This is a genomic window from Bariatricus sp. HCP28S3_D3 (genome assembly GCF_052065755.1).
GTDB lineage: Bacteria > Bacillota > Clostridia > Lachnospirales > Lachnospiraceae > Allocoprococcus.
The window spans coordinates 171,279-256,985 of record NZ_JBQHTK010000002.1; the positions used below are offsets into that span (position 1 = coordinate 171,279).

An 85,707-nucleotide genomic window follows, 5' to 3' on the forward strand; every position below is an offset into this window, starting at 1 on the left:
CAAGTGGGTGGAAATGCTGCCACGAGATCACAAGATCAAGCAGGATATGCTGGAATATGTGCGCCAGGTCCTTAATCATGTCGATGAGATCCGGGATGCGCAGAATGCGGTCGTGACCCCGCAAAGTCCTTACATAACTGAGGCAAAGGTTGGAAAGATCTCCATGGACACCGGATGTGTCGCTGTGGAGATCCGGGTGGATGACGCGTATTATTATGAGACATTAAGTGAACTTACCGGAACCGCGATTACCAGTGAGTATGATCTGATCGGAACGATCAAGGAACTGTCGTCACTTCGAAAAGAGTATGAGAGTGTGAAGGATGCCATGGATTCTGTGAAATTAAAAGGCTATGGTGTGGTAAGCCCCGGAAAAGAGGAAATCCATCTGGACGAACCTGTCGTCATCAAGCAGGGAAATAAGTTCGGTGTGAAAATTCATTCCGAGGCGCCGTCCATTCATATGATACGTGCCAATATCGAGACGGAAATTGCGCCGATCGTGGGGAGCGAGCAGCAGGCAGAGGATTTGAAGAACTATATCAAAGCAGCTGCCCAGTCACCGGAGGGAGTCTGGGGAACGAATATTTTCGGCAAATCCATCGAAGAGCTGGTCATGGACGGGATGCACGGAAAGATTGCGATGATCAACGATGAAAGTCAGGTGAAACTTCAGGATACCATGCAGAAAATTGTCAATGACAGCAATGGAGGGCTGGTCTGCATTATCATTTAACAGGAATATGTGGTTGCACAGATGATTTGGGGTATGTTATACTTTTAGATATCAAATATGCCGGTACCGTTTTTTACAGGTATCGGCTTTGACTGTACGTAAGGAGAAGAAAAGAGGAGAGTATAAATGAAAGCAGCAATTGTTTCAGTAGATACATTGATTTACCAGAAATTAAAAGAGGATGATTGTGCGCCGATCGTCAAAAGGATGCTGGGGCAGGTCAGCTTCCGGACGGAACTGATTCAGCCGGTTCCGAATGACAAAGAGGTGATCCGGAAGGTGCTTGCAAGGATCGCTGATGCGGAAATCGCCGATCTGGTATTGACTATCGGAGGAATCGGGTGCAGGGATGAAGACTGGACACCGGAGGCGACGAAGTCGATCCTGGACAAAGAAATACCGGGCATGGCAGAAGCGATGCGGCTGTATATGGAGAGAACGAGAAAGCGCGCCATGCTGACCAGGGGAGTTGCCGGAATCCGGAACCATACGTTGATCGTGAATCTTCCGGGAAGTCCGAAGATCATCAAGGAATGTCTGGAATACATTCTCCCGGAGATCGTTTATGCGACCGAAGTCGTACTGGGAGAACATGACGATATTAAGGAGTAGCAGATGAAAGTAAGGATATATACCGATGGCGCTGCAAGGGGGAATCCGGACGGACCGGGGGGATACGGGACGGTTCTGGAATATGTAGATACCAAAGGGCAGCTCCATGTAAAGGAATTGTCGCAGGGATATGTGAAGACGACCAATAACCGGATGGAGCTGATGGCGGTGATCGCCGGACTGGAGACCCTGAACCGGCCATGTGAGGTCGAATTATATTCGGATTCTCAGTATGTGGTCAACGCATTCAACCAGCACTGGATCGAAGGATGGATCCGCAAAGGATGGAAGCGCGGGAAGAACGAACCGGTCAAGAATGTGGACCTCTGGAAACGCCTTCTGGAGGCGAAAAAGCCGCATCAGGTTCAGTTTATCTGGGTGAAAGGTCATGACGGCCATCCCCAGAATGAGCGGTGTGACCAGCTCGCGACGACAGCGGCCGACGGAAAGGATCTGATCGTTGACGAGGGACTTTAGACTTTACAAGATAGAAAAAATGTGTTAGAGTGTTTGAGGCAAGTAAGACAGACGTTCGCGGCTGCAGGTGCCGAAAGGCCGCAGGTGAGGAAAGTCCGGGCTTCACAGGGCAGGATGCCGGATAACGTCCGGTGGAGGTGACTCCAAGGAAAGTGCAACAGAAATAAACCGCCTGTCATATGACAGGTAAGGGTGGAAAGGCAGTGTAAGAGACTACCGCCCGTCTGGTAACAGAAGGGGCACATGTAAACCCCATCCGAAGCAAGACCGAATCAAAACGATGTGGCGGCCCGTCACGTTTTAGGTAGGTCGCTTGAACCTGCTGGCGACAGCAGGTCTGGATAGATGAACGTCCAACGACATAACCCGGCTTATCGTTTTGCTTGCCTGTTTATACTGAATTTTTATTTATGGTTTGTCATAGTTATGTATAATGTAGCGGAGAGGAAAGGTGGCTATTGTTAGTCACTTTTTTCTTTTATAAAGTAAATATAGGAGTATGATACTGGAGTGGAGTAAAATGTACGATATCGGAATATGTGATGATGGGTTTGAGATTTGTGGTTTTATTCAAAAGGTAATCAAGGAATATGCAGCAACTCATAACAACTTGATGTATGTGAAAACATGGCATACTGGCGAAGAATTAAAAGAATATCTGGGAAGCGGGAATTCTCTGGATTTGTTATCCGATGGATTTTCTGATAAAGTCAATATCAAAGGGACTGATAGAAGAAAGTCTGGAGTTGGCTATACGATTGCTAGGGGAAAAACCAGGGAAATTTAGATTTGAAAGAGGGAAGGAGGTTCAAAAATGAAAATTCCAAAATAAAATTGTGCTGACTACATAATATCCCCAAAACACAATTTTCTTTTCTTCTTTTCTCTCCTGAAAATTCCCCCAAAATATTTGAATAAATCTGTCAATTAAATGAATTCGAAACAAAATTGGGAAAAGAATTAGAATTTGCAGATAGCATTGGATTCCTTCTGGAAAACCCTACTTTTCTGGACCGGTATTCTGGCTATGAGAACTTGAAGATGCTGGCATCTATTCGGAACCTGATTGGAGAAGAAGAAATTCATGCTATACTGCGAAAAGTTGGACTGGATGCAAAGGCGGAAAAGAAGGAATATCGTAAGTATTCCCTTGGGATGAAACCCGACAAAAAAGCTAATTGCAACAAAATAGTATAGGGAGAGGTATCACTCTTTTGAGTAATATCTCTCCCTATTAAAGGTTGTTTATTTTCCTTACGTTATTTTACAGAATTAATGTTTTCTCCTTTTCTGTCTGTCATATTTTTCTTCGCAGTATTTGCACCGGTACACTTCATTTTCCGGATCGGTCAGGACGAAGATATGATCCAGCTCCTGTTCGATGGAAGTGATACAGCGTGGATTCTTGCATTTGATCACATTTTTGATCTCTTTCGGAAGCGTCAGCGCCTTTTTGTCGACGATTTCTTCATTTTCAATGATATTGATCGTAATGTTGTGATCGATGAATCCGAGGATATCCAGGTCGATGATGTCGATCGGACATTCGATTTTGATGATGTCCTTCTTACCCATCTTGTTGCTCTTGGCGTTCTTGATGATAGCTACACAGCAGTCCAGCTTATCCAGCTTCAGATATTTGTAAATATCCATGCTCTTTCCGGCTTCAATGTGATCAAGAACAAAACCTTCCGAAATCTTACCGATATTCAATGTATTCTTTACCATAGTCAGTTACCTCCTAATCCACATGGATATCAAGCAGTGTCAGAATGAGGGCCATTCGGATATAGACACCATACTGTACCTGCTTGAAATAAGCAGCTCTTGGATCCTCATCTACTTCGACAGAGATCTCATTTACCCTTGGAAGCGGATGAAGCACCAGCATATCCGGCGGTGCGAGTTCCATTTTGGCTTTGTCGAGGATATAGAAATCCTTCATACGGACATAATCTTCTTCGTTAAAGAAACGTTCTTTCTGCACACGTGTCATATAGAGAAGATCGAGGTCAGGAAGCGCCTCTTCAAGACGAACTACCTCAGTATATGGAATGTTCTGTTTATCCAGAACGTCATGTCTTACATAATCCGGAAGACGAAGTTCTTCTGGTGAAATCAGTACAAATTCAATATCATCGTAGCGGGCAAGGGCATTGATAAGAGAATGAACGGTACGGCCGAATTTTAAGTCACCACAGAGACCGATTTTCAAGTGGTTCAATCGTCCTTTCAGAGAACGGATCGTAAGCAGGTCGGTTAAAGTCTGGGTCGGATGCTGATGTCCGCCGTCACCTGCGTTGATGACAGGAATGGTAGCATGCTGGCAGGCAACCATCGGAGCCCCCTCCTTCGGATGCCGGATCGCACAAATATCAGCGTAGCAGGAAATCATGCGGATCGTGTCAGAAACACTTTCGCCTTTTGCAGCAGAACTGGATGCTGCTGAAGAAAATCCCATGATGCTGCCCCCAAGATTCAGCATTGCAGCTTCATGGCTGAGGCGGGTACGGGTGCTTGGTTCATAGAATAAAGTAGCAAGCTTTTTGCCGTCGCATGCATGTGCGTATTTCTTTGGATTTGCCTCGATGTCGTTCGCGAGATCCATGAGTTTGTCAAGTTCTTCGACAGAAAAATCTAATGGACTCATTAAATGTCTCATGTAGGAAACCTCCTTTATTTTTGCCAGAATGACGGCAGGTCTTCTGGAATTAATCTTTATTCTTCACTATCATATAATAAAACAGACCACATTTCAATAAGGATTTTATCTTTTGGTTTTCCGGCAGTTCGCTCTGATTTGGATATTCAGCCAAAGGAAGAGGAATAAAGAACTGGATTTTATAAAAAAAATAGTATATAATGTCCACGCAGGCAATGAATGCCGAAAGAACGAGCGAATGATAGAAGAAAGAACGTACAGATAAGGAGAGAATCCATTATGGAAACATTACTGGAGATGAGGCAGAAACTGGATGAGATCGATACCCAGATTACGGAGCTCTACGAGAAACGTATGGAAATATGCGGACAAGTGGCGGATTATAAGATAAAAAATGGAAAAAAGGTGCTGGACCGCACACGCGAGAATGAGAAGCTGGCGTCCGTATCTGCAATGGCGACGAATGATTTTAATAAAAAGGGAATCAGAGAACTGTTTGAGCAGCTGATGTCCATGAGCCGGAAACTCCAGTATCAGAAGTTGTCCCAGGAAGGCGTCCTTGGAAGACTTCCTTTTATTGAACTGGATGAGCTGAATGTGGAAGGGGCCCGTGTGGTGTTTCAGGGCGTTGAGGGCGCCTATAGTCAGGCTGCCATGGAGAAATTCTTCGGATCAGGTCAGAAGAATTTCCATGTGCCGACGTTCCGGGATGCAATGGTAGCGATCGAAGAAGGAACGGCGGATTATGCGGTGCTCCCGATTGAAAATTCGACAGCAGGCGCGGTGGATCAGGTCTATGATCTCCTGGTAGAATTTGAAAATTATATTGTCGGTGAAGTCATCCTTCCGGTCCGCCATCAGCTTGCCGGTCTTCCGGGTGTGAAGATTTCCCAGATCAAGAGAGTATATTCCCATCCGCAGGGACTGATGCAGAGCGCCAGATTCCTGGATAATTACGGGGACTGGGAGCAGATCAGTGTCGCGAATACGGCGGTTGCGGCGAAGAAGGTGCTGGAGGAGAAGAATCCGGAGCAGGCGGCTGTGTGCAGTGAATATGCGGCAAAGCTTTACGGCCTGGAGATCCTGGAGCAGGACATCAATGCAGAATCCGATAATTCGACGAGATTTATTGTCATTACGAACCAGAAGGTATTTTTGAAACATGCCTCAAAAATCAGCATCTGCATGGAAGTTCCGCACGAAAGCGGATCCTTGTATCACCTGCTTTCACATTTTATTTACAACGACTTGAATATGACCAAGATTGAATCACGCCCGATCGAAGGAAGAAGCTTTGAATACCGTTTCTTCGTTGATTTTGAGGGAAATCTTGCGGACGCGGCCGTCAAAAATGCGATCCGCGGTTTGAGAGAAGAGGCGCTGAATCTGAAAATTCTCGGCAATTACTAGATTCAGAACAGACATATGCTTTGACATTTGCAATGGGAAAGGACAAATGAAATGAGAACGAACGAACTGGTATTATATCGCTATATGGAACATGAAGATCTGCTGCGTGATATGACATTTTTGATCGAAAATGCAGATAATGAGTATTATAATAAAGAAGATCTGAAGGGACTTTTATATGAATGCCTGAATGAAATGATCGAACTGGCGAGCTGTTACGGATTTGAAGGAAATCTGTGGCATAATTTTCTCACTTTACTGCTGGCAAACAGTGAGAATGCGTACAGTACTGCATGCGAGATCGTAGGTGAGATCGAAGGAAGTGTCAATGAGGCAGCACTTCATGATTTTGAAATTTTCAAAGAATTGTTTGATTATGACCTTCACCGGATGGAGAAGGAGATTGGGACTACCTGTATTTACATGATCGAGGATTATCATCACACAAACGGGCACGGAAAAGTCTTTAATAAGAGGATCCGCGACCGCATCTGCGATCTTGCAGGGGCACTTGGACAGGCAGGATCCGCGGAAGAATTCAAGCGGATCATCACCGGATTTTACAAAGAATTCGGAGTGGGCAAGCTTGGACTTCATAAGGCGTTCCGCGTGGAGCACGATGAAGACGGTGTGCAGATCGTGCCGATCACTAACATCGCCCATGTTCATCTGGACGATCTGGTGGGATACGACATGGCAAAGCAGAAGCTCATTGACAATACGGAGGCATTTGTAAGCGGAAGACGCGCGAACAACTGTCTGCTGTTCGGAGATGCAGGGACAGGAAAATCCTCTTCGATCAAGGCAATCCTAAACCAGTATTATGACAGGGGACTGAGAATGATTGAGGTTTATAAACATCAGTTCCAGGATCTGAATGATGTGATCGCGCAGATCAAGAACCGCAATTACAAATTTATCATCTATATGGATGATCTCTCTTTCGAAGAATTTGAAATTGAGTATAAATATTTGAAAGCAGTGATCGAGGGCGGACTGGAAAAGAAGCCGGACAATATTCTGATCTATGCGACCTCCAACCGCAGACACCTGATCCGTGAGACTTTCAAGGATAAGGCAGACCGCGATGAAGAACTGCACACCAACGATACGGTGCAGGAAAAACTCTCACTGGTGGCAAGATTTGGTGTTACCATTTATTTTGGAAAGCCGGATAAGAAAGAATTCCAGAAAATTGTCAAAACACTGGCGGAACGAAACGGGCTTACGATGCCGGAAGATCAGCTCCTGCTGGAAGCAAATAAATGGGAACTGAATCACGGTGGCCTGAGCGGAAGAACGGCGCAGCAGTTCATCGATTATCTGCTTGGTAAGAATTAGGAGTACTTGCGCTTTCGGACAGGACTTGTTATACTAATATGATACTGGAATTATAAAAATCGGATCAAGGAGATCATGGTATGAAATGGAATAAATTCAGAATAGAGACAACGACGGAAGCGGAGGATCTTGTCAGCAGTATGCTCATGGATCTGGGAATCCAGGGCATTGAGATCGAAGATAATATTCCGATGAGTCAGAGAGAAAAAGAGCAGATGTTTGTGGATATTCTTCCGGAGACCGGCGTGGATGACGGAGTTGCCTATATCAGCTTCTATCTGGAAGAAGAGGATGACAAGGAAGCGGTACTTGCAAAGGTTCGCGCTGAACTTGAGGATATGCGTGCGTATATCGAGGTGGGAAGCGGATCGATTGAGGAGTCGCAGACGGAAGATGTGGACTGGGTCAATAACTGGAAGAAATATTTTCATCAGTTCTACGTAGATGATATTTTGATCATCCCGTCCTGGGAGAATGTGAAGCCTGAAGATGAGAATAAGATGATTGTACACATCGATCCGGGCACTGCGTTTGGCACCGGTATGCATGAGACCACGCAGCTCTGTATCCGGCAGATCCGCAAGTATACCACGGAGCATACACGGATTCTGGATGTGGGATGCGGCAGCGGTATTCTGGGGATGCTTGCATTGATGTTCGGAGCCGAATATTCCGTCGGAACCGATCTGGATCCGTGTGCCATCGATGCGACCCGTGAGAACATGCAGGTAAATGGGATCACCGAAGATCGCTATGAGGTGATGATCGGTAATATCATTGATGATAAAGCGGTGCAGGATAAAGTGGGTTATGAGAAATATGACATTGTTGCAGCCAATATCCTTGCGGATGTGCTGGTGCCGCTTACGCCGGTTATTGTGAATCAGTTAAAACCGGGCGGAATCTATATCACCAGCGGAATTATTGATGACAAAGAAGAAACGGTAGTGAATGCTGTGAAAGCAGCGGGGCTTGAGGTCCTTGAGGTGAACTATCAGGGAGAATGGGTTTCTGTAACTGCACGTAAGAATTAGATGGGATGAGTGAGTGATGCATCATTTTTTTGTGACACCTTCGCAGGTGGAAGAACCGTATATCTATGTGGAAGGGCAGGATGTCAATCACATGAAGAATGTCCTTCGGATGAAACCGGGCGAACAGGCCGGGATCAGTGATGGGAATAATCTCAAATACGTCTGTGAAGTGGTATCTTACGAGGAAGGAAGGGCTACACTTCGTATCCTGGAAAAAATGGAGGCGGATACAGAGCTTAGCAATGAATTGTATCTGTTTCAGGGACTTCCCAAGGGAGACAAGATGGAGCTGATCGTTCAGAAAGCGGTGGAACTCGGAGCGGTGAAGATCATTCCGGTCGCAACGAAGCGTTCTGTCGTGAAGCTGGATGAGAAGAAAGCTGCAAGAAAAGTGGAACGCTGGAACAGCATTGCCGAGAGCGCCGCAAAGCAGGCCGGTAGAAGCCGGATCCCGGAAGTGGAGATGCCGCTTTCGTACAGCGAGGCTCTTAAGAAGGCCGCAGAGCTGGATGTGGTGCTGATTCCGTATGAGCTTGCCAAAGGGATGGAGGAGACAAAACGGATCATTCGTTCCATCCAAAGAGGGCAGTCTGTTGGAATCTTTATCGGGCCGGAAGGTGGTTTTGAACAGGAGGAAGTGGAAGCAGCCATCCGCAGTGGTGCAAAAGAGATCACCCTTGGAAGGCGGATTCTGAGGACCGAGACAGCGGGACTAGCGATTCTTTCTGTGCTGATGTTTGAATTGGAAGAGCAGCAGTAGGATTTCATTCAGAAGAGACAGATGGCAGGAAAGCAGAACCGGCATAAGATATAGTGAGGAAGAAGTTAGGAGACGATAAAAATGGAAGTTTATCTGGATAATTCAGCTACGACCAGAGCATATGACAGTGTCAGGGATATCGTTGCGAAAACGATGTGTGAGGATTACGGCAATCCATCTTCCATGCATAAAAAAGGCGTGGAGGCGGAAAAATATGTCCGGGGCGCAAGGGAAACGCTGGCAAGGCTGATGAAAGTGCAGGAGAAGGAAATATTCTTTACATCCGGTGGAACAGAAAGTGACAATCTGGCACTGATCGGAGGCGCGCGTGCAAATCATCGCGCCGGAAAGCATCTGATCACGACGGCGATCGAGCATCCTGCTATTTTGAATACGATGAAATATCTGGAAGAAGAGGAAGGGTACCGGGTCACATACCTTCCGGTTGATATGTACGGGCGGGTGCGTTTGGATGCCTTGAAAGAAGCACTCTGTCCGGAGACGATCCTGGTATCAATCATGTATGTAAATAATGAAATCGGATCCGTACAACCGATCGCGGAAGCAGCAGGAATCGTGAAGTCCTATAACCGGAATATTCTGTTTCATGTGGATGCCGTGCAGGGCTTTGGAAAATACAGGATCTATCCGAAGAAAATGGGAATCGACATGTTCTCGGTAAGCGGACATAAGATTCACGGCCCGAAGGGGATCGGATTCCTCTATATCAATGAAAGGGCAAAAGTAAGACCGATCATTTTTGGAGGAGAACAGCAGAAGAATATGCGATCCGGTACGGAAAATGTTCCGGGTATTGCCGGAATCGCGCAGGCAGCAAAAGAGATCTATACGGGACTGGACGAAAAAGTGGCGCATATGAGGTGGCTGAAGCAGAAATTTATAGAAGGTGTCAGCCAGATCGAACATACAAAGGTTCATGGACTTACCGATGAGACGAGCGCACCGCATATCATCAGTGTGGGAATTGCAGGGATCCGGAGTGAGGTTCTGCTGCACACACTGGAGAGCAAAGGAATTTATGTATCATCCGGTTCTGCATGCTCATCGAATCACCCGTCTGTGAGCGGAGTGTTAAGAGGAATCGGTACAGGTAAAGAATATCTTGATTCCACAGTTCGCTTCAGTATGTCAGAATTTACAACGGAAGAAGAGATTGATTATACATTGCAGACATTATACGATTGTGTGCCGATGTTAAGAAAGTACACACGCCATTAGGAGGAAAGTATGAAGTTTCAGACTTATTTGATAAAATATGGAGAGATTGGAATCAAGGGAAAGAACCGGTATATGTTCGAAGACGCGTTGGTGCGTCAGGTAAAATTCGCTTTGAAAGATGTAGAAGGAGACTTCCACGTATACAAGTCACAGGCCCGTGTCTATGTGGACTGTGAAGGATACTATGATTCCGACGAAGTGACGGAAGCACTTCAGAGAGTGTTCGGAATTGTGGGAATCTGTCCGGTAGTCCGGGTATCTGACCGTGGATTTGATGAATTGAAAAAAGATGTGGTTGCATATATGGACGAAATGTATCCGGATAAAAATATCACATTTAAAGTCGAGTCCAGAAGAGCAAAGAAGACTTATCCGAAAAAATCGATGGAGATCAATTGTGACCTTGGAGAAGCGATTCTGGATGCTTTTCCGGAAATTCGCGTGGATGTTCACAAGCCGGACGTTCTTCTCCGAGTAGAAGTCCGCGAGGAAATCTATATTTATTCGGAAATTATTCCGGGACCGGGAGGCATGCCGGTCGGTACGAACGGCAAAGCCATGCTTCTCCTTTCAGGAGGAATTGACAGCCCGGTGGCAGGGTATATGATCTCCAAGAGAGGAGTCGGACTTGAGGCGACTTATTTCCATGCACCGCCGTATACCAGTGAGCGCGCAAAACAGAAGGTGGTCGATCTGGCGAAGCTTGTCTCAAAGTATACAGGACCGATCAAGCTTCATGTCGTGAATTTCACCGATATCCAGCTCTATATTTATGAGAAATGTCCGCATGACGAGCTTACTATTATTATGAGAAGATATATGATGCGGATCGCAGAGCATTTCGCAAAACAGGATGACTGTCTGGGACTGATTACAGGAGAGAGCATCGGACAGGTGGCGAGTCAGACGATGCAGAGCCTTGCGGCTACAAATGATGTCTGCACTCTTCCGGTATATCGTCCGCTGATTGGTTTTGATAAGCAGGAAATCGTGGAAGTGGCAGAGAAGATCAACACCTATGAGACCTCGATCCTTCCGTATGAAGACTGCTGTACCATTTTTGTAGCAAAACATCCGGTAACAAAACCAAATGTGGAAGTGATCAGAAAATCGGAAGAAAAACTGGCGGAAAAGATTGATCAGCTTTTTGACGAAGCAATTCGTTCGGTAGAGACGATTATCGTAAAATAAAGGAAACAAAGCCTAAAAAATAAGATGAAGGCTCCGGGAAACCTTCATCTTATTTTTAACTAAATATTAAACTAAATATGGGTTCAGGATTTCAAGAATGTGATCGACTTCTTCACTGTCAGCGTGAATGTTGAGATCAATGGGTTTTGAAAGATCCAGACTAAAGATACCCATGATAGATTTAGCATCGATAACGTATCTTCCTGATACAAGATCAAAATCATAATCAAACTTTGTGATTTCATTTACGAAAGATTTTACTTTATCAATTGAGTTTAAAGAAATCTGTACTGTTTTCATGTGAAAGTTCCTCCTTGTTTTGAATTTATATAGATATATTATAGTTTGTATAGAGAATTGTCAAGGAATAAAATGCCAAAGAAAACGATATTTTTTTGTAAAATCTTATAGAATTTGAAGGTGGGAAATGTGATGAGAAAAGCAGCGTTACACAATTTGGGGTGTAAAGTAAATGCCTATGAGACGGAAGCAATGCAGGAACTTCTTGAGAAGAACGGATATCAGATTGTCCCGTTCCAGGATGAGGCGGATATTTATATCATTAATACCTGTTCGGTTACGAATATTGCAGACCGGAAATCCAGACAGATGATCCATCGTGCCAGAAAGCAGAATCCGGATGCGGTGATCGTGGCTGCGGGCTGTTATGTGCAGGCAAGGACCGATGCAGGGGAAAAGGATGAGAATATTGATATTGTCATTGGGAATAATAAGAAACAGGAGCTGATTGGGATCCTGGATGCCTATTTTGCACAAAAAGAGAAGCATCAGCAGATTGAAGTAATCGATATCAACCATACTGCAAAGTACGAAGAACTGTCCCTCACAAGGACGGCAGAGCATACAAGAGCCTATCTGAAAGTGCAGGATGGCTGTAATCAGTTTTGTACGTACTGCATTATCCCGTATGCACGGGGAAGAGTAAGGAGCAGAAAAAAGGAAGAGGTTGTGCGGGAGGTAGAGACACTGGCCGCAAACGGATATCGTGAGGTGGTGCTGACCGGAATTCATCTCAGCTCCTATGGTGTGGATCTTAAGGATGAAAATGGGAAGCAGCAGGAAGACCTGCTCTCACTGATTCGGGCGGTCCATGAAGTGGAAGGTATTGTAAGGATCCGGCTCGGATCTCTGGAACCGCGGATCATCACAGAAGAATTTGCGTCTGAACTGTCGAAACTCAAGAAGATCTGCCCGCATTTTCATCTGTCGCTCCAGAGCGGATGCAATGCGACGCTGAAGCGGATGAACCGCCGGTATAGTGCGGAGGAATACTATGAGAAATGCAGGATCCTTCGGAAATATTTTGATAATCCGGCTCTTACTACCGATGTGATTACCGGATTCCCGGGAGAGACAGAAGAAGAATTTGAGGAATCCAGACGTTTTGTGGATAAGGTGGATTTTTATGAAACGCATATATTTAAGTATTCGAAACGCCGTGGGACAAAAGCAGCGGAGATGAAAGGCCAGATTACAGAGCAGGAGAAGGCCGGAAGAAGTGCTATTTTGCAGGAAATGAATGAAAGAAAACAGGCAGAGTATGAAAAGCAGTGGGTTGGTAAGGAAGTAGAAGTCCTTTTTGAAGAGGTGACTGAAAAAGAAGGACGGAAGATGGTGACCGGACATACCAGGGAATATCTCAGGATTTCTGTGCCTTGTACCGAAGACGGAGAGGAAAGCTGGACTAATCAGATAAAGAAAATTAAAATTGTGGATATTTCACAAATTACTCATTGAATTTTATTACAGATTATATTAGAATGGGTATTGAAGTATTGGAGGTCGTAAGATGAAGAATTTATCGAATACACAATTTTTTCAGGTGGAGGCCGGACCACAGATTCAGGCAAAAGATATCCTTGAGATTGTATATAATGCTTTAGTGGAGAAAGGATATAATCCAGTGAATCAGATCGTAGGATACATTATGTCAGGTGATCCTACATACATCACCAGCTACAATGGTGCAAGAAGCCTTGTGATGAAGGTGGAACGGGATGAGATCGTAGAAGAACTGCTGAAGGCATATATTAAGAACGAGTTATAGGATGATTCAGATTATGCGGATTATGGGATTGGATTACGGTACGAAGACTGTGGGAGTGGCGGTAAGTGACCCGCTGGGGATTACAGCCCAGGCCGTAGAGACGATTGTGCGCAAGTCGGAGAACAAGCTCAGACAGACACTGGCAAGAATTGAAGCACTTGCAAAAGAATATGAAGTAGAGAAGTTTGTGCTTGGTCTGCCAAAACATATGAACAATGATATCGGAGAACGGGCAGAGAAAGCGTTGGAATTTGGTGAGATGCTTCGTCGGCGGACCGGCCTTGAGGTCGTGATGTGGGACGAGCGTCTGACCACGGCATCAGCAGAGCGGACGTTAATTGAAACAGGGATAAGAAGAGAGAACCGCAAGCAGTACGTGGATCAGATTGCGGCTGTTTTTATATTGCAGGGATTTTTGGATTCGCTTGCGATGAAGCAGAACCCGGACGAGGGAGACGAATTGTATGAGTAGTGAAAAACTGGTTTTTACTTATGAAGATAGTGGAGAACAGGTAGAATTTTATATTCTTGAGCAGACGAAGCTGAATGGGAATACGTATCTTCTGGTTGCAGATTCTGAGGAGGACGACGCGGAATGTCTCATCCTTAAGGACACCAGTGCGCCTGAAGATGAGGACAGTCTCTACGAGATCACAGAAGATGAAGTGGAACTCGAGGCTGTATTGAAAGTGTTTGAAGAATTACTGGAAGATGTGGATATCGAGATGTAGCAGCACACCGCGCGCCGGGAACCGGGGCGTAGACTCTTTATTTTACGATATGGATGTACGGACGATACATAAAAATATATGGAGGTGTGACGTTGAAACGAACGAACAATTCTAAATTGAAAATCATTCCGCTGGGAGGTCTGGAAAAAATCGGAATGAACATTACTGCCTTTGAATATGAAGACAGTATTATTGTTGTGGATTGCGGTCTTTCATTTCCGGAAGATGATATGCTGGGAATCGACCTGGTAATTCCGGATATTTCTTATCTTAAGAATAATGTTGAAAAATTAAAAGGTTTTGTAATCACCCATGGGCATGAAGACCATATTGGAGCTCTTTCTTATGTGCTTAAGGAGATTAATCTCCCGATTTATACTACGAAGCTGACCATGGGAATCATTGAGAAAAAGCTGGCAGAGCATAATCTGCTTCGCTCCACCAGAAGAAAAGTGGTGCGCCACGGACAGTCTATCAATCTTGGGCAGTTCCGTATTGAATTTATCAAGACAAATCACAGTATTCAGGATGCATCTGCACTTGCCATTTATTCACCGGCAGGTATTGTGGTGCATACGGGAGACTTTAAAGTGGACTACACCCCGGTATTTGGCGACGCGATCGATCTTCAGCGGTTTGCGGAGATCGGAAAGAAGGGAGTACTAGCCCTCATGTCGGACAGTACCAATGCAGAACGACCGGGATTTACCCAGTCTGAACGTACTGTGGGAGCAACATTCGACCGTATTTTTGCGGAGCATACGAACAGCCGTATCATCATTGCGACCTTTGCGTCGAATGTGGATCGTGTTCAGCAGATTATCAATTCTTCCTACAAATTTGGAAGAAAAGTTGTGGTTGAAGGACGCAGCATGGTCAATATCATTTCCGTAGCGTCTGAACTTGGATATCTGAATGTACCGGACAACACGCTGATCGAGGTGGATCAGCTCCGGAATTATCCGCCGGAGAAGACGACGATCATCACAACCGGAAGCCAGGGAGAATCCATGGCGGCACTGTCCAGAATGTCGGCGGATATTCATAAGAAGATTACCATTATGCCGGGCGATACGATCATTTTCAGTTCGAATCCGATCCCGGGAAATGAAAAAGCGGTTTCCCATGTGATCAATGAACTCTCTGCCAAAGGGGCAGACGTTATTTTCCAGGATGCACATGTTTCCGGTCATGCGTGTCAGGAGGAATTGAAGCTGATCTATTCCCTTGTGAAACCGAAATATGCCATTCCGGTGCATGGAGAATACCGGCATTTGAAAGCGAATGCGAATCTTGCAAAATCTCTGGGAATTCCGAAAGAGAATGTATTTATCCTGAAGTCGGGCGATGTGCTTGCTCTGGATGAGAACAGCGCCGAGATCGTAGATAAAGTTCATACAGGAGAGATTCTTGTGGATGGTCTTGGTGTAGGCGATGTCGGTAATATTGTTTTAAGGGATCGTCAGCATCTGGCGGAGGACGGTATTCTGATCGTTGTTCTCACTCTGGAAAAAGGTACCAATCAGCTCCTGGCAGGTCCGGATATCGTTTCCCGCGGCTTTGTCTATGTGCGTGAATCGGAAGGCCTGATGGAAGAGGCGAGATGTGTGCTTACGGATGCGGTGGAGCGGTGCCTGATGAGCCGCCACGCGGACTGGAGCAAGATCAAGCTTGTGATCCGCGATACGATGAATGATTTTATCTGGAAGAGAACGAAGAGAAAACCGATGATCCTACCGATCATTATGGATGTATAGAAGGATTCATGTGCCCCGCAGGTGTTGCGGGGCATCTGTATGAATGCGTATACAGCTGTATGGACAGGATATCGGTGATGTGCAATACAGGAAGTGAGGAACCACATGATAGTTGAAGAACGTCTGGTGACATACTTACATTCTCTGGAACAGGAGAACAGCGAGATTCTGGAAGAGATCGAACAGGAGGCTTTGCGAGATAGTGTGCCGATCATACGCAAGGAGATGCAGAGTTTTCTGAAGGTGCTCCTTGCGATCAAACGTCCCACGAGGATCCTGGAAGTGGGAACAGCGGTCGGCTTCTCGGCGCTGCTGATGAGCGAATATGCTCCTGAAGAATGTACAATTACTACGATAGAAAATTATGAGAAAAGAATTCCCATTGCCCGGGAGAATTTCAAAAGAGCGGGGAAGGAACAGAAGATCACTCTGATCGAGGGAGATGCCATGGAAGTGCTGACAGAGCTGAGTGGGCCATATGATTTTATTTTTATGGATGCCGCGAAGGGGCAGTATATTGCATATCTCCCGGAAGTGCTCCGAATTCTGGAGCCGGATGGCGTTCTGGTTTCAGACAATGTGCTCCAGGACGGGAATATCATTGAGTCCCGTTTCGCGGTGGAAAGACGGGATCGCACGATACACAGCAGAATGCGGGAGTATTTGTATACGCTGAAGCATCACCCGGACCTGGAGACTTCGATCATCCCGCTCGGGGACGGAACGGCAGTCAGCGTGAAAAGAAATAAAGAGAGGTAGAAGCAGATGGCACGACATCCTGAATTATTGATTCCGGCAAGCAGCCTGGAAGTTTTAAAAACAGCAGTTATTTTCGGTGCAGACGCCGTTTATATCGGCGGAGAAGCATTCGGACTTCGTGCAAAAGCGAAGAATTTCTCCATGGATGAAATGAGAGAAGGAATCGCTTTCGCTCATGAACATGGCGTGAAAGTGTATGTAACGGCAAATATTCTGGCTCATAATTATGATCTGGATGGTGTGCGTGCTTATTTTGAGGAGCTTCGGGACATCAGGCCGGATGCACTGATCATTGCCGATCCGGGAGTATTTGAGATTGCAAAAGAGGTATGCCCGGAGATTGAACGCCACATCAGCACGCAGGCAAATAATACGAATTACGGAACCTATCTGTTCTGGCACAAGCAGGGGGCAAGCCGTGTGGTTTCAGCCCGGGAACTGTCGCTTCGGGAGATCAAAGAGATCCGAAGTCATATTCCGGATGATCTTGAGATCGAGACCTTTGTGCACGGAGCGATGTGTATTTCCTATTCCGGAAGATGCCTGCTCAGTAATTATTTTACCGGGCGTGACGCCAACCACGGTGCCTGTACGCACCCGTGCAGATGGAAATATGCGGTCGTGGAGGAGACAAGGCCGGGAGAGTATCTGCCGGTATACGAGAACGAGCGGGGAACTTATATTTTTAATTCTAAGGATCTCTGCATGATCGAGCATATACCGGAACTGATCGATGCGGGAATTGACAGCTTCAAGATCGAGGGACGAATGAAGACGGCTCTCTATGTGGCGACAGTGGCAAGGACTTACCGTAAGGCGATCGATGATTACCAGAAAGATCCGGAGCTTTACCGGAAAAACATGCCCTGGTATCTGGAACAGATCGTGGGATGCACATACAGACAGTTTACGACAGGCTTCTTCTTCGGTAAACCCGGGGATGAATCACAGATTTATGACAGTAACACCTATCTGCGCGATTACACGTATCTTGGAATGGCAGGGGAAGTACGTGACGGCATGGTACGGATCGAACAGAGAAATAAGTTCAGTGTTGGAGAAGAGATTGAAATCATGAAGCCGGATGGAAGGAATCTGGAAGTGACCGTAGAGCGTATTGTAAATGAAGAAGGAGTGGAGCAGGAAAGTGCACCGCATCCGAAACAGGTATTGTATGTCAAGCTGACCGGTGATGCCGAACCATATGATATTTTAAGGCGAAAAGAAATGGAAATGAATGGGGAAGCATAAGAGAAGCTATGTATCAGGAGGACTTCGGTCCTCCTTTTTGTATCTGAATATAATCAGAAATAAGGACGGAGTTTTTCAATTGCGCCCTTCTCAATACGGGAAACGTAAGAACGCGAAATACCGAGCCGTTCAGCAATCTCACGCTGGGTGTATTCTTCATGATTGTATAGACCATATCGCATCTTCAGAACCAGCTGTTCCCGGGAAGTGAGAGCGGATTCCAGTTTACTGTAGAGAAGCTGAATGTCATTTTTTTCCGAAATCCGTGAGCATGCATCTTCTTCTCTGGATTCCAGAATGTCATAGATCCGGATCTCGTTGCCTTCACGATCCGTGCCCACTGGTTCGTAAAGAGAAATTTCACGATTGGTCTTGCGCTTGCTACGAAGCAGCATCAGGATCTCGTTTTGGATACATCTGCAGGCATAAGTGGCCAGCCGTGCGTTTTTTTGAGGATTAAATGTTGATACGGCCTTGATAAGGCCGATCGTCCCAACTGAGATCAAATCCTCCGGATCATCTTCCAGATATTGATATTTTTTCATGACATGCGCAACAAGACGAAGATTCCGTTCAATCAGAATGTGCCGGGCCTTTTGGTCACCTTCTGCATACTTGCGGAGAAAACAGGCCTCTTCTTCGGCTGTGAGAGGTGGGGGAAAGGACTTCAAAAGCAGCACCTCACAGAGTAGTTATTATAGTGTATGCGGGGACAAATCTGAGCGTGCATTTCCGAAAAAAGATTTCCGGCATTGACAAAACGGATGATTTCCGATATGATGGGGATACATTTTCTAAAGGATTTCGGTTTTCTTTTAGCAAATCAAAGTGACGATCCGTCACAACATTTTCAGAAAAGATTTTTGTACTTTTACCGTCAGGTAAAGGAGAATTTTCATGGGATTTTATACAATTTTATCAGCATCGATTCAGGGAATCAAAGTTGAAATGATTCAGGTTGAGGTAGATGTGGGGAATGGTCTTCCGGTATTTCATATGGTGGGTTTCCTGGCTTCTGAGGTGAAAGAGGCGGCAGAACGTGTACGAACGGCTCTGAAAAATACAGGGTTTATGATCCCGGCGAGGAAGGTGGTCGTGAATTTGTCGCCTGCCAATGTAAGAAAAAGAGGAACAGCGTTTGACCTTCCGATTGCGCTTGGCGTACTCATGGCACTTCAGATCCTGCCCGGAAACAGGCTGAAGAATGCACTGGTGGTTGGAGAACTGGGATTGGACGGAAGTGTTCGCAGGACAGAAGGAATTCTCGCAATTGTAGCGGAGGCAAAAGAAAGAGGAATCAGGTTCTGCATTGTACCGGAAGAAAACATGAAAGAGGCGGTATTGATCCAGGGAATTCATATTCTGGGCGTCAAGACACTGGCGGAGGTCTGCGAGTGGGCCAAAGGGCACAACTGTGCAGTCACAGAAGCGGATTTTACGTCTGATTTTGTTCATGAGGTACAAAAAGCGGACATAGATTATAGTGACATTCAGGGACAGGAGATCATGAAAAGGGCGGCGCTTGTGGCTGTAGCTGGAAATCATAATCTGCTTTTTATCGGTCCTCCGGGGGCAGGAAAAACGATGGTTGCCAAACGAATCCCGACGATCCTGCCGGGTATGACCAGAGAGGAAAGTCTGGAAATCACCAGGATTTATAGTATTGCCGGACAGATCGAAGGGGAGAATCCGCTGATTACAAAGCGTCCTTTTCGGGAGGTTCATCATTCGGTGACCCGGGCAGCTCTGATCGGCGGAGGAATGATCCCTTCGCCGGGAGAAGTGACGCTGGCACATGGAGGTGTGCTGTTTTTGGATGAATTGCCGGAGTTTTCACGCACGGCACTGGAAGCACTTCGACAGCCCCTTGAGGAAAAATGCGTCCATATCGCCAGAAATCAAGGGATTTATTCGTTCCCGGCCGATTTTATGTTGGTGGCGGCGATGAATCCGTGTCCCTGCGGATTTTATCCGGATCTGGATAAATGCTCCTGCTCCCTGTCACAGGTGCAGAAATATCTGGGAAAGATCAGCCAGCCGTTTCTGGACAGACTGGATGTCTGTGTGGAAGCGGCGAAGGTGGAGTATGATGTACTTGTGGGAAAACAGGAAGAATGTACTTCGGAAAAAATGAGAAAAAAGGCGGAAGAGGCGAGAAAAATACAGAAAGAGCGGTTTAAGGACTTGCCAATTGCAACAAACTCGCAGATGCGTAAAGAAGAAATAGAACAGTTCTGCCGCCTGGACAGCCGGGGAGAATCCCTGATGCGACAGGCATATGATGCGCTGCATCTGACGGCAAGGAGTTATTACAAAATTCTGAAAGTGGCACGCACGATCGCGGATCTGGAAGGATCGGAAGTGGTTGAAGAAGGACATCTGGGAGAAGCGATCGGGTACAGGATGATGGATAAGAAATATTGGGTTTGTTAGGAGAAGAAAAATGACAGAATTGTGGCAGGAATACTATCTGGCGAATATATCAGAAATTAGGCCTGGGAAAAAGCGGAATTGGGCGGATCGGGGAATATCTGCTGAATTTTTATATAATATAGAAGAAATCAGTGAAAAAGAGCGCATCATGGCCGGAATCACAGAGGAAGAAAAGCGGATCCTTATGGAAAGCAGGAAGAGTAAGAACTGGAAGGAAGAGCTGGAAAAACTGGAAGAAAGAGGAATTCATTTCCTTGCGTGGGACAGTGACAGGTATCCCGGACGGTTGAAGGAGCTTACAGGTATGCCATATGGGCTATACGTAAAAGGAGAGCTCCCGGAGGAGAATCGAACAAGTGTCGCAATCGTAGGTGCCAGAAGATGCAGTGCCTACGGCGAGAAGATGACATTGCAGTATTCGGAAATACTGGCAGAGGCAGGCGCACAGATCATCAGTGGGATGGCACTGGGAATCGACGGGGCAGCACACAGAGGAGCGTTATCTTCCGGCGGTAAGACCTTTGCCGTACTAGGATGCGGAGTGGATTTGTGTTATCCAAGAGAGCACAAAGGACTCTATACAGATTTGTCTGTGAAGGGAGGAATCCTGTCGGAATATCCGCCCGGTACACCGCCTCTTGCCAATCATTTTCCGGCGCGAAACCGTCTCATCAGCGGCCTTGCGGATGTGGTGCTCGTGATGGAGGCAAAAGAAAAAAGCGGATCACTGATTACTGCGGACATGGCATTGGAGCAGGGAAGAGATATTTTTGCACTTCCCGGACCCGCTGACAGTGCTCTCAGCAAAGGCTGTCACCGACTCATAGATCAGGGGGCAGGAATCCTTCTTGACCCGGAAGAACTGTGTGAACAACTTCACATGATTCCGAAAAATAAGAAAAACGGAATGGCTCAAAATAACCATAAAAATAAAATAATGCTTGAAACTGAAGAGGATTTGGTGTATAGTAAGTGCGATTTGTTCCCGAGAAGCAGAGAGGAGATCCGAAGGCTCACCGGACTTGCTCCGGAAGAATTATCAAGGATTCTGCTCTCGCTTGAATTAAAAGGGTACATATCAGAACGGTCGAAAAATTATTATTTCAGACGAATATAGATTGCAGTGACAGGCATGGAGGAGTATTATGGCACGTTATCTCGTAATTGTGGAATCACCTACAAAAGTGAAAACCATTAAGAAGTTCCTTGGCAGCAACTATGTGGTGGTTGCGTCTAACGGGCATGTAAGAGATTTACCGAAGAGTCAGATGGGGATTGACATTGAACATGATTTTGAACCAAAATATATCACCATTCGGGGAAAGGGTGAAATTCTTGCAAATCTTCGAAAGGAAGTAAAGAAAGCGGATAAGATTTATCTTGCAACTGACCCGGACCGGGAAGGAGAGGCGATCTCCTGGCATTTGATGAAAGCATTGAAGCTTGAAGATAAGAAAGTATACCGGATCAGTTTTAATGAGATCACAAAGAGTGCGGTGAAAGCATCTTTGAAAAATGCGCGCGAGATCGACATGGATCTTGTGGATGCACAGCAGGCAAGGCGTGTGCTGGATCGAATCGTGGGATATAAGATCAGTCCGCTTCTCTGGGCAAAGGTGAAACGGGGACTGAGCGCAGGACGTGTACAGTCTGTGGCACTTCGTATCATTGCGGACCGGGAGGAAGAAATCAACTCCTTTATTCCGGAAGAGTACTGGACGCTGGATGCGATCCTGAATGTCAAGGGGGAGAAGAAGCCCCTTACAGCGAAGTTCTATGGGACAAAAGACGAGAAAATGGTGATTCATAACAAGGAAGAACTGAATCAGATTCTAGCAGGATTGGATGGCGTGCGTTATGAAGTGACCGACGTGAAACGGGGCGAGCGAATCAAGAAAGCACCGCTTCCGTTTACCACCAGTACCCTGCAGCAGGAAGCTTCCAAAGCCCTGAATTTTGCAACATCTAAAACCATGCGGATCGCACAGCAGTTATACGAAGGCGTGGATATCAAGGGCAGCGGTACGACCGGCCTTATCACGTATCTGCGTACGGATTCTACCCGTATCTCAGAAGAAGCAGATGCAAGTGTGAAGGCATACATCGGTGAAGTGTACGGAGAACAGTATGTTACACAGGTAGAAGAGACGAAGAAATCAGACGGGAAGAATATTCAGGATGCTCATGAGGCGATTCGTCCTTCTGATGTGACCAGGACCCCTGCATCGGTGAAGGACTCTCTGTCCAGAGATCAGTTCCGACTGTATCAGCTGATCTGGAAGCGGTTTGTTGCCAGCAGAATGCAGCCGGCCAGATATGAGACGACATCGATCCGGATCGGAGCAGGTGACTATCGTTTTGCAGTGTCTGCTTCCAAGGTGGTATTTGAAGGTTTCCGCCTGGTTTATGTGGAAAGCGATGAAGAGAAAGAAGGAAGCAATATCCTTGTAAAAGGACTGGATGAGAATTCGGTTCTTACGCATGAATCGTTTGACTATAAGCAGCATTTCACTCAGCCGCCTGCGCATTTTACAGAAGCGGCTTTGGTTAAGACGCTGGAGGAGTTGGGGATTGGAAGACCAAGTACCTATGCTCCGACAATCTCCACAATCATTTCCAGAAGATATGTTGCGAAGGAGAACCGGAATCTGTACATGACAGAGCTGGGAGAAGTAGTCAATAATATGATGAAAAAATCTTTCAGCAGTATCGTAGATGTGAATTTCACAGCTTATATGGAAGGACTTCTTGATATGATTGCAGAAGGCAAGGTAGAATGGAAGACTGTGATCCGCAATTTCTATCCGGATCTGGAAGAAGCAGTGGAAAAGGCGGAAAAAGAACTGGATACCGTGAAGATCGAGGACGAGGTTACGGATGTTGTGTGTGAAGAATGCGGACGCAACATGGTGATCAAATACGGACCACACGGAAAGTTCCTGGCCTGCCCCGGATTCCCGGAATGTAAAAATACAAAGCCGTATCTTGAGAAAATCGGCGTTGCATGTCCGAAATGCGGCAAAGACATTGTGCTGCGCAAGACTAAGAAAGGCAGAAAATATTACGGATGCGAGGATAATCCGGAATGTGATTTCATGTCATGGCAAAAACCGTCCACGGAAAAATGTCCAAAATGCGGAAGCTATATGGTGGAAAAAGGAAATAAACTGGTGTGCGGTGACGAACATTGCGGTTATGTAAAAAATAAATAGGAAATTCATTGAGTTCTTGCGAATTGTATGATAATATAGTTTTGCACACAAATTTTTCGCTATTTGTGCGAATAATTTCTACAATAGCCGATGGAGAGGAAAAACCAGAGGTGCAATGCTTTTTGGAGGATAAAATGAGCGTACAATTATTGGATAAAACTAGAAAAATAAACAAATTGCTGCACAATAATAATTCCAGCAAAGTTGTGTTTAATGACATTTGTGAGGTGCTGACAGAGATTCTTCTGTCCAACGTGCTTGTGGTAAGTAAAAAAGGAAAAGTGTTGGGAGTCAGTGCTTGTCCGGGCGTTCCGGAGATTAAAGAACTTCTGAAGGGAGAGGTCGGCGGACACATTGACGAGATGCTGAATGAGCGTCTCCTGAATATCCTTTCCACGAAAGAGAATGTCAATCTTCAGACACTAGGTTTTACACCGGAGATTGTGAAAGGGTATCAGGCGATCATTACTCCGATCGATATTGCGGGAGAGAGGCTTGGAAGTCTGTTCATTTACAAGAAAGATGCCTTGTATGAGATTGATGATATTATTCTCAGTGAATACGGTACAACAGTCGTGGGACTTGAGATGCTTCGCTCTGTGAATGAAGAAAGCGCTGAGGAGACCAGAAAGGAACAGATCGTACAATCCGCAATCAGTACTTTATCATTTTCTGAATTGGAAGCAATCATACACATTTTCGAAGAACTTGACGGCATGGAAGGAATTCTGGTTGCAAGCAAGATTGCTGACCGGGTGGGAATTACCCGTTCCGTGATCGTAAATGCACTTCGTAAGTTTGAAAGTGCGGGCGTGATCGAATCCAGATCTTCCGGTATGAAAGGTACTTATATCAAAGTCGTGAACGATTATGTTTTCAAAGAATTGGACAAGATCAAAAGAGAAAAAATGAAATAGAAAACAGAAGAGAAGGGTATCAGGAGTCTGATACCCTTTTTATCTCTCATTAACATAGATCACAATGAAAGGAGAAAGAAAAATGTACGACGGAGACAGAGCGGTCATTTCGATGATCCACAATTATCTCGAAGGCGGAAAGCAGGACGAGACGGTTTACAAATGCACAGTGATCGAGTATCAGAAAGAGATGGAGCAGCTTCATCTGCGGATGAGCACGGGAGAAATAACCGATATTTCTCTGGATGCAGTCTATGAATGCCGGATTCAGACCCTGAAAGGGGAAGCCGTCTGCAAAGGCGTGATCAAAGAGCGGTATGAGAACAGAGCCGGAATGATCTTGATTTTTCAGATTGTCAATGGATTTTATGAAATAAATATAAAGTAATTATAAAATTAAAAAAGGCATGTTGACAAATAGAAGTCGCAGTGCTATTTTATATCTAGACAGTTTTTAGCACTCAAATTTAATGAGTGCTAACAAAAATAGAAATCAAGGAGGAATTACAATGAGATTAGAACCTTTAGGTGACAGAGTTGTATTAAAACAGTTAGTAGCAGAAGAGACGACAAAGTCAGGTATCGTATTACCGGGACAGTCAAAAGAGAAACCGCAGCAGGCAGAAGTAATCGCAGTAGGACCGGGCGGAATGGTGGACGGTAAGGAAGTGACGATGAATGTGGCAGTCGGCGATCAGGTCATCTATTCTAAATATTCCGGAACAGAAGTAGAACTGGACGATGTTGAATATATCATTGTAAAACAGAGTGACATTCTTGCAGTAATCAAATAGTCAGCCGTATATGGCCTTTAGAAAAGAATTATTTTAAAACAGGAGTGATTGAAATGGCAAAAGAAATTAAATTCGGCGCAGAAGCCAGAAAAGCATTGGAAGCAGGTGTGAATCAGCTTGCTGATACAGTAAGAGTAACATTAGGACCAAAAGGAAGAAACGTAGTTCTGGATAAATCCTTCGGAGCACCGCTTATCACAAATGACGGTGTAACGATTGCAAAAGAGATTGAACTGGAAGATGCATTTGAAAACATGGGAGCACAGCTCATCCGTGAAGTTGCTTCCAAGACAAATGATGTTGCCGGAGACGGAACCACAACAGCTACCGTACTTGCCCAGGCTATGGTAAATGAAGGTATGAAGAACCTTGCAGCAGGGGCAAACCCGATTGTTCTTCGTAAAGGTATGAAGAAAGCAACGGACTGCGCTGTTGAAGCAATCCAGAAGATGAGCAGCAAAGTAAACGGAAGAGATCAGATCGCAAGAGTGGCTGCTATTTCAGCCGGTGATGATGAAGTAGGCGAGATGGTAGCAAGCGCTATGGAGAAGGTTTCCAACGACGGCGTTATCACGATTGAAGAATCCAAGACCATGAAGACAGAACTTGACCTGGTAGAAGGTATGCAGTTTGACCGTGGATATATTTCCGCATATATGTGCACCGATATGGAGAAGATGGAAGCAAATCTTGACAATCCATTCATTCTGATCACAGACAAGAAGATTTCCAACATTCAGGAAATCCTTCCGCTTCTGGAGCAGATCGTTCAGTCCGGAGCAAAACTTCTTATTATCGCTGAAGACATTGAAGGTGAAGCACTCACAACACTGATTGTGAACAAACTGCGCGGAACATTCAATGTTGTAGCAGTAAAGGCACCGGGATATGGCGACAGAAGAAAAGCAATGCTGGAAGATATCGCGATCCTGACAGGCGGACAGGTGATCTCAGAAGAACTTGGCCTTGATTTGAAGGAAGTTACCATGGATCAGCTCGGACGTGCTAAATCTGTAAAAGTTCAGAAAGAAAACACGGTAATCGTTGACGGTTTTGGCGATAAAGATGCAATTTCCGGAAGAATTGCACAGATCAAAGCCCAGATCGAAGAGACAACTTCTGACTTTGACAAAGAAAAACTTCAGGAAAGACTTGCAAAACTGGCAGGCGGTGTAGCTGTTATTCGCGTTGGCGCAGCAACCGAGACTGAAATGAAAGAAGCGAAACTCCGTATGGAAGATGCTCTTGCAGCTACCAGAGCAGCAGTAGAAGAAGGTATTATCGCAGGTGGCGGATCTGCATATATCCATGCAGCAAAAGAAGTTGCAAAGATGGCTGAGACATTGACAGGTGATGAGAAGACAGGTGCAGGCGTTGTCCTGAAAGCTCTGGAGGCTCCATTATTCCATATCGCAGCAAATGCAGGTCTGGAAGGTGCTGTTATCATTAACAAAGTCAGAGAAGCAGAACCAGGAAACGGATTCGATGCATACACAGAAGAATATGTTGATATGGTAAAAGCTGGAATTCTTGACCCGGCTAAAGTTACAAGAAGCGCACTTCAGAACGCAACAAGCGTAGCCTCTACATTGCTCACGACAGAATCTGTTGTTGCAAATATTAAAGAAGATGTTCCACCGATGCCGGCAGGAGGCGCAGGCGGAATGGGAATGATGTAATTCCCGTTTTGAATTATTTGTGAATTTTGAAAACTCCTCGTAAAGAGGAGTTTTCTTTTTGTAGGAAAAGTGATACAATGATAGAAATATACAAAAGGAAATTTGGAGGTAAGATATGGGTGATTATTATACCGAACAACTTGTGAAGCGGAACGCCCCCGCAAGCACGATTCTTGCAAAAGCAGCACTGATTTTGCTTACGGTTGCTTCAGTTGGGCTTGTTTTGATCATTCCGGTTGCTATCATTGCACCAATTATTTTGATTTGTCTGGACGTTTTCTTATTCCGCAGTATGGATGTGGAATTTGAATATCTGTTTGTCAACGGCGCTCTTGATATCGACAAGATTATGGCAAAGTCCCGCAGAAAAAAGGTTTTCACGATGGAATTAAATGAGATGGAAGTTCTTGCACAGGCAGGTTCAGCAGAACTTAGACCGTATCAGGGACTTAAGACAGTGGATTTCAGCTCTGGAAACCGGGATGCAAAGCAGTACGAGATGGTGATCGTTCAGAAGGGTGAAAAGAAGAGAGTGGTTTTTGAACCGAATTCAACGATTCTGGAAGGAATGAAGATGCTTGCACCTAGAAAAGTTTTTGTTTAGGGTTGACATAAGTGTAACATGTATTGTATGATAGCAGTTAAATCACAACAAAAGAAGCGAAAGAGAGGAAAAGGATAATGGGAAAGATTATCGGAGAAGGAATTACATTTGATGACGTACTCTTAGTACCTGGGTATTCAGAAGTGATTCCGAATCAGGTCGATTTGTCAACCTATCTGACAAACAAGATTAAGCTGAATATACCAATGATGAGTGCCGGTATGGATACTGTTACGGAACATAGAATGGCGATTGCGATGGCTCGTCAGGGTGGTATTGGTATTATTCATAAGAATATGTCGATTGAACAGCAGGCAGAAGAAGTAGACAAAGTTAAGAGATCTGAATATGGAGTAATCACGGATCCATTTTATCTCTCACCAGAACATACACTTGCGGATGCTAATGATCTGATGGCTAAGTTCCGCATTTCAGGTGTGCCGATCACAGAAGGAAGAAAGCTGGTAGGTATCATTACCAACCGTGATTTGAAGTTTGAAGAGGATTTTTCCAAGAAGATTAAAGAATCCATGACTTCGGAAGGGCTGATCACAGCACCGGAGGGCATTACCCTGGAAGAGGCTAAAAAGATTCTTGCGAAAGCACGCAAGGAGAAGCTTCCGATCGTGGATAAGGATTTCAATCTGAAAGGCCTGATCACGATTAAAGATATTGAGAAGCAGATCAAGTATCCGCTTTCTGCGAAAGATGCCAAAGGACGTCTTCTTTGCGGAGCAGCGATTGGTATTACTGCAAACTGTCTGGAAAGAGCGGAAGCACTCGTGAAGGCACATGTTGATGTTGTCGTGCTAGATTCTGCGCATGGACATTCTGCAAACGTGATCCGGACTGTCAAGATGATCAAAGAGGCATTCCCGGAACTTCAGGTTATTGCGGGAAATGTAGCTACAGGCGAAGCAACAAGAGCTCTGATCGAAGCAGGAGCCGACGCTGTCAAAGTAGGTATCGGTCCTGGATCAATCTGTACTACACGTGTCGTTGCAGGTATCGGTGTACCGCAGATCACAGCGGTTATGGATTGCTATGAAGCTGCAAAAGAATATGGGGTTCCGATCATTGCTGATGGTGGTATCAAGTACTCAGGAGATATGACAAAGGCAATTGCGGCAGGTGCGAATGTATGTATGATGGGAAGTATCTTTGCAGGATGCGATGAAAGCCCGGGAACATTCGAATTATATCAGGGAAGAAAATATAAAGTATACCGCGGCATGGGTTCTATTGCTGCTATGGAAAACGGAAGCAAGGACAGATACTTCCAGACGGATGCTAAAAAGCTGGTTCCGGAGGGAGTAGAAGGACGTGTGGCGTATAAAGGTTCTGTAGAAGACACCGTATTCCAGCTTATGGGCGGTCTGCGTTCCGGTATGGGATACTGTGGTGCTGCGGATATCGAGACACTGAAGACGACCGGAAGATTTGTGAAGATTTCTTCGGCTTCATTAAAGGAAAGTCATCCACATGATATCCATATTACTAAAGAAGCTCCGAACTACAGTGTAGATGAATAAAATGAGATGCCTCGGTGATGCCGGGGCATCTTTTATGTCTGTGCTTCAAAGGCTTAAGAAAAAAATAATGAAATATTCTGCTTTTGTTCGAAGGAAATATGGTAAAGTAAAAGAATGAAGCTATAGAAAAAAGGTAGGGGCAGGAATGTTCGGCAAGAGACGAAAGAGAAGAAGAAAAGAGAAGATATACAGGAACAGAGAAAGAGGATATACAAAGAAGCAGCAGATTCGGCTGCGGCACTATCTGAAGCTGGGCGTAGTTATCCTTGTTTTACTGATTTTGATTCTTTCTGTGATACGAATTGCAGGATGTATCCGCTCCGGGAAGTACTGGGAAAAAGAGGATGCAAAAATCGATGCGACAAAACCGGATATTGATGTGGAACTTTTGACTGTAAATGAATACTCCAGACCGGGGACGGAGACGGGAGAGATCCAGGGAATTGTGATCCACTATACGGCAAATCCCGGTGCAACGGCCATGCAGAACAGAGACTATTTTGAGGGCCTCAAAGATACGCATACCACGAAGGCAAGCAGTCATTTCATCGTTGGATTGGATGGAGAAATCGTGCAGTGTATCCCGACCTGGGAAGTGGCTTATGCCTCGAATTCGCGAAATGCAGATACAGTTTCGATCGAATGCTGCCATTCCGATGAGAGCGGGATGTTCAATGAGAAGACATATCGTTCCATGGTACAGCTCACGGCGTGGCTCTGCGAGAAGTTCGGGTTGGATGAAAATGACGTGATCCGACATTATGATGTGACCGGGAAAAACTGTCCGAAATATTTTGTGGAAAATGAAGATGCATGGGAACAGTTTAAGCTTGATGTGAAGACTGCGCTTGCAACTCCGAAAGAAGAATAATAAGATATTTGGGTTGATAAGAAATAATAAATTCTGTTATACTGAATCCATACATATGTACAGTGGTACAAGACAGGAAATGAGGAATACAATGAAGAATATGAATAAAAAAATGTTGGATTATAATATTGTTTTGATTGGATTTATGGGCGCAGGGAAAAGTACAGTTTCCGCTTACCTGAATAAAGAGTATGGTATGGAAGTGATCGAGATGGATCAGGTGATCGCAGAGCGTGAGAAGATGAGTATATCCGATATTTTTGCCGTACACGGAGAAGAATATTTTCGCAATCTGGAGACGAATCTTCTGATTGAGATGCAGTCTCAGACGAACAAAGTTATTTCCTGTGGCGGCGGTGTTGCCATGAGAGACCGCAACGTGAAAGAGATGAAGAAAAATGGAAGAGTTGTTCTACTTACGGCAGCCCCGGAGACGATTCTGGAGCGCGTGAAAGACAGTGATGACCGTCCCCTTTTGAATGGGCACAAAGATGTAGATTATATCGGCGGCCTGATGGAAGTGCGAAGACCCAAATACGAAGCAGCTTCAGATATCGTTGTAAGCACGGACCAGAAACGTGTTTCAGAGATCTGTGAAGAGATGATGCAGAAATTGAAGGAAATGGATGAGAAAGATGTTTAATATGTTTTACCCGGATGATTATGTGGCATCAACTTATGTGATTGATTTTGACAAGTTATATACAGAGGGTTACCGGGGGCTGATTTTTGATATTGATAACACACTGGTTCCTCACGGCGCACCGGCCGACCAGCGAGCTATCCGACTGTTTGAAACGCTGAGAAGGATTGGATTTGATACTTGTCTGATTTCGAATAATCAAGAGCCGAGAGTGAAGCCTTTTGCGGAGAAAGTGGGAAGTAAATATGTCTATAATGCGCATAAACCTTCTACAAAGAATTACAAGAAAGCAATGGAACTGATGAGCACGGATGAGAAGAATACCATTTTCATCGGAGATCAGTTATTTACAGATGTATGGGGAGCAAAACGCACCGGAATCGAAAGCATACTTGTGAAGCCGATACATCCAAAAGAAGAAATTCAGATTGTTCTGAAACGTTATCTTGAAAAAATTGTTCTATATTTTTATAAAAGAGACAAAAAAAGAAACAGATAATAGAAAACAGCAAAGGAGTCTGCAGGAAGCAGGCTCTTTTGTTTTGCGTGTGTCCAGCGAAGCTGGACCACACTTGCCGGTGCAAGTCCGGTCACGGTAATCGCCAGTGAGCCGTGTAGCTAAACTCGGTGCGTTGTAGTAATACAGGGTGCTAAATGAGGGGCGGATGAAAGGTTCATCCGCCTACTCTACCAGAACTGAAGTTTCACCGGATAAAATACGGCCTTCGTATGTTACAAAAATAATATAGACAATATGTATAATTTTTATAGTATTTTTCTATAATTTATGTTATTGTAAAATAAAAAGGAAAGGTGGTAGGGTTTATGAATTTAAATCAGTTGTATTATTTTGCAACTCTGGCTCAGGTGGAACACTACACAAAGGCAGCTGAGATGCTTTCCATTACGCAGCCGAGTTTAAGCCATGCCATCAGTATGCTGGAACAGGAACTGGGAACCACTCTTTTTGAAAAGCGCGGAAGAAATGTTGCCCTGACAAAGTATGGAAAAGTATTTCGCGAATATGTGCAGGAATCGCTTTCTATTCTGGATTCAGGCGTCAAAAAGATGAAGGCTCTCACAAGTGAAACGAGTGGAATGATTGATTTGGCGTACATTTATACACTTGGAAGTGTTTTTGTACCACAGCTGGTCGGAGGTTTTTTAAATCGGCATGAAGGATGGGATGTGGAGTTCCATTTTCATGCAGGCAGTACGACAGATATTATCAAGGGACTAAAAGAAGAAAAGTATGATCTTGCACTTTGCTCGGGTAAAGAAGATGAACCGGAAGTTGTTTTCATACCTGTAGGTACGGAAAAATTAGTGGTTGTTGTACCCAAAGATCATGAATTGGCCGGCAGAGGAGCGATCACACTGGCAGAGACAGTGAAATATCCGCATATCTGTTTCCCGAAATCCTGTGGACTTCGTCTGATTATTGATGATCTTTTTGAAAAATCGAGTGGAATGCCGGAGATAGCTTACGAAATACTGGAAGACAATTCTATGGCAGGTCTTGTGGCACAGGGATTTGGAATTGCTGTAATGCCGGAAATACCGCTTTTAAAAAGTCTGGCTGTGGATGTATTGGAAATCAAAGAACCTTCTTACGAACGGTTTGTTTATATGGCGATAATGAAGAACAAGTATTTAGCTCCTATTGTAAAGCATTTTGCAGATTATGTGGAGAAATGCTACAAAGAGGAGGTTTCCAAGTGAGTGAGAGTCAGGTTGCCCGAATTGTCATTCTGTGATATATTTGTGTGTGACAGGAGGGAGAAGAATGAAGCCGCTTGAAATCAGAAATATAAGAATCGGAGAAGGAATCCCTAAAATATGTGTGCCGATCGTCGGGAAAACGAAGGAGGAGATACTGGGTGAAGCCGGAAAGCTTTCAGAAGTCCCGGCAGATATCGCGGAGTGGAGAGCAGACTGGTATGAGGACGTATTTGATGTGGAGAAGGTGAAAGAAGTTTTGAAGGAACTTCGTGCAATACTGAACGAAACACCGCTCCTTTTTACAATACGAACAGCAAAAGAAGGAGGAGAGAAGGATATCACACCGGAAATGTATGCGATGCTGAATTCAGAAGCAGCAAAAACGAAAGATGCAGATCTGATCGATGTGGAAGCGTTTCTGGACGCAGATCTGGTTCCGGGCCTGATTGAAGAAATTCACCGGTGTCATGGAAAGGTTATTGCATCCAACCATGATTTCGAAAAGACACCAAAGAAGGATGAGATCGTTCGGAGACTCTGTGCCATGCAGGAAGCGGGAGCAGATATCCTGAAGATCGCTGTTATGCCACAAAGCAGGGGAGATGTTATGACCCTTATGGAAGCAACGGTTGAGATGCACGAAAAGTACGCCGATCGTCCGATCGTTTCGATGTCCATGGGAGGCATAGGTGGTATCAGCCGGATCTGCGGAGAAATGTCCGGTTCAGCTATGACATTCGGTACAGCAGGAAAGGCATCGGCACCCGGGCAGATGAACGCAAGGGATCTGAGTAAAATTCTGAAAGTACTGCATGAAAATATGTAAAAGTTGCAACTGTTCATAAAAATACAAAAGTTTCGGTTGAAAAATACAGAGATTTATTATAGAATTATTAAAGTGAATGATTTAAGATGAAAAAGGAATGCCGTAGAGCATATATTAAGGAGGAAGTATACAATGGCAGTAAAATCAGCTGGTGAATTCAGAAATGGTATGACGCTGGAAATTGAAGGCAATGTATATCAGGTACTTGAGTTCTTACATGTAAAACCAGGAAAAGGTGCAGCTTTCGTTCGTACGAAGCTTAAAAACATCATCAATGGCGGTGTGGTAGAAAGAACATTCCGTCCGACAGAGACATTTGAGGAAGCATTTATCGAGAGAAAGAATATGCAGTATCTCTACAACGACGGAGATTTGTATTATTTTATGGACAACGAGACCTATGATCAGATTGCCATTAACGCAGAAACTGTTGGCGATTCCATGAAGTTTGTGAAAGAGAATGAGAACGTTACGATCAGCTCTTATCAGGGAAGTCCTTTCGCAATTGAGCCGCCGTTTACTGTAGAACTTGAGATTACAGAGACAGAGCCAGGCGTAAAGGGAAATACTGCTACGGGTGCTACGAAACCGGCTACTGTTGAGACTGGTGCACAGGTTATGGTTCCGTTGTTTGTCGATCAGGGTGAAAGAATTAAGATTGATACTCGTACAGGAGAGTATTTATCCAGAGCATAGGTTGAAGGATAGAAAGTACAGATATGAGTGTCTGGCATTTTTCACAAAAATCATAAGAATGTATATGCCGGAATTACGGATAAATCCCGTAGTTCCGGCATTTTTTCTTGTCAAAGCCTTTGGGGCTCATGAAAAATAGTACTTGAAAAAGGAAGAAAGGAAACGTATAATCAACTCACATACCTGTAAATCAGGTATTCTCATTCAGATGATGTTTTCTTTGACGGCTGCGCAGAGTTTCAGATTTTAGGAAAGGAGAACGTATGGAATATACGGATTTTGTAAAAGCAATGCACAGAGAAGTCAGAGGACAGATGGAGCCGGATGTGGCGGTGGAGATTCACACAGCAATTAAGAATAACAGTGCCCTAAGAACCGGGCTTGTGTTTATAAAAAAAGATGTCAACATTGCTCCGACAATCTATCTGGAAGAATTCTATGAACAGTATCTCGAAGGTGCCTCAGTCCAGGAAATGGCACAGACAATTCACTCAATCTATGAAAAGATCAGTTTGAAAAATTCCTATCCATATAACAATATTTTAAAATTTGAGAATATAAAAGACAAAATTGTTTATAAACTGATTCATAAGGAATCCAATCTGGAACTGCTTCGAGAGATTCCTTATGAGGAATATCTGGATCTTGCAGTTGTTTTTTATATTCTTCTGGATCATACCGGATTCGGACCGGCAACGATTCTGATTCGCAGTGAGCATATGCTTCGGTGGAATGTCACGAAGGAAGAAATCAGCCGGCTTGCGAAAGAGAACACGCCGAAACTGCTTCCGATGGATCTTGGTATTCTTGCGGACACCATGTACGTAGTGACGAACCAGACACGCAATCTGGGTGCAGCAGTCATGTTGTATCCGGACACCTGGGAGAAAGTTGCTGCTCTTATCGGAGAAGACTTCTATATCCTTCCCAGCAGTATTCATGAACTGATTGTAGTTCCGGAAAGCCTTGGAATGAATCGGCTTCAGCTTGAGAATATGGTTGAGGAGATCAATCAGACGGAAGTGGAACAAGAAGAGATACTGTCCAATACGGTCTATCGATATATTCGTAAAGAAAAGAGGGTCATTTTCTAACGAAATATAAGATAACTGTGAATCTGGTCAGAATAGATTATGATTTTTCACTTGATTTTTAGAGATAATAGTGCTATATTAATTATTGTCTCTGTAGCTCAGTGGATAGAGCACCGCCCTCCGGAGGCGGGTGCGTCAGTTCGATTCTGATCAGGGACGTATAAGAGAACGGCAGGAGTACATGATTTGTTACATGTATTTCTGCTGTTTTTTGTAATAGTGATGCCGCATTTTTGCATCTGACAAAACTTTCAATTTTTCGCTATTGACGCAGAAAATCTGCCGCGTTATCATGGGGGAGAACAAGGAGGTTTCTGATATGGCGGAAAAAGTGAGGAATCTCTGTCTCTGGTACTGGAAGCATCAGCGGGCGAATGTGATCGTTGGGATATTGCTTCTTGGACTGGCAGGGATGATGACCGTGTTTTTTCTGACGTATGAGGAAGAACCGCAGGTGATTCCGGTTCCCGCGATCGTGAGCGTTCAAGGATGCGAAGAGATGGAGACGAATCCACTTCGTGAGAGCAGGATGGAAGATGTGAATCAGGCGGTGGAAAAGTACTATGCCCGGATTGGAGAAAATGCAGATTATGTCGAGAATTACGAGAACCTTTATCTGTATATGAAAAACGGGCAATATGAAAATACCTATGTGGTATATGCGACCTATGAGATGAAGATCCGAGATATCTATACGCCGGTTCCGGGGCTGGGAACGCTCTATATAGAGAGGGAAGAGGACGGAACAATTAAAATCAGTGCAAGCGTAGATGAAGAGATCCAGAAATACATCGCACATATCACGCAGCATGAAGATGTACGGGGACTATTCAGGCAGATCGAAGAATCTTACGCCCGTGCTGTACATTCGGATGAAATGCTGGCGCAGGCACTGGGGGATTTACAAAGCGTGCTGAAATAAAATATTGCGCACGGGAGAAGATTCCCTTATAATAAAAACTGGTTTTGAAACAGATTTGAAAGACAGAGAGGAAGAAGAGTATGAAGAAAATCCTGGATCTTATAACAGAGGAACTGGAACAGGCGTTTGAGGAGGCCGGATATGAAAAAGAACTGGCGAAAGTGACGCTGTCCAATCGGCCGGATCTTTGCGAATACCAGTGCAACGGGGCGATGGCCGGAGCTAAAAAGTACCACAAAGCACCGATCATGATCGCGGAAGAGGTTGTGGCAAAGATTACAGGTGATGGAAGCATTCGCGAGGCAGAGGCTGTGAAGCCGGGATTTATTAATCTGAAAACGAATCCGGATTATATTGCCGGATATTTGAATGAAATGGCAAAAGATGATAAATTTGGCGTGGAAGAAGAGAAAAATCCGAAGACGATCCTGATCGATTACGGCGGACCGAATGTAGCAAAACCGCTGCATGTAGGACATCTTCGTTCTGCGATCATCGGCGAAAGTATTAAGAGAATTACCCGCTTCATGGGGAATCGTGTGACCGGAGATATTCACCTTGGCGACTGGGGATATCAGATGGGATTGATTATTACAGAGCTTAGAAAGCGTCAGCCAAATCTGCCGTATTTTGACGATGCGTTTACCGGAGAATATCCGGAAGAACCGCCGTTTACGATCGGTGATCTGGAGGAAATCTATCCTGCTGCATCCGCATATGCCAAGGAGCATGAAGACTATCGTGAGGAGGCTCTGGAGGCTACTTTCCAGCTGCAGAACGGGAAAAGAGGATACCGTGCAATCTGGAATCATATTATGAATGTATCTGTAGCAGATCTTAAGAAGAATTATGCGAATCTGAATGTGGAATTTGACCTGTGGAAGGGCGAGGCAGATGCGCAAAAATATATTCCGGATATGGTGCAGCGCCTGAAGGATGAAGGATATGCACATCTGGATGAGGGAGCACTTGTGGTGGACGTAAAGGAAGAAACAGATACGAAGGAGATCCCTCCGTGTATGATTCTGAAATCAGACGGTGCCGCGCTTTATGATACCACAGACCTTGCAACGCTGGTTGAAAGAGAAGAACTTTATCATCCGGATGAAGTGATCTATGTGGTTGACAAGCGTCAGGAACTTCATTTTATCCAGGTATTCCGCTGCGCGAAGAAGACCGGAATCGTGCGCGAGGATACAAAGCTTACGTTCCTTGGCTTCGGAACGATGAACGGAAAAGATGGAAAGCCGTTCAAGACCAGAGAAGGCGGCGTGATGCGTCTGGAACATCTGATCAAAGATATTACGGATAAGATGTATGAGAAGATTACCGACAATCGTACTGTTGCAGAAGAGGAAGCGGAGAAAACAGCGAAGATCGTGGGAATGTCTGCGATTAAATACGGAGATCTTTCCAATCAGGCTGCGAAGGATTATATTTTTGACGTGGATCGTTTCACTTCATTTGAAGGAAATACCGGTCCGTACATTCTCTATACGATCGTCCGGATCAAGTCGATTTTAAATAAATACAAAGAAAATGGAAATACGCTGGATGATACGAGGATTCTTGGCGCCGGAAGTGAGAGTGAGAAGGCTCTGATGCTGGAGGCTGCCAAATTTGGAAGTGTGATGGAAACAGCATATCAGGAGCTTGCGCCGCATAAGATCTGCGCGTATATCTATGATTTGGCAAATGCATTTAATCGTTTCTACCATGAAACAAAAATTCTGGCAGAAGAGGATAAGGCAAAACAGAAGAGTTATATTGGGCTTTTGAAACTGACAAGAGATATTCTGAATACCTGTATCGATCTGCTGGGATTTGAAGCACCGGAGAGGATGTAAAATAGAATAAAACTATTCGTAAGGTGGCTTGAATAAATACGAAAGAAGGAACATAAGGATGATGACAGAGAGATTATATTATGAAGACAGTCATATGGCTGAATTTGATGCGAAGGTCATTTCCTGCGAAAAGTCCGGGGAAAATTATGAGGTGGTTCTTGACAGAACTGCCTTTTTTCCTGAGGGAGGCGGACAGTCTGCCGATACCGGATTTTTGGAAGATATAAGAATCGTAGATGTTCAGGAAAAAAACGGAAGCATTTTTCATAAAGCTGAAGGCTACATTGAGCCGGGCAGTGAAGTAAAGGGAAGGATCGACTGGAAACAGAGGTTCACCAGGATGCAGCAGCATACAGGGGAGCATATTCTGTCCGGTTTGATCCATAAAAGATTTGGATATGATAATGTGGGATTTCACCTCAGTGATGAGATATGTACGCTGGATCTGAATGGCCCAATGACAAAGGAAGAAGTCAGAGAGATTGAAAATGCGGCGAATGAGGCTGTATTTGCCTGCATTCCGGTCGAGGTGTTATACCCGTCAAAAGATGAGCTTGCATCTTTGGAATACCGGAGCAAGATCGAGATCGAGGGTCAGGTCCGTATTGTGCGAATACCGGGGTATGATGTGTGTGCCTGCTGCGCACCGCATGTGGATAATACCGGTGAGATCGGTCTGATCAAACTGATTAGTGTCCAGAACTACAAAGGAGGAGTTCGGCTTACGGTGGTTTGCGGAAGACGTGCACTGGCAGATTATCAGGCGAAAGAAGACAGTGTAAAAGCGATCATGTTTAGCTTGTCCTCCAAGGAGGAATTGATAGCAGATGCAGTTGAGAAGTTGAAAGAAGAGACGAATGCATGGAAGATGAAACTGATAGAAGCCAGACGGGAGATGCTTGCAGGGAAAGTAACCGGCATAGAAGAAGGAAAAGCGTGTGTCTGCCTGTTTGAATCTGGTCTGGAGGGCAGTGAACCGCGTGAACTGATGAATCTGGTTCTGGACCGCAATGTGAAAGTATGCGGAGTATTTGCCGGGACAGATGATGTTGGATACCGCTATGTGATCGGAAGCCGCACGGAGGATGTCCGGCCTCTTGGAAAAGAGCTGAATCAGGCATTTGAAGGAAGAGGCGGAGGAAAACCGGAGATGGTTCAAGGGTCATTAAAAGGGGCTGCATCCGAAATAAAGGAGTACTTTATGAAAGTGCAGTAATGAAATTCTCATGAATTTCCTATTTACTTTTTGAAATAAATGTTGTATAGTGGTGAAATATAAAATGTAACCAGAAAAAGTAACATGATTTCAGAAAGGGCAGGATATATGAGTAGTCAAAAAATGAATATGCAGGATGGTTTGTACAGCCCGGATTTTGAGCATGACAACTGCGGAATTGGAGCAGTTGTGGATATCAAGGGAAGGAAAAGCCATGAGACAGTCGCCAATGCGCTGAAGATAGTTGAAAACCTAGAACATAGAGCTGGCAAGGATGCCGAAGGGAAGACCGGAGACGGAGTTGGAATTCTGTTACAGATTTCACATAAGTTTTTCTCCAAGGTCTGTGAACCCCTCGGCATCTTTTTAGGTTCTGAGAGAGATTATGGTGTAGGTATGTTTTTCTTCCCTCAGGATGAACTGAAGAGAAACCAGGCAAAGAATATTTTTGAAGTCATTGCAAGAAGAGAAGGCCTGAAGTTTCTTGGATGGAGAGAGGTCCCGATTCATCAGGAAATTCTCGGGAAAAAGGCAGTTGAGTGTATGCCGTGCATTATGCAGGGGTTCATTGAGCGCCCGGAGAAGATTGAGAAAGGTCTGGACTTTGACCGCCGTCTGTATGTGGTAAGGCGTGTGTTTGAGCAGAGCAGTGATGATACATATGTGGCATCCCTTTCCAGCAGGACGATCGTCTACAAAGGAATGTTCCTGGTCAAACAGCTGCGGCGATTCTTTGAAGATCTTCAGGATCCGGATTATGAATCTGCGATCGCGGTGGTACATTCCCGTTTCAGTACCAATACGAATCCGAGCTGGGAGCGGGCACATCCGAACCGATTCATAGTGCATAACGGAGAGATCAACACGATACGTGGAAATGCAGATAAGATGCGCGCCAGAGAAGAAAATATGGAATCTGAATACCTCAAAGGAGAGCTCTATAAGGTTCTTCCTGCGATCAATATTGCGGGATCAGATTCTGCCATGTTAGATAACGCTTTGGAGTTCATGGTAATGAGCGGGATGCCTCTCCCGCTTGCGGTTATGATCTCGATTCCGGAGCCATGGGCGAACAACCGAACGATGTCTCAGAAAAAGAAGGATTTTTATCAATATTATGCGACGATGATGGAACCTTGGGACGGACCTGCATCGATCCTTTTCTCCGATGGAGACTGTATGGGTGCGGTTTTGGATAGAAATGGACTTAGACCATCCCGATACTATATCACCGATGATGATACGCTGATCCTTTCTTCTGAAGTTGGCGTGCTGGATATCCCGCCGGAGAAGATCGTAGTCAAGGAGCGAATCCATCCTGGTAAAATGCTACTTGTAGATACGGTTCAGGGTAAAGTGATCGATGACGATGAACTGAAAGAAGGATATGCAGCATCACAGCCTTATGGTGAATGGCTTGACAATAATCTTGTTTGTCTGAAAGATCTGAAGATTCCAAATCTGAAGGTTCCGGAATATACGAAAGAAGAATGCCAGAAGCTTCAGAAAGCATTTGGATATTCTTATGAAGAAGTAAATTCTTCTGTGCTGAATATGGCGAAAAACGGAAGTGAAAGTATCGGTGCAATGGGAATTGATGCACCACTGGCAGTCCTCTCCGAGAAACATCAGTCCTTGTTTGGATATTTTAAACAGATTTTTGCACAGGTAACCAATCCGCCAATTGATGCGATCCGCGAAAAAGTAGTGACATCAACCAGCGTCTATGTCGGCAGGGACGGGAACCTTCTGGAAGAGAAGGAAGAAAACTGTCATGTCCTGAAGATCAATGATCCGATCCTCACAAATACGGATCTTCTGAAAATTAAAAATATGAAAGTGGAAGGCTTTAAAGTGGTGGAAATTTCGACCACGTATTTTAAAAATTCCAGCCTGGAAAAAGCGATTGATTATTTGTTTATCCAGGTGGATCGTGCAATCCGTGACGGCGCGAATATCCTGATCTTAAGTGATCGTGGTGTAGATGAATACCATATTGCTATGCCTTCACTTTTGGCTACTTCCGCAGTGCATCAGCATCTGGTGCGTACTAAGAAGCGTACGAGTGTTGCTGTAATCATGGAAACCGGTGAGCCGAGAGAGGTACATCATTTTGCAACCCTGCTGGGTTATGGAGCCTCTGCAATCAATCCGTATCTTGCCCATGAATCGATCCGCCAGCTGATTGACGAAGGAATGCTTCAGAAAGATTATTATGCTGCGGTAAATGATTATAATGAGGCAGTGATCAGCGGTATTATCAAGATTGCGTCTAAGATGGGAATCTCTACGATCCAGTCTTACCAGGGATCTATGATCTTTGAGGCAATCGGTCTGAAGGCGCAGTTCATTGATAAATATTTTACCGGAACTGTCAGCCGTGTGGGCGGTATCGGAATTGAAGAAATCGCGCAGGATTATATGGCAAGACACTTTGCTGCATTTGATCCATTGGGGCTGGATGTAGATCTGACTTTGAACAGTGTAGGACAGCATAAATCCAAGAGCGGAGGGGAGAAGCATCTGTATAATCCACGCACGATTCATATGCTGCAGCAGTCCACAAAACGTGGAGACTATCAGATGTTCAAGCAGTATACGGAAATGGTAGACGAAGAGTCACGTGGTATCACCTTACGTGGACAGATGGATTTTAATTTCCCAAAGAAAGGAGTTCCGCTGGAAGAAGTAGAAAGTGTGGATGAAATCGTGAAGCGCTTTAAGACCGGTGCGATGTCCTATGGATCCATTTCCAAAGAAGCACATGAGACGCTGGCACTTGCTATGAACGCTCTTCATGGTAAATCAAACAGTGGAGAAGGCGGAGAAGATATCGAACGTCTGGACAGCGATAAATGTTCTGCAATCAAGCAGGTCGCAAGTGGAAGGTTCGGTGTAACTTCCCGTTATCTGGTCAGCGCCAAAGAAATTCAGATCAAGATGGCACAGGGGGCAAAACCTGGAGAAGGCGGACATCTTCCGGGTGGAAAAGTATATCCGTGGATTGCCAAAACCAGGCATTCTACACCGGGAGTGGGACTGATCTCACCGCCGCCGCATCATGATATATATTCCATCGAGGATCTGGCACAGCTTATTTATGACTGTAAAAATGCCAATAAGGATGCGAGAATTTCTGTAAAACTGGTATCCGAAGCAGGGGTAGGTACGGTCGCTGCCGGCGTTGCAAAAGCGGGAGCAGGGCTGATCCTGATTTCCGGATATGACGGAGGAACCGGAGCGGCGCCGAGAAGTTCCATCCATAATGCAGGACTTCCGTGGGAACTGGGACTCGCAGAAACACATCAGACCCTGATCCAGAACGGTCTTCGTGAACGTGTACGGATTGAGACAGACGGAAAATTAATGAGCGGGCGTGATGTGGCGATCGCAGCACTTCTTGGTGCTGAAGAATTCGGATTTGCAACGGCACCGCTGGTAACAATGGGATGCGTTATGATGAGAGTATGTAACCTGGATACCTGTCCGGTCGGCATTGCAACCCAGAATCCGGAGCTGCGGAAACGATTCGCAGGAAAGCCGGAGTATGTGATCAATTTCATGCGTTTCATCGCGGAAGAGCTTCGGGAATACATGGCAAAACTGGGAGTGCGTAAAGTAGATGAACTGGTAGGACGCACCGATCTCCTGAAAGTAAGAGACGTTCCCACTTCTGCGCGTGCGGCTACGCTGGATCTGTCAAGGATCCTTTACAATCCATACGCGAAAGAAAAAAGCGGCATGATCTTCAATCCGAAGAAAAAGTACGACTTTGAACTGGAAAAGACGATGGATATGAAGGTGCTTGTAAAAGAACTTCTGCCGTCTCTGGAAAAGAAGGAAAAGAGAACCCTGGAACTTGAAGTGTCCAATGTAAACCGTACCTTTGGAACCATTTTTGGCTCAGAGATCACCAGACGTTATCCGGAGGGACTCCCGGAAGACAGTTATGTAATCAAGTGTCACGGAGCCGGCGGACAGTCATTTGGCGCATTTATACCGTCAGGGCTGACGCTTCAGTTGACTGGTGACAGTAATGATTATTTCGGAAAAGGGCTGTCCGGAGGTAAACTGATCGTTTATCCACCGAAGGAAGCGAAGTTCAAGGCAAATGAGAATATTATAATAGGTAACGTTGCACTTTATGGTGCCACCAGTGGAAAAGCATTTATAAACGGACTTGCGGGAGAACGTTTCTGCGTAAGAAATTCCGGTGCAACTGCAGTGGTAGAAGGTGTCGGTGATCATGGATGTGAATACATGACCGGCGGACGTGTGGTGATTCTTGGACAGACCGGAAAGAATTTTGCGGCCGGCATGAGCGGTGGTGTGGCATATGTATTGGATGAAAACAGTGACCTTTACACCAAAGTAAATAAAGAGATGGTAAATATTGAGCATATTACCTCGAAAGCAGATGTTTCTGAACTCAAGGAAATGATCGAGGAGCATGTGGCAAATACAAATTCGGAAATGGGAAGAAAGATTCTGGAGCATTTTAAAGAATATCTTCCGAAATTCAAGAAAGTCATTCCACATGATTATGAAAAGATGCTGACTATGATTCTCCAGATGGAAGAAAAAGGATTCAGTAGTGAACAGGCAAAAATTGAAGCATTTTATGCGATTAAAAATGGAAGATAGGGGGCGAAAACAGTGGGAAAAGCAACAGGATTTATGGATTATGAGAGATGCGACCAGAAATGTGAGTCGCCGATGAGCAGAATCAAACATTTTTGTGAGTTCCACACGCCTCTGTCTAAGGAGGAACAGGAAATTCAGGGAGCAAGATGCATGTCATGCGGCGTTCCTTTCTGCCAGTCAGGGCAGATGATTATGGGGATGGCAAGTGGATGTCCGCTTCATAATCTGGTGCCGGAATGGAATGATCTGATCTATCACGGGAACTGGGAGAAAGCATATTATCGATTGGTGAAAACCAATAATTTCCCGGAATTTACATCCAGAGTGTGTCCGGCACTTTGTGAGGCGGCATGTACCTGCGGCCTTCATGGAGATGCAGTAACTACGAAAGCAAATGAATATGGAATCATTGAAAATGCCTATGAAAAGGGATACGCAAAAGCGCGCCCGCCGAAAGTACGTACCGGGAAAAAGGTGGCTGTGATCGGTTCGGGGCCTTCCGGACTTGCGGTTGCGGATCAGCTGAACCGTCGCGGTCATACCGTTACCGTATTTGAAAGAGAAGATAAAATAGGCGGTTTGCTTCGTTATGGAATTCCGAATATGAAACTGGAAAAGCAGGTGATTGATCGAAAGGTTGCAGTGATGGAAGAGGAAGGCGTCATTTTCAAAACGGGATGCGATGTGGGAAAAACAGTGAAAGCATCTGAGATTTTGAAAAATTATGACCGCGTTGTACTTGCCTGTGGAGCTTCAAATCCAAGAGATATCAAAGTGCCGGGAAGAGATGCAAAAGGAATTTATTTTGCTGTAGATTTCCTGAAATCCACAACGAAATGCCTGTGGAATCATGGTATGAAGCTGAAAGAGGGAGAATACATTTCTGCAAAGGGCAAGAAAGTTATGGTCATTGGCGGCGGGGATACCGGAAATGACTGTGTTGGTACTGCTGTGCGCCATGGTGCCAAATCTGTGCTTCAGGTCGAGATGATGCCGAAACTCCCGGATGAGAGAGCGGAGAGTAATCCGTGGCCGGAGTGGCCGAGAATCTGCAAGACGGATTACGGTCAGGAGGAGGCTGCAGCTGTCTGGGGAAATGATCCGAGAATCTATCAGACAACAGTCAAAGAATTTATTAAAGATAAAAACGGAAATCTTTGTAAAGCTGTTCTTGTAAAGCTGGAAAGCAAAAAAGATGAAAAGACCGGGCGGATGATGATGGCGGAGGTCGCAGGAAGTGAATACACGGTCGAAGTAGATCTTGTCCTGATCGCGGCAGGATTTCTGGGGAGCCAGGATTACGTAACCAAAGCATTTGGCGTCGAAGTCAATGAAAGAACGAATGTCAAGACTGAGCCGGGAGAATACAAAACGAATGTGAAAAATGTATTTACAGCTGGAGATATGCATCGCGGGCAGTCTCTGGTTGTCTGGGCAATCCGGGAAGGCCGCGAAGCGGCCTGCCAGGTGGATCTGGATCTGATGCGATATACGAATCTTTATGTACAATAAAATAGGAGAGAGACTTGAGTAAAAACAGGTCTCTCTTTTTCTTTATATAAATGCTTTATAAAAATGTTACATAAATGTTAAAAAATATTGCAAATCTTTGAGAGTTGCTATATAATAGTTTTGATTAAAAGAATAATTAAGGAAGTTTTAAGAAACTGAGATACTCTGATACGAAAAGCCTTGAAAATATGTGTCGTTTAGTGTATGCTTAATTCGTATGGGGTATAAATTTTAGATTTTAATAGAATAAGGTGGGTAACAATATGAAGAATAAATTTTTTCGTACACTCGTAGCATCGCTTGTTGTGAGTTCTTGTATTGTAACAACCGTGGGCGCTGCTCCGGATGCGGATACGATTAAGGAACAGAGAGATTCGGTACAGAGTCAGGTCAATTCTCTTCAGAGCCAGTTGACTGAAGTGCTTACAGAGATTAATGATCTGGAACGCCAGCTGATTGCAACCGGAGAACAGATCACACAGGCGACTGAAGATCTGGCGGAAGCTGAGGAAAAAGAGAAAGAACAGTATGAGGCCATGAAGCTTCGTATCAAGTATATGTACGAAGAAGGCAATAATACAGTGCTGGAGAAGATATTTACTTCCGGAAGCATCGGTGAGATGCTGAGTCAGGCTGAGTATATTCAGAATGTACATAAATATGACAGAGATCAGCTCAATGAATATGTTGAGACAAAAGAAAAGATTGCTGATTTGAAGGAACAGCTTGAAGAAGAGCAGAAGGAGCTCGAGGCGACACAGGAAGAATTTACGGCTAAGAAGGAATCCTTGAATGCGACTCTGGAAGAGAAGAAAGAAGAGGTTGCAGATCTCGATGCGCAATTCCAGGCGGCAGTAGAAGCTGCGGCTAAGGAAGCAGAAGAAAAGGCACGCAAAGAACGTGAGGCGGCGGAAGCAGCAGCTGCTGCTGAGAAGAATAACAGCAACAAGAATAACAGTAATAATAATAGTAACAATAATAATAGTAACAATAATAGTAACAATAATAGTAACAATAATACTTCGAAGCCGAGTACCCCGTCGAACAATGGCGGAAGCAGCAGTACAAGCGGAGGCGGAACGGGCGATACCAGTGTGGCACAGGTAATCGTGAACGCGGCATACAGTCAGCTTGGAACGCCGTATGTGTGGGGCGGGACAAGCCCGGGTGTCGGCCTTGACTGTTCCGGACTTACCCAGTACTGCCACAGAGTAGCTGGAATCTCGATTCCAAGAGTATCAGGTGATCAGGGGGCAGGCGGCAAAGCGGTTTCCAGCCCGCTGCCGGGTGATATTGTATGTTATTCCGGACATGTTGGAATCTACATCGGTAACGGTCAGATGATTCATGCACCGGAACCGGGAGACGTAGTAAAAATCCAGAGTGTATACGGAAATCCATGGTACAGAAGATACTGGTAAAAAAACATTGAGAAAAAAGAGTCGGAATCCTGGCAGAACTATCTGTCAGGATTTTTAGTTACCATGCATATGAGAAAAAGCAGTTGTAATAATTCATGTAGAAAGGAAAATCGTCAGATGAGAGTAATAACAGCGAAGAGTGCCGGCTTCTGTTTTGGAGTAAAGCGGGCAGTGGAAACAGTATATAAACAGCTTGAACTGGAAACAGAAAAGCAGATATATACATATGGTCCGATTATCCATAATGAAGAAGTTGTGAAGGATTTGGAAGAACGCGGGGTAAAAGTAATACGAAGTGAGGAAGAACTGGAAAAACTGACAGAGGGTCTTGTGATCATACGATCACATGGTGTTCCCAAAAGAATTTGTGACATGCTGGAGAAGAGGGGAGTTTCATATGTGGATGCCACCTGTCCGTTTGTCAAAAGGATTCATAAAATTGTATCAGAAGAAAGTGAAAGAGGAAGCTATATTGTGATTGTCGGAGATCCAGAGCATCCGGAAGTGCAGGGAATCCGCGGATGGGCTAAGGATAATGTAAGCGTGATTCAGAATGCGGAGGAAGCACAAAAATTTTCGCTGAATTCTTGTGGGAATGCGATACCATGTAGACAGAAAGTCTGTGTAGTGGCACAAACGACATTTAATTACAATAAATTCAAAGATTTAGTTGAAATTATTTCAGAAAAGGGTTATGATATAAGTGTTTTAAATACGATTTGCAATGCTACGAAGGAGCGTCAGACAGAAGCCAGGAGCATTGCGGAAGAGGTGGATGCTATGATTGTAATCGGTGACAAGCATAGTTCCAATACCCAAAAGCTATTTGAAATATGTAAAAAAGCATGTAACAATACGTACTATATACAGACACTTGGCGATTTGGATACGAATCAATTAAGGTCCGTGGAAACAGTAGGTATTACAGCAGGGGCATCCACGCCCAACAATATAATTGAGGAGGTTCAAAATAATGTCAGAATTAACTTTTGAACAAATGTTAGAAGAATCATTTAAAACAATTCATAATGGAGAGGTTGTAGATGGCACTGTAATCGATGTGAAACCGGACGAGATTATTCTGAATATCGGATACAAGGCCGACGGTATCATCACCAGAAGTGAATACACGAATGAGTCAGGATTAGACCTTACAACAGTTGTATCTGTTGGAGACACAATGACTGTAAAAGTGCTGAAAGTAAATGATGGAGAAGGACAGGTTCTTCTTACATACAAGAGACTTGCAGCTGAGAAGGGCAATGAAAGATTAAAAGAAGCATTCGAGAACAAAGAAGTTCTGAAAGCAACCGTTACACAGATCCTTGGCGGCGGATTAAGTGTTGTTGTAGATGAAGCAAGAGTATTTATTCCTGCAAGTCTTGTGTCAGATACTTATGAGAAAGATTTATCAAAGTATCAGGATCAGGAGATTGAGTTTGTGATCAGCGAGTTCAATCCGAGAAGAAATCGTATCATCGGTGATAGAAGACAATTGCTCGTAGCAGAGAAGGCTGAGAAGCAGAAAGAGCTCTTTGCAAAGCTGAAAGTTGGCGATACGGTTGAGGGTACTGTTAAAAACGTGACAGACTTCGGTGCATTTATCGATCTCGGCGGAGTGGACGGATTGCTTCATATTTCTGAGATGTCTTGGGGAAGAGTAGAAAATCCGAAGAAAGTATTTACAGTAGGTGAGACTCTGAAAGTACTTGTGAAAGATATCCGCGATACAAAGATTGCGCTCAGCTTGAAATTCCCGGAGACAAATCCGTGGGCAAATGCAGCAGAAGATTACGCTGTAGGTAAAGAAGTAACCGGAAAAGTGGCAAGAATGACTGATTTTGGCGCATTTGTTGAGCTGGCACCTGGTGTTGACGCATTACTTCATGTATCTCAGATTTCCAGAGCACATGTTGAGAAGCCGTCTGATGTTCTTTCTGTTGGTCAGGAGATTACAGCTAAGGTTGTAGATTTGAATGAAGCTGAGAAGAAGATCAGCCTTAGCATGAAAGCACTGGAGAATGCAGAAGTGCAGGCAGCGGAAGCACCGGTTGAAGAATAGAATTTTAGAAAATTCAAGTGAATATGATGGGATTTTTATACAAAAAGAGACTGGAAACAGTCTCTTTTTGCGTCTATAAAATGTTAAAAAAACATCAAGATGTTTCTCAAAATGTACAATAAATTTGTGCATTTTACTGGAATTGTTCTTGAGTTTTCGGTATAGTTAGAGCAAGTCAACAAGGAGAAATAAGGAAGGAAGGAAATTGATTATGGGACTTTTGACATTTAAAGGCGGAGTTCATCCGAATGACGGCAAAAGCTTTGCAAAGGACAAGGAAATTGTAGAACTGTTGCCGAAAGGCGATCTTGTGTATCCGCTTTCCCAACACATCGGGGCGCCGGCAAGCCCGGTTGTCAAAAAAGGCGATCATGTCCTGAAAGGGCAGATGATTGCCGAAGCGGGTGGATTTGTATCTGCGCCGATTTATGCGTCCGTGTCGGGAACTGTAAAAGCAATTGAGCCGCATGTGAACCCGACCGGTGCAAAAGTGAATTGCATTGTAATTGAAAATGATGGTCAGTATGAAGAGGTGGAATATCCTCCGGTAAAACCACTTTCAGAACTGACAAAAGAAGAGATTCTGAATATGATCGCGAATGCCGGTATTGTAGGTATGGGTGGGGCCGGATTCCCGACCCGTGTGAAGCTCTCACCGAAAGAACCGGAGAAGATCGATTACATCATAGCGAACTGTGCAGAATGTGAACCGTATATCACGGCAGACTACAGAAGGATGATGGAGACTCCGGAACTTCTGGTAGAAGGCATGAAAGTTATTCTCAAGTTGTTTGACAATGCAAAAGGTATTTTTGGTGTGGAAGATAACAAACCGGATTGTATCGCAAAACTCAAAGAACTGGTTAAAGACGAACCGCGTATGGAAGTAAAGACATTGATGACAAAATATCCGCAGGGTGCAGAACGTCAGCTGATCTATGCAACCACTGGACGCGCCATCAACTCTACGATGCTCCCGGCCGACGCAGGATGTGTGGTGGACAATGTAGAAACTGTCATCAGTATTTACAACGCGGTTGTGAAGGGAATCCCGTCTATGGAGCGTGTTGTGACCGTGAGTGGTGACGGCGTTGCAAATCCGGGAAATTATAAAGTCCTTTTTGGTACCAATCAGAGAGAATTGGTAGAAGCAGCAGGCGGATTGAAGGAAGGATGCGAAAAGGTGATTTCCGGCGGACCGATGATGGGATTTGCCATGTATACGCTTGACACACCGATTACGAAAACATCGTCTTCTATTCTCTGTCTTTCCAAAGACGAAGTATCTGCAAGTACGGCGACCGCATGTATCAACTGCGGAAGATGTGTGGAGGCCTGCCCAAGCCGAATCATACCGTCCAGACTTGCGGATCTTGCAGAACGTCATGATGAAGCAGGATTTGTCAAGATGAACGGACTGGAATGTGTGGAATGTGGTTCATGCAGTTATGTCTGTCCGGCAAAGCGCCATCTGAAGCAGGCAATCGGCTCCATGAGAAAGACTGCACTTGCAAATAAAAAGAAAAAATAGAACAGTACAGAGAGGAAGAGGTGAACAAAAGTGAGTGAACAATTGAAAATTTCATCTTCACCACATATTCGTTCCAAAGCGACGACCAGTAATATTATGATGTGGGTTGCAATCGCACTTCTGCCGGCGACCGCCTTTGGAATCTATAATTTCCGTGACACACATGCATGGCTTGTTGTGATCGTGACGACAGCAGCAGCAGTACTTACGGAATATATTTATGAGAAACTGATGCACAAACCGATCACGATCAAAGATTTCAGTGCAGTTGTCACAGGACTTCTGCTTGCACTGAACCTTCCGCCGACAGCACCACTTTGGATGGGAGTTCTCGGAAGCGTATTTGCAATCCTGGTCGTAAAGCAGCTGTTTGGAGGACTGGGACAGAACTTTATGAACCCGGCACTTGCTGCAAGATGTTTCCTGCTGATTTCTTTTACCGGCAGAATGACATCCTTTACATATGACGGGATTTCAGGTGCCACACCGCTTGCGGCTATCCGCGCAAATGTGGAAGCAGGCAACAGTGCACTGGCAGGAGTGAACAGCATGGATATGCTCCTTGGAAAGATCGGAGGAATGATCGGTGAGACTTCTGTGATCGCAATTATGATTGGCGCGATTATTCTGATTCTTATGGGAATTATCGATCTTCGTATTCCGGGAACTTATATCGTGACATTTGCATTATTCATTGGAATTTTCGGCGGATTTGTTGATGGAATCGGATTTTTCAACATTCCTTACATGACAGCACAGCTCTGCGGCGGCGGTCTGATGCTTGGAGCGTGGTTCATGGCAACCGATTACGTGACATCGCCGATTACGAAGAAGGGACAGATCGTATATGGAATCATTCTTGGTGTTCTGACCGGAATCTTCCGTTTGTTCGGAGGGGCCGCAGAGGGCGTATCCTACGCGATCATCTTCAGTAACCTTTTGGTTCCGCTGATCGAAAGAGTTACTCTTCCAAAACCATTCGGTAAAGGAGGAGAAAAATAATGAATAAAATATTAAAAAATACATTGATCCTTACCGCGATTACCGTGATTGCCGGTACGGCTCTCGGACTGGTATATGAAATAACAAAAGATCCGATTGCAAAGGCAGAAGCTGATGCAAAGCAGGAAGCCTGCCAGACGGTTTTCCCGGAAGCAGATACATTTGAAGAAGTGGAAGTTGATTCGGATGCGGCGGCGAAGGCGGTAGAAAGCATGGGAACCAATGCAACGGTCGATGAAGTGTATGTGGCAAAAATGGGCGGTGATGAAGCAGGATATGTGATCACTACAACAGATAAAGACGGATACGGTGGAAATATTCAGATTTCTGTTGGAATCATGAATGACGGAACCATGAACGGTATCTCCATTCTGTCGATCGGTGAGACGGCAGGTCTCGGTATGCGTGCGACAGAGCCGGAATTCTATAATCAGTATGCAGAGAAGAAGACAGACAAGTTCTATGTTGCCAAGGATGGCGGAGAGAGTGAGCCGATTGATGCACTCAGTGGTGCAACGATCACCAGCCGTGCCGTGACCGGAGCCGTCAACACAGCACTTGGTTATTTTCAGAATGCGTTAGGAGGTAGTGGAAATGAATAGTTGTACCGAAAGATTATATAATGGTTTAATTAAAGAAAATCCGACCTTCGTCATGATGCTTGGTATGTGTCCGACACTTGCGGTAACGACTTCTGCGATCAACGGTATCGGAATGGGACTTTCCACTACGGTTGTACTGGTACTCTCGAACATGCTGATTTCCATGCTCCGAAAAGTAATTCCGGATTCAGTCAGAATGCCTGCATTTATCGTAATTGTGGCATCATTTGTAACAATGGTGCAGTTCCTTCTGCAGGGCTTTGTTCCTTCACTGTATGATTCGCTTGGAATCTATATCCCGCTGATCGTAGTAAACTGTATCATTCTGGGACGTGCAGAAAGTTATGCTTCCAAGAATCCGGTACTTCCGTCTATCTTTGACGGTATCGGAATGGGACTTGGATTTACATTTGGTCTTACCTGTATCGCAATCGTGCGTGAACTGATCGGATCCGGAAAAATCTTCGGAATCCAGATCATGCCGAGTTTCTATGAGCCGGTCACCATCTTTATTCTTGCACCTGGTGCATTCCTGGTACTTGCGTTCCTTGTTGCAGCACGCAGCAAGATCATGAAGAAGATGGCAGCAAAAGGCAAAGAAGTTCCGAAAGCACAGGGATGTGCAGAAGGCGGATGTGCGTCATGCGGCGGCTGTGAAGGAAAAGTTTTCCCGACAGGCCAGGAAAAAGAATAGGAGGAATACGAGATGAAAGAATTACTTATTATTGCGATTGGTTCAGCACTTGTAAATAACGTAGTCCTCAGCCAGTTCCTGGGAATCTGTCCGTTCCTCGGAGTTTCCAAGAAGATCGAGACAGCTGCAGGTATGGGAGGAGCCGTTATCTTCGTTATTACGATTGCATCATTTATCACCAGTTTGATTTACCGTTTTATCTTGATGCCGACAGGGTTCGAATACCTTCAGACGATTGTATTTATCCTTGTCATTGCAGCACTGGTACAGTTTGTAGAAATGTTCCTGAAGAAAACGATGCCTCCGCTTTACAATGCACTTGGTGTGTATCTTCCGCTGATCACAACAAACTGTGCAGTACTTGGAGTTGCACTCACGAACGTACAGAAGGAATATACCATTCTGGAAGGTGTGGTAAATGGTTTTGCAACAGCACTTGGATTCACGATCGCCATCGTCATCATGGCCGGTGTTCGTGAGAAAATCGAATACAATGATATCAGCGAGTCTTTCCAGGGAACACCGATCGTACTGCTTACGGCAGCACTTATGTCCATCGCGTTCTTTGGATTCTCCGGAATCATATAGGAGGACCGGATTATGAGTATAACAGGAATTTTAGTTGCTGCACTCATCGTGGGCGGCACCGGCCTTTTCATCGGTGTCTTCCTCGGAGTTGCAGGTAAAAAATTTGCGGTAGAAGTTGATGAAACAGAACAGGCAATTCTGGAAGCACTGCCGGGCAATAACTGTGGCGGATGCGGATACGCGGGATGTTCAGGACTTGCGGCAGCCATTACGAAAGGTGAGGCACCACATAACCGCTGTCCGGTCGGAGGAGCTCCGGTAGCAGAAAAGATTGCCGCAATTCTCGGAACCGACGCAGGAGAAACGGTCCGTCAGACTGCATTTGTCAAATGTGCCGGAACCTGCGGCAAGGCAAAACAGGCCTATGACTATACAGGAATTGAAGACTGTGTTATGGCGAGCCAGATGCAGAACGGCGGTCCGAAAGGATGTGGCTTCGGATGTCTCGGATTTGGAAGCTGTGTAAAAGCCTGTCAGTTCGATGCGATTCATGTGGTAGACGGCATTGCGGTAGTAGATCCGGAGAAATGTAAAGCCTGCGGAAGCTGTGTGAGCGCCTGTCCGAAACGCCTGATTGAGATTGTGCCATACGAACAGAAACATCTGGTTCAGTGCAGCTCCAGAGATAAAGGAAAAGATGTTATGAGCGTATGCTCTGTCGGATGTATCGGATGTAAGATGTGCGAGAAGGTCTGCGAATTCCAGGCAGTGACTGTGACAGGCAATATCGCCCACATTGACCCGGAAAAATGTACAAACTGCGGAAAATGTGCGGAAAAATGTCCGAAGAAGATTATTAAATAATATGAAGCATCAAATAAAAAAAGCAGCGAAGGTGATGGGAGAAGGACTCCTGCTCGTGTGGCAGGATGTCCGGAACCTGTGGCCTGTGCTGCTTGTTCTGGTATTGTATTTCCTTCTTGGAAAGTTTGTGCTTCACAGTCTCTGCCCCAGTGTGATCCTGACCGGATTTCCTTGCCCGGGCTGCGGCATGACGAGAGCGATGCTGTCAATCCTGAGAGGAGATTTCGCATCCGCATGGAGATTTCATCCGTTTTCCTACGTGCTTCTTATGTGGGCTGCGGCATTTGGAATACGAAGATACATCCTCCAGAAGGATGTCAAGATCCTGATGAAATGTCTGATCGTGATTCTGATCGGGATGCTGGTGTTTTATGTGTATCGGATGGTACGGTATTTTCCGGGAGAACCTCCGATGAGTTACGATGAGAGCAGCCGGCTGTATCGGTTATACAGACTTTGGAAAGGGAATGTATAAGCGTACATTTCCAGTGAAAGAGAAATGTGAAAGGTATGTGAAGAATGTTGTTTTTTAATATTTGCTGTGGTATTATGATACCAGTTTAAGTAGATGAATGACAGGAGGAATATACCATGGATAACGAGTTGGAGAACAAGGTATCGCAGGAAGAGAGCGTTTTAGATACACAGCCGGACTTGCAGCCGGAAGGGGTAGGTACTCCGGCGGAACTGACGGAGGCTGATGGAAACTGTACTGTAGGAGCAGAAGAAGCACAGATTACGGAAGACACATCGGTAACTGTACCACAGCAGGAGAAGCCTGTTTTGGAACAGACGGAGGTTAAACCGGATGAAGAGCCGGTTTACACGGATCCGAATGCGGACACAGTACATAAGCAGCAGACAGCGGGACATTATTCTTATGGAGATCCGAATATGGGATATTATGGAAATGCACAGCAGACAGGAGCGACGGGCAGTCAGTCGAACGGTGCGTCAGATCCCAATATGAATCAGAGCCAGAATGGTCAGAATTATAACACAAATTCTAATCAGGCACAGAAGATAAACTATAATCAGAATTACAACTTCCATCCTGGTCGTCAGACGAATGAAGCACCGCTTTCTATGGGCGAGTGGCTGCTTACTTTGCTGATCGGTGCAGTACCGTGCTTTGGAATCATCATTTACTGTATCTGGGCATTTGAGAAGAACGGCAATGTGAATCGTAGAAATTACTGCCGTGCATATCTGATTATGACTCTGATTGCTTTTGCAATTGTCATGATATTTGTTTTTGTTGCGATAATCGGAGCATTGCTTAGCTTCTAATTGAATAATAATTTTTATTGAAAAGGCCAGTCCGAGTGGGGAGTGGTCTTTTTCTTATTCTTAGAGGTTCCAAGTCTTGCCTGCCTGACGAGCACTATTTTTATAAACGAAAAAAGTTTGTATTTCTCCTGCAATTTCGTTCAATAAGAAACAGACAAAGTATTTGGAGAATAAACTTTAGAAAATCTTTAGCATTTTGTGCCGTGTTCTTTAAGAAGTCTCATCTATCCTATACGTAGAGCAAAAGAAAAACGTGTTTGCTTTACGGAGGTGAAAAAAAGTGTATAATATGAAAGTGTGACCTGGTACATTAGGTGCACGCAATGAATGGAAGAGATGAGGGAAAAGAACATGGAAATGAATCATGTATTAATAGTAGAAGATGACAAAGAAATCCGGGAAGGTGTTGAGATTTATCTGAAAAACCAGGGGTATGAGGTATTCCAGGCCGCGGACGGTGTTGAAGGTCTTAAGATGATAGAAAGAGAAGAAATTCATCTTGCGATCGTAGATGTGATGATGCCGAGAATGGATGGGATCACAATGACAATGAAGCTTCGTGAGAAACATGATTTCCCAGTGATCATGCTGTCAGCCAAATCGGAAGAAGTGGATAAGATCATGGGACTGAACATCGGAGCAGATGATTATGTTACGAAACCATTTACACCGATGGAGCTTTTAGCCCGGGTAAATTCACAGCTTCGGCGCTACCGGAGATTTGCAGAAAAATTAAACAAACAGAACGAAGGGAAGAATATACATGTCGTCGGTGGTCTTGAACTGAATGAGGACACTGTGGAAGTAACCGTAGACGGAGAACCGGTCAAACTGACACCGATCGAATATAAGATTCTTTTACTATTAATGAAGAATCCCGGAAGAGTATTTTCTTCCGAAGAGATTTATGAAAGAGTCTGGAATGAACGGGCGATCAATACGGATACGATCATGGTGCATGTGCGGAATATCCGTGAGAAGATTGAGAGCTGCCCGAAAGAACCAAAATATTTGAAGGTGGTGTGGGGCGTTGGATACAAAATTGAAAAACAGGCATAAACTTGCGATCGTGCTTATTGTTGCTGCACTTGCAGTTGTAAGCATCATTATGGTAGAGAATTATGGGAAATTCTACCGCGCTATGGAAGAAAGGCAGGAACTGGAGCAGGATTATTATCAGGATAAAGAAGAACTGATAAAGGAGATGCTCATGAGCAGTTATGTGCTCTATTATGCACAAGGCAAAGGGGACGATGCCTATGGATATCTTCCCAGGTCTGAATATACTGGGGTTTATCAGGTGTTTGAAGGGCTGGCTCCTTATGTGAATTATCAGATGGAAATAGCAAAAGAGACTACGACAGAAGATTCTGCTTCAAAGGATTCTGCTGCAGAGGATACCAATGCAGATGATTCCAAATCAACATCCGCTGAAACAGAGAATACAACCATTATTACGGATACGGAAGAAAACGATATTTTGAGAAAATGGGATCAATACGCATTTGGAGTTGCTTTTGGATATGATGAAAACGGAACGCCTTATTATCTTGACTGCATTGGGGACAGAGAAGAAGAGACAGAAAAAAGCATTCGCAGAATCATCGGCGAACTGACGGACTATCCGCTTTGTGACCCGATAATGGATAATGAACTTCCGGGAGCACCGGTTCATTCTGTATTCTACTTTGGAATGACGCAGGAAAATCTTGACTGCTATCTGGTGTCTCAGATCTATGTCAACGAGAGTGCACCGGATATCGAAGTATACACTTTCTTCGCTCTTGCCATGCTGATGATCCTTCTTGCCATGCTTCTGCCTCGCTTTAAGACGCTTCATACCGGGGAGGAACGCATATTCCACACACCATTTGAAGCGGTTCTGATTATTGGATGCTGTACCGTGGCGTGGATTTTGGATCACTGCGGATGGCTGGTGGCACGTAATACGGGAAGAGGATACTACCCGGAAGATTTTCTGATCTGGATGGCAGTGTTTGCTGTTGCATACTGGATCGGAGGATGCACAAGGCAGATCTACACACTTGGTATCAAGGGGTACCTAGCACAACGGGTACTATGTGTAAAGCTTTGGGAAAAATCCGGGCTTCGTTTGAAAAATATTTATGAATGGATCAAAGAAAAACTTCATCGGTTATACCACTCCTTTTATGATATCGATCTGAAAGAGAAGAATACCAAAGTGATCCTGAAGATCGTTGCGGTTAATTTTTGTATCCTTCTGATCTGTTGCATGATGTGGGTGTTCGGTATCTTTGCACTTTTAATCTATTCGCTCATTTTATTCTTTATCCTGCGGAAATGTTTTGATGATATCCGTACGAAATATGCGCTTCTGTTGGAAGCTACAGGAGAGATCGCAAAGGGCAATCTGGATGTGGAGATCAAGGAAGATCTGGGGATTTTCAGTCCGTTCCGCGAAGAGATACAGAAGATACAGAGTGGTTTCAAAAAAGCGGTCAAAGAAGAGGTGAAGAGCCAGCGTATGAAGACAGAGCTGATTACGAATGTGTCTCATGATCTGAAAACACCGCTCACGGCGATCATTACCTATGTGGATCTTTTGAAGGAAGAGACGGACGAAGAAAAGCGGAAATCCTATATCGATGTGCTGGATCAGAAATCCATGCGCCTGAAAGTACTGATCGAGGATCTGTTTGAGATCAGTAAAGCGAACAGCGACAATATTTCTCTGAATCTGGTTCAGGTCGATATTGTGAATCTGTTTAAACAGGTGGAACTGGAGCTGGATGAAAAAATCAAAGCGGCTGATCTGACACTGCGCACGGATTTTCCGGAAGAGAAAGTGAACCTTCTGCTGGACAGTCAGAAGACTTACCGGATTTTTGAGAATCTGCTGGTCAATGTGGCAAAATATGCGCTTGGGGGCACCCGCGTTTATGTAGAGATCCGAAAAGAAGAGAAGGAGGCTGTGATCCGGATCAAAAATATTTCTGCTACGGAGCTGAATTTCAATCCGGATGAGATCACAGACCGTTTCGTACGTGGGGATGTTTCCAGAAATACGGAAGGCTCCGGTCTGGGGCTTGCCATCGTGAAAAGTTTTGTGGAACTCCAGAAGGGAACCTTCGTCATAGAGACCGAAGCAGATCTCTTCAAGGCAGAGATCCGCTGGCCGCTTGTTCTAAATTAATAATTGCAGCCGAAGTGCACTGTTTCAGGTTTATTTCTTATATCCGCTGGAATAGTGCATTTCGTAGTCTGAGGTTATGAATACCGCTTCGGCAGCAGGTGTATCTTCGATCAGCTTCATACCTGCTTTTAGACCGAGTGCAAAACAGGTCGTGCTCAGTGCATCTGCTTCGGCGGAAGAGTCACAGATGATCGTAACGCTCAGAAGGTTATTTTCATACGGATAGCCGGTGACCGGATTCAGAATGTGATGGTACTGGACCCCGTCCTGTTCAAAATACCTCTGGTAAATGCCGGAAGTGACGGCGGATTTATCTTTCAGTTTTACGGAAGAAATCGTGACGCCGGTCTCTTCAAACGGCTTCTGGATCCCGATATTGAAACTGGTTCCGTCCGGTTTCCCGCCGAGTGCAAGTACATTTCCGCCGAGACTTATCAGCGCGTGTTTGACTCCCTGTCCCTTGAGATATTCCTTGAGGTGGTCGGCGATGTAGCCTTTTGCGATGCCGCCAAGGTCTACGCCGGATTTGACATCGGCAAGGCGGACGGTGTTTCCTTCTATCTTGACGTTCTGATAGCCGATATGATTCTTTGCTTCCGCAATGGCGCTGTCTGACGGGACAGAAGGAGAATCACTGCGGAATCCCCAGGCATCGATCAGCGGCGCGATGGTAATATCGAATTTACCCTCCGTGAGCTGGCTGTATTTCAGCCCGATCTCGATCGCCTCAATGGTTTCGCGGGAAAGCTCCACCGGCTGGCCTCCTGCATGATTCAGCTTGTATATCTCACTTTCTTCATTTGTCGGGCTGAAGAGAAGTTCGTATTTCTTACATAACTGCATACACTCGTCTAATATGTGGTCCGCATTTTTATCGTAGACCGTGATGGTGATCACTGTGTCAAAGAAGGTGGAAGTCCTGGAAGCAGGTTCATTTGAAATGCTGGAGCATCCGTTGACAAGGAGTATCGTAATGAGGAGCAGAATCCCCGGTAATTTCCATTTTTTCATAATTCCCTCCGAAATGTTATAATAGTATCATTATAAGGTGACTGCAGAGAAAAATCAATCGAACGTTTGGTTGCATTCGGGGATATGTTGTGCTAGAATAAACGGAAGAGAGGTGGAGTCATGGAGAATAAGAAGAATTTGAGAAAGAACGACTTGCTCTTATTGCTAATCGTGGTAGTTGTTGCAGCAGCGATCTGTGCGCTGAGATTCTGGCTCGGGGACAAGCATCCGGGCTATGTGACTGTGCGGATAGACGGTGAGGTCGTGGCATCCTATGATCTGTCGGAAAATCAGGAAGTGGAATTGAACGGAGGAACGAATACGATGCGGATCGAGGACGGTACGGTGAAGATGATTCAGGCCGACTGCCCGGATAAGCTCTGTATGAAGCAGAAAGCGATTTCTAAGAATCGGGAAAATATTATCTGTCTTCCGAATAATATCGTGCTCCAGATCGCAAATCAGGATGAATCGGAGCTGGATGCGGTTACGAATTAGGAGGCGGCAAATTGAGAACAAAAGTGGCATATTTCGGAGTGTTCACTGCACTGGCGCTGATCTTCAGTTATGTGGAAAGTATGATCCCTTTTCACATCGGAATTCCCGGAGTGAAGCTCGGACTGGCGAATTTGATTGTTGTGGTGGCTCTTTATAAGATGGGGACAGAGGAAGCATATGCACTGTCTGTTGCCCGAATCGTACTGTCCGGCTTCCTTTTTGCAAATCTTTTCAGTATCATTTACAGTCTGGCGGGAGGGATGCTCAGCCTTACGGTCATGGTTTTTCTGAAGAAGAAAGGCTGGTTCAGTGTATATGGTGTCAGCCTGGCGGGAGGAGTCATGCACAATGTGGGGCAGCTTCTGATCGCCATGCTGATCGTTGAGACATTCAGTGTTTCCTATTATCTTCCGGTGCTTCTGGTTGCGGGAGCAATCACCGGACTTGTGATAGGAATCCTGGCAGAGGCCATGCTGAAGAGGCTTGCGGGATTGGACATGGGAAGCAGGAAGGAGCAGAAGAGATGATTTCATATATTCGAGGAGAACTGGTCTATATCAGTGAAGATAAAGCAGTGGTTGATGTTGGAGGGGTGGGCTATGGCATTTTTATGCCGGCAAAGTCGTTGAGTCAGCTCCCGCCTTCGGGGAAAGAAGTGAAGATTCATACATATCTGAATGTGAAGGAGGATGCGATGCAGCTCTACGGCTTCCTCACCCGGGATGCGCTGGAAGTATTCCGGCTTGTGATTGGGGTGAGTGGAATCGGGCCGAAGGGCGGACTCGGGATCCTCTCACAGCTGACGCCCGATGAACTGCGGTTTGCGGTGATGGCGAACGATGTGAAGGCCATATCGGCAGCCCCCGGTATCGGGAAGAAGACGGCAGAGAAGTTGATCCTGGAACTGAAAGACAAGCTGAGTATTGAAGATGTGCTGACGCATCAGATGGAGGGAGAAGGAACTGTTCAGAACGCTTCTTCCTGCGGACAGGAAGTACAGTCTGATGCGGTGCAGGCGCTGACCGCGCTTGGATACGGAGGCACGGAAGCACTCCGCGCGGTGCGTCAGGTAGAGACGGATGAGAATACAACGGTAGAAGAACTGCTGAAAAAAGCACTGAAGTTTTTGATGTAAGGGGCGGCATATGGCGAAGAGAATTATTACAACCGAGAATCTGGAAGAAGACAAGAAGATAGAGAATCATTTAAGGCCTCAGCTATTGAAGGATTATATCGGCCAGGAGAAGGCAAAGGAGACTCTGAAGATCTACATTGAAGCGGCGAAGTCCAGGGGGGAATCCTTGGATCATGTACTGTTTTACGGGCCTCCGGGACTGGGAAAGACGACACTTGCCGGTATCATTGCGAATGAGATGGGAGTCAATATGAAGATCACCTCGGGCCCGGCTATCGAGAAGCCGGGAGAGATGGCGGCAATCCTGAATAATCTCCAGGAAGGGGATGTGCTTTTTGTAGATGAGATCCACAGGCTGAACCGGCAGGTGGAGGAAGTGCTGTATCCTGCCATGGAGGACTACGCGATTGATATTATGATCGGGAAGGGGGCGTCCGCTCGCTCCATACGGCTTGACCTTCCGAAGTTTACACTGGTTGGAGCGACCACGCGTGCCGGAATGCTTACCGCACCTCTTCGCGATCGTTTCGGAGTGGTCAACCGTCTGGAATTCTATACGGAACAGGAACTGCAGACGATCATCATGCGTTCCGCGAACGTACTGGATGTGGAAATTGACAAAAAAGGAGCACTTGAGCTGGCAAGGCGTTCCAGAGGGACTCCACGTCTTGCCAACCGCTTATTGAAGCGGGTAAGGGATTTCGCCCAGGTGAAATATGACGGGGTGATTACGGAAGAAGTGGCTTCTTACGCACTGGATCTTCTGGGAGTGGATCGTCAGGGACTGGATCATGTGGACCGGAATATTCTGCTGACGATGATCGAGAAATTTCAGGGAGGTCCGGTGGGACTTGATACGCTCGCCGCTTCGATTGGAGAGGATGCAGGAACGATTGAAGATGTTTATGAACCGTATCTTCTTAAAAATGGTCTGATTCAGAGAACACCGCGGGGAAGGGTCGTCACGGAGCTGGCATACCATCATCTGGGGCTGGAATAGACCTTAAAAACCAATGATTCGTTGAAATTTAGATAAAAAAATTGAAAAACAGTTGGTTTTTGTCTAAATATAGTATATAATGAAATGAGGAATTGAGCGGGTAAGGAGGTTCTTTATGGCATCGTCAAAAAATTACACAGAAGTTCTCATCGGTGGAAAGGTATTTACACTGAGCGGCTTTGAGAGCGAAGATTATCTACAGAAGGTGTCCACTTATCTGAACCATAAGATTGAAGAATGTACAAGCAGCGAGGGGTACCGCAAGCAGAGTGCGGAAGCCAGGAATGTACTTCTGGCACTTAACATTGCAGACGATTACTTCAAGGCCAAGAAGCAGGGTGGAGCCTTAGAGAGCGATATCGAAGCGAAAGACAAAGAGATGTACGACCTAAAGCATGAACTGATTTCCATTCAGATAAAGTATGAGAATGCTGAAAAGGCATTGGACAAGCTGAAAGAAGAGAACAGAGAATTACAGATGAAAATCGTACAGTTAGAAACTGAGATGAAAAATCACCGTAAGAAATAGACTGTCTTATGACAGTCTATTTTGCGCTATAGGAGGTTGGTATGAGGAAGCAAGTGGAGATTCTGGCACCTGCAGGGTCGATGGATAGTCTGAAAGCAGCTGTGGCTGCAGGAGCGGATGCGGTTTATACCGGAGGTATGATGTTCGGTGCCCGCGCATATGCGAATAATCTTTCGGAAGACGAACTTCTGGAAGCAATCGATTTTGTGCATCTGCACGGTAAGAAGCTCTATCTGACTGTTAATACACTTTTGAAGGAACAGGAGTTGGAAGAGAAGCTTTATGCGTATCTCTATCCCTATTACCGTCAGGGGCTGGATGCGGTGATCGTGCAGGACATCGGGGTACTCCGGTTTATCAGAAAGACATTTCCGGATCTTCCGGTCCATGCCAGTACACAGATGACGATCACCGGTGTGGATGGAGCGAAACTTCTGGAAAAGGAAGGCGTCACACGTGTGGTGACAGCCAGAGAGCTTGGTATAGAAGAAGTAAGAAAAATCGCAGAAGAGACCGATCTGGAGATTGAAAGCTTTGTGCATGGAGCACTCTGCTACTGCTATTCAGGTCAGTGCCTGTTCAGCAGTTTCCTTGGCGGGCGAAGCGGGAACCGTGGACAGTGTGCGCAGCCGTGCAGACTTCTGTATCAGGCTGAAGGAGATGACAAAAGCAGGTATCTGCTCAGTCTTAAGGATATCTGTACACTGGATCTGATCCCCGAGATGGTCGAAGCGGGGATAGATTCTTTTAAAATAGAAGGAAGAATGAAGAAACCGGAATATGTAGCGGCAGTCGCGCATTTATACCGCAAATATACGGATCTGTATCTGGAACTGCTTGAAAGAGCACCAGAAGGGACAGATCCGGAGGTGTTTGCCAAACAGAAGTTCCGGGTGGAAGAAGCGGATCGGAGTGTACTTCTGGATCTGTACAATCGGGGAGGATTTCACACCGGATATTATCACACACAGAACGGGAGAGAGATGGTTTCGCTGGACAGGCCGAACCATGCGGGGATCCCTGCGGTAAAGGTGCTGAAAAAATCCGGAAGGAATATGGAATGCCGTGCACTCATCGATTTGAATCCGCAGGATATCATTGAACTTCCCATGCGGAGAGGTAAGGAGAAGGCGGACAACTATACCTGTAAGACGGCAGTGAAAAAAGGTGCGTCACTGACCATTCCGGTATTTGCCGATACTCCGGCTGCGAAAGGAATGGTATTGAGCAGGATCAGGAACGAAGTGTTGATCCAGAAGCTTCATGAGCTGTATGTGGATAGAAAAATAAAAGAAAAAATTAAGGGAATTTTTATACTTTCCGTTGGAGATTCTGCTAAACTAACGGTATCATACGGCGATATTTGCTTTACGGTATGTTCGGATAAGGTTCAGGAAGCCATGAATCACCCAATCGATGTTGAACGTGTGAAAAAGCAATTAGAAAAGACGGGAAATACCCCGTTTGAATTCGAAGAACTTCAGATCGAGATCACAGGAAACGCGTTCGTTCCCATGCAAAAGCTCAATGAGATCCGAAGAGAGGCGTTGGACAAGCTGCAATGCGAAATAACAGAGAGGTACAGAAGAAAGGAAGCGGATGCGCAGAATATCAGGGAAACTGTCCCCGCTGTTATGGCGAATCCTATGATAGATTCCATGCCGACGCATCATAGATTTACCGCTTCTGCCCGGACGTTGGAGCAGATCCGCGTGCTGACAGGATCCGGAATGATTGAGCGGATCTATGCGGATTGTGCAGCGTTCCCGAAAATCTGGGAAAATGAGATGCTTCGGGAGGTCATTCGGGATGTGAAAGAATCCGGGAAAGAGATCTGGCTGATCATGCCGTATATTTTCCGGGAAACGACACGGAAACGGTATGATGCAGGCTATGACCATATCCTGAATGCCGGATGGGACGGCGTCATGATCCGGAATTATGAAAGCTATGGGTTCCTGAAGAAACGCGGGTTTGAAGGACGTATTATGACAGAATATAACCTCTATCAGTTTAACTGCGAGGGCTTGGCGTTCTGGAAGGAGAAGGGGACTTATGGGTTCACAGCTCCGCTGGAACTGACTGCCAGAGAATTGGAGTCACTTCCGATGCAGGACGGAGAACTGATTCTGTACGGACACCTTCCCATGATGGTATCTGCCGGATGTGTCCGCAAAACGCTGGGCAGATGTAAAAAAGAATCGTCCTGTATGACAATAACTGACAGATATCGAAAACAGTTTATGGTACAAAATGAGTGTGATTATTGTTATAATGTGATTTATAATCAGGTACCACTCTATCTTGCAGACCGGATGCAGGAGGCAGATCAGATTGGAGCAGGAGGCTTCCGCCTGATGTTTACAGTAGAGAATGCCCGGCAGACCGGCAGGATTCTGCAGCTTTATGAGGAGGAGGCAGTATACCTGGACGGAGAATTTACCCGGGGACACTGGAAGAAAGGAATAAAGTAGGTGAAGATTTGGTAAATATTGTTGTTGAGCTGTCGAAATATCTCATGATCATCATGATTGCAGTCTATACGTATGAGTGTTTTGCAGTTTTTGGCTTTTCAGATGAATATACGAAAAAGAGCATTCTTCGCCGCCAGAATGTATTAATGTTTCTCATGCATTTTACAGCGTTTCTGGTGCTGTATTTGCAGACGGAAGAGAAGAAGATGATTGGGTTCTATGGAATGCAGGTCGTGCTTCTGCTGACGATCATTCTTCTGTATACGAAAATCTACCCGAAGGTGTCGCGCCTAGTCGTGAACAATATGTGTATGCTTTTATCGATCGGGTTTATTATGATTACCAGATTATCCTATTCGCTGGCGGTGAAGCAGTTTATCATTGCAGCGGGAGCCGTGGCAATCAGTCTGATTGTTCCGATCATTATCCGTAAGGTGAAGGTACTTTCTGAATGGAGAAGGTTTTATGCAATAGCCGGTGTGATTATGCTGGCGGTGGTGTTGATTTTTGGTCCTGTAACCGGTGGAGCACTGCTTTCTATTCAGATCGGTGGTTTCGCCTTACAGCCGTCGGAGCTTGTGAAAATCATTTTCGTATTCTTTACGGCTGCGAGCCTGAAGATGGATACCAGTTTTAAAAATGTCGTGATTACTACTGTAGTTGCTGCTGTTCACGTGTTGATTCTGGTGGTTTCCAAGGATCTCGGGGCAGCACTGATCATTTTTGCCGTGTACCTGGTCATGCTCTATGTGGCGACGAGGCAGCCACTGTACGTATTTGCAGGGGTGGGTGCCGGAGGCGCAGCTTCCGTAGTAGCGTATTATCTGTTCAACCATGTGAGGGTACGTGTACTTGCATGGAAGGATCCGTTTGCGATTTACAATGAAGGCGGTTTGCAGCTGGCGCAGTCATTGATGGCAATTGGGACAGGAAGTTGGTTCGGCATGGGACTCATGCAGGGGGCTGCGGATAAGATTCCGGTTTCAGAGTCGGATTATATTTTTTCGGCAATCGCAGAGGAAATGGGATTGATATTTGCAATCTGTCTGACGATGATCTGCGTCAGTGTGTATATTATGTTTCTTAATATCGCCATGGAACTGCATGATCGTTTCTACAAGCTTGTGGCACTTGGACTTGGAACCTGTTACATATTCCAGGTATTTCTCACGATTGGCGGTGTGACAAAGTTCATTCCGTCCACCGGGGTGACGCTTCCGCTTGTGAGTTACGGAGGAAGCTCAGTTTTAAGCACTGTGATCATGTTTGGTATTATTCAGGGACTTTATATAGTAAGAGAAGACGAGGAAGAGGATATTGAAAGAAAAAAAGCACAGCAATTACGAAATGGACAGGCTGGACGAAGAGCTTCAGAACCTTCCCGACGAAAGAACGTATCAACCTCAAAAGCGGCAAAGCGGCCAGCGCAGCGAAGGGCAGAAGAAAGGGGAAGGACCGCGGGAAAACAACCGCAAAAAATCAGTTCAGGAAAAGCCGGTTCGGGAAAAGCCTCTGTCAGAACGACGGGCACGAAAAGAGCAGAAGGCGCGCGAAAAGGAAGAAGCTAAGAAAAAGAAGATGACCAACAAGGAATTTGCCAGAGTGACATATATGTTTGTAACATTGTTCCTTGTGATGATTGGATATATGGTATACTTCAATGTAGTGAAAAGCAAAGAAGTGATCAACAGCCCGTATAACGTACGTCAGGATCTTCTCGCCAAGCGTGTAGTCCGCGGAAAAATACTGGACTGTAACGGAGAAGTACTGGCACAGACTGTGACCGATGAAGACGGTACAGAGACCAGGGAATATCCGTATGACGATTTGTATGCGCATGTAGTTGGTTATTCTGTAAAAGGAAAATACGGGATCGAGTCGATTCAGAACTTTAATCTGCTGACTTCCAATGCATTTTTCCTTGAAAAGCTGGCAAAGGAATTCAAAGGAGAGAAAAATATAGGTGATAATGTGGTCACGACGCTGGATACGAAGTTGCAGCAGGCCGCGTATAACGCGCTGGGCAACAACAAGGGTGCCGTAGTGGTGATGGAAGCCAGCACAGGTAAGATTCTTGCTATGGTTTCCAAGCCGACATTCGATGCGAATACCGTAGCGGAGAATTGGGAAGCTTTGAACAACGATCCGGACAGTTCGCTCTTCAACCGAGCGACTATGGGACAGTATACGCCCGGTTCCACGTTCAAGATCGTCACGACTCTGGAATATTTAAGAGAACATCCCGATGCCGATGATGCCTATACACATTACTGCGAGGGATCTATCGAGGCGGACGGAACGACAATCCATTGCTACGGACAGACGGCTCACGGGCAGGAGGATCTTGCGGATTCTGTGGCAAATTCCTGCAATACATCATTTTCAAATATCGGGCTTCAGCTTGATAAAGATAAATGGAAGAAGACGACGGAGGACCTTCTGTTTGACAAAAAGCTTCCGTGTGATCTGTCTTATCGCGAGAGCAGTTTCCGACTGACCGGTGATTCGGACAGTGCTGAGACGATGATGACCGCGATAGGCCAGGGAAAAACGGTGGTAACACCATATCACATGGCTATGATCACCGCAGCAATCGCGAACGGAGGAACCTTAATGAAGCCTTATCTGGTGGATCAGATCACCAATTATACCGGAACAACTGTGAAAAAATACATGCCGGAGAAATATGCGGATCTGATGACCTCGGCGGAGGCGGCACAGCTTACCGAATATATGACGGATGTTGTGAATTACGGTACCGGAACTGCCCTTTCCGGAGAATCTTATACTGTGGCAGGCAAGACAGGAACGGCGGAAGTAAGCGTAGATAAGCAGACGGTTCATTCCTGGTTTGTAGGATTTTCCAACGTGGACAATCCGGACATTGTAGTCAGTGCGGTCGTGGAAAATGCTGATACGGCAAGCATCACCGGAACAAGTGTTGCGAAAAAGATATTCAATGCGTATTACTATCAATAGATAGTTATTCGGACGCAGAACGGATGGGAAACATGAAGTTTTACAAACATCTGTATGTCAGTGAGGACATCTGGAAAAAGAAAGAAAAAATTATCCGGAATATGAAGTCGGGCAAATATCCGCTGACAACCTATCTTCTTGTCCTGATCGAAGAAGGTGAGAATCAGCTTGAGTTCTATTCTGCATCGCTTTTGCGACAGGGAATGCTGTATGAGGAGGATATTTTTGTGGTTGGTCTGGCATCCGGATATGAAGATGCGGTCTATCTGGTAGAGGAGATTACCAGAGAAGTCTATGAAAAGACCGGCGATGTGGATATACGTTCCTATATTAGGGACCAGGAAAAGAAATAATATAGCGTGGGGGAATAGAAAAAGATGCTCCATCTCATCGGACTGATATTGAAAATCATAGGGATTATACTGACTGTGATACTGGGAATTCTGGTATTGCTTGTTTGTATTGTCCTTCTGGTGCCGGTGCGGTACGCAGCCGACGTGGATTTTCCGGGAAATGTAAGTGAGATCAAAGCCCATGGAAGTGTCTCGTGGCTGATTCATCTCATACGCTTGAAGGTTTCGTTTGAAAATGGGGAGCTGAAGTGGAAGCTCGGATTGGTTTGGCTTAGATTTTCCAGTGAAGCAGAGAAAGATAAGGAAGCAGCCCCGAAAGAAAAGAGGGGAAAAAAGAATAAAGAAAAATCTGTGAACGTGCCGAAAACACAAAGAATAGAAGAGAAAGATGTATCGGAAAATGCAAAGGAGAAGAAGTCTGCAGAAACCGGTAAGGAAGAGCGGGCAGAAGTCAAATTGCAGAAAACCGAAGTTCAGGGCAAGGAAACACAGAATACAAAATCAAAGGACGCAAAAGCTCTGGATGCAGAACATTTAAAAAAGGAGTCTCAAGATACGAAGTCTCATAAAACAGAACCGGAGGAAATGTCCCGAATCGAAAAACTTTGCGAGCGATTCCGGAAAATATTTGAAAAGATCAAATATACATTCCGGCAAATCTGTGATAAAATAAAAGCAATCGGCGAAACAAAAGAACAGATTACGGTATTTCTTGAGAATGAGAGTCATCAGAGGGCATTTGCAAAATTGATGAAAGAGACAGTCTGGATCAGGCGCTTCCTGAGACCGAAAGAAATAACGGGGGATATTCATTTCGGTTTTGAGGATCCGTATTTAACCGGCAAGACGCTTGCACTGCTCAGTATGATTTATCCCTTTGTGGGGGAACATATGAACATAGAGCCTGATTTTGAAGAAAAAGTGCTGGAAGGAAGCGTTAAGATCCGGGGCGGACTACGGCTGTTTCATCTGATAGCGCTTGTCTGGTGCCTGATCTGGAACAGAGATATCCGTATACTGATCAAAGATGTGCGTAAAAGAATGAAATAATAAAGAATCGTTCAGAATAGAAGAAAGAAAACAGGAGGAACAGATTATGGCAGAAGAAAATCGATTCAAGGACACAATGGATTCCTTATTCAAAGGAATGAATGGAGTGGTATCTTCCAAAACGGTAGTAGGAGATGCGATCCATATCGGAGATACAATCATTCTCCCGCTTGTCGACGTTTCCTTTGCAGTAGGCGCCGGTGCATTTAACGCGGATAAGAAAGAAAAGGGAGCCGGCGGACTTGGCGGAAAGATGACCCCGTGTGCCGTGCTTGTCATTCAGAACGGAACGACCCGTCTTGTCAATATCAAGAACCAGGATACGATGACCAAGATTCTCGATATGGTTCCGGATGTCATCGACAGACTGAAAGCACCGAAAACGGACAAAATGACCGAAGAGGATGTGGTGGATATCCTGGACGGAGCTGAGAAAGAAGCTGAGAAGAAAGCATAAACAGGCCGTCACGAATACTCCCGGGAAACATAACATACAATATAGAAAGAGACCGGAAGCAGGGATGGAAATAAAATGAAACGGATCATCGGATTTGCGCTGTTTTTTATCGCGGTCGGAATCATAATAATGATGTTTCTTCCCAATATTTTCGTGGGAATACTTATTGCTCTGCTGTGTATTTTATTCGGCTACCTGCTTTTTTGTAGCTGCTGAAAAAGAAAATGATATCACAGAAAACAGTCAAATAAAATAGTAAAGAAAAGCCTTGCAGATGCAGGGCTTTTATGATATAATTTGAGCGTTGCAAAAAAACACGTATGTGGTTCATCCCAATGGTGCCAACGCATCAGATGCACGGTTTTGGGACCTAAACATACGGAAGTAAAAAACCAAATGGAGGAAAGAAACATGAGCGTTATTTCAATGAAACAACTTTTAGAAGCAGGTGTTCATTTTGGACATCAGACCAGAAGATGGAACCCTAAAATGGCTGAGTACATCTACACAGAAAGAAACGGAATCTACATTATCGACTTACAGAAATCCGTTGGAAAAGTAGATGAAGCTTACCAGGCAGTTGCTGATATCGCAGCTGAAGGCGGAAAGATCCTGTTTGTAGGAACAAAGAAACAGGCTCAGGATGCTATCAAGACAGAAGCAGAACGCTGCGGAATGTTCTATGTAAATGAAAGATGGTTAGGTGGTATGCTTACCAACTTCAAGACAATCCAGAGCAGAATCGAACGTCTGAAAGAGATCGAGACAATGGCTGAAGACGGAACATTTGACGTACTGCCGAAGAAAGAAGTTATCGCTCTTAAGAAAGAATGGGAAAAACTGGAAAAGAACCTTGGCGGTATCAAGGAAATGAAGAACATCCCGGATGCAATCTTCGTAGTAGACCCGAAGAAAGAAAGAATCTGCGTTCAGGAAGCACACACTCTGGGAATCCCGCTGATCGGTATCGCAGACACAAACTGTGATCCGGAAGAACTTGATTATGTAATTCCAGGAAATGATGATGCTATCAGAGCCGTAAAACTGATCGTTTCCAAGATGGCAGACGCTGTTATCGAAGCAAATCAGGGAGCAGCTGAAGACGTTGTTTACGAAGGTGAAGACGTAGAAGTAGCTGAGGCTGAAGAAGCAGTAGAAGAATAAGAAATTTGATATAACAGATGATACACGAATATATCAGTTGGAGGAAAAAATCATGGCAATTACAGCAAGCATGGTAAAAGAATTAAGAGAAATGACAGGCGCCGGAATGATGGACTGCAAGAAAGCTCTGAGCGAAACAAACGGAGATATGGATGCAGCAATCGAATTCCTTAGAAAAAATGGTGAAGCAAAAGCTGTTAAGAAAGCCGGACGTATCGCAGCAGAAGGTATCGTAATGGCAGATGTTCAGGGTGATAACACAGCAGCAATCGTTGAAGTAAACTCTGAGACAGACTTCGTTGCTAAGAATGCTGATTTCCAGGCATTCGTTAAAGCAGTAGTTAACCAGGCATTAGCAACCGAGAACACTGAGATGGAAGCATTCATGGCAGAAGCTTGGAATGAAGACACAAGCAAGACTGTAAATGATGCATTAACAGAGAAGATCGCTATCATCGGAGAAAAACTCAGCATCAGAAGATTTGAAAAAGTATCTATCGACAATGGTGCAGTTGTATCCTACATCCACGGCGGCGGAAGAATCGGTGTTTTAGTTGTAGCTGAAACAGCAGTAGTTAACGATGCAGTAAAAGAAGCACTCAAGAACGTTGCAATGCAGGTTGCAGCATTAAATGCAAAATTTGTCAGCCAGGCAGAAGTTGATGCTGAATATCTTGCACATGAGAAAGAAATTCTTCTTGCTCAGATCATGAACGATCCGAAAGAATCTCAGAAACCGGAAAAGGTTATTCAGGGAATGATCAACGGACGTATCAACAAAGAAATGAAAGAAATCTGTCTGTTAGACCAGGTATATGTAAAAGCAGAAGACGGAAAACAGTCTGTTGCTAAATACCTTGAAGAAGTTGGAAAAGCTAACGGAACTACAATCAAGCTTCAGAAGTTCGTTCGTTTCGAGACTGGAGAAGGTCTTGAGAAGAAGAATGAAGACTTCGCAGCAGAAGTTGCAGCTCAGATCAACGGCTAATTAAATCAGATTTTTTAAGGGCTCTGAAAGCTTTATAAACACTTGATTCTAGTGGTTATAAGGTTTTCGGAGCTTTTTCTTTGAGAAAAGATAACTATCTGCAATCCCGAAAATTGACACATTTACATATAATAATAGTCTATTGAGAATAAAGATTATTTGGTATAATATAAGTAAAGTCCAGGGGAATAATATCCTAAGCGGCAGGTTACTGATAATCCGGTTCAATCATTAGTAAAAGGAAATTTGATTATGTACCATAAATTAAAAATCTCTCATAAATGGAATGTGGCGGATACAATTACCACCATGCGGATGGCAGCTACTGTTTTTTTGTTTTTTCTTCCGCTTACATCTACTTTGTTTGTTGTGATTTATACATTTGCGGGTATTACGGATGTATTAGATGGGTGGATTGCAAGAAAATCAGGAAAGGCAAGTGAATTCGGTGCCAGACTGGACAGCATTTCTGACTTGTTCTTTTACAGTGTTTTGCTGATTCGTCTTTTCCCGATTTTGTACCGGACACTTCCGGGAGAAATCTGGTATGTAGTATTGGCAATCATACTTGTACGTCTTGCAGCATACATCACAGCAGCAGTCAAATATCATCGCTTTGCGTCAATTCATACATGGATGAATAAGTTGACCGGTGCGTCGGTATTTCTGTTGCCTTATATTCTTTTGGTTTCGTCAGGTGTAGGGTATTGTTGGGCAGTATGTATGTTGGCATTTGCTGCGTCGGCAGAGGAACTTGCAATTCATCTTTTACGGAAAGAATATCTTGCGGACAGAAAGTCCTTTCTACAAAAAAATAGAGATGATATCTATGTTGATAACGAAGAGGGAAGAAGTTAATGGGGAGGTAAGACTATGAAAAGGTATGTTGCCCTGCTAAGAGGCATCAATATAAGTGGAAAAAATAAAGTACCAATGTCTGAGTTAAAGAAATGCTTTGAAAAACTTGCATTTGAAGAAGTTAAGACATATTTGAACAGTGGTAATGTGATTTTTTCCAGTAATGAAGATAATACAGAGAAAATGACAGCACAAATTCAAATGATGATTCATAATCAGTTTGATTTAGATATTGCTGTTCTTGTCATATCAAAAGAAATGCTTGAAGATATTTTACAAAGTGCACCTGACTGGTGGGATAATGACAACAAAGAAATCTATGATAATCTGATTTTCATTATACCTCCGGCTAAATCTTCTGATGTATACAGTGAGATTGGAGAGCCTAAAAAAGGGTTAGAAAAGATAGAAGGTTATAAAGAAGTTATATTCTGGTCTTTTAGTCGTAAAGATTATCAAAAAACGAATTGGTGGTCTAAGACAGCAAGTGCAGGTATAGGAACTAAGCTAACGATAAGAACAGCGAATACTGTCAGAAAAATAGTTCAAATGTAAGCACTTTTATGATGGAGCTGGTATTCTGGCCAACGTATATCGAGAAATATCTTGACAAGTAAACGGTCGTTCACTATAATTGTGGTAAACGACCGTTTTCTTAATCGCCATGAATAAGAAAATGATTCAGTGAACCATTTTGAATGGAGAAAATAAAAATGTCTGATACAAGGGAACGAATATTGATGACTGCTCTTCACCTGTTTGCGAGGGATGGTTATGAGGCTGTACCGGTAAGCGCAATTGCAGGAGAATTGGGAATGACGAAGGGAGCTCTCTATAAGCATTATAAAAACAAACGTGATATTTTTGACAGTATCGTTGAGAGGATGTATCAAATTGATGCTGAACGGGCGCGGAAATATGAAGTACCGCAAGAGAAATATGAAATCCAGCCGAAAGCATATGAGAATCAGTCCGTGGAAAATGTGATTGAATTTACCATTGCTCAGTTTTTCTTCTGGACGGAAGATGATTTCGCATGCGATTTTCGCAAGATGCTGACACTGGAGCAATACCGCAATGAAGAAATGGCAGAACTTTACAGTCAGTGTATCGTAGCAGGACCGGTCGACTACATAGAAGACTTATTTCGAGGGCTGATCCGGGAAGGAGTATTGAAAGAGGAAAATCCCAGGCAGCTTGCGGTAGAATATTATGCGCCGCTTTTTCTTCTTATCAGTATGTCTGATCGGACACGGGGAAATGAGGATTATGCCACAATACTCCGTAATCATGCAGAACATTTTATGCAGAGTCATGGGAGAGACCCGGGAGAGAGAATACAATGAGAAACGAGATAGATATGAAGCAATACGGCCTGTCTGAAACGATTGAAAAAACAGCGGAATGTTTTGAAGATTTGATTGTTTCGCGGGTTATTTCACAGGAAAAGGGAATCTATCGGCTGGTATCTTCACAGGGAGAAAAATGGGGAGAAATATCGGGCAGATTCCATTATGATGTCCAGGCAAAATCAGAATATCCGGCGGTGGGCGATTTCGTTATGGCTGACTGGAACAAAAGCGGCGGAAATGCAGTAATCCACCATGTTCTTCCAAGAAAAAGTTGCTTTATCCGAAAAGCTGCCGGTGAAAAAAATGAGGAGCAGATTGTTGCTGCCAATATCGATACTGTATTCTTGTGTATGTCTCTGAATAATGATTTTAATCTGCGGCGCCTGGAGCGTTATGTATCGATTGCATGGAACAGTGGAGCAATGCCGGTTGTTGTGTTGACAAAATCAGACCTGTGCAAGGATCTGGAACAAAAACTGTTCGAAGTATCTTCTGCAGCAGCGAGTGTGGATGTTTTAGTGACGAACACGATCGATCAAAACGGTTATGAGCAGATTTATCCGTATCTTACTGAAGAAAAGACAATCGCATTGATCGGTTCGTCCGGTGTCGGAAAGTCTACTTTAATCAATTGCCTGCTGGGTGAAAAGCATTTGGATACAAACGGACTGAGGAATGATGAGAAAGGACGGCACACGACAACCCATCGTGAACTGATTCTTCTGCCATCCGGCGGTATGGTGATTGATACACCGGGGATGCGTGAACTGGGAATGTGGGATGCCGGAGACGGAATCGATCAGACTTTTTCAGATATCGAGAAATTGGCGCTTAAATGCCGTTTCCGTGATTGTACTCATTCAGGCAGCGAACCGGGATGTGCAGTACAGGAGGCAGTAGAGCATGGTGAACTACCGATTGAACGGCTCCGCTCCTGGCAGAAGCTGATGAATGAGAATCGGTATGCAGAAGATACACAAGGTTATCTGGCTGAGAAAAAACAAAAATTTAAAAACATTGCAAAAATCAATAAAAAGAATCGAAAAGGATAAAGAAAAAATGAGCACCAGCAATATTTTAATACGTTTAGAGAGAAAAGAAGAATATCGGGAAGTAGAAAACTTAGTAAGAGAAAGTTTCTGGAATGCATATCGTCCGGGATGTTATGAGCATTATGTGCTGAATCAGCTCCGGAACGATCCGGCGTTTGTTCAGGAACTTGATTTTGTTATGTACCTCAGTACACAGGAAAATGCTCCGGTGGAGCATGCCGATGCGGAGCAGGATGGTAAGCTGATTGGGCAGAACATGTTTATGAGAGCAAATATCAAAGCAGATGACGGCAGAACGATTCCTATCATGGCGATGGGGCCAATCTGTATTGCGCCTGAACTGAAAAGAAAAGGATATGGAAAAATTTTGTTAGACTACTCCTTTGAGAAAGCGAAAGAACTTGGCTGTGGCGCGGTTTGTTTTGAAGGAAACATTGATTTATTTTAGAACTGGAGGAGATTTATGAAAAATCAGGATGCAATACCATTTCCGGACGAACTTAAGCATCTTTTTGAGACGAATTTGGGAAGTCATTTCGTTTTTGGTCATATCTGTACGTGGCAGTTCGTCTTTGTACGAATATAATGACATGAATATATGACACATATCCTGTAATACATCTAATTCAAAACAATCTGAGAATACCTTATCTTTGGGTAAAAAATCGTCTGGGTTTTTCCGATGATATCCCTCCGTCCCATATTTTGATAAAAGCGTATATATGAAACAGTGTTGTTAAAAGATGCTGATGCCATTCAATATCCGGAGTGAAAATAATATATGGAAGGTCAGAATGATATAAAACTGACAACAGATATTTGTTGTAAATATCGCTGGTTATTGGTGCAATCAGGGTGCCGGAGAATAAAATATTCGGGCAAATGCAATCTGTCATTTCTGTTTTTGTTGATCCAGTGGCATGGCCGGCAATTTATGAAGAACTGGATCTACCGGTTTCTTATGTCAGCATAGTATCTATGCTGATTTCAGGAGGAACTGTCATTTCCAGTTTATTGAGTGTCAGGTTAGTAGCAAGGCTGGGAACCGAAAAGATTACAGCAATCAGTACAAGCTTAACAGCGGTTGCTTTATTTGGTTTCTCATGTTCGCATAATCTTTTGTGGCTATGTCTTGTGCTATTCCGTTGGGAATAGGAGCAGGTTCCATTGATACAGCATTAAACAATTATGTTGCACTACACTATTATGCGATGCAGATGAGTTTTCTGCATTGTTTTATGGAATTGGTGTTTCTCTCAGTCCATATCTGATGTCACTTGCTTTATCAGAGAATATGAACTGGAGAAAGGGATATCGTACGGTCTTTTTCATTCAAATGACTATTGCAGTTATTACAATTATTACTTTACCGTTGTGGAAGAAAGTCCAGACAGCCCAAACAGATGAAGAAAAAATATTCAAGCTGGCAGATTATAGGTGTCAGTCTGGGACCGATCTTTCCAAATATGACATATCTAATTCCTAAATTATTTGGTGCGGAGGTCTCACAGTCAGTGATTGGAATACAAATGGCATCTTCCTATCTTAGTATAATGTTGACACCGGCATTTTTCGGTGTGCTGGCACAAAATATGGGTATCTGTTGTTCTGTACCATTTCTGAGTGTGATGTTTGTAATGATGGCGGGTATGATAATATATGTTAAATGCATAAAGTCTTAGTTTATTCACTTGTTGTTAGATTTTTGTATTTTTTGGGAGGAATACCCACTGTCTTTTTAAAAACGGTAATAAAATAATTATAGTCTTTAAAACCACATTGTGCTGATATTTCTGCCAAAGGCAATTCGGATTCCATTAACATTTTTTTTGCTTTTTGGATTCGAAGATTACGAATATGCTCAGCAATCCCGGTTCCGTAATTCTGACTTGCTATTTCATATAGCTGAGTTTTTCCAATTCCAAATTCATGTGCAATCTGCATGGCATCGATATCCTCTGTAAAGTGAGATTGAATATATTCATCAATTCGAACAGGGAGCTTCTGACTGCGAAGAGAGGCCATTCGTTCCAGACACAAATATGCTGCAACCGCTTCCAGAATATGAGAAGCGGAGGTAATATAACTCTCTGTTTTGAGTGGCTGCATGAAACAGGCTTTTTGTAAATCTGACATATTGATTTTGTAAATCTGACATCTTTTCTTTATTTCTTTCCAACCGATTTCGTGTGACTCATATGCAAATACATTACCAAAAAGAAGATATCCGATGATGATATTTCCCATGTAAAGCGGACGGATGCTTTCTGTTAACCCTGCATGACACTGATAGGTATATAATGAATGACGTTTAGCAGCAATTTTGCATGCATTTTCATCACAATGCTGGCATTCATTTCTGCCAGCTTCATCCGTGCGAATTATCTGGCAAAAAGGCGCAATATTTTCAGGATATGCAGCGAGTTCATGAAAATTCTCGTCAAATATTGTGATACGAATCTGTGTAAGGTTATAAAAATCTTTTAACAAAGCATTCAGCTTTGTAATGTCAAAAGTTGATATCATACTGAATCTCCATTCTTTTTTTTGATTCTAGCATATCTGCGAACAAATTCAAAGTAAAAAGAACATACTTCTATATAAAAACAGAAAAAAAGAGGATAGTATTTATAGTACTAAGAAGATAAGGAGGATAACGAATATGTTAGCAACATTAAACGACGTAATGAAGATTGCAGAGGAAAAAAAGATAGCTGTTGGATCCTTTAATACGCCAAACCTCGAAGCGCTTCAAGCAGTAATTGAAGCGGCGGAGGAACTGGATTTACCGGTTATCATTCAGTTTGCACAGTGTCACGAACCGTGGATTCCACTTGCTATGATTGGACCAATTATGGTTAATGTAGCGAAAAAATCCAAAGTTCCGGTATGTGTTCATCTGGATCATGGTGAGACCCTGGAATATTTGCAACAGGCACTTGATATGGGATTTACATCAATTATGTATGATGGATCCACACTTTCCTATGAAGAAAATCTGGAGAATACAAAAAGAGCAGTTGCCATGGCAACTAAGACAGGGGCTTCGGTAGAGGCAGAGCTTGGCTCTATGGGAAGAAGAGAGTCTGGTGCTGGGGATGACAGTGGTGAGAACGATGACACCAAGATCTATACAGACCCGCATCAGGCGAAAGTATTCGTTGAAAAGACAGGAATTGATGCGCTTGCCTGCTCTTTTGGTACAACACACGGCATTTACTTAACACAGCCGAAACTGGATTTTGATGTAGTAAAAAATGTACGTGCGCTGACAGAACAGATTCCGATTGTAATGCATGGAGGATCCGGAGTGAGCAGAGAGGATTATCGAAAAGCCATCGAAGCCGGGACAAGGAAAGTAAACTATTTTACTTATATGGACAAGTCCGGTGGTAATGCGGTAGCGGAATATGTAAACAGCGTAAAAGAAGGAGAACCATTGTTTTTCTCGTCTGCGTCCATGGCGGCAAGGGATGCAATGAAAGAAAATGTAAAAGCAGCAATGAAAATGTTTGCATTAATGGATTAAGAAAAAGGAGAAGCGAAAATGAGAAAAAAGATGACATTTGCACTAGCATTTTGTAACCGTGGATTTATGCCGGGAGAACTGATTTACGGAGCAAGAGAAGATATGATTAAGGCTGTCACGGATGCGGGGTATGACTACATTGCCATGGATGCGGAACTGACCAGGTATGGCGGGATCGAAACGAGAGATGAAGGACTTCTCTATGCAAAATGGTTAAAGGAACATGAGGGAGAATATGATGGAGTAATCTTTTCTATGCCGATTTTTGCAGATGAGAACGGGGCAATCACGGCACTGCAGGATGCGGGGGTTCCGATTCTGATGCAGGCTTATCCGGATGAAATTGGTAAGATGGATTTTGCTCACAGAAGAGATGCATACTGCGGAAAATTCTCTGTTACAGATGTATTTACCCAGTATAACGTACCTTTTACTGTTATGAAGCCGCATGTCGTACATCCGTTATCGAAAGCATTTGCACAGAATTTAAGAGACTTCGCGGCAATCTGTCGTGTGGTAAATGGAATGAAACGATTCAATGTGGGATGCATCGGAGCAAGAACGACTGCGTTTAAGACCGTTCGTTTCGATGAAATCACGTTACAGAAATACGGAATCAATGTGGAATCCTTTGATCTCTCCGAGTTGATCTATAAGGTAGAGCATAAGGCAGACGACGATGCGGCAGTTGCGGAAAAAATCAAAGTTCTGGAGAATTACACAGATTTTACAAGAGTGCCGGAAGCCAATAAACTAATGCTTGCAAAAATATCTGTTGTAATTGATGAATATATTGATGAATACCATCTGGATGCCCTGACTTTGCGCTGCTGGAATGAGATGGAGACCTATATGAGGGTATGTCCGTGTGTCCTGTTAAGTGAATTAAATGACAGAGGTATTGTTGCTTCCTGTGAGATTGATATGTGTTCCGCGCTGACCATGCGTGCCATGAATCTTGCAAGCGAAGAGCCGACCGCTGTACTGGATTGGAATAATAACTATGGTGATGATGAGAATAAGGTGATCTTATTCCACTGCGGACCAGTTGCCCAAAGCTTAATGACGGAAAAAGGAACAGTTACTGAGCATAAGATGTTTGCAAAAAGTGATCCGGGTTCCGGATGGGGATGTAACGAAGGAAGAATTAAGGCATTCCCAACTACTATCTCTAACTGCCAGACCAAGGACGGTAAAATTATTGTGTATGCAAGTGAGGCGCAGTTTACAGATGATCCGATTGAAGATGCATTCTTCGGCTGCGGCGGTGTTTATGAAATTCCGGATTTGCAGAATAAGCTGATTAAACTTGCAAGGGGAGGTTTCAAACATCACACTTCGGTAGGTGTTGGTCACATGAAAGAAATCTTAAAAGAGGCATTTACCACCTATCTTGGATATGAATGGGTAGATATCGATTAGGAGGAATGTGGCATGAAAATTGCAGGATTGGATATCGGCACGACAGGCTGCAAATGTACGGTCTTTGATGAGAATGGGAAATATCTGGACAAGGCATATCGGGACTATCCGGTAAAGCGGACGGTTGGAGGGCATGAAATTGACATTTCTGCTGTGATGGACGGGGTCTATGCTTCCATTCGGGAGATGGCGGAAAAATACCCGGATATTGCGGGGATCGGTGTTACCAGTTTTGGAGAGACTTTTGTCTGTGTGGATGAGACGGGAGAACCGCTTCACCCGGCCATGCTTTATACGGATCCGAGGGGAAAGGAAGAGTGCCGGGAGCTGGCTGAAAAGCTTGGAGAGCGGGAGATTGCGAATATTACCGGTCTCCGTCCGCATGAAATGTACAGCATTTCCAAAATTATGTGGATCAAGAAGAATCAGCCGGAGGTATATTCTTCTGCCCGTAAGATTTTTTTGATGGAAGATTATGTGGTCTATCATCTGACGGGAAATGCACAGATTGATTATTCCCTTGCCACCAGAACGATGGCATTTGATATCCGAAACCTCTGCTGGAGTCGAGAAATATTTGAGGCGGCAGGAATTGATATGGGGCTGATGGCAAAGCCGGTATCGACCGGAACTGTTGCCGGGACGATCAGTCTGGCAGCAGTACAAAAGACGGGACTTTGCGGGGATACAAAAGTAGTTTCTGTGAGTCACGATCAGGTATCAGCAGCTGTAGGAGCAGGTGCTTTTGATGGCTCTGTAGCCGTGGATGGGGCCGGAACAGTAGAATGCCTTACTCCGGTGTATGATCAGATACCAGACATCGACGTGATGTATCAAGGATATTTTTCTGTAGTGCCTTACGTGATACCGGGAAAATATGTAGCATATGCATTTTCCTACACTGGGGGAGCCCTGATGCAGTGGTGTACGGAGACACTGGCAAAAAAAGAAATGCAGTTGGCGAAAGAACAGGGGATTTCTGTCAATGAGTATCTGGAACAGGCTTATGCGTCTCAGAAAGAAGCGATTCCAAGCGGGCTTCTGGTGCTGCCTCATTTTGCAGGCGCTGCAACCCCTTATATGGATACCGGTTCTAAAGGGGCTGTTTTGGGGCTTACAACGGCAACGACGACAGCTGATATTTACCGCGGTTGTATGGAAGGCGTTGTCTATGAAATGTATCTGAATATGCAAGCACTTCAGGGTTCAGGAATCCGGTTTGAAAAAATCCACGCCACCGGCGGTGGAGCCCATTCTGAAGAATGGATGCAGATGAAGGCAGATATGCTGAATGTGCCTATGGTTGCATTGAAAACTGTAGATGCAGGAACGGTAGGAAGTGCTATGCTTACTGGAATTGCGATAGGACTTTTTCACGATTTGCAGGATGCCGCGTTTCATATGGTGGAAGAAATTAAAACTTATGAACCAAGACCGGCAATGCATGAAAAGTATATGAGAATCTATGAAAAATATCAAAATGTATATCAGGCAGTCAGACCACTCATGTAGTGGTACAGTCTGTCCGGGAAAGGTGAAGAGAAAATGAATCCATATATAGGACATGACACACAGTTGTATGGAGTAGAAGAACATCGTCTTATAGGGGGAAAAGGTGACGGTATGCGTCTCTTTGAAGTGAATAATGGAAAGGGGCTTATGCTCACTATTTCGCCTGACAGATGCGGTGATATTACCAGATTGCGTTTTAAGGGAATCAATATGAGCTACCTGTCTCCTTGCGGATATGCAGCACCGGCTTATTATGACAGTATCGGAGTAAACTGGCTGAAGACCTTTACGGCTGGCTTTCTTACCACTTGCGGACTACAGGCAGTGGGCTCTCCATGCATGGATGAAGGAGAAGAACTTCCACTCCATGGTTCTATCGGTAATCAGCCCTGTGAGCAGGCCTACTGGACCGAAGACGAAGCCGGTCTTGTTATTCATACCGCAGTAAAAGATGAGACCATTTTTGGCAGAAAACTCCGGATGGAACGTAAAATTCAGGTTTCTACTAGGGAAAATTCCTTCGAGATCTGTGATACGATCTGCAATACAGGAGATAAAATAGAGCCTGTTGAGATTCTGTATCACATGAATATGGGATATCCATTGCTGGACGAAGACAGCATTGTGAAAATACCAGCGGCAGAGGTACTGCCAAGGGATGATCATGCCGCAGAGGACATAGAAAATTGGATGCATATGGAGAAACCGACAGTCGGATATCAGGAACGCTGTTATTATCATAAGTTTGCAGATGAGGCAGGAAGAGCTTCTATCTTTCAGCCGAAACTGGGAATAGGACTGAGTATTTCTTTTGACGCAACGGAACTGGACGGGTTTGTGGAATGGAAGATGATGGGAGTCAGAGATTATGTGCTTGGTCTGGAATGCGGCAACTGTTACCCGGACGGTCGCGATGTAATGAGAAAAGCCGGAATGTTGAAATTCCTGAGTCCTGGAGAAAAGAAAACATATAATGTAAAAATCACCATGATAGATTTATGTGAAAAATAAAAGTGATGAAAGATTGAAAAGCCATGTACAGGAATAAAAGTCCGTATATGGCTTTTTAGATGTCAAGGGTTTTGTTTCGTAGTTTTTCCCGATACTGTTTGGGAGTCATATGATAATACTGGTCGAAAACCTTATAGAAATGTGCCCGGTTGGAGAAATGCAGTTTCTCTGTAATTTGTGAGATACTCATTTGGGTACTGCATAACACGGTTTCAGCGGCAGCCATGGTAAAGGTCATACTGTATTTAAAAAGGCTTTTTCCTGTTGCTTTTTTCACTATTCTTCCGATGTATGAGCCATCATAATTAAGAATCTGTGCAAGCTCATGATTCGTAATCCGCCCGTTTCGTTCTTCCAGAATCTGGTCAATACGGGCCATAAGTAAGGAATCCATTCGTGCTCTGGTTGTGACATGTTCTACATGATAATAACGTGAATCGGATAAAATAAAAATGCAAATCCATACATTGTAAATGGTTTGATCAGCCAGTTGATAATCCATGTGACAAACAGACCTTTTGGGTTTTTACCGACGTTTTGTATACTCCGAAAATCTACTTTCAGCATCATGGGATAGATCATAACCCAGATTAGCACAGCCATTGGAATAGAAATTCTTGCATATTCAAATTTGTTTGAAAATGCAGGAAGTGCAGGGGCAAAATGTCCTAGAAGGACACCTACGATCATACAAAGGAACACCCACACTGTCAGGTAGCGTTGGAAAAAATTAATACCTGTATTTTTTTCTTCTTTTATTATGATTTTATACCTCCTCATCCAGCAATTGATTTTTCAGTGCAAGGACTTTTTATGAACGCATACAAAAGCAACTTTGGGCTTATGAGTCATATATGTGTTCCTCCTTTGATTGAATTATAGAAATTATTCTATTTGTTGTTTATATGAAAACCGATGCTGATTATTGCATTAAAAATAGCATCGGTCTCAATTGCAATCACAATTGCAATTACAATGACTGCTCTGATGGCATATACAGTCAGGTTTATCAGAAAAAACACGTCCAAGACTCTGATAAAATGAATCCAACTGTTCTTTGTTCAGCGAGTAGTAAGTATTTTTTCCATCTCTGCGATCAATTACGACATTTGCTTCGATTAAAACTCTCATATCATGAGATAAGGTGGGCTGGGTGATATGGAATGCTTCCAGAATTCGGCATGCACACAATTCACCACATGACAGCATATCAACAATTTTTAGACGTTTAGGATCTGAAATGGCTTTTAAAATCTTACCCAAATCTTTATAGCTCTGTTCCAAATTGTATTACCTCTTGTATATTTATAGAATTTCTTCTATATGTTATTATATGCCTTGATTAATAATGAGTCAATATCAAATTGAAGATATTCTATATTTGTATTGACAAATGGTTATATAAGTAATATTATTAATAATACATAGAAGATGTTCAATGTGTTGGCGAAAGGGAAAACATTATGGAGATAGATTATATACAGTATTCAAAAATATTTAAAGTTTTTTCTGATCCAAAGAGACTTAAGATTATTGATATGTTATCGAATGGAGAATTATGTGCGTGTAAAATACAGGAAGAATTTCACATTACACAGCCGACTTTATCACATGATATGAAACAGCTATGTGATGCTGGTGTTGTAAATTCCCGAAAAGAAGGAAAGTGGATGCATTATTCTTTGAATCTGGAAAAAATGAATGAAATTTATAAAGTGATAGGCAAATTAATGGTGCCGGATGAATTTCAGAAAATTGTAGATTGTGATTGTAATAAATAGATTATAACCGGCTTTATGCCGGTTAAAAAATACATAATAAATAGAAAAATTCGAATGCGTGAATGTGAGGAGAAAAAAGATGGAAGTTTTAAAATCGATAGGTCTGTTTATTCAGAATCAGATCTTAGGAATGAAATGGCTGAATGTGGTAATTCGGAATGGTTTATCTGCGATAGGAGTGGATGTTTCAACAAGGATAGGTGGCAGCATACTGTTTTTCATCTATGATATCATTAAGATTACTGTATTATTATGTTTTTTGATATTTATAATTTCTTATATCCAAAGTTATTTTCCACCGGAACGAAGCAGGAAAATTCTCGGGCAGTTTCATGGAATATGGGCAAATATGATTGCGGCTCTTCTCGGAACAGTTACACCATTTTGTTCCTGTTCTTCAATTCCGTTATTTATTGGTTTTACAAGTGCAGGACTTCCTTTGGGAGTTACTTTTTCATTTTTAATCTCCTCACCGATGGTCGATCTGGGAAGCCTCGTACTTCTTATGAGTATTTTTGGAGCAAAAGTTGCGGTTGCCTATGTGGTTGTGGGATTGATTATTGCTGTTCTTGGCGGTACATTAATTGAAAAAATGCACATGGAGAAATATGTGGAAGAATTTATTCGGAGTGCAAGTGGAGTAGATATTGAATTGCCTGATTTAACAATTACGGATCGTTTGATTTATGCAAAAGACCAGATGACAGGCACGTTCCGAAAAGTATTTCCGTACATTCTTATAGGTGTTGGAGTCGGTGCAATAATCCATAACTGGATACCGGAACATATCATTCAGACTGTTCTTGGTAATAACAATCCATTTGCAGTCATTCTGGCTGTTATAGTTGGAGTTCCAATGTATGCGGACATCTTTGGAACCATCCCGGTTGCGGAGGCATTACTGGCAAAAGGAGCTCAGCTTGGGACAATTCTCAGTTTTATGATGGCGGTTACGACACTGAGTCTGCCCTCAATTATTATGCTTAAAAAAGCGATAAAACCGAAATTATTAGGATTATTTGTTGGAATTTGTACGGGCGGCATTATTATTGTCGGATATTTGTTTAATATATTTCTGTAGGGACGTTTCTTTTGCCACGATGCTGGGGTCAAAAGCCCTGGCATCGAACGTCCCTTTTTTGCTTTTTGTTGCTATTTATAAGTTTCTACCGTAGTTTTCGGTATATTTGG

85 protein-coding genes, 1 tRNA gene, 1 other RNA gene and 1 pseudogene (1 of these 88 cut by a window edge) are annotated in these 85,707 nt (G+C 44.3%); 79 read left to right on the plus strand and 9 right to left on the minus strand.

The window, feature by feature from the left end:
- The 6 genes from spoIVA to ACTNB3_RS03135 form a co-directional block, all read left to right on the plus strand.
- Positions 1–736, plus strand: partial view of a stage IV sporulation protein A gene (gene spoIVA / locus ACTNB3_RS03110; RefSeq protein WP_427806417.1) — the end only. 737 nt of this gene lie to the left of the window's left edge; only the last 736 of its 1,473 coding nucleotides appear in the window; its start codon lies beyond the left edge, outside the window; the stop codon is at positions 734–736.
- Positions 737–862: 126 nt separating this feature from the next.
- Positions 863–1,348, plus strand: coding sequence for a MogA/MoaB family molybdenum cofactor biosynthesis protein (locus ACTNB3_RS03115; protein WP_427806415.1), 486 nt, complete (start codon positions 863–865; stop codon positions 1,346–1,348).
- Between the two features lie 3 nt (positions 1,349–1,351).
- On the plus strand, positions 1,352–1,825 hold the full coding sequence (rnhA, locus tag ACTNB3_RS03120; protein ID WP_427806413.1) for a ribonuclease HI: 474 nt from the start codon (positions 1,352–1,354) through the stop codon (positions 1,823–1,825).
- A 39-nt stretch (positions 1,826–1,864) separates the two neighbouring features.
- Positions 1,865–2,215, plus strand: an RNA gene (gene rnpB / locus ACTNB3_RS03125) — RNase P RNA component class A.
- 109 nt (positions 2,216–2,324) lie between these two features.
- A complete protein-coding gene (locus ACTNB3_RS03130; protein ID WP_441024494.1) occupies positions 2,325–2,612 on the plus strand; it encodes a hypothetical protein in 288 nt (95 codons plus the stop codon).
- 161 nt (positions 2,613–2,773) lie between these two features.
- Positions 2,774–3,022 carry a hypothetical protein gene (locus tag ACTNB3_RS03135; RefSeq protein ID WP_441024496.1) on the plus strand — a complete coding sequence of 83 codons (249 nt, stop codon included), beginning with the start codon at positions 2,774–2,776 and terminating at the stop codon, positions 3,020–3,022.
- Positions 3,023–3,097: 75 nt separating this feature from the next.
- On the opposite strand, the gene ACTNB3_RS03140 is transcribed toward ACTNB3_RS03135, so the two are convergent.
- Entirely contained in the window at positions 3,098–3,553 is a 456-nt protein-coding gene (locus ACTNB3_RS03140; protein ID WP_427806411.1) for an aspartate carbamoyltransferase regulatory subunit, read from the minus strand.
- 13 nt (positions 3,554–3,566) lie between these two features.
- Positions 3,567–4,487: an aspartate carbamoyltransferase gene (pyrB, locus tag ACTNB3_RS03145; RefSeq protein ID WP_427806410.1), complete on the minus strand. Its 921-nt coding sequence runs from the start codon at positions 4,485–4,487 to the stop codon at positions 3,567–3,569.
- 279 nt (positions 4,488–4,766) lie between these two features.
- Here pyrB and pheA point away from each other — a divergent pair, with 279 nt between their 5' ends.
- The 6 genes from pheA to thiI all read left to right on the plus strand — a co-directional run bounded on the left by pheA (position 4,767) and on the right by thiI (position 11,462).
- Positions 4,767–5,897, plus strand: coding sequence for a prephenate dehydratase (gene pheA, locus ACTNB3_RS03150; protein ID WP_427806409.1), 1,131 nt, complete (start codon positions 4,767–4,769; stop codon positions 5,895–5,897).
- Between the two features lie 51 nt (positions 5,898–5,948).
- On the plus strand, positions 5,949–7,238 hold the full coding sequence (locus tag ACTNB3_RS03155) for an ATP-binding protein (RefSeq protein WP_427806408.1): 1,290 nt from the start codon (positions 5,949–5,951) through the stop codon (positions 7,236–7,238).
- Positions 7,239–7,318: 80 nt separating this feature from the next.
- Positions 7,319–8,272, plus strand: coding sequence for a 50S ribosomal protein L11 methyltransferase (gene prmA / locus ACTNB3_RS03160; RefSeq protein ID WP_427819146.1), 954 nt, complete (start codon positions 7,319–7,321; stop codon positions 8,270–8,272).
- Between the two features lie 16 nt (positions 8,273–8,288).
- Positions 8,289–9,032 carry a 16S rRNA (uracil(1498)-N(3))-methyltransferase gene (locus ACTNB3_RS03165; RefSeq protein WP_441024498.1) on the plus strand — a complete coding sequence of 248 codons (744 nt, stop codon included), beginning with the start codon at positions 8,289–8,291 and terminating at the stop codon, positions 9,030–9,032.
- Positions 9,033–9,113: 81 nt separating this feature from the next.
- Positions 9,114–10,271, plus strand: coding sequence for a cysteine desulfurase family protein (locus ACTNB3_RS03170; protein ID WP_441024499.1), 1,158 nt, complete (start codon positions 9,114–9,116; stop codon positions 10,269–10,271).
- 9 nt (positions 10,272–10,280) lie between these two features.
- Positions 10,281–11,462 carry a tRNA uracil 4-sulfurtransferase ThiI gene (gene thiI, locus ACTNB3_RS03175; protein ID WP_441024500.1) on the plus strand — a complete coding sequence of 394 codons (1,182 nt, stop codon included), beginning with the start codon at positions 10,281–10,283 and terminating at the stop codon, positions 11,460–11,462.
- A 66-nt stretch (positions 11,463–11,528) separates the two neighbouring features.
- Here the strand turns inward: thiI and ACTNB3_RS03180 are convergent, their stop codons facing one another.
- Entirely contained in the window at positions 11,529–11,762 is a 234-nt protein-coding gene (locus ACTNB3_RS03180) for an HPr family phosphocarrier protein (RefSeq protein ID WP_427806402.1), read from the minus strand.
- Between the two features lie 132 nt (positions 11,763–11,894).
- Here ACTNB3_RS03180 and mtaB point away from each other — a divergent pair, with 132 nt between their 5' ends.
- The 7 genes from mtaB (at position 11,895) to ACTNB3_RS03215 (ending at position 18,028) form a co-directional block, all read left to right on the plus strand.
- On the plus strand, positions 11,895–13,220 hold the full coding sequence (mtaB, locus tag ACTNB3_RS03185) for a tRNA (N(6)-L-threonylcarbamoyladenosine(37)-C(2))-methylthiotransferase MtaB (protein WP_427806401.1): 1,326 nt from the start codon (positions 11,895–11,897) through the stop codon (positions 13,218–13,220).
- 52 nt (positions 13,221–13,272) lie between these two features.
- The gene (locus ACTNB3_RS03190; RefSeq protein WP_427806400.1) at positions 13,273–13,530 is read left to right on the plus strand and encodes an IreB family regulatory phosphoprotein; all 258 of its coding nucleotides are present in this window, start codon (positions 13,273–13,275) and stop codon (positions 13,528–13,530) included.
- A 13-nt stretch (positions 13,531–13,543) separates the two neighbouring features.
- Positions 13,544–14,002 carry a Holliday junction resolvase RuvX gene (ruvX, locus tag ACTNB3_RS03195; RefSeq protein WP_427806486.1) on the plus strand — a complete coding sequence of 153 codons (459 nt, stop codon included), beginning with the start codon at positions 13,544–13,546 and terminating at the stop codon, positions 14,000–14,002.
- Complete coding sequence (locus tag ACTNB3_RS03200; protein WP_427806399.1) at positions 13,995–14,261, plus strand: DUF1292 domain-containing protein; 267 nt, start codon at positions 13,995–13,997, stop codon at positions 14,259–14,261. The genes ruvX and ACTNB3_RS03200 overlap by 8 nt, the downstream gene beginning before the upstream one ends.
- Before the next feature lie 92 nt (positions 14,262–14,353).
- Positions 14,354–16,018 (plus strand): ribonuclease J, encoded by a 1,665-nt coding sequence (locus tag ACTNB3_RS03205; protein WP_427806398.1) that lies wholly within the window; start codon positions 14,354–14,356, stop codon positions 16,016–16,018.
- A gap of 105 nt (positions 16,019–16,123) precedes the next feature.
- Entirely contained in the window at positions 16,124–16,777 is a 654-nt protein-coding gene (locus ACTNB3_RS03210) for an O-methyltransferase (RefSeq protein WP_427806397.1), read from the plus strand.
- A gap of 6 nt (positions 16,778–16,783) precedes the next feature.
- Positions 16,784–18,028, plus strand: coding sequence for a peptidase U32 family protein (locus ACTNB3_RS03215; protein WP_427806396.1), 1,245 nt, complete (start codon positions 16,784–16,786; stop codon positions 18,026–18,028).
- Positions 18,029–18,081: 53 nt separating this feature from the next.
- On the opposite strand, the gene sigK is transcribed toward ACTNB3_RS03215, so the two are convergent.
- On the minus strand, positions 18,082–18,699 hold the full coding sequence (gene sigK, locus ACTNB3_RS03220) for an RNA polymerase sporulation sigma factor SigK (RefSeq protein WP_441015934.1): 618 nt from the start codon (positions 18,697–18,699) through the stop codon (positions 18,082–18,084).
- 226 nt (positions 18,700–18,925) lie between these two features.
- On the opposite strand from sigK, the gene ACTNB3_RS03225 reads away from it, so the two are divergent.
- From ACTNB3_RS03225 to ACTNB3_RS03395, 35 genes and pseudogenes are all read left to right on the plus strand, one after another.
- Positions 18,926–20,461 (plus strand): YifB family Mg chelatase-like AAA ATPase, encoded by a 1,536-nt coding sequence (locus ACTNB3_RS03225; RefSeq protein WP_441024501.1) that lies wholly within the window; start codon positions 18,926–18,928, stop codon positions 20,459–20,461.
- A gap of 10 nt (positions 20,462–20,471) precedes the next feature.
- Complete coding sequence (gene dprA, locus ACTNB3_RS03230) at positions 20,472–21,578, plus strand: DNA-processing protein DprA (RefSeq protein ID WP_427819201.1); 1,107 nt, start codon at positions 20,472–20,474, stop codon at positions 21,576–21,578.
- 28 nt (positions 21,579–21,606) lie between these two features.
- Positions 21,607–23,673 carry a type I DNA topoisomerase gene (gene topA / locus ACTNB3_RS03235; protein WP_427806391.1) on the plus strand — a complete coding sequence of 689 codons (2,067 nt, stop codon included), beginning with the start codon at positions 21,607–21,609 and terminating at the stop codon, positions 23,671–23,673.
- A gap of 134 nt (positions 23,674–23,807) precedes the next feature.
- A complete protein-coding gene (gene codY, locus ACTNB3_RS03240; protein ID WP_427819203.1) occupies positions 23,808–24,590 on the plus strand; it encodes a GTP-sensing pleiotropic transcriptional regulator CodY in 783 nt (260 codons plus the stop codon).
- Between the two features lie 82 nt (positions 24,591–24,672).
- Positions 24,673–24,978 carry a hypothetical protein gene (locus ACTNB3_RS03245; RefSeq protein WP_427819205.1) on the plus strand — a complete coding sequence of 102 codons (306 nt, stop codon included), beginning with the start codon at positions 24,673–24,675 and terminating at the stop codon, positions 24,976–24,978.
- Between the two features lie 121 nt (positions 24,979–25,099).
- Positions 25,100–25,384 (plus strand): co-chaperone GroES, encoded by a 285-nt coding sequence (locus tag ACTNB3_RS03250; RefSeq protein ID WP_427806388.1) that lies wholly within the window; start codon positions 25,100–25,102, stop codon positions 25,382–25,384.
- A gap of 53 nt (positions 25,385–25,437) precedes the next feature.
- A complete protein-coding gene (gene groL, locus ACTNB3_RS03255; protein ID WP_427819207.1) occupies positions 25,438–27,063 on the plus strand; it encodes a chaperonin GroEL in 1,626 nt (541 codons plus the stop codon).
- Positions 27,064–27,178: 115 nt separating this feature from the next.
- Positions 27,179–27,667, plus strand: a complete 489-nt coding sequence (locus ACTNB3_RS03260) for a DUF6106 family protein (protein ID WP_427806386.1) — start codon at positions 27,179–27,181, stop codon at positions 27,665–27,667.
- A 77-nt stretch (positions 27,668–27,744) separates the two neighbouring features.
- Entirely contained in the window at positions 27,745–29,199 is a 1,455-nt protein-coding gene (guaB, locus tag ACTNB3_RS03265; protein ID WP_427806385.1) for an IMP dehydrogenase, read from the plus strand.
- A 145-nt stretch (positions 29,200–29,344) separates the two neighbouring features.
- Complete coding sequence (locus tag ACTNB3_RS03270) at positions 29,345–30,070, plus strand: peptidoglycan recognition protein family protein (RefSeq protein WP_441024503.1); 726 nt, start codon at positions 29,345–29,347, stop codon at positions 30,068–30,070.
- A gap of 109 nt (positions 30,071–30,179) precedes the next feature.
- Positions 30,180–30,713: pseudogene (locus tag ACTNB3_RS03275) on the plus strand (shikimate kinase); the annotation flags it as partial.
- Entirely contained in the window at positions 30,706–31,212 is a 507-nt protein-coding gene (locus tag ACTNB3_RS03280) for a YqeG family HAD IIIA-type phosphatase (RefSeq protein ID WP_427806485.1), read from the plus strand. The pseudogene ACTNB3_RS03275 and the gene ACTNB3_RS03280, both read left to right, overlap by 8 nt.
- Positions 31,213–31,538: 326 nt before the next feature.
- The gene (locus tag ACTNB3_RS03285) at positions 31,539–32,435 is read left to right on the plus strand and encodes a LysR family transcriptional regulator (RefSeq protein WP_427819210.1); all 897 of its coding nucleotides are present in this window, start codon (positions 31,539–31,541) and stop codon (positions 32,433–32,435) included.
- Positions 32,436–32,499: 64 nt separating this feature from the next.
- The gene (gene aroD / locus ACTNB3_RS03290; protein ID WP_427806382.1) at positions 32,500–33,261 is read left to right on the plus strand and encodes a type I 3-dehydroquinate dehydratase; all 762 of its coding nucleotides are present in this window, start codon (positions 32,500–32,502) and stop codon (positions 33,259–33,261) included.
- A 132-nt stretch (positions 33,262–33,393) separates the two neighbouring features.
- Positions 33,394–33,957 (plus strand): elongation factor P, encoded by a 564-nt coding sequence (efp, locus tag ACTNB3_RS03295; protein WP_427806381.1) that lies wholly within the window; start codon positions 33,394–33,396, stop codon positions 33,955–33,957.
- 263 nt (positions 33,958–34,220) lie between these two features.
- Positions 34,221–35,051 (plus strand): DUF5688 family protein, encoded by an 831-nt coding sequence (locus ACTNB3_RS03300; RefSeq protein WP_427819211.1) that lies wholly within the window; start codon positions 34,221–34,223, stop codon positions 35,049–35,051.
- Between the two features lie 87 nt (positions 35,052–35,138).
- A tRNA-Arg gene (locus tag ACTNB3_RS03305) sits at positions 35,139–35,210 on the plus strand.
- A 160-nt stretch (positions 35,211–35,370) separates the two neighbouring features.
- On the plus strand, positions 35,371–35,973 hold the full coding sequence (locus tag ACTNB3_RS03310) for a hypothetical protein (protein ID WP_427806379.1): 603 nt from the start codon (positions 35,371–35,373) through the stop codon (positions 35,971–35,973).
- 80 nt (positions 35,974–36,053) lie between these two features.
- The gene (gene argS, locus ACTNB3_RS03315) at positions 36,054–37,820 is read left to right on the plus strand and encodes an arginine--tRNA ligase (protein WP_427806378.1); all 1,767 of its coding nucleotides are present in this window, start codon (positions 36,054–36,056) and stop codon (positions 37,818–37,820) included.
- A 61-nt stretch (positions 37,821–37,881) separates the two neighbouring features.
- A complete protein-coding gene (locus ACTNB3_RS03320; RefSeq protein ID WP_427806484.1) occupies positions 37,882–39,036 on the plus strand; it encodes an alanyl-tRNA editing protein in 1,155 nt (384 codons plus the stop codon).
- A gap of 108 nt (positions 39,037–39,144) precedes the next feature.
- Positions 39,145–43,680 carry a glutamate synthase large subunit gene (gltB, locus tag ACTNB3_RS03325; RefSeq protein WP_427819213.1) on the plus strand — a complete coding sequence of 1,512 codons (4,536 nt, stop codon included), beginning with the start codon at positions 39,145–39,147 and terminating at the stop codon, positions 43,678–43,680.
- A 12-nt stretch (positions 43,681–43,692) separates the two neighbouring features.
- Entirely contained in the window at positions 43,693–45,192 is a 1,500-nt protein-coding gene (locus ACTNB3_RS03330) for a glutamate synthase subunit beta (RefSeq protein ID WP_441024504.1), read from the plus strand.
- A 263-nt stretch (positions 45,193–45,455) separates the two neighbouring features.
- Positions 45,456–46,613, plus strand: coding sequence for an NlpC/P60 family protein (locus tag ACTNB3_RS03335; protein WP_441024506.1), 1,158 nt, complete (start codon positions 45,456–45,458; stop codon positions 46,611–46,613).
- A gap of 117 nt (positions 46,614–46,730) precedes the next feature.
- The gene (gene ispH / locus ACTNB3_RS03340; protein ID WP_427806374.1) at positions 46,731–47,606 is read left to right on the plus strand and encodes a 4-hydroxy-3-methylbut-2-enyl diphosphate reductase; all 876 of its coding nucleotides are present in this window, start codon (positions 46,731–46,733) and stop codon (positions 47,604–47,606) included.
- Positions 47,587–48,675, plus strand: a complete 1,089-nt coding sequence (rpsA, locus tag ACTNB3_RS03345; protein WP_427819218.1) for a 30S ribosomal protein S1 — start codon at positions 47,587–47,589, stop codon at positions 48,673–48,675. The genes ispH and rpsA overlap by 20 nt, the downstream gene beginning before the upstream one ends.
- Before the next feature lie 211 nt (positions 48,676–48,886).
- Positions 48,887–50,206: an electron transport complex subunit RsxC gene (rsxC, locus tag ACTNB3_RS03350; RefSeq protein WP_441015964.1), complete on the plus strand. Its 1,320-nt coding sequence runs from the start codon at positions 48,887–48,889 to the stop codon at positions 50,204–50,206.
- Between the two features lie 30 nt (positions 50,207–50,236).
- Positions 50,237–51,208: an RnfABCDGE type electron transport complex subunit D gene (locus ACTNB3_RS03355; protein ID WP_441024507.1), complete on the plus strand. Its 972-nt coding sequence runs from the start codon at positions 50,237–50,239 to the stop codon at positions 51,206–51,208.
- Positions 51,208–51,810 carry an RnfABCDGE type electron transport complex subunit G gene (locus tag ACTNB3_RS03360; protein WP_441024508.1) on the plus strand — a complete coding sequence of 201 codons (603 nt, stop codon included), beginning with the start codon at positions 51,208–51,210 and terminating at the stop codon, positions 51,808–51,810. Before ACTNB3_RS03355 ends, ACTNB3_RS03360 begins: the two co-directional genes overlap by 1 nt.
- Positions 51,803–52,504 carry an electron transport complex subunit RsxE gene (rsxE, locus tag ACTNB3_RS03365; RefSeq protein ID WP_441024509.1) on the plus strand — a complete coding sequence of 234 codons (702 nt, stop codon included), beginning with the start codon at positions 51,803–51,805 and terminating at the stop codon, positions 52,502–52,504. The genes ACTNB3_RS03360 and rsxE overlap by 8 nt, the downstream gene beginning before the upstream one ends.
- A 12-nt stretch (positions 52,505–52,516) precedes the next feature.
- Positions 52,517–53,092: an electron transport complex subunit RsxA gene (gene rsxA, locus ACTNB3_RS03370; protein ID WP_427806368.1), complete on the plus strand. Its 576-nt coding sequence runs from the start codon at positions 52,517–52,519 to the stop codon at positions 53,090–53,092.
- Positions 53,093–53,104: 12 nt separating this feature from the next.
- Entirely contained in the window at positions 53,105–53,896 is a 792-nt protein-coding gene (locus ACTNB3_RS03375) for an RnfABCDGE type electron transport complex subunit B (protein WP_441024510.1), read from the plus strand.
- Position 53,897: 1 nt separating this feature from the next.
- Entirely contained in the window at positions 53,898–54,371 is a 474-nt protein-coding gene (locus ACTNB3_RS03380; RefSeq protein ID WP_441015967.1) for a DUF2752 domain-containing protein, read from the plus strand.
- 116 nt (positions 54,372–54,487) lie between these two features.
- Positions 54,488–55,186 (plus strand): hypothetical protein, encoded by a 699-nt coding sequence (locus ACTNB3_RS03385; protein ID WP_441024511.1) that lies wholly within the window; start codon positions 54,488–54,490, stop codon positions 55,184–55,186.
- Positions 55,187–55,537: 351 nt separating this feature from the next.
- Entirely contained in the window at positions 55,538–56,245 is a 708-nt protein-coding gene (locus ACTNB3_RS03390; protein ID WP_427806483.1) for a response regulator transcription factor, read from the plus strand.
- Positions 56,217–58,361 (plus strand): sensor histidine kinase, encoded by a 2,145-nt coding sequence (locus ACTNB3_RS03395; protein ID WP_441024513.1) that lies wholly within the window; start codon positions 56,217–56,219, stop codon positions 58,359–58,361. Before ACTNB3_RS03390 ends, ACTNB3_RS03395 begins: the two co-directional genes overlap by 29 nt.
- A 30-nt stretch (positions 58,362–58,391) precedes the next feature.
- Here the strand turns inward: ACTNB3_RS03395 and ACTNB3_RS03400 are convergent, their stop codons facing one another.
- Positions 58,392–59,372, minus strand: a complete 981-nt coding sequence (locus ACTNB3_RS03400; protein ID WP_427819226.1) for an FAD:protein FMN transferase — start codon at positions 59,370–59,372, stop codon at positions 58,392–58,394.
- Between the two features lie 120 nt (positions 59,373–59,492).
- Between ACTNB3_RS03400 and ACTNB3_RS03405 the strand changes: the two genes are divergently transcribed.
- The 19 genes from ACTNB3_RS03405 (at position 59,493) to ACTNB3_RS03495 (ending at position 76,416) form a co-directional block, all read left to right on the plus strand.
- Entirely contained in the window at positions 59,493–59,870 is a 378-nt protein-coding gene (locus ACTNB3_RS03405; protein ID WP_441024514.1) for a NusG domain II-containing protein, read from the plus strand.
- A gap of 11 nt (positions 59,871–59,881) precedes the next feature.
- On the plus strand, positions 59,882–60,397 hold the full coding sequence (locus ACTNB3_RS03410) for a Gx transporter family protein (protein ID WP_441024515.1): 516 nt from the start codon (positions 59,882–59,884) through the stop codon (positions 60,395–60,397).
- On the plus strand, positions 60,394–61,005 hold the full coding sequence (gene ruvA, locus ACTNB3_RS03415) for a Holliday junction branch migration protein RuvA (RefSeq protein WP_441024516.1): 612 nt from the start codon (positions 60,394–60,396) through the stop codon (positions 61,003–61,005). The genes ACTNB3_RS03410 and ruvA overlap by 4 nt, the downstream gene beginning before the upstream one ends.
- A gap of 10 nt (positions 61,006–61,015) precedes the next feature.
- On the plus strand, positions 61,016–62,005 hold the full coding sequence (ruvB, locus tag ACTNB3_RS03420) for a Holliday junction branch migration DNA helicase RuvB (protein ID WP_427806359.1): 990 nt from the start codon (positions 61,016–61,018) through the stop codon (positions 62,003–62,005).
- A gap of 115 nt (positions 62,006–62,120) precedes the next feature.
- Complete coding sequence (gene zapA / locus ACTNB3_RS03425; RefSeq protein WP_427806358.1) at positions 62,121–62,534, plus strand: cell division protein ZapA; 414 nt, start codon at positions 62,121–62,123, stop codon at positions 62,532–62,534.
- Positions 62,535–62,575: 41 nt separating this feature from the next.
- Positions 62,576–65,008: a peptidase U32 family protein gene (locus ACTNB3_RS03430; protein ID WP_441024517.1), complete on the plus strand. Its 2,433-nt coding sequence runs from the start codon at positions 62,576–62,578 to the stop codon at positions 65,006–65,008.
- An 8-nt stretch (positions 65,009–65,016) separates the two neighbouring features.
- Positions 65,017–66,576 carry an FtsW/RodA/SpoVE family cell cycle protein gene (locus tag ACTNB3_RS03435; RefSeq protein ID WP_427819231.1) on the plus strand — a complete coding sequence of 520 codons (1,560 nt, stop codon included), beginning with the start codon at positions 65,017–65,019 and terminating at the stop codon, positions 66,574–66,576.
- Positions 66,577–66,619: 43 nt separating this feature from the next.
- A complete protein-coding gene (locus ACTNB3_RS03440; RefSeq protein WP_427806482.1) occupies positions 66,620–67,987 on the plus strand; it encodes a peptidoglycan D,D-transpeptidase FtsI family protein in 1,368 nt (455 codons plus the stop codon).
- A 32-nt stretch (positions 67,988–68,019) separates the two neighbouring features.
- A complete protein-coding gene (locus ACTNB3_RS03445) occupies positions 68,020–68,340 on the plus strand; it encodes a hypothetical protein (protein WP_441024518.1) in 321 nt (106 codons plus the stop codon).
- A 24-nt stretch (positions 68,341–68,364) separates the two neighbouring features.
- Entirely contained in the window at positions 68,365–69,390 is a 1,026-nt protein-coding gene (locus ACTNB3_RS03450) for a DUF2953 domain-containing protein (RefSeq protein ID WP_441024519.1), read from the plus strand.
- 46 nt (positions 69,391–69,436) lie between these two features.
- The gene (locus ACTNB3_RS03455) at positions 69,437–69,847 is read left to right on the plus strand and encodes a GerW family sporulation protein (RefSeq protein ID WP_427806353.1); all 411 of its coding nucleotides are present in this window, start codon (positions 69,437–69,439) and stop codon (positions 69,845–69,847) included.
- A 411-nt stretch (positions 69,848–70,258) separates the two neighbouring features.
- On the plus strand, positions 70,259–71,011 hold the full coding sequence (gene rpsB, locus ACTNB3_RS03460) for a 30S ribosomal protein S2 (protein WP_441015988.1): 753 nt from the start codon (positions 70,259–70,261) through the stop codon (positions 71,009–71,011).
- A gap of 52 nt (positions 71,012–71,063) precedes the next feature.
- Positions 71,064–71,999, plus strand: a complete 936-nt coding sequence (gene tsf / locus ACTNB3_RS03465; RefSeq protein ID WP_427806351.1) for a translation elongation factor Ts — start codon at positions 71,064–71,066, stop codon at positions 71,997–71,999.
- A 252-nt stretch (positions 72,000–72,251) separates the two neighbouring features.
- On the plus strand, positions 72,252–72,857 hold the full coding sequence (locus ACTNB3_RS03470; RefSeq protein WP_427806350.1) for a CDP-alcohol phosphatidyltransferase family protein: 606 nt from the start codon (positions 72,252–72,254) through the stop codon (positions 72,855–72,857).
- A 15-nt stretch (positions 72,858–72,872) separates the two neighbouring features.
- Positions 72,873–73,412, plus strand: coding sequence for a DUF1697 domain-containing protein (locus tag ACTNB3_RS03475; protein WP_427806349.1), 540 nt, complete (start codon positions 72,873–72,875; stop codon positions 73,410–73,412).
- Between the two features lie 158 nt (positions 73,413–73,570).
- On the plus strand, positions 73,571–74,203 hold the full coding sequence (locus ACTNB3_RS03480; protein ID WP_427806348.1) for a TetR/AcrR family transcriptional regulator: 633 nt from the start codon (positions 73,571–73,573) through the stop codon (positions 74,201–74,203).
- Complete coding sequence (gene rsgA, locus ACTNB3_RS03485; RefSeq protein ID WP_441024520.1) at positions 74,200–75,261, plus strand: ribosome small subunit-dependent GTPase A; 1,062 nt, start codon at positions 74,200–74,202, stop codon at positions 75,259–75,261. The genes ACTNB3_RS03480 and rsgA overlap by 4 nt, the downstream gene beginning before the upstream one ends.
- A 7-nt stretch (positions 75,262–75,268) precedes the next feature.
- Positions 75,269–75,709 (plus strand): GNAT family N-acetyltransferase, encoded by a 441-nt coding sequence (locus ACTNB3_RS03490; RefSeq protein WP_441015997.1) that lies wholly within the window; start codon positions 75,269–75,271, stop codon positions 75,707–75,709.
- Positions 75,710–76,116: 407 nt separating this feature from the next.
- On the plus strand, positions 76,117–76,416 hold the full coding sequence (locus ACTNB3_RS03495; RefSeq protein WP_441024522.1) for a hypothetical protein: 300 nt from the start codon (positions 76,117–76,119) through the stop codon (positions 76,414–76,416).
- Between the two features lie 528 nt (positions 76,417–76,944).
- Here ACTNB3_RS03495 and ACTNB3_RS03500 read toward each other — a convergent pair.
- The gene (locus ACTNB3_RS03500) at positions 76,945–77,787 is read right to left on the minus strand and encodes a PocR ligand-binding domain-containing protein (RefSeq protein WP_441024524.1); all 843 of its coding nucleotides are present in this window, start codon (positions 77,785–77,787) and stop codon (positions 76,945–76,947) included.
- 136 nt (positions 77,788–77,923) lie between these two features.
- Here ACTNB3_RS03500 and ACTNB3_RS03505 point away from each other — a divergent pair, with 136 nt between their 5' ends.
- From ACTNB3_RS03505 to ACTNB3_RS03520, 4 genes are read left to right on the plus strand one after another with little or no spacing between them, the layout of a single operon-like run.
- Positions 77,924–78,790 carry a class II fructose-bisphosphate aldolase gene (locus tag ACTNB3_RS03505; RefSeq protein WP_441024525.1) on the plus strand — a complete coding sequence of 289 codons (867 nt, stop codon included), beginning with the start codon at positions 77,924–77,926 and terminating at the stop codon, positions 78,788–78,790.
- A gap of 18 nt (positions 78,791–78,808) precedes the next feature.
- Positions 78,809–80,212, plus strand: a complete 1,404-nt coding sequence (locus tag ACTNB3_RS03510; RefSeq protein ID WP_441024526.1) for an L-fucose/L-arabinose isomerase family protein — start codon at positions 78,809–78,811, stop codon at positions 80,210–80,212.
- Positions 80,213–80,224: 12 nt separating this feature from the next.
- Entirely contained in the window at positions 80,225–81,724 is a 1,500-nt protein-coding gene (locus tag ACTNB3_RS03515; protein WP_441024528.1) for an FGGY-family carbohydrate kinase, read from the plus strand.
- A 33-nt stretch (positions 81,725–81,757) separates the two neighbouring features.
- Positions 81,758–82,735 carry an aldose 1-epimerase family protein gene (locus ACTNB3_RS03520; RefSeq protein ID WP_427819246.1) on the plus strand — a complete coding sequence of 326 codons (978 nt, stop codon included), beginning with the start codon at positions 81,758–81,760 and terminating at the stop codon, positions 82,733–82,735.
- Between the two features lie 55 nt (positions 82,736–82,790).
- On the opposite strand, the gene ACTNB3_RS03525 is transcribed toward ACTNB3_RS03520, so the two are convergent.
- The 3 genes from ACTNB3_RS03525 to ACTNB3_RS03535 form a co-directional block, all read right to left on the minus strand.
- The gene (locus ACTNB3_RS03525; protein WP_441024530.1) at positions 82,791–83,129 is read right to left on the minus strand and encodes a helix-turn-helix domain-containing protein; all 339 of its coding nucleotides are present in this window, start codon (positions 83,127–83,129) and stop codon (positions 82,791–82,793) included.
- A gap of 23 nt (positions 83,130–83,152) precedes the next feature.
- The gene (locus tag ACTNB3_RS03530) at positions 83,153–83,425 is read right to left on the minus strand and encodes an arsenic resistance protein (protein ID WP_441024531.1); all 273 of its coding nucleotides are present in this window, start codon (positions 83,423–83,425) and stop codon (positions 83,153–83,155) included.
- 258 nt (positions 83,426–83,683) lie between these two features.
- Positions 83,684–84,019: an ArsR/SmtB family transcription factor gene (locus ACTNB3_RS03535; protein ID WP_427819252.1), complete on the minus strand. Its 336-nt coding sequence runs from the start codon at positions 84,017–84,019 to the stop codon at positions 83,684–83,686.
- Between the two features lie 179 nt (positions 84,020–84,198).
- Between ACTNB3_RS03535 and ACTNB3_RS03540 the strand changes: the two genes are divergently transcribed.
- Positions 84,199–84,516 carry an ArsR/SmtB family transcription factor gene (locus ACTNB3_RS03540; RefSeq protein ID WP_427806338.1) on the plus strand — a complete coding sequence of 106 codons (318 nt, stop codon included), beginning with the start codon at positions 84,199–84,201 and terminating at the stop codon, positions 84,514–84,516.
- A gap of 79 nt (positions 84,517–84,595) precedes the next feature.
- Entirely contained in the window at positions 84,596–85,597 is a 1,002-nt protein-coding gene (locus ACTNB3_RS03545) for a permease (protein WP_427806337.1), read from the plus strand.
- Positions 85,598–85,707 lie beyond the last annotated feature (110 nt).

Coding starts and splice junctions, on each gene's coding strand:
- ACTNB3_RS03115 (WP_427806415.1), top strand. CDS start 863: ATGAAAGCAGCAATTGTTTCAGTAGATACATTGATTTACCAGAAATTA.
- rnhA (WP_427806413.1), top strand. CDS start 1,352: ATGAAAGTAAGGATATATACCGATGGCGCTGCAAGGGGGAATCCGGAC.
- ACTNB3_RS03130 (WP_441024494.1), top strand. CDS start 2,325: ATGATACTGGAGTGGAGTAAAATGTACGATATCGGAATATGTGATGAT.
- ACTNB3_RS03140 (WP_427806411.1), bottom strand. CDS start 3,553: ATGGTAAAGAATACATTGAATATCGGTAAGATTTCGGAAGGTTTTGTT.
- pyrB (WP_427806410.1), bottom strand. CDS start 4,487: ATGAGACATTTAATGAGTCCATTAGATTTTTCTGTCGAAGAACTTGAC.
- pheA (WP_427806409.1), top strand. CDS start 4,767: ATGGAAACATTACTGGAGATGAGGCAGAAACTGGATGAGATCGATACC.
- ACTNB3_RS03155 (WP_427806408.1), top strand. CDS start 5,949: ATGAGAACGAACGAACTGGTATTATATCGCTATATGGAACATGAAGAT.
- prmA (WP_427819146.1), top strand. CDS start 7,319: ATGAAATGGAATAAATTCAGAATAGAGACAACGACGGAAGCGGAGGAT.
- ACTNB3_RS03165 (WP_441024498.1), top strand. CDS start 8,289: ATGCATCATTTTTTTGTGACACCTTCGCAGGTGGAAGAACCGTATATC.
- ACTNB3_RS03170 (WP_441024499.1), top strand. CDS start 9,114: ATGGAAGTTTATCTGGATAATTCAGCTACGACCAGAGCATATGACAGT.
- thiI (WP_441024500.1), top strand. CDS start 10,281: ATGAAGTTTCAGACTTATTTGATAAAATATGGAGAGATTGGAATCAAG.
- ACTNB3_RS03180 (WP_427806402.1), bottom strand. CDS start 11,762: ATGAAAACAGTACAGATTTCTTTAAACTCAATTGATAAAGTAAAATCT.
- mtaB (WP_427806401.1), top strand. CDS start 11,895: ATGAGAAAAGCAGCGTTACACAATTTGGGGTGTAAAGTAAATGCCTAT.
- ACTNB3_RS03190 (WP_427806400.1), top strand. CDS start 13,273: ATGAAGAATTTATCGAATACACAATTTTTTCAGGTGGAGGCCGGACCA.
- ruvX (WP_427806486.1), top strand. CDS start 13,544: ATGCGGATTATGGGATTGGATTACGGTACGAAGACTGTGGGAGTGGCG.
- ACTNB3_RS03200 (WP_427806399.1), top strand. CDS start 13,995: ATGAGTAGTGAAAAACTGGTTTTTACTTATGAAGATAGTGGAGAACAG.
- ACTNB3_RS03210 (WP_427806397.1), top strand. CDS start 16,124: ATGATAGTTGAAGAACGTCTGGTGACATACTTACATTCTCTGGAACAG.
- ACTNB3_RS03215 (WP_427806396.1), top strand. CDS start 16,784: ATGGCACGACATCCTGAATTATTGATTCCGGCAAGCAGCCTGGAAGTT.
- ACTNB3_RS03225 (WP_441024501.1), top strand. CDS start 18,926: ATGGGATTTTATACAATTTTATCAGCATCGATTCAGGGAATCAAAGTT.
- dprA (WP_427819201.1), top strand. CDS start 20,472: ATGACAGAATTGTGGCAGGAATACTATCTGGCGAATATATCAGAAATT.
- topA (WP_427806391.1), top strand. CDS start 21,607: ATGGCACGTTATCTCGTAATTGTGGAATCACCTACAAAAGTGAAAACC.
- codY (WP_427819203.1), top strand. CDS start 23,808: ATGAGCGTACAATTATTGGATAAAACTAGAAAAATAAACAAATTGCTG.
- ACTNB3_RS03245 (WP_427819205.1), top strand. CDS start 24,673: ATGTACGACGGAGACAGAGCGGTCATTTCGATGATCCACAATTATCTC.
- ACTNB3_RS03250 (WP_427806388.1), top strand. CDS start 25,100: ATGAGATTAGAACCTTTAGGTGACAGAGTTGTATTAAAACAGTTAGTA.
- groL (WP_427819207.1), top strand. CDS start 25,438: ATGGCAAAAGAAATTAAATTCGGCGCAGAAGCCAGAAAAGCATTGGAA.
- ACTNB3_RS03260 (WP_427806386.1), top strand. CDS start 27,179: ATGGGTGATTATTATACCGAACAACTTGTGAAGCGGAACGCCCCCGCA.
- guaB (WP_427806385.1), top strand. CDS start 27,745: ATGGGAAAGATTATCGGAGAAGGAATTACATTTGATGACGTACTCTTA.
- ACTNB3_RS03270 (WP_441024503.1), top strand. CDS start 29,345: ATGTTCGGCAAGAGACGAAAGAGAAGAAGAAAAGAGAAGATATACAGG.
- ACTNB3_RS03280 (WP_427806485.1), top strand. CDS start 30,706: ATGTTTAATATGTTTTACCCGGATGATTATGTGGCATCAACTTATGTG.
- ACTNB3_RS03285 (WP_427819210.1), top strand. CDS start 31,539: ATGAATTTAAATCAGTTGTATTATTTTGCAACTCTGGCTCAGGTGGAA.
- aroD (WP_427806382.1), top strand. CDS start 32,500: ATGAAGCCGCTTGAAATCAGAAATATAAGAATCGGAGAAGGAATCCCT.
- efp (WP_427806381.1), top strand. CDS start 33,394: ATGGCAGTAAAATCAGCTGGTGAATTCAGAAATGGTATGACGCTGGAA.
- ACTNB3_RS03300 (WP_427819211.1), top strand. CDS start 34,221: ATGGAATATACGGATTTTGTAAAAGCAATGCACAGAGAAGTCAGAGGA.
- ACTNB3_RS03310 (WP_427806379.1), top strand. CDS start 35,371: ATGGCGGAAAAAGTGAGGAATCTCTGTCTCTGGTACTGGAAGCATCAG.
- argS (WP_427806378.1), top strand. CDS start 36,054: ATGAAGAAAATCCTGGATCTTATAACAGAGGAACTGGAACAGGCGTTT.
- ACTNB3_RS03320 (WP_427806484.1), top strand. CDS start 37,882: ATGACAGAGAGATTATATTATGAAGACAGTCATATGGCTGAATTTGAT.
- gltB (WP_427819213.1), top strand. CDS start 39,145: ATGAGTAGTCAAAAAATGAATATGCAGGATGGTTTGTACAGCCCGGAT.
- ACTNB3_RS03335 (WP_441024506.1), top strand. CDS start 45,456: ATGAAGAATAAATTTTTTCGTACACTCGTAGCATCGCTTGTTGTGAGT.
- ispH (WP_427806374.1), top strand. CDS start 46,731: ATGAGAGTAATAACAGCGAAGAGTGCCGGCTTCTGTTTTGGAGTAAAG.
- rpsA (WP_427819218.1), top strand. CDS start 47,587: ATGTCAGAATTAACTTTTGAACAAATGTTAGAAGAATCATTTAAAACA.
- rsxC (WP_441015964.1), top strand. CDS start 48,887: ATGGGACTTTTGACATTTAAAGGCGGAGTTCATCCGAATGACGGCAAA.
- ACTNB3_RS03360 (WP_441024508.1), top strand. CDS start 51,208: ATGAATAAAATATTAAAAAATACATTGATCCTTACCGCGATTACCGTG.
- rsxE (WP_441024509.1), top strand. CDS start 51,803: ATGAATAGTTGTACCGAAAGATTATATAATGGTTTAATTAAAGAAAAT.
- rsxA (WP_427806368.1), top strand. CDS start 52,517: ATGAAAGAATTACTTATTATTGCGATTGGTTCAGCACTTGTAAATAAC.
- ACTNB3_RS03375 (WP_441024510.1), top strand. CDS start 53,105: ATGAGTATAACAGGAATTTTAGTTGCTGCACTCATCGTGGGCGGCACC.
- ACTNB3_RS03380 (WP_441015967.1), top strand. CDS start 53,898: ATGAAGCATCAAATAAAAAAAGCAGCGAAGGTGATGGGAGAAGGACTC.
- ACTNB3_RS03385 (WP_441024511.1), top strand. CDS start 54,488: ATGGATAACGAGTTGGAGAACAAGGTATCGCAGGAAGAGAGCGTTTTA.
- ACTNB3_RS03390 (WP_427806483.1), top strand. CDS start 55,538: ATGGAAATGAATCATGTATTAATAGTAGAAGATGACAAAGAAATCCGG.
- ACTNB3_RS03400 (WP_427819226.1), bottom strand. CDS start 59,372: ATGAAAAAATGGAAATTACCGGGGATTCTGCTCCTCATTACGATACTC.
- ACTNB3_RS03405 (WP_441024514.1), top strand. CDS start 59,493: ATGGAGAATAAGAAGAATTTGAGAAAGAACGACTTGCTCTTATTGCTA.
- ruvA (WP_441024516.1), top strand. CDS start 60,394: ATGATTTCATATATTCGAGGAGAACTGGTCTATATCAGTGAAGATAAA.
- ruvB (WP_427806359.1), top strand. CDS start 61,016: ATGGCGAAGAGAATTATTACAACCGAGAATCTGGAAGAAGACAAGAAG.
- zapA (WP_427806358.1), top strand. CDS start 62,121: ATGGCATCGTCAAAAAATTACACAGAAGTTCTCATCGGTGGAAAGGTA.
- ACTNB3_RS03430 (WP_441024517.1), top strand. CDS start 62,576: ATGAGGAAGCAAGTGGAGATTCTGGCACCTGCAGGGTCGATGGATAGT.
- ACTNB3_RS03440 (WP_427806482.1), top strand. CDS start 66,620: ATGTTTGTAACATTGTTCCTTGTGATGATTGGATATATGGTATACTTC.
- ACTNB3_RS03445 (WP_441024518.1), top strand. CDS start 68,020: ATGAAGTTTTACAAACATCTGTATGTCAGTGAGGACATCTGGAAAAAG.
- ACTNB3_RS03450 (WP_441024519.1), top strand. CDS start 68,365: ATGCTCCATCTCATCGGACTGATATTGAAAATCATAGGGATTATACTG.
- ACTNB3_RS03455 (WP_427806353.1), top strand. CDS start 69,437: ATGGCAGAAGAAAATCGATTCAAGGACACAATGGATTCCTTATTCAAA.
- rpsB (WP_441015988.1), top strand. CDS start 70,259: ATGAGCGTTATTTCAATGAAACAACTTTTAGAAGCAGGTGTTCATTTT.
- tsf (WP_427806351.1), top strand. CDS start 71,064: ATGGCAATTACAGCAAGCATGGTAAAAGAATTAAGAGAAATGACAGGC.
- ACTNB3_RS03470 (WP_427806350.1), top strand. CDS start 72,252: ATGTACCATAAATTAAAAATCTCTCATAAATGGAATGTGGCGGATACA.
- ACTNB3_RS03475 (WP_427806349.1), top strand. CDS start 72,873: ATGAAAAGGTATGTTGCCCTGCTAAGAGGCATCAATATAAGTGGAAAA.
- ACTNB3_RS03480 (WP_427806348.1), top strand. CDS start 73,571: ATGTCTGATACAAGGGAACGAATATTGATGACTGCTCTTCACCTGTTT.
- rsgA (WP_441024520.1), top strand. CDS start 74,200: ATGAGAAACGAGATAGATATGAAGCAATACGGCCTGTCTGAAACGATT.
- ACTNB3_RS03490 (WP_441015997.1), top strand. CDS start 75,269: ATGAGCACCAGCAATATTTTAATACGTTTAGAGAGAAAAGAAGAATAT.
- ACTNB3_RS03500 (WP_441024524.1), bottom strand. CDS start 77,787: ATGATATCAACTTTTGACATTACAAAGCTGAATGCTTTGTTAAAAGAT.
- ACTNB3_RS03505 (WP_441024525.1), top strand. CDS start 77,924: ATGTTAGCAACATTAAACGACGTAATGAAGATTGCAGAGGAAAAAAAG.
- ACTNB3_RS03510 (WP_441024526.1), top strand. CDS start 78,809: ATGAGAAAAAAGATGACATTTGCACTAGCATTTTGTAACCGTGGATTT.
- ACTNB3_RS03515 (WP_441024528.1), top strand. CDS start 80,225: ATGAAAATTGCAGGATTGGATATCGGCACGACAGGCTGCAAATGTACG.
- ACTNB3_RS03520 (WP_427819246.1), top strand. CDS start 81,758: ATGAATCCATATATAGGACATGACACACAGTTGTATGGAGTAGAAGAA.
- ACTNB3_RS03525 (WP_441024530.1), bottom strand. CDS start 83,129: ATGGATTCCTTACTTATGGCCCGTATTGACCAGATTCTGGAAGAACGA.
- ACTNB3_RS03530 (WP_441024531.1), bottom strand. CDS start 83,425: ATGATCGTAGGTGTCCTTCTAGGACATTTTGCCCCTGCACTTCCTGCA.
- ACTNB3_RS03540 (WP_427806338.1), top strand. CDS start 84,199: ATGGAGATAGATTATATACAGTATTCAAAAATATTTAAAGTTTTTTCT.
- ACTNB3_RS03545 (WP_427806337.1), top strand. CDS start 84,596: ATGGAAGTTTTAAAATCGATAGGTCTGTTTATTCAGAATCAGATCTTA.